The sequence below is a fragment of the Bradyrhizobium sp. CSA207 genome (genome assembly GCF_029051685.1).
Classification (GTDB): Bacteria; Pseudomonadota; Alphaproteobacteria; order Rhizobiales; family Xanthobacteraceae; genus Bradyrhizobium.
On record NZ_JAACFT010000002.1, the window covers coordinates 226,173 to 338,100 of the forward strand.

General features: G+C 62.3%; 111 protein-coding genes, 1 tRNA gene and 3 pseudogenes (1 of these 115 running past the window's edge). 47 read left to right on the top strand and 68 right to left on the bottom strand.

Translation table 11 applies throughout. From position 1 onward, the window contains the following. Positions 1-629: the 5' portion of an SDR family NAD(P)-dependent oxidoreductase gene (locus tag GWG65_RS02760; protein ID WP_275193791.1), read on the bottom strand. Its footprint begins 73 nt before the window's first position; the window shows 629 of its 702 coding nt (coding positions 1-629); its start codon is at positions 627-629; its stop codon lies beyond the left edge, outside the window. Between the two features lie 243 nt (positions 630-872). Between GWG65_RS02760 and GWG65_RS02765 the strand changes: the two genes are divergently transcribed. Both GWG65_RS02765 and GWG65_RS02770 read left to right on the top strand, forming a co-directional pair. Then, the gene (locus tag GWG65_RS02765) at positions 873-2,657 is read left to right on the top strand and encodes an acyl-CoA dehydrogenase family protein (RefSeq protein ID WP_275193792.1); all 1,785 of its coding nucleotides are present in this window, start codon (positions 873-875) and stop codon (positions 2,655-2,657) included. Positions 2,658-2,846: 189 nt separating this feature from the next. Beyond that, complete coding sequence (locus GWG65_RS02770; protein ID WP_275193793.1) at positions 2,847-3,935, top strand: Zn-dependent alcohol dehydrogenase; 1,089 nt, start codon at positions 2,847-2,849, stop codon at positions 3,933-3,935. A gap of 168 nt (positions 3,936-4,103) precedes the next feature. Here GWG65_RS02770 and GWG65_RS02775 read toward each other — a convergent pair whose 3' ends face one another. The 7 genes from GWG65_RS02775 to GWG65_RS02805 all read right to left on the bottom strand — a co-directional run bounded on the left by GWG65_RS02775 (position 4,104) and on the right by GWG65_RS02805 (position 11,716). After that, positions 4,104-5,576 (bottom strand): amidase, encoded by a 1,473-nt coding sequence (locus GWG65_RS02775; protein ID WP_275193795.1) that lies wholly within the window; start codon positions 5,574-5,576, stop codon positions 4,104-4,106. A 204-nt stretch (positions 5,577-5,780) separates the two neighbouring features. Continuing rightward, the gene (gene mbfA / locus GWG65_RS02780) at positions 5,781-6,752 is read right to left on the bottom strand and encodes an iron exporter MbfA (RefSeq protein ID WP_275193796.1); all 972 of its coding nucleotides are present in this window, start codon (positions 6,750-6,752) and stop codon (positions 5,781-5,783) included. A 67-nt stretch (positions 6,753-6,819) separates the two neighbouring features. Beyond that, positions 6,820-7,968, bottom strand: coding sequence for an alpha/beta hydrolase (locus GWG65_RS02785; protein WP_275193798.1), 1,149 nt, complete (start codon positions 7,966-7,968; stop codon positions 6,820-6,822). Positions 7,969-8,102: 134 nt separating this feature from the next. After that, the gene (locus GWG65_RS02790; protein WP_275193799.1) at positions 8,103-8,969 is read right to left on the bottom strand and encodes an MBL fold metallo-hydrolase; all 867 of its coding nucleotides are present in this window, start codon (positions 8,967-8,969) and stop codon (positions 8,103-8,105) included. 15 nt (positions 8,970-8,984) lie between these two features. Beyond that, a complete protein-coding gene (locus GWG65_RS02795; protein ID WP_275193800.1) occupies positions 8,985-9,596 on the bottom strand; it encodes a glutathione S-transferase family protein in 612 nt (203 codons plus the stop codon). Positions 9,597-9,781: 185 nt separating this feature from the next. Continuing rightward, positions 9,782-10,624, bottom strand: coding sequence for a fumarylacetoacetate hydrolase family protein (locus GWG65_RS02800; RefSeq protein WP_275193801.1), 843 nt, complete (start codon positions 10,622-10,624; stop codon positions 9,782-9,784). 243 nt (positions 10,625-10,867) lie between these two features. Next, entirely contained in the window at positions 10,868-11,716 is an 849-nt protein-coding gene (locus GWG65_RS02805; protein WP_275193802.1) for an MBL fold metallo-hydrolase, read from the bottom strand. Positions 11,717-11,842: 126 nt separating this feature from the next. Here GWG65_RS02805 and GWG65_RS02810 point away from each other — a divergent pair, with 126 nt between their 5' ends. Further along, a complete protein-coding gene (locus GWG65_RS02810) occupies positions 11,843-12,319 on the top strand; it encodes a DUF3775 domain-containing protein (RefSeq protein ID WP_275193803.1) in 477 nt (158 codons plus the stop codon). 139 nt (positions 12,320-12,458) lie between these two features. Here GWG65_RS02810 and GWG65_RS02815 read toward each other — a convergent pair whose 3' ends face one another. Together GWG65_RS02815 and GWG65_RS02820 are read right to left on the bottom strand one after the other, a co-directional pair. Then, positions 12,459-13,241 carry an SDR family oxidoreductase gene (locus GWG65_RS02815; RefSeq protein ID WP_275193804.1) on the bottom strand — a complete coding sequence of 261 codons (783 nt, stop codon included), beginning with the start codon at positions 13,239-13,241 and terminating at the stop codon, positions 12,459-12,461. 127 nt (positions 13,242-13,368) lie between these two features. Further along, positions 13,369-13,881: a CvpA family protein gene (locus GWG65_RS02820; RefSeq protein WP_275193805.1), complete on the bottom strand. Its 513-nt coding sequence runs from the start codon at positions 13,879-13,881 to the stop codon at positions 13,369-13,371. Positions 13,882-13,988: 107 nt separating this feature from the next. On the opposite strand from GWG65_RS02820, the gene GWG65_RS02825 reads away from it, so the two are divergent. Together GWG65_RS02825 and GWG65_RS02830 are read left to right on the top strand one after the other, a co-directional pair. Next, positions 13,989-14,750 (top strand): SDR family NAD(P)-dependent oxidoreductase, encoded by a 762-nt coding sequence (locus GWG65_RS02825; RefSeq protein ID WP_275193807.1) that lies wholly within the window; start codon positions 13,989-13,991, stop codon positions 14,748-14,750. A 73-nt stretch (positions 14,751-14,823) separates the two neighbouring features. Further along, positions 14,824-15,126 carry a hypothetical protein gene (locus tag GWG65_RS02830; protein WP_275193808.1) on the top strand — a complete coding sequence of 101 codons (303 nt, stop codon included), beginning with the start codon at positions 14,824-14,826 and terminating at the stop codon, positions 15,124-15,126. On the opposite strand, the gene GWG65_RS02835 is transcribed toward GWG65_RS02830, so the two are convergent. Beyond that, positions 15,116-16,549, bottom strand: coding sequence for a coniferyl aldehyde dehydrogenase (locus GWG65_RS02835; RefSeq protein WP_275193809.1), 1,434 nt, complete (start codon positions 16,547-16,549; stop codon positions 15,116-15,118). The two genes, GWG65_RS02830 and GWG65_RS02835, sit on opposite strands and share 11 nt — an antisense overlap. A gap of 348 nt (positions 16,550-16,897) precedes the next feature. Here GWG65_RS02835 and GWG65_RS02840 point away from each other — a divergent pair. Both GWG65_RS02840 and GWG65_RS02845 read left to right on the top strand, forming a co-directional pair. Beyond that, positions 16,898-16,974, top strand: a tRNA-Met gene (locus GWG65_RS02840). Between the two features lie 109 nt (positions 16,975-17,083). Next, positions 17,084-17,302: a hypothetical protein gene (locus GWG65_RS02845; RefSeq protein ID WP_275193810.1), complete on the top strand. Its 219-nt coding sequence runs from the start codon at positions 17,084-17,086 to the stop codon at positions 17,300-17,302. Between the two features lie 195 nt (positions 17,303-17,497). On the opposite strand, the pseudogene GWG65_RS02850 reads toward GWG65_RS02845, so the two are convergent. The 6 genes and pseudogenes from GWG65_RS02850 to GWG65_RS02875 all read right to left on the bottom strand — a co-directional run. Continuing rightward, positions 17,498-18,544: pseudogene (locus tag GWG65_RS02850) on the bottom strand (recombinase family protein); the annotation flags it as partial. An 872-nt stretch (positions 18,545-19,416) separates the two neighbouring features. Next, positions 19,417-20,616, bottom strand: a complete 1,200-nt coding sequence (locus tag GWG65_RS02855) for a replication initiator protein A (RefSeq protein ID WP_275193811.1) — start codon at positions 20,614-20,616, stop codon at positions 19,417-19,419. 20 nt (positions 20,617-20,636) lie between these two features. Next, the gene (locus GWG65_RS02860; protein ID WP_275193812.1) at positions 20,637-20,903 is read right to left on the bottom strand and encodes a plasmid partition protein ParG; all 267 of its coding nucleotides are present in this window, start codon (positions 20,901-20,903) and stop codon (positions 20,637-20,639) included. Next, positions 20,900-21,544, bottom strand: a complete 645-nt coding sequence (gene parA, locus GWG65_RS02865) for a ParA family partition ATPase (protein ID WP_275193813.1) — start codon at positions 21,542-21,544, stop codon at positions 20,900-20,902. Before parA ends, GWG65_RS02860 begins: the two co-directional genes overlap by 4 nt. 275 nt (positions 21,545-21,819) lie before the next feature. Further along, positions 21,820-22,149, bottom strand: a complete 330-nt coding sequence (locus GWG65_RS02870) for a hypothetical protein (RefSeq protein WP_275193814.1) — start codon at positions 22,147-22,149, stop codon at positions 21,820-21,822. Then, entirely contained in the window at positions 22,149-23,030 is an 882-nt protein-coding gene (locus GWG65_RS02875; protein ID WP_275193815.1) for a phage integrase N-terminal domain-containing protein, read from the bottom strand. The genes GWG65_RS02870 and GWG65_RS02875 overlap by 1 nt, the downstream gene beginning before the upstream one ends. Before the next feature lie 867 nt (positions 23,031-23,897). Between GWG65_RS02875 and GWG65_RS02880 the strand changes: the two genes are divergently transcribed. From GWG65_RS02880 to GWG65_RS02915, 8 genes are all read left to right on the top strand, one after another. Then, positions 23,898-24,110, top strand: a complete 213-nt coding sequence (locus tag GWG65_RS02880) for a DUF2188 domain-containing protein (RefSeq protein ID WP_275193816.1) — start codon at positions 23,898-23,900, stop codon at positions 24,108-24,110. Positions 24,111-24,640: 530 nt separating this feature from the next. Then, a complete protein-coding gene (locus tag GWG65_RS02885) occupies positions 24,641-27,067 on the top strand; it encodes a hypothetical protein (protein WP_275193817.1) in 2,427 nt (808 codons plus the stop codon). 63 nt (positions 27,068-27,130) lie between these two features. Then, positions 27,131-27,754 carry a hypothetical protein gene (locus tag GWG65_RS02890; RefSeq protein ID WP_275193818.1) on the top strand — a complete coding sequence of 208 codons (624 nt, stop codon included), beginning with the start codon at positions 27,131-27,133 and terminating at the stop codon, positions 27,752-27,754. 123 nt (positions 27,755-27,877) lie between these two features. Next, positions 27,878-28,822, top strand: coding sequence for a hypothetical protein (locus GWG65_RS02895; RefSeq protein WP_275193819.1), 945 nt, complete (start codon positions 27,878-27,880; stop codon positions 28,820-28,822). Between the two features lie 111 nt (positions 28,823-28,933). After that, positions 28,934-29,503, top strand: a complete 570-nt coding sequence (locus GWG65_RS02900; RefSeq protein ID WP_275193820.1) for a recombinase family protein — start codon at positions 28,934-28,936, stop codon at positions 29,501-29,503. Next, the gene (locus GWG65_RS02905; protein ID WP_275193821.1) at positions 29,500-29,724 is read left to right on the top strand and encodes a WGR domain-containing protein; all 225 of its coding nucleotides are present in this window, start codon (positions 29,500-29,502) and stop codon (positions 29,722-29,724) included. Before GWG65_RS02900 ends, GWG65_RS02905 begins: the two co-directional genes overlap by 4 nt. 201 nt (positions 29,725-29,925) lie before the next feature. Further along, complete coding sequence (locus tag GWG65_RS02910) at positions 29,926-30,414, top strand: hypothetical protein (protein ID WP_275193822.1); 489 nt, start codon at positions 29,926-29,928, stop codon at positions 30,412-30,414. Between the two features lie 344 nt (positions 30,415-30,758). After that, entirely contained in the window at positions 30,759-31,340 is a 582-nt protein-coding gene (locus tag GWG65_RS02915) for a hypothetical protein (protein WP_275193823.1), read from the top strand. 4 nt (positions 31,341-31,344) lie between these two features. On the opposite strand, the gene GWG65_RS02920 is transcribed toward GWG65_RS02915, so the two are convergent. From GWG65_RS02920 to GWG65_RS02940, 5 genes are read right to left on the bottom strand one after another with little or no spacing between them, the layout of a single operon-like run. Next, complete coding sequence (locus GWG65_RS02920; protein WP_275193824.1) at positions 31,345-32,247, bottom strand: hypothetical protein; 903 nt, start codon at positions 32,245-32,247, stop codon at positions 31,345-31,347. Then, the gene (locus tag GWG65_RS02925) at positions 32,240-32,665 is read right to left on the bottom strand and encodes a DUF6527 family protein (RefSeq protein ID WP_161494848.1); all 426 of its coding nucleotides are present in this window, start codon (positions 32,663-32,665) and stop codon (positions 32,240-32,242) included. The genes GWG65_RS02920 and GWG65_RS02925 overlap by 8 nt, the downstream gene beginning before the upstream one ends. After that, a complete protein-coding gene (locus GWG65_RS02930; RefSeq protein ID WP_275193825.1) occupies positions 32,662-34,044 on the bottom strand; it encodes a ThiF family adenylyltransferase in 1,383 nt (460 codons plus the stop codon). Before GWG65_RS02930 ends, GWG65_RS02925 begins: the two co-directional genes overlap by 4 nt. Continuing rightward, entirely contained in the window at positions 34,041-34,427 is a 387-nt protein-coding gene (locus GWG65_RS02935; protein WP_143274198.1) for an E2/UBC family protein, read from the bottom strand. Before GWG65_RS02935 ends, GWG65_RS02930 begins: the two co-directional genes overlap by 4 nt. A 12-nt stretch (positions 34,428-34,439) precedes the next feature. Next, entirely contained in the window at positions 34,440-34,841 is a 402-nt protein-coding gene (locus GWG65_RS02940) for a multiubiquitin domain-containing protein (RefSeq protein WP_275193827.1), read from the bottom strand. Between the two features lie 83 nt (positions 34,842-34,924). On the opposite strand from GWG65_RS02940, the gene GWG65_RS02945 reads away from it, so the two are divergent. Then, positions 34,925-35,146: a DUF6290 family protein gene (locus GWG65_RS02945; protein ID WP_275193828.1), complete on the top strand. Its 222-nt coding sequence runs from the start codon at positions 34,925-34,927 to the stop codon at positions 35,144-35,146. A gap of 1 nt (position 35,147) precedes the next feature. On the opposite strand, the gene GWG65_RS02950 is transcribed toward GWG65_RS02945, so the two are convergent. Then, positions 35,148-35,723, bottom strand: coding sequence for a Fic family protein (locus tag GWG65_RS02950; protein ID WP_275193829.1), 576 nt, complete (start codon positions 35,721-35,723; stop codon positions 35,148-35,150). A gap of 405 nt (positions 35,724-36,128) precedes the next feature. After that, complete coding sequence (locus tag GWG65_RS02955; RefSeq protein WP_275193830.1) at positions 36,129-37,202, bottom strand: PIN domain-containing protein; 1,074 nt, start codon at positions 37,200-37,202, stop codon at positions 36,129-36,131. A 357-nt stretch (positions 37,203-37,559) separates the two neighbouring features. Between GWG65_RS02955 and GWG65_RS02960 the strand changes: the two genes are divergently transcribed. Further along, positions 37,560-37,892, top strand: a complete 333-nt coding sequence (locus GWG65_RS02960) for a DUF3768 domain-containing protein (RefSeq protein ID WP_275193831.1) — start codon at positions 37,560-37,562, stop codon at positions 37,890-37,892. Between the two features lie 201 nt (positions 37,893-38,093). Beyond that, positions 38,094-38,534, top strand: coding sequence for a hypothetical protein (locus GWG65_RS02965; RefSeq protein WP_275193832.1), 441 nt, complete (start codon positions 38,094-38,096; stop codon positions 38,532-38,534). Between the two features lie 97 nt (positions 38,535-38,631). Here the strand turns inward: GWG65_RS02965 and GWG65_RS02970 are convergent, their stop codons facing one another. From GWG65_RS02970 to GWG65_RS03020, 11 genes are all read right to left on the bottom strand, one after another. Further along, positions 38,632-39,597, bottom strand: a complete 966-nt coding sequence (locus tag GWG65_RS02970) for an FtsK/SpoIIIE domain-containing protein (protein ID WP_275193833.1) — start codon at positions 39,595-39,597, stop codon at positions 38,632-38,634. A gap of 95 nt (positions 39,598-39,692) precedes the next feature. Beyond that, positions 39,693-39,917 carry a hypothetical protein gene (locus tag GWG65_RS02975; RefSeq protein ID WP_275193834.1) on the bottom strand — a complete coding sequence of 75 codons (225 nt, stop codon included), beginning with the start codon at positions 39,915-39,917 and terminating at the stop codon, positions 39,693-39,695. A 62-nt stretch (positions 39,918-39,979) separates the two neighbouring features. Next, positions 39,980-40,312 (bottom strand): hypothetical protein, encoded by a 333-nt coding sequence (locus tag GWG65_RS02980; protein WP_275193835.1) that lies wholly within the window; start codon positions 40,310-40,312, stop codon positions 39,980-39,982. Positions 40,313-40,369: 57 nt separating this feature from the next. Beyond that, entirely contained in the window at positions 40,370-41,545 is a 1,176-nt protein-coding gene (locus GWG65_RS02985) for a protein rep (protein ID WP_275193836.1), read from the bottom strand. Between the two features lie 354 nt (positions 41,546-41,899). Further along, positions 41,900-42,496 carry a ribbon-helix-helix domain-containing protein gene (locus GWG65_RS02990; RefSeq protein ID WP_275193838.1) on the bottom strand — a complete coding sequence of 199 codons (597 nt, stop codon included), beginning with the start codon at positions 42,494-42,496 and terminating at the stop codon, positions 41,900-41,902. Positions 42,497-42,791: 295 nt separating this feature from the next. After that, the gene (eutC, locus tag GWG65_RS02995; protein WP_275193839.1) at positions 42,792-43,592 is read right to left on the bottom strand and encodes an ethanolamine ammonia-lyase subunit EutC; all 801 of its coding nucleotides are present in this window, start codon (positions 43,590-43,592) and stop codon (positions 42,792-42,794) included. Continuing rightward, positions 43,589-44,989: an ethanolamine ammonia-lyase subunit EutB gene (locus GWG65_RS03000; RefSeq protein WP_275193840.1), complete on the bottom strand. Its 1,401-nt coding sequence runs from the start codon at positions 44,987-44,989 to the stop codon at positions 43,589-43,591. Before GWG65_RS03000 ends, eutC begins: the two co-directional genes overlap by 4 nt. A gap of 8 nt (positions 44,990-44,997) precedes the next feature. Further along, positions 44,998-45,828, bottom strand: coding sequence for an ABC transporter permease (locus GWG65_RS03005; protein ID WP_275193841.1), 831 nt, complete (start codon positions 45,826-45,828; stop codon positions 44,998-45,000). Between the two features lie 6 nt (positions 45,829-45,834). Further along, on the bottom strand, positions 45,835-47,058 hold the full coding sequence (locus GWG65_RS03010) for an ABC transporter permease (RefSeq protein WP_275193842.1): 1,224 nt from the start codon (positions 47,056-47,058) through the stop codon (positions 45,835-45,837). 68 nt (positions 47,059-47,126) lie between these two features. Further along, positions 47,127-48,176 (bottom strand): ABC transporter substrate-binding protein, encoded by a 1,050-nt coding sequence (locus GWG65_RS03015; RefSeq protein ID WP_275193844.1) that lies wholly within the window; start codon positions 48,174-48,176, stop codon positions 47,127-47,129. Continuing rightward, entirely contained in the window at positions 48,173-49,318 is a 1,146-nt protein-coding gene (locus GWG65_RS03020; RefSeq protein ID WP_275193931.1) for an ABC transporter ATP-binding protein, read from the bottom strand. The genes GWG65_RS03015 and GWG65_RS03020 overlap by 4 nt, the downstream gene beginning before the upstream one ends. Positions 49,319-49,650: 332 nt before the next feature. On the opposite strand from GWG65_RS03020, the gene GWG65_RS03025 reads away from it, so the two are divergent. Next, positions 49,651-51,036, top strand: coding sequence for a PLP-dependent aminotransferase family protein (locus tag GWG65_RS03025; RefSeq protein WP_275193846.1), 1,386 nt, complete (start codon positions 49,651-49,653; stop codon positions 51,034-51,036). 15 nt (positions 51,037-51,051) lie between these two features. Further along, positions 51,052-52,290 carry an FAD-dependent oxidoreductase gene (locus tag GWG65_RS03030; RefSeq protein WP_275193847.1) on the top strand — a complete coding sequence of 413 codons (1,239 nt, stop codon included), beginning with the start codon at positions 51,052-51,054 and terminating at the stop codon, positions 52,288-52,290. Between the two features lie 330 nt (positions 52,291-52,620). Here the strand turns inward: GWG65_RS03030 and GWG65_RS03035 are convergent, their stop codons facing one another. Together GWG65_RS03035 and GWG65_RS03040 are read right to left on the bottom strand one after the other, a co-directional pair. After that, positions 52,621-53,556 carry a complex I NDUFA9 subunit family protein gene (locus GWG65_RS03035; RefSeq protein WP_275193848.1) on the bottom strand — a complete coding sequence of 312 codons (936 nt, stop codon included), beginning with the start codon at positions 53,554-53,556 and terminating at the stop codon, positions 52,621-52,623. Further along, positions 53,546-54,442, bottom strand: coding sequence for a DUF2189 domain-containing protein (locus GWG65_RS03040; protein WP_275193850.1), 897 nt, complete (start codon positions 54,440-54,442; stop codon positions 53,546-53,548). The genes GWG65_RS03035 and GWG65_RS03040 overlap by 11 nt, the downstream gene beginning before the upstream one ends. Before the next feature lie 543 nt (positions 54,443-54,985). On the opposite strand from GWG65_RS03040, the gene coxB reads away from it, so the two are divergent. From coxB to GWG65_RS03065, 5 genes are all read left to right on the top strand, one after another. Beyond that, positions 54,986-55,819, top strand: coding sequence for a cytochrome c oxidase subunit II (gene coxB / locus GWG65_RS03045; RefSeq protein WP_275193852.1), 834 nt, complete (start codon positions 54,986-54,988; stop codon positions 55,817-55,819). Positions 55,820-55,893: 74 nt separating this feature from the next. Then, the gene (locus tag GWG65_RS03050) at positions 55,894-57,669 is read left to right on the top strand and encodes a cbb3-type cytochrome c oxidase subunit I (RefSeq protein WP_275193855.1); all 1,776 of its coding nucleotides are present in this window, start codon (positions 55,894-55,896) and stop codon (positions 57,667-57,669) included. Next, positions 57,666-58,370, top strand: a complete 705-nt coding sequence (locus GWG65_RS03055; protein WP_275193857.1) for a cytochrome c oxidase subunit 3 — start codon at positions 57,666-57,668, stop codon at positions 58,368-58,370. Before GWG65_RS03050 ends, GWG65_RS03055 begins: the two co-directional genes overlap by 4 nt. Positions 58,371-58,386: 16 nt before the next feature. Then, positions 58,387-59,109, top strand: a complete 723-nt coding sequence (locus GWG65_RS03060) for a heme-copper oxidase subunit III family protein (RefSeq protein WP_275193858.1) — start codon at positions 58,387-58,389, stop codon at positions 59,107-59,109. A gap of 8 nt (positions 59,110-59,117) precedes the next feature. Next, complete coding sequence (locus tag GWG65_RS03065; protein ID WP_275193860.1) at positions 59,118-59,525, top strand: cytochrome C oxidase subunit IV family protein; 408 nt, start codon at positions 59,118-59,120, stop codon at positions 59,523-59,525. A gap of 276 nt (positions 59,526-59,801) precedes the next feature. Here the strand turns inward: GWG65_RS03065 and GWG65_RS03070 are convergent, their stop codons facing one another. Further along, positions 59,802-60,113 (bottom strand): helix-turn-helix domain-containing protein, encoded by a 312-nt coding sequence (locus GWG65_RS03070; RefSeq protein ID WP_275193933.1) that lies wholly within the window; start codon positions 60,111-60,113, stop codon positions 59,802-59,804. A gap of 95 nt (positions 60,114-60,208) precedes the next feature. Here GWG65_RS03070 and GWG65_RS03075 point away from each other — a divergent pair, with 95 nt between their 5' ends. The 3 genes from GWG65_RS03075 to GWG65_RS03085 all read left to right on the top strand — a co-directional run bounded on the left by GWG65_RS03075 (position 60,209) and on the right by GWG65_RS03085 (position 61,970). Continuing rightward, positions 60,209-60,961 (top strand): glucose 1-dehydrogenase, encoded by a 753-nt coding sequence (locus tag GWG65_RS03075; RefSeq protein WP_275193861.1) that lies wholly within the window; start codon positions 60,209-60,211, stop codon positions 60,959-60,961. A gap of 317 nt (positions 60,962-61,278) precedes the next feature. Further along, positions 61,279-61,653, top strand: a complete 375-nt coding sequence (locus tag GWG65_RS03080; RefSeq protein WP_275193862.1) for a type II toxin-antitoxin system RelE/ParE family toxin — start codon at positions 61,279-61,281, stop codon at positions 61,651-61,653. Continuing rightward, a complete protein-coding gene (locus GWG65_RS03085; RefSeq protein ID WP_275193863.1) occupies positions 61,650-61,970 on the top strand; it encodes a helix-turn-helix transcriptional regulator in 321 nt (106 codons plus the stop codon). The genes GWG65_RS03080 and GWG65_RS03085 overlap by 4 nt, the downstream gene beginning before the upstream one ends. Before the next feature lie 156 nt (positions 61,971-62,126). Here GWG65_RS03085 and GWG65_RS03090 read toward each other — a convergent pair whose 3' ends face one another. From GWG65_RS03090 to GWG65_RS03100, 3 genes are all read right to left on the bottom strand, one after another. Continuing rightward, entirely contained in the window at positions 62,127-63,164 is a 1,038-nt protein-coding gene (locus GWG65_RS03090) for a thermonuclease family protein (RefSeq protein WP_275193865.1), read from the bottom strand. 229 nt (positions 63,165-63,393) lie between these two features. After that, positions 63,394-63,750: a hypothetical protein gene (locus GWG65_RS03095; RefSeq protein WP_275193867.1), complete on the bottom strand. Its 357-nt coding sequence runs from the start codon at positions 63,748-63,750 to the stop codon at positions 63,394-63,396. Positions 63,751-63,788: 38 nt separating this feature from the next. Further along, positions 63,789-64,289, bottom strand: a complete 501-nt coding sequence (locus GWG65_RS03100) for a hypothetical protein (RefSeq protein ID WP_275193869.1) — start codon at positions 64,287-64,289, stop codon at positions 63,789-63,791. Between the two features lie 299 nt (positions 64,290-64,588). Here GWG65_RS03100 and GWG65_RS03105 point away from each other — a divergent pair, with 299 nt between their 5' ends. The 4 genes from GWG65_RS03105 (at position 64,589) to GWG65_RS03120 (ending at position 71,475) form a co-directional block, all read left to right on the top strand. After that, positions 64,589-67,642: an adenylate/guanylate cyclase domain-containing protein gene (locus tag GWG65_RS03105; protein ID WP_275193872.1), complete on the top strand. Its 3,054-nt coding sequence runs from the start codon at positions 64,589-64,591 to the stop codon at positions 67,640-67,642. Positions 67,643-67,972: 330 nt separating this feature from the next. Next, entirely contained in the window at positions 67,973-69,190 is a 1,218-nt protein-coding gene (locus GWG65_RS03110; RefSeq protein ID WP_275193873.1) for an OpgC domain-containing protein, read from the top strand. A gap of 36 nt (positions 69,191-69,226) precedes the next feature. Beyond that, positions 69,227-69,715 (top strand): DUF2059 domain-containing protein, encoded by a 489-nt coding sequence (locus GWG65_RS03115; protein ID WP_275193874.1) that lies wholly within the window; start codon positions 69,227-69,229, stop codon positions 69,713-69,715. 146 nt (positions 69,716-69,861) lie between these two features. Next, positions 69,862-71,475: an acyl-CoA synthetase gene (locus GWG65_RS03120; RefSeq protein WP_275193875.1), complete on the top strand. Its 1,614-nt coding sequence runs from the start codon at positions 69,862-69,864 to the stop codon at positions 71,473-71,475. A 45-nt stretch (positions 71,476-71,520) separates the two neighbouring features. Here GWG65_RS03120 and GWG65_RS40415 read toward each other — a convergent pair. After that, positions 71,521-72,722 (bottom strand): annotated as a pseudogene (locus GWG65_RS40415) (MFS transporter). 195 nt (positions 72,723-72,917) lie between these two features. On the opposite strand from GWG65_RS40415, the gene GWG65_RS03135 reads away from it, so the two are divergent. From GWG65_RS03135 to GWG65_RS03145, 3 genes are all read left to right on the top strand, one after another. Next, entirely contained in the window at positions 72,918-73,721 is an 804-nt protein-coding gene (locus tag GWG65_RS03135) for an MBL fold metallo-hydrolase (protein WP_275193878.1), read from the top strand. A gap of 157 nt (positions 73,722-73,878) precedes the next feature. Continuing rightward, positions 73,879-74,910, top strand: a complete 1,032-nt coding sequence (locus GWG65_RS03140; RefSeq protein ID WP_275193934.1) for an alpha/beta fold hydrolase — start codon at positions 73,879-73,881, stop codon at positions 74,908-74,910. Next, complete coding sequence (locus GWG65_RS03145) at positions 74,903-75,850, top strand: fatty acid desaturase (protein ID WP_275193879.1); 948 nt, start codon at positions 74,903-74,905, stop codon at positions 75,848-75,850. Before GWG65_RS03140 ends, GWG65_RS03145 begins: the two co-directional genes overlap by 8 nt. A gap of 66 nt (positions 75,851-75,916) precedes the next feature. Here GWG65_RS03145 and GWG65_RS03150 read toward each other — a convergent pair whose 3' ends face one another. Both GWG65_RS03150 and GWG65_RS03155 read right to left on the bottom strand, forming a co-directional pair. Beyond that, a complete protein-coding gene (locus GWG65_RS03150; RefSeq protein WP_211381998.1) occupies positions 75,917-76,150 on the bottom strand; it encodes a hypothetical protein in 234 nt (77 codons plus the stop codon). 98 nt (positions 76,151-76,248) lie between these two features. Continuing rightward, the gene (locus GWG65_RS03155) at positions 76,249-77,292 is read right to left on the bottom strand and encodes a YafY family protein (RefSeq protein WP_275193883.1); all 1,044 of its coding nucleotides are present in this window, start codon (positions 77,290-77,292) and stop codon (positions 76,249-76,251) included. Positions 77,293-77,379: 87 nt separating this feature from the next. Between GWG65_RS03155 and GWG65_RS03160 the strand changes: the two are divergent. After that, a pseudogene (locus GWG65_RS03160) lies at positions 77,380-78,025 on the top strand (glutathione S-transferase family protein). A gap of 17 nt (positions 78,026-78,042) precedes the next feature. Continuing rightward, the gene (locus tag GWG65_RS03165; RefSeq protein ID WP_275193884.1) at positions 78,043-78,477 is read left to right on the top strand and encodes a DUF6157 family protein; all 435 of its coding nucleotides are present in this window, start codon (positions 78,043-78,045) and stop codon (positions 78,475-78,477) included. Here GWG65_RS03165 and GWG65_RS03170 read toward each other — a convergent pair whose 3' ends face one another. Together GWG65_RS03170 and GWG65_RS03175 are read right to left on the bottom strand one after the other, a co-directional pair. Further along, positions 78,478-79,263, bottom strand: coding sequence for an enoyl-CoA hydratase/isomerase family protein (locus tag GWG65_RS03170; protein WP_275193885.1), 786 nt, complete (start codon positions 79,261-79,263; stop codon positions 78,478-78,480). It abuts the gene before it with no gap. A 12-nt stretch (positions 79,264-79,275) separates the two neighbouring features. After that, positions 79,276-80,385: a cyclic nucleotide-gated ion channel gene (locus GWG65_RS03175; RefSeq protein WP_275193935.1), complete on the bottom strand. Its 1,110-nt coding sequence runs from the start codon at positions 80,383-80,385 to the stop codon at positions 79,276-79,278. A 262-nt stretch (positions 80,386-80,647) separates the two neighbouring features. Between GWG65_RS03175 and GWG65_RS03180 the strand changes: the two genes are divergently transcribed. Both GWG65_RS03180 and GWG65_RS03185 read left to right on the top strand, forming a co-directional pair. Beyond that, complete coding sequence (locus GWG65_RS03180; RefSeq protein ID WP_275193887.1) at positions 80,648-81,319, top strand: cyclic nucleotide-binding domain-containing protein; 672 nt, start codon at positions 80,648-80,650, stop codon at positions 81,317-81,319. A gap of 29 nt (positions 81,320-81,348) precedes the next feature. Continuing rightward, a complete protein-coding gene (locus tag GWG65_RS03185) occupies positions 81,349-82,224 on the top strand; it encodes a DUF6537 domain-containing protein (protein WP_275193888.1) in 876 nt (291 codons plus the stop codon). A gap of 4 nt (positions 82,225-82,228) precedes the next feature. Here the strand turns inward: GWG65_RS03185 and GWG65_RS03190 are convergent, their stop codons facing one another. Beyond that, positions 82,229-82,447, bottom strand: a complete 219-nt coding sequence (locus GWG65_RS03190; RefSeq protein WP_275193889.1) for a hypothetical protein — start codon at positions 82,445-82,447, stop codon at positions 82,229-82,231. A gap of 120 nt (positions 82,448-82,567) precedes the next feature. Beyond that, entirely contained in the window at positions 82,568-83,998 is a 1,431-nt protein-coding gene (locus GWG65_RS03195; RefSeq protein WP_275193890.1) for a TAXI family TRAP transporter solute-binding subunit, read from the bottom strand. Positions 83,999-84,399: 401 nt separating this feature from the next. On the opposite strand from GWG65_RS03195, the gene GWG65_RS03200 reads away from it, so the two are divergent. Beyond that, entirely contained in the window at positions 84,400-84,747 is a 348-nt protein-coding gene (locus GWG65_RS03200) for a DUF3307 domain-containing protein (RefSeq protein WP_247383226.1), read from the top strand. Between the two features lie 297 nt (positions 84,748-85,044). Further along, the gene (locus GWG65_RS03205; protein ID WP_275193891.1) at positions 85,045-85,443 is read left to right on the top strand and encodes a hypothetical protein; all 399 of its coding nucleotides are present in this window, start codon (positions 85,045-85,047) and stop codon (positions 85,441-85,443) included. An 86-nt stretch (positions 85,444-85,529) separates the two neighbouring features. Here the strand turns inward: GWG65_RS03205 and GWG65_RS03210 are convergent, their stop codons facing one another. Both GWG65_RS03210 and GWG65_RS03215 read right to left on the bottom strand, forming a co-directional pair. Beyond that, positions 85,530-85,856 (bottom strand): YkgJ family cysteine cluster protein, encoded by a 327-nt coding sequence (locus tag GWG65_RS03210; RefSeq protein WP_275193892.1) that lies wholly within the window; start codon positions 85,854-85,856, stop codon positions 85,530-85,532. 2 nt (positions 85,857-85,858) lie between these two features. Further along, positions 85,859-86,557: a YafY family protein gene (locus GWG65_RS03215; RefSeq protein ID WP_275193893.1), complete on the bottom strand. Its 699-nt coding sequence runs from the start codon at positions 86,555-86,557 to the stop codon at positions 85,859-85,861. Between the two features lie 112 nt (positions 86,558-86,669). Here GWG65_RS03215 and GWG65_RS03220 point away from each other — a divergent pair, with 112 nt between their 5' ends. Beyond that, positions 86,670-86,945 (top strand): hypothetical protein, encoded by a 276-nt coding sequence (locus tag GWG65_RS03220; RefSeq protein WP_275193894.1) that lies wholly within the window; start codon positions 86,670-86,672, stop codon positions 86,943-86,945. 36 nt (positions 86,946-86,981) lie between these two features. Then, positions 86,982-87,710 (top strand): glutathione S-transferase family protein, encoded by a 729-nt coding sequence (locus GWG65_RS03225; RefSeq protein ID WP_275193895.1) that lies wholly within the window; start codon positions 86,982-86,984, stop codon positions 87,708-87,710. 201 nt (positions 87,711-87,911) lie between these two features. Here GWG65_RS03225 and GWG65_RS03230 read toward each other — a convergent pair whose 3' ends face one another. The 10 genes from GWG65_RS03230 to GWG65_RS03275 form a co-directional block, all read right to left on the bottom strand. Next, complete coding sequence (locus GWG65_RS03230) at positions 87,912-89,063, bottom strand: ABC transporter substrate-binding protein (RefSeq protein ID WP_275193896.1); 1,152 nt, start codon at positions 89,061-89,063, stop codon at positions 87,912-87,914. 78 nt (positions 89,064-89,141) lie between these two features. After that, positions 89,142-89,573, bottom strand: coding sequence for a thioesterase family protein (locus GWG65_RS03235; protein WP_275193897.1), 432 nt, complete (start codon positions 89,571-89,573; stop codon positions 89,142-89,144). 24 nt (positions 89,574-89,597) lie between these two features. After that, positions 89,598-90,359 (bottom strand): SDR family NAD(P)-dependent oxidoreductase, encoded by a 762-nt coding sequence (locus tag GWG65_RS03240; protein ID WP_275193898.1) that lies wholly within the window; start codon positions 90,357-90,359, stop codon positions 89,598-89,600. A 25-nt stretch (positions 90,360-90,384) separates the two neighbouring features. Further along, on the bottom strand, positions 90,385-92,268 hold the full coding sequence (locus GWG65_RS03245) for a feruloyl-CoA synthase (RefSeq protein WP_275193899.1): 1,884 nt from the start codon (positions 92,266-92,268) through the stop codon (positions 90,385-90,387). Beyond that, positions 92,265-93,074, bottom strand: coding sequence for a crotonase/enoyl-CoA hydratase family protein (locus GWG65_RS03250; protein WP_275193900.1), 810 nt, complete (start codon positions 93,072-93,074; stop codon positions 92,265-92,267). Before GWG65_RS03250 ends, GWG65_RS03245 begins: the two co-directional genes overlap by 4 nt. Positions 93,075-93,202: 128 nt before the next feature. Continuing rightward, on the bottom strand, positions 93,203-93,883 hold the full coding sequence (locus tag GWG65_RS03255) for a DUF2270 domain-containing protein (RefSeq protein WP_275193901.1): 681 nt from the start codon (positions 93,881-93,883) through the stop codon (positions 93,203-93,205). A 68-nt stretch (positions 93,884-93,951) separates the two neighbouring features. After that, positions 93,952-94,410 (bottom strand): DUF3237 domain-containing protein, encoded by a 459-nt coding sequence (locus GWG65_RS03260; RefSeq protein ID WP_275193902.1) that lies wholly within the window; start codon positions 94,408-94,410, stop codon positions 93,952-93,954. A 209-nt stretch (positions 94,411-94,619) separates the two neighbouring features. Then, positions 94,620-95,939: a TRAP transporter permease gene (locus GWG65_RS03265; RefSeq protein WP_275193904.1), complete on the bottom strand. Its 1,320-nt coding sequence runs from the start codon at positions 95,937-95,939 to the stop codon at positions 94,620-94,622. A gap of 2 nt (positions 95,940-95,941) precedes the next feature. Next, a complete protein-coding gene (locus tag GWG65_RS03270; RefSeq protein WP_148745047.1) occupies positions 95,942-96,451 on the bottom strand; it encodes a TRAP transporter small permease in 510 nt (169 codons plus the stop codon). A gap of 199 nt (positions 96,452-96,650) precedes the next feature. Beyond that, positions 96,651-97,667: a TRAP transporter substrate-binding protein gene (locus tag GWG65_RS03275; RefSeq protein ID WP_275193905.1), complete on the bottom strand. Its 1,017-nt coding sequence runs from the start codon at positions 97,665-97,667 to the stop codon at positions 96,651-96,653. A 264-nt stretch (positions 97,668-97,931) separates the two neighbouring features. Between GWG65_RS03275 and pobA the strand changes: the two genes are divergently transcribed. Next, positions 97,932-99,101, top strand: a complete 1,170-nt coding sequence (gene pobA / locus GWG65_RS03280; protein ID WP_275193906.1) for a 4-hydroxybenzoate 3-monooxygenase — start codon at positions 97,932-97,934, stop codon at positions 99,099-99,101. Between the two features lie 234 nt (positions 99,102-99,335). After that, positions 99,336-99,755, top strand: a complete 420-nt coding sequence (locus tag GWG65_RS03285; RefSeq protein ID WP_275193908.1) for a PaaI family thioesterase — start codon at positions 99,336-99,338, stop codon at positions 99,753-99,755. 139 nt (positions 99,756-99,894) lie between these two features. On the opposite strand, the gene GWG65_RS03290 is transcribed toward GWG65_RS03285, so the two are convergent. After that, positions 99,895-100,776: a LysR family transcriptional regulator gene (locus tag GWG65_RS03290; protein WP_275193909.1), complete on the bottom strand. Its 882-nt coding sequence runs from the start codon at positions 100,774-100,776 to the stop codon at positions 99,895-99,897. A 119-nt stretch (positions 100,777-100,895) separates the two neighbouring features. Here GWG65_RS03290 and GWG65_RS03295 point away from each other — a divergent pair, with 119 nt between their 5' ends. Then, the gene (locus GWG65_RS03295) at positions 100,896-101,519 is read left to right on the top strand and encodes a pyridoxamine 5'-phosphate oxidase family protein (protein ID WP_275193910.1); all 624 of its coding nucleotides are present in this window, start codon (positions 100,896-100,898) and stop codon (positions 101,517-101,519) included. 213 nt (positions 101,520-101,732) lie between these two features. On the opposite strand, the gene GWG65_RS03300 is transcribed toward GWG65_RS03295, so the two are convergent. Genes GWG65_RS03300 through GWG65_RS03310 form a run of 3 tightly spaced genes read right to left on the bottom strand, consistent with a single transcriptional unit; the run spans position 101,733 to position 105,278 of the window. Then, a complete protein-coding gene (locus tag GWG65_RS03300; protein ID WP_275193911.1) occupies positions 101,733-102,464 on the bottom strand; it encodes an ABC transporter ATP-binding protein in 732 nt (243 codons plus the stop codon). Continuing rightward, positions 102,461-104,230: a branched-chain amino acid ABC transporter ATP-binding protein/permease gene (locus GWG65_RS03305; RefSeq protein WP_275193912.1), complete on the bottom strand. Its 1,770-nt coding sequence runs from the start codon at positions 104,228-104,230 to the stop codon at positions 102,461-102,463. The genes GWG65_RS03300 and GWG65_RS03305 overlap by 4 nt, the downstream gene beginning before the upstream one ends. Positions 104,231-104,237: 7 nt before the next feature. Beyond that, a complete protein-coding gene (locus tag GWG65_RS03310) occupies positions 104,238-105,278 on the bottom strand; it encodes a branched-chain amino acid ABC transporter permease (RefSeq protein WP_275193913.1) in 1,041 nt (346 codons plus the stop codon). A 176-nt stretch (positions 105,279-105,454) separates the two neighbouring features. Here GWG65_RS03310 and GWG65_RS03315 point away from each other — a divergent pair, with 176 nt between their 5' ends. After that, complete coding sequence (locus tag GWG65_RS03315; RefSeq protein WP_275193914.1) at positions 105,455-105,964, top strand: MarR family transcriptional regulator; 510 nt, start codon at positions 105,455-105,457, stop codon at positions 105,962-105,964. A gap of 261 nt (positions 105,965-106,225) precedes the next feature. On the opposite strand, the gene GWG65_RS03320 is transcribed toward GWG65_RS03315, so the two are convergent. From GWG65_RS03320 to GWG65_RS03335, 4 genes are all read right to left on the bottom strand, one after another. After that, positions 106,226-107,509, bottom strand: coding sequence for a glycerate kinase (locus GWG65_RS03320; protein ID WP_275193915.1), 1,284 nt, complete (start codon positions 107,507-107,509; stop codon positions 106,226-106,228). 194 nt (positions 107,510-107,703) lie between these two features. Then, on the bottom strand, positions 107,704-108,933 hold the full coding sequence (locus GWG65_RS03325; protein ID WP_275193916.1) for an ABC transporter substrate-binding protein: 1,230 nt from the start codon (positions 108,931-108,933) through the stop codon (positions 107,704-107,706). Between the two features lie 179 nt (positions 108,934-109,112). Continuing rightward, positions 109,113-110,342 carry an ABC transporter substrate-binding protein gene (locus tag GWG65_RS03330; protein ID WP_275193917.1) on the bottom strand — a complete coding sequence of 410 codons (1,230 nt, stop codon included), beginning with the start codon at positions 110,340-110,342 and terminating at the stop codon, positions 109,113-109,115. A gap of 259 nt (positions 110,343-110,601) precedes the next feature. Continuing rightward, a complete protein-coding gene (locus GWG65_RS03335; protein WP_275193918.1) occupies positions 110,602-111,828 on the bottom strand; it encodes an ABC transporter substrate-binding protein in 1,227 nt (408 codons plus the stop codon). Positions 111,829-111,928 lie beyond the last annotated feature (100 nt).

The following is a 111,928-nucleotide window of genomic DNA, read 5'->3' on the forward strand; positions in this document are numbered from 1 at the left end:
CAGTAGCTCGCGGCGATCGCGTCGGGATCGAGCATCGAATCCGGCTTGTCCGCAGGTTCGGTCCGCGCCGCGCTGCGGATTCCGCCGTCGATGACGAAATGCGCGACGTGGATGCCTTGCGGCGAGAGTTCGCGCGCCATGCTCTGTGCCAGCCCGCGCAGCGCGAACTTGCCCATCGCGAACGACGCCGACTGCGCATAGCCCTTGACGCTGGCAGAGGCGCCGGTGAACAGGATCGCGCCGTGCTTGTTCGGCAGCATGCGCCTGGCCGCCTGCTGGCCCACCAGGAAGCCGCCATAGGCGCTGACCGCGATCGCCTGCGCCACCTCGGCCGGGACCAGATCGACGAACGGCCCGCGCGCGCGGCCGCTGGCGTTGTAGACGACGAGGTCGGGCGTGCCGATCTCGCGCTCGACCAGGCCGAACAGCCGCTCGACCTCCTCGGGCTCGGTCGCGTTGCAGGCATAAGCCTTTGCGGCGGTCTCGCTGCAGAGCGCGCCGAGCTTTTCGATTTTTCGCGCGGCGAGCGCGACGCGAATGCCCTGCGCGGACAGCAGGCGCGCCAGCGAGGCGCTCAGCCCCTCGCCGGCGCCGACGATGAGCGCGATCTTGTATGTCGGGTGTTCCATGGCGTGATCTCTCGGAAACAGGGAGCCGCTGATTTATGCACGGGCCGCGCAAACAACCAGCCGGGGCGCCGGTTGGCTTGATCACAATTCCGCAGAGCGAATTGCTCCTTCACGGCGATCATGCCGCCCTGACAATTTGCGGCTTTATCCAATCTCTCGGCTGGAGCATGATCGACATCATCCCAAGCGGCAAGCGCTAAAGCGGCGCAAAATGACCGCACGGCGGAAACGACGAGGACGATCATGCAAAAGCCGGCCACAGCGCAGCAGAAAATTGACGCGGGCGGGCAGGCCGGCCTGCTGGCCCCCGATACGTCAGGCATGAATTTCTACCGCGCCGATCCGGCGTTGACTGATCTGCTGCGCATCCATCTGCCGGACGCGCTGTTCCGCCACATCGAGCCGCATCTCGATCGGCTCGGCGAGCTTGCCGGCGGCACGCTCGACGATTGCGCGCGGCTCGCCGACCGGCACCCGCCGGTGCTGCACCAGCGCGACAAGTTCGGCCGCGACGTGCAGTGGATCGAATACCATCCGGCCTATCGCGAGCTGGAGAAGACCGCCTTCGGCGAGTTCGGCATCCACGCGCTCTCGATTCGCAAGGGCATCATGGGCTGGCCGGACAAATATCCGGTGGTGGCGAAACACGCCTTCACCTTTCTGTTCAACCAGACCGAATTCGGCATGGGCTGCCCGATCAACGTGACCGACGGCTGCGCCAAACTGCTGGCGAATTTCGGCAGCGAGGCGCTGAAGGCAAAATATCTCGACGGCCTGACCCAGACCGACATGAGCAAGCTGACCCAGGGCGGCCAGTTCATGACGGAGAAGGAAGGCGGCTCCGACGTCGGCACGCTGACGACGCGTGCGGTGCAAGAGGGCGACCATTGGCGCCTGTACGGCGAAAAATGGTTCTGCTCGAACGCCGACGCCAAGGTCGTGATGCTGCTGGCGCGGCCCGAGGGCGCCGGACCCGGCACGCGCGGCGTCGGGCTGTTCCTGATGCCGCGCTTTCTCGACGACGGCTCGCAGAACCATTACCGGATCGTGCGGCTGAAGGACAAGCTCGGCACCCGCTCGATGGCCTCGGGCGAGATCAAGCTGGAAGGCGCGATCGCCTATGCGGTCGGCAAGCTCGACCGCGGCTTCGTGCAGATGGCGGAAATGGTGAATTCGTCGCGGCTGTCCAACGGCGTGAAATCCACCGCGCTGATGCGCCGCGCCTATCATGACGCGATGACGGTGGCGAAGAACCGCGTGGTGTTCGGCAACCGCATCATCGACCTGCCGCTCGGCCGCCGCCAGATGCTGAAGATCATGCTGCCGGTCGAGCAGGCGCTGTCGATGAGCTTCCTCACGGCGGATGCGCTCGACCGCGCCGAGGCCGGCAGCCAGGATGCGGCTGCGCTGCTTCGTATCCTGACGCCGACGCTGAAATTCCGCGCCACGCGCGATGCGCGAAAGGTCTGCGGCGATGCGCTCGAGATGCGTGGCGGCATCGGCTATATCGAGGAGTTCGCCACTGCGCGGCTGCTGCGCGATGCGCATCTCGGCTCGGTCTGGGAAGGCACCGGCAACATCGTCGCAATCGATGCGCTGAGACGCGCCGTCGGCCGTCACGGCGCCGAATCCGCACTCGCCGCCGATCTGCATGCCCGTCTCGATGACAGTGCGTCGGTGCCGCAGGCCTGGCGCGACCGCCTGCGCACTCTCGTTGATCGCGCCGTCGGCTTTGCGCGCGAGGTCGCGGGCAAGGCCGACAACGAGGCCGATGCGCGACGCGCCACCAGCCTGCTCTACCATGTCGCAAGCGCCGTCGCGCTGGCCTGGGAGGCGCATCGTATTCACGACATGCGCGGCGATGCGCGCCGGCTGCTGCTCTCGCGTCTCGTGATCGATCATCGCGTGCTGCCGAACGATCCGTTCCGGCTCACGGAAAATGCCGTGCAGCAGAAGATCGCCGCGCTGCTGCTCGGCGATCGCGCGGCCGGCATGCGCGAGGTTGGCGAACTGGTTCTGGCGGCGTAGGCTCGCTACGGCCGCGAGCGCACTTCACCTCTCCCACAGGGAGAGGTCGATTTGCGCAGCAAATCGGGTGAGGGGCTCAGGTCCCACGATGGAGCGTAACCCCTCACCCGGCGCTTCGCGCCCACCTCTCCCGACGGGAGAGGTGAAGGTCCCGCACGCAACGAACAAACAACAAACGAGGAAACACCGATGAAGGCCGCCGTCCTCTACGAAGTCAACCAGCCGCTGGTCATCGAGGATGTCAGCCTGCCGAAGCCCGGCCCGCGCGAGGTTTTGATCCGCACATCGGTCGCCGGCCTCTGCCACTCCGATCTGCACTTCATGGAGGGGCTTTATCCGCACCCGCTGCCGGCGGTGCTCGGACATGAATCAGCCGGCGTGGTCGAGCAGGTCGGCTCTGACGTTACCTATGTGAAGCCGGGCGATCACGTCGTCACCTGCCTGTCGGTGTTCTGCGGCACCTGCGACAACTGCACCACGGGCCGCACCGTGCTCTGCACCGACACCACGGTGAAGCTTCTGCCGGGCGCGTCGAACCGGATGCAGTGGTCTAAACCTGAGAAACTGCACCAGTTCCTCAATCTTTCGTCCTTCGCCGAGCAGATGCTGGTGCACGAGAATGCGATCGTCAAAATCAGGAAGGAGATGCCGCTCGATCTTGCCGCGCTGATCGGCTGCGGCGTCATCACCGGCTACGGCGCGGTGGTGAACACCGCGAAGGTGACGGCGGGCGAGACCGTCGCGGTGATCGGCTGCGGCGGCGTCGGCATGGCTGCGATCAACGGCGCGCAGATTGCAGGTGCCGGCCGCATCATCGCCATCGACACCAATCCCGCAAAACTCCAGCTCGCGACCAAGCTCGGCGCCACCGACATCATCAATCCCGCCGACGGGGACGTCGTCAAGCAGGTGCGCGAGCTCACCAATGGCGGCGTGCATCATTCCTTCGAAGTGCTCGGCCGCAAGGAAACTGCCGAGCAGGCCTTCGCCATGCTCGCCGCGGGCGGCACCGCCACCATCGTCGGCATGATCCCGTTCGGGCAGAAGATCGAGCTGCACGGCTTCGACTTCCTGCGCGAGCGCAGGATCCAGGGCTCCTCGATGGGCTCGAACCATTTTCGCGTCGACATGCCGCGCCTGGTGGATTTTTATCTACGCGGACGGCTGCACCTGGAGGACTGGATCTCGGCCAAGCTGAAGCTGAACGAGATCAACGAAGGTTTTGCCAACATGAAGGCCGGCAAGACGCTGCGCAGCGTGATCATGTTTGATAGCTGAGCCAATTGAGATGTCATCGCCCGGCTTGACCGGGCGATCCAGTACCCTGCGGCAGAAGTTGTGCGTATCGACTATCGCCGCAGCGTACTGGATGCCCCGCTTTCGCGGAGCATGACGGCGGAGGGTGTGCGGGTCATGTGCCCTTCTCACCCCAATGACGAGAGAACACTAATCATCAAACATCTTCGGCGGCACGAACCCGCCGAACTCCCGCTCGATCAGCTCGGCGAGCTTGAGTGGCGTGCGGTCCTCGAGGAAGGGGCCGATGATCTGGACGCCGACCGGCAGGCCATCCTTCGTCAGGCCGAGCGGAATGGCCGTTGCCGGCAGGCCCGTCAGCGTGGCGATGCCGGGCCAGGCCAGCTGGTCCGGATAGACATGGTCCTTGCCATCGATGTTGATGCGGCGTTTCTCCTGTTCTGGCGAATGATCGTGCGGATAGGCCGGGGTCGGCATGATAGGACAGATCACCGCATCGAATGTCCTGAACAATTGCCGCCATTGCGCGCGCAGCCCGGCGCGGGCGCCCTCGTCGAACACCCAGGCCTGATGGGTGCTGGTGATGCCGCGGAGCCGCTCGGCAGCAAGGCTCTTGTCGTTGGGTGAGAGCTGCGCCGCGCCGGCATGCGCGCTGGCGAGAATGTCCGGCGGGAGGAAGGCGCCGAGAAAGCTCATCAGCATGCGCATGTAGAGACGGGAGGCTTCCGTAAAATCGGGAAACAGCGGGCTTTCGCGCGCGATGCTCGCGCCTGCACTCGACAATCGTCCCGCCAGCTTCTCGATCGCGCCGCGAATATCGGCGTTCACAGGTAGCAACGGATGGTTGTCGATCACCAGCAGGCGGAAGTCCTTCAGCTTGTCGTGTCGGGCATCCGGCAGCGCGAGCTTGTAGCCGATGCCGAGGTCCAACGGATCGGGGCCTGCCATCACGTCCAGCAGCAGCGTCAGATCGGTCGCACTCCGCGCCATCGGACCGATCACCGCCATATCGCGCTCCATCGGGACCGCGGGAAATGGCGGCGGCGTATGGCCGCGCGTCGGACAAAGATTGTAGGTCGGCTTGTGCGCGTAGACTCCGCAATGGAAGGCGGGCACGCGCAGCGAGCCGCCGATGTCGGACCCGAGCGAGAGCGGTCCGTAGCCTGCCGCGAGCGCGGCGGACGAGCCGCCCGATGAGCCGCCCGGCGTGCGGCCGAGATCGAACGGGTTGTTGGTCGTGCCGTAAATGTCGTTGTAGCTCTGCCAGTCCCCGAGCCCGACGGGAACGTTGGTCTTGCCGAGGATAACGCCGCCCGCGGTCTTGACCCGGGCGATCGACAGCGCGTCCTCCGCCGGCTTGAAATCCTTCTGCGGCGTCCAGCCCCAGGTCGTCGGCAGGCCGGCGACATTGAAGGATTCCTTCACCGTCATGGGCAGGCCGAGCAGCGGCTTGCGCTCGCCGCGCGCCAGCGCCGCGTCCGCCTCGCGCGCGGCGGCAAGCGCGCGGTCGAAGTCCCGGACGCAGATCGCGTTGACCTTGCCGTCGTGACGCTCGATGCGGTCGATCGCATCCTGCGTGAGCTCGACCGCGGAAACCTTCTTCGCGGTCAATGCGGCCGACAGCTCGGCCGCGCTCTTGTAGCTCCATTCCGACTTGGCCACGACGCTTCTCCTCCTTTTGTTACGAGGGATGATGCGCAGTTTGGCCAAACGCCGCAACCGCCGTTTGATCGCGATTGATATGTTCGCTAGCTGTCATCGCCCGGCTTGACCGGGCGATCCAGTACACCGAGACGGCTGAGATGGAACCGAAACGCTGCGGCGTACTGGATGCCCGCCTTCGCGGGGCATGACGGCCGAAGCGTACTACGCCGCCCCGATCAATATCCCCACCGCCAACACGATGGCGCCGCCGAGCACGATCTGAAACACCGCTTGGAGGAACGGCGTGTCCATGTAGCGCGCGCGGATGAAGGCAATCGCCCATAGTTCGAAGAACACGACCACGCCTGCGATTGCGGTCGCGATCCAGAACGCATTGGGCCAGCTGTCCGGCACGAGATAAGGCATGGTGTGGCCGAGCCCGCCGAGCGTCGTCATCAAGCCGCAGGTGAGACCGCGCAGCCAGGGCGAGCCGCGGCCGGTGAGCGAGCCGTCGTCGGACAGCGCTTCCGCAAAGCCCATGCTGATGCCGGCGCCGATCGAGGCGGCAAGGCCGACCAGAAAGGTCTGCCAGTTCTGGTGCGTGGCAAAGGCTGCGGCGAACAAGGGTGCGAGTGTCGAGACAGAGCCGTCCATCAAGCCGGCAAGGCCCGGCTGCACATATTGCAGCACGAACATGCGGCGGCTGGTGCGGTCTTCCTCCGCGCGCACGTCGGAATTCAGGATCAGCCCCGTCAGCTTCGCGGCAGTCTCTTCATGGCCTTTTTCGGCTTCGGCGAGATCGCCGAGCAGGCGGCGCACCCCGACATCCTCCGCCTGTTCGGCCGCCTTCACGTAAAAGCGTTCGGCCTGCATCTCCATGGTCTCGACCTCCCTGCGGATGGTGTCGAGTGACAGGTTCTTGGTGAGCCAGACCGGGCGGCGGCGCAGGAAGCCCTTGACGTCCTCGCGCCGGATCGGAGGCAGATGCGGACCGAAGCGCTGCTCGTACATTTCCAGCAGCATGTGGCGATGTCCGCGCTCTTCCTCGGCCATCTGCTCGAACAGCTTGGCCGAGTCCGGATAACGCTCCTTGAGGTCCTCGGCGAAGGACATGTAGATGCGGCTGTCCTCCTCCTCGGAGGAAATTGCGACCGCAAGCACCTCACGTTCGGTCAGATCGGCAAAGCTCTTCACGGCGGCCCTGTCTCAGTAGTTTAGAATAATTCTAAACTATATAGGACGTCGCGGTTCCCCGGTCAAATCAGGGGGCGCGGGCCTTCGCCAGGAATTCAAGCAGCAGCTGGCTCACCTCGGCCGGCTGCTCCTGCTGCACCCAATGACCGGCGCCGTCGACGAGATGGCAGCCGAGCATGTTCGTGCACGCTTTGGCCTGCATCGCCTCGATCACACCGGGACGCTGATAGATGCCCCAATCCTGCTTGCCTGCGATGAAGCAGGAGGGCACATCGATGGTCCGGTCGCTGAACAGCTGAAGCTCGTTGTTGAAATCGCCCGAGGTACCGCAGCGATACCATTGCAGCCCGCCCTGGAATCCGGTCCGGGCATATTCGCCACTGTAGTAAGCAAGCTCGCTGTCCGGCAGCCAGCGATTGGCGGCGATATCGGCCGGCAATGGCATCTCCTTCGCCACCGTCTCCGCCATGGTCTCGCCAGCGTCCATCACGTAATAGGTCGGCAGCTTTGCAAGCTCATTTGCGGACCACGATTTCAGCGGATAGGGCTTGTTGTCGGTCCAGTCCGCGCTCTTGTGATGATAATAGGCGCGGAGGAAATCATGCACGCCCTGCGGCGCGTGCTGCATGTCGGCATTGGCCGCGCGTGTCGAGTAGTACCATTGATAGTGCTTGCGCGGACGGGGCAGCGCGGCGAGCTCGCGATGCACGGAATCCTCGGCTGGCGGCGCGACCGGCGCGTCGGCCGTGCCAAAAGGCAGCGACGGCGGCCCGCCGAACGGCGCGCTCATCATCACCACCGAGCGGAACACGTCGGGCCGCATCAGCGCGCACCAGGCCGCGACCGGGCTGCCGAAATCATGCCCGACCACGTCAGCCTGCCTGTAGCCGAACGCCGACACCAGCCCGAGCGCATCGCGGACCAGGTTGAAGAAGCGGAACGGCGCGAGATCGCCGTCGTAATCGGCATTCCATCCCGTGGTGCGGCCATAGCCGCGCTGGTCGGGTGCGATCACGTGATAGCCGGCCTGGCCAAGTGCCGGCATCACCTTGCGCCAGGAAAAGGCGAGCTCCGGAAAACCGTGCAGCAGCAGAATGCAGGGCCGCCCCCTGGTTTCGAACCCGGCCTCCAGCACATGCATGCGCAGGCCATTGATGCCGTCGACGTAACGCGAGCGGATACCGGCGGGCAGGGGGATGTCGGGGAGCGTTGTCATCGTTTCCTCCGTGACGTGAGCCGGGCTTGCGCGGAAATCGTAGGGTGGGTTAGCCGAAGGCGTAACCCACCATTTTTGATGCTGCGAGAGAAGTGGTGGGTTACGCTTCGCTAACCCACCCTACGGCAGTTGCGCTACACCGCCGCGCAAACGAAGCCGCTGCCCTTGCGCCGGATCTTCCCAACCGATGGCGACGGGAAATGCGCGGTGCAGCACAGGGTGTCGGTGTCACAATAGTGCTCCAGGAAACTGCGGCGCATCGTTGCCGCCTGCGCCTGATCGAGGTCGAATTTCACCGACATCTCCGGATAGAGCGTCTGGATCGGCGAATGCATGAGATCGCCGCTGAAGACTGCGTCATCCTTGCCGCGACCAAAGGTGAAGGCGACGTGACCGGGCGTGTGGCCCGGTGTCGGCAGGATGCGGACGTGATCGCCAATCTGATGATCGTTGCCGACGAGCTCATGGCGCTTGGCCTCGACCACCGGCAGCACGCTGTCGGTGAAGGGGGCGATCTCCGCCTTCGCATTCTGCGCGGACCAGTAGTCGAACTCCTGCTGGGCGAACACGTAGCGCGCGTTCGGGAATGTCGGCACCCAGCGGCCGTTCTGAAGCCGCGTATTCCAGCCGACGTGATCGACGTGCAGGTGCGTGCACATCACGAAGTCGATGTCGTCGACCGAGATGCCCGCCGCGGCGAGACCGCGCATGTAGGCATCATCGGTCTTCATGTTCCATTTCGGCCGCGGCCGCGGCTTGTCGTTGCCGATGCAGCTGTCGACCAGAATGGTGTGATGCGGCGTCTGGATCACATAGGACTGGAAGCAGAGGATCAGCGTATCCTGCTCATCCAGCGCTTTCGCCTCATGCATCCACGCGCGGTTCTCGGCCAGCACCTCCGGTGTCAGCCCCGGCAACATCTCCAGCGCCGGCAGGAACGTCGTCTCCTGCTCGATGACGCGATGGATGGTGAGATCGCCGACCGAGAATTTGAGGCTCATGAGTACTCCCGCGACTTACGCTGCCGGCGGCACCGAGATCTTGACCGAGGGGCGCTCCAGCATCTTCTGGTGGAAGGCATCGAGCTTCGGATAGGCCTTGCGCCATCCGCAATCGGCGAAGCGGAAATCGGCATAGCCGAGCACGCAAACGAGGCCGATCTGCGAAATGTCGAACGGGCCATTGAGGACGTCAGGCATGTTCTCGAACCGAGCCATGCCGGTCCAGGCCCGGTTCCAGTGATCGTCCGACCAAGCCTGCCATTGCAGGCCCTGCGGTCGTACCATCTTCTCGTAGCGGCACAGCAGCATGGAATCGAGCATGCCGTTGATCAGGGAGTGATTGGTCTTGGCCTTCCAGCGCCGCGGACCGTAATCCGGGATCAGGCTGCCGCCGGCCATCTCGTTGAGATATTCGACGATGACGTAAGAATCCAAAATCACGTCACCGTCATTGGTGATCAGCACCGGCAGCTTCTTCAGCGGCGTGATGCGCGAATAGTCCTCATTGGCCTGCCCGGGCGCCACGGTTGCTGGCGTGAACTCGATCTTGTCGATCAGCCCAAGCTCGATCGCGGCGATCCGCACCTTGCGGGCGAAGGGCGAGGCGGGGGAGAAGGTGAGTTTCATGCGGTAATGACCTCTATCGAAACATACAGACCTCATCCTGAGGAGCGCGCCGCTGGGCGCGCGTCTCGAAGGATGGGCAACGGGAGGCGCTCTCTCGTCGCCCGGCGCAAACGTCGGGCGACCGTGTTCGTGGCTCATCCTTCGAGACGCGCGCTTTGCGCGCTCCTCAGGATGAGGACCGAGGCCTACGCCGCTACGATCTCCTGGCGCTGCTCGCCGAGACCTTCGATGCCGAGCGTGATGATGTCGCCGACATTGAGGAAGGTCGGCGGCTTCATGCCGAGACCGACGCCGGGCGGGGTGCCCGTGGTGATGATGTCGCCGGGCAGCAGCGTCATGAACTGCGAGACATAGGAGATGCACTTCGCCATCGAGAAGATCATGGTCTTGGTCGAGCCGGTCTGGCGGCGCTGACCGTTGACGTCGAGCCACATCGACAGGTTCTGCACGTCCTTGATCTCGTCCTTGGTGGCGAGCCACGGCCCGAGCGGGCCGAAGGTGTCGTGCGACTTGCCCTTGGTCCATTGCCCGAGACGCTCGGTCTGGAAATTGCGCTCGGAGACGTCGTTGCAGACGCAGTAGCCGGCAACGTAGTTCAGCGCGTCAGCCTCCGAGACGTATTTGGCACGGGTGCCGATGATCGCGGCGATCTCGACCTCCCAGTCGAGCTTGGTCGAGCCGCGCGGCTTCTCGACCGCATCGTTGGGACCGGACAGCGAGGTGTTGGCCTTCATGAAGATGATCGGCTCGGTCGGTATCGCAGCGCCGGTCTCCTTGGCGTGGTCGCTGTAGTTGAGGCCGATCGCCACGAATTTCGAGATGCCGGTGACCGGCGCGCCGAACCGCGGCTTGCCCGAGACGGCGGGCAGCGAGGCGGGATCGAGCGCCGCCAGCTTCTTCAGGGACTCGGGCGAATAGGCCTCGCCGGTCAGGTCCTTCACATGCGCCGACAGGTCGCGCAGCTGGCCGGATTTGTCGATCAGTCCGGGCTTTTCCGCACCCTTTTCGCCGTAACGAACAAGCTTCATTCTCGTTTCTCCCTTGGGATGGACTGATCGGTTGGCTAGCTTCATGGAACAGCGCGGCGGGAAATTCAACCGCCGACTAACGGCTGTTCGCGCATTGCTCCCCCTCATCCTGAGGGCCCGCCGAAGGCGGGCGTCTCGAAGGATGGCCGCGGGCAAGAGTGGGGCGTCATGCTTCGCCCGGCGATGCGAAGCATCGTCCGGAGACGCGCGAAAACGCGCTCCTCACCATGAGGAGCAATTTCGTCAAGCCAGCGCCACAAACCTGAACGCGTCGCCATCCCGTTTGATGTGCCCGGCCGAGAAATGACCGCCGATCACCAGCGTCGGCGTATCGGCAAACCGACCAAACAATTCGCGCCGCGTCGCGGCCGATTGGGTCTGGTCGGAATCCGCGGTCGAGGACCAGCCGAGATGCGCCATCTGGCAGGGGTGATGGGCGACGTCGCCGGTCAGCAGTCCCTGCTCGCCGTCCGACTGGATCAACACGCTCATGTGCCCGGGGCTGTGGCCCGGGGTCGGGATCATGCTGATCTCCTCGCAGAGCCGATGGTCGCTCGGGATCAAATCGGCGCGGCCGGCGTCGACGATCGGCTTGACCGAATCGTCGAACACGGCCTGCTTGTCCAGCTCGGCCGAATGGTCGCGCCAATACTCGTATTCGGTTCTGCCAAAGACGTAGCGCGCGTTCGGGAAGGCCGGCACCCATCTGCCGTCGACCAGCCGCGTATTCCATCCGACATGATCGACGTGAAGATGCGTGCACAGCACGGTGTCGATGCTGTCGGGGGCAAAGCCCGCCGCAATCATCGTCTCCAAAAATGGCGTGGTGCGATTATTCCAGTTCGGGACGCTGCGGCCCTGCTTGTCGTTGCCAAGGCCGGTATCGACCACGATGCGCCGGGTGGGGGTTTCCACTACCAGCGAGTGGATCGACATCTTCAGCCGGCCTTCCTCGGTCGCAAAATGCGGGATCAGCCAGGGCAGCTTCCGGATCTCGTCGTTGCTCGCCAGGGGAAGGATGAAGCGGGTCGAGCCGACCGTCTCCAATTCCACCACCTTGGTGATTTTGACCCTGCCGACCGTCCACTGCATGCGGCGTGCCCTCCTTGTTGTTGCTTTGGCGGCGAAAGATGCGGGTTTCCGCCAGCAAGCGCAATGGATCATCTGGCGCGGTGCGGCGTTATCGCGGGAACCCAGCGACAGCCAAAAGGCGCAGTCATGCCAGAGCTTGCAATTTCCGCCGAGAAGGTCGCCTTCATCATCGAGAAGGCGCGCGAATTCGACGTCAAGGAGATGGATGTCGATCCGGATTCGGGCTCGAACGCCGCCGACGACGATATGGTCGACGTGCTGGAGGATGACGGCTCCGACCCCATAGGTCGCGAACTCAGCGGTTTCATCGCCGCCTTGAACGAGGACGAACAGCTGGATCTGGTTGCGCTGACATGGCTCGGGCGCGGCGAGGGCACGATCGATGACTGGAACGATTTGCGCGCACGCGCCGTGGAGGTCCGGGCCGGCTATCGCGCACCCCGGCGCGAAACGATCCGATATCTGCTCGGTGATCCCATGCTCGGCGATCTGCTCGCAGACGGGCTCGCGGCGTTCGGCATCGACTGGACGGAAGCAAGCCTGACCGCCGATTCGTCGGCGCCGAGCCAGCGCTACGAAGACGAGATCACCAAGCAGCGGTGATCATTCTCGCTCGTCCCACGTCGTCATGGCCGGGCTTGTCCCGGCCATCCACGTCTTGCCTCGTCGTCCAAAGAACGTGGATGCCCGGGACAAGCCCGGGCATGACGAAGTCTCGAAGATTTTTTGCGTCGTGATGGAATTACAGCGTGCCCGGGAAGGCGCCGCCGTCGAGCAAAAGGTTCTGCCCGGTGATGAAGCCGGCCTTGGCGCCGCACAGGAAGGCGCAGGCATAGCCGAACTCGTCCGGCTGGCCGAAACGGCCCGCGGGGTTGAGCTTGGCGCGCTCAGTCAGGATCTGCTCCGGCGTGACGCCGCGCTTGTCGGCCTCCGCCTTCGCGGTGCCGGTCAGGCGGTCGGTCTCGAACGGACCCGGCAACAGGCCGTTGATGGTGACGTTGTTGATCACGGTCTTGCGCGAGAGGCCGGCGATGAAGCCGGTGAGGCCGGCGCGCGCGCCGTTGGAGAGGCCGAGGATGTCGATCGGCGCCTTCACCGCGGCCGAGGTGATGTTGACGATGCGGCCGAACTTGCGCGCCATCATGCCGTCCACGGTCGCCTTGATCAGCTCGATCGGCGTCAGCATGTTGGCGTCGATCGCCTTGATCCAGTCGTCGCGGGTCCAGTTGCGGAAATCGCCGGGCGGCGGTCCGCCGGCATTGTTGATCAGGATGTCCGGCTCGGGGCAGGCCTTCAGCACGGCCTCGCGGCCAGCGGGTGTCGTGATGTCGCCGACGATCTCGGTGACCGTCACGTCCGGATAGGCTTTGCGGATGTCGTCGGCAGTCTTCTTCAGGGCCTCAGCGCCGCGCGCGGTCAGCGTGACATGAACGCCTGCGTCGGCAAGCGAGATGGCGCAGGCACGGCCGAGGCCCTTGCTTGATGCGCAGACGATGGCGCGGCGACCCTTGATCCCAAGATCCACTGTTTCACTCCCGTAATATCAGGCAGGTTTTAGAGGGCGGCACTCTAGCCAACCTCGGCGCCGCTGATAAGCCACGGGCTCGCATCAAAATGCATGCGCGTCCGCGCGGCGATGCAAATGCGCCTGATCAGATCCGCCGCTCCTGCTTGAGGCGGTCGATCGCGGCCGCGGCCTCCGGCGGCAGCGACTTGAAGCCCATCTGGCCGGCCGCCGAGAACAGCGGTCGCAGCTGTGAGCCGGCGAGGAAGGGAGGCTGGCGATTGACCGGCACGATCTGATCGAACACCAGCACCAGCGTGGTGGCGACAAGGCCGACCCTGATGGCGCCGAGCGCGGCGCCGCCGAGGCGGTCGCCGATACCGGCCTCGCCGATGGTGTCGTTCAGCGCCACGCGGCCGATATGCCCGAACAGCATGCCGACGACGACGAAGATGCCGAAGAACCATATCCAGTTCTGCAGCAGCGGCGAATTCGGATTACCTGTGATCTGCGGCGCAATCAGCGGCATTAGAGCGACCGTGATGGGCGCGGCGAGCAGATAGGCGAGGATGGTCATGGCGCTGCGGAGCAGGCCGGTCCTGAAACCGAAGCCGATCGCGAGCGCGAGCGCCGCGTAGACCGCCAGATCGAAACTGTTCATGCACCAGACCCTGCCATGGAACGAAAGAACGCCGAACCGATCATTCCGGTTTCAGATCGCTAAAATCGTCTGTATTGATGGGCTCCAAAGCTTCCGGAAACTCGCTCATGTCAGACCTGTTCGATGTCAGTAAAGAGACCATCCTCGTGACCGGGGCAAGCCAGGGGCTGGGGCGGCAATTTGCCCGGGTCCTGGCGGCGCATGGTGCAGCGGTTGCGCTCGCGGCGCGGCAAGTTGACAAGCTGAAGAGCCTCGAAGATGAGATCCGCGGCAAGGGCGGCCGCGCCGCGGCTGTCGCCCTCGACGTCACCGACACCGCCTCGATCGCGAGGGCTGTGGATGCCGCGGAAGCCGCGCTCGGCCCGGTCACGGTGCTGATCAACAATGCCGGCATCGCAATTGAAAAGCTTGCGACCGAGCAGACCGAGGCCGATTGGGATGCGGTGATCGGCGCCAATCTCAAGGGCGCGTATTTCCTCGCGACCGAAGTCGCGCGGCGCATGATCGCGCGCAAGCAGTCAGGCAACATCGTCAACATCGCCTCGGTGCTCGGCACCGGCGTCTTGAAGGCGGTGTCGCCTTACGCGATCTCCAAGGCCGGCATGATCCAAGCGACCAAGGCGATGGCGCTGGAGCTGGCCGGGCAAAACATCCGCATCAACGCGCTGGCGCCCGGCTATATCGACACCGAGATGAACCACGCCTTCTGGTCGACGCCATCAGGCGAGCGCCTGACCAAGCGCATCCCGCAACGCCGCGTCGGCGCCGAATCCGATCTCGACGGCGCCATTTTGCTGCTGGCCTCGCAGGCATCGCGCTACATGACGGGAAGCGTGGTGACGGTCGATGGCGGGTTCTTGTTGAATTGATTCTCGCTGTCGTTGTGTACAGCGAGTTTCCCCCCACGTCGTCCCGGCGAAGGCCGGGACCCATAACCACAGGATGGAGTTTGGCGAAGACTCGTGGTTAGCAGGTTCGCGCCACAATTACTCGCTGGGGCTATGGGTCCCGGCCTCCGCCGGGACGACGGAAGAGAATGATGCGGCGGCTTCGCACGACCGCATCTCCGCCCTGATCTTATCCGCTGCCGTCTCGCCGATCATCATGGTCGGCGCATTGGTATTCTCCTTCTGTATTTTCTTCTCGTCATTGCGAGCGAAGCGAAGCCATCCAGAATCCCTCCGCGGCGAAAGTCTGGATTGCTTCGCTTCGCTCACAATAACGGGTGTTGAGATTACGACATGAACCGCATCAGCTTCTCCAGCCGCGCGATCTTGCCGCCATAGGGCGGATAGAGGTCGGCGAGCCGGTTGAACTTCGAGCGGTAGAACACCGGCTTCAGCTTGCTGAAGGTGCGAAACCCCCATTCGCCGTGATAGGCGCCGGTGCCGGATGCGCCGACGCCGCCCATCGGCTGGTTGATTTGCGTGAAGTGAAACAGGCAATCGTTGATGGTGACGCCGCCGGAGACGGTGCGTGACAGCACCTCGTCGCGCGCATCCCGATCCTTGCCGAACCAGTACAGCGCCAGCGGCCGGTCGCGGGCGTTGACGAAGGCGATGGCCTCAGCCGGCTCGCGATAGCCGAGCACGGGCAGCACCGGGCCAAAAATCTCCTCCTCCATCACGGCCATCGCTTCGCTCGCACCGAGGATCAGCGTCGGTGGAAATTTGCGGTGCGCCTTCCAGTTGGGATCGTCGGGCCTTGCCGGCTGCAGGATCCTTGCGCCGCGGCCCGCCGCATCCGCAACGAGGCCTTCCAGCCGCGCATAATGCCGGTCGGAAATGATCGAGGTGTAATCCTTGTTGGCGGGATCGGTGCCGAACATGCGCCGCATCTGCGCGCGCACCTTCTCGGCGAAGGCCTGCAACGAGCGCTCCGGTACCAGCACATAATCCGGCGCGATGCAGGTCTGCCCGGCATTGAGCAGCTTGCCGTAGGCGATGCGCTCGGCTGCCTCCTCGAGATCGGCCGATGCGTCGATGATCGCCGGCGACTTGCCGCCGAGCTCGAGCGTCACCGGCGTCAGATTGCGGCCCGCAGCCTCCGCGACCAGCCGCCCGACCCGGGTCGAGCCGGTGAACACCAAATGATCGAACGGCAGCGTCGCAAAGGCTTGTGCGACCTCGTCCTCGATGCCGGTGACCAGCATCTCGCCGGCGTCGAACTTTTGCGCGACCGTTTGCTTCAGCAGCGCCGAGAAATGCGGGACCAGTTCGCTCGGCTTGATGATGACACGGTTGCCGGCGGCGATGGCGCCGATCGCAGGCGCGAGCGTGAGCTGGAGCGGATAATTCCAGGGCGCGATGATGCCGACCACGCCGAGCGGCTGCGGAATCAGCCGGTTGCGCGCGGGCAGGAATTGCAACGCGGTCGCCACGCGCTGCGGCGCCATCCAGGTCTTCAAATGTTTGGTGGCGTGCCGGATCTCGGAGAACAGCAGCATCGTCTCGGCGATGGTGGTCTCCACCGCGGAGCGGTGGCCGAAATCCGCCGAAATCGCCTGCCGGAAGCGTTCTTCGTTCTCGGCGACGACAGCGCGCAGCCGCGCCAGCCGGTCGAGCCGCTCGGCCAGATCAGGCGCCGGTTCGGCCCGCGACCGCGCGAGCATGGTGTGGAAGGCGTCCTCGAGTGCCAGCAGAGGGGCGCTTGTCAGGGATCGGTTCAAGGATTGTTGTGAGGATGGCTCCAGGGATGGGTCCAAGCCGTTCCTCCCTCAAATGGCGTTTCGCCTCTGTTTTGTTGCCACAAGCTGGCCCTTTGTGGAACTTCTGGCAAGGGCGCGCCAAATGGACCCGAATTCGGTCCATCCGCCTGTCATAAAGTCGAAAAAAACGTTCCGGCAGCCCTTTCCAAAGGCAGCCCGTGTTGATAGATACGCCCTGCACCCGATGGGCTTTGCCCGGGGTTGCCTTCCAAGGAAGCCTTTGGGACGGAAGAAGCAAGCCACGCGAGCAGCGTCGGCCCTCTATCCATCGTCCCCGGCATTTTTCGCGAAGGCAAAGCAACGGTTTAACGCGGGGTGGAGCAGCCCGGTAGCTCGTCAGGCTCATAACCTGAAGGTCATAGGTTCAAATCCTATCCCCGCAACCAGTACCCCCCTAGACTCTAGGGGATCGGCCGCCGCCCTCTCGGAAATCCTGAGCAGGGCGGCGAGTTGGCCGTAAATCTCAATCTCCACCGGCTTGTATGCCCCGCGTGGATGAACAACGACTTTCTCGACAATCTCGCGAATGGCCTCATGGGCCGCCAGACGGCTGTCCTCGTCTGTCTCAGCAAGCGCTTGTTTCAGGTTACGCACCTTGTCGCGGTAAGCGTTCGCCGCATTCGGGTGGAATTCGACCACGGGCGGGGCGACGGCAGCAATCTCTGCCTCGATTTCGTCGCGCTCGGCCTCCAGGGCTGCCAGGCGGTCGCGTAGGGCGCGGCTTGGGGTTTCGGCCAGCAGAATGTCGACCGCCTTTTTGATCGCGCCGTTGATGTTGCCCAACCGCTTTTCGAGGTCGCGGTATCGGTGAGCCGTGGAGCTGTGCAGTTCACGGGCCATCCGGTGATACTCCCGGACGTACTCGGCAATCAGTTCAGGCGCAGCCAGGTTTTCTTCGATCCCCTTCAACACCAGCGCCTCGATCGCCTCACGCGGTACGGTCCGCCGGTTTTCACAGAGTCCGGTTTCCTTCATGCGCGTGCAGACCAGGAGCGAGCCGCGCTTGTCGTTACCGCCGACGATGTAGCCCGATCCGCAGCACCCGCATTTGACCAGCCCTGAAAGCAGGTTCTTCGGTCGTGTCGCATAGACCCGCATTGGGCCGCCGCGATCCTCGCGCCGTGCCCTGACCTTTGCCCAGGTGTCGGCGTCGATGATGCGCAAGTGCTCCGCGTCGGCCGTCATCCATTGCTCGCGCGGATTTTCGCGGCTGATGCGCTTGCCGGTCTCGGGGTCTTTGATGAAGGTCTGCCGGTTCCAAATGATCCGCCCGGCGTACAGCTCATTTTGCAAAATGCCATTCAGGCGCTTGCGACTGCCAGCGATTGTTGAGGCGTTCCAGACGCCGCCGCGCGGTCCCGCTACGCCTTTCTTATTGAGAGCGGCAGCGATGTCGCGCGGTGATCTTGCGCCGAGGTAGTCGGCGAAGATTTGGCGAACGGTCGCCGCTTCCGCTTCGTCAATCTCAAGCTCCCCGGGCTTTCCGGCTATCGCCCGATAGCCGTAGCTCCGTCCGCCATTGTGGCGGCCGTCACGCACAACACCCGCCTGACCGCGGCGAGTTTTCTGGGCGAGGTCCTTGAGGTAGAGCGAGCCGAGCAGCCCTTTCACACCAATGTGGATGTCGCCGGCAATGCCGTCCTGGGCCGTGCGGATTTCAATGCCCGCAAACCGCAGCCGTTTGTGAATGCCCGCCAGGTCTTCCTGGTCTCTAGAGATGCGGTCCAGCGCTTCGGCAACGACGACCTCGAACTTACCGGCCTTGGCGTCGCGCATGAGGCGCTGCCAGCCGAGCCGGTTCAACGTGCTTGCGCCTGAAATGGCGCGGTCATCGTAAACGGCGGTGACGATCAGCCCTTCCCGTTCGCAGATCGCGCGGCAAAGTGCGACCTGATCCTCAATCGACCGATCGGTTTGCTTGTCCGAGCTAAACCTCGCGTAGATCGCCGCTTTCATTGTCGCTGCTCGCGTCCGGAGGGGGGTGGTGCAAGTTATAATCTGCGATAGCCGCGGCGCGAGCAAGGGCGCGAACGAATCGCAGCAATGCGTCGTTGGGTGAGCCTTCAGCGGTCGCCGGCTCAACGCGCGCAATTGTCTTGTCAGCCTTCTCCAGAAGCGGAGAAGGCTCAGGTTTATCGCGGCAAAGCGTATCCCGCCCGCGACCAGCCATGCTGATCACTCCCATCACAGCGCAATTGCCACGCCTTCCCGACCACGGCCCGAGATTTCGGCGCCATGACATGCACACCCGTTTGAAGGGCGGCATCCGCTAGGGAATGAGCAGGTAGCTGAAGGTTCAGCGGCTACGCTTGGGATGTGCTGCTGAGATGGGCTGGGTCGGCTTTGGGAAGCTTTTGCTGGCCTGGAATGAAGGGGTTTACCCCGGGTGGCCGATAATCGTTTTATTGCGCTTCTATGGAGCCCATAAGCATTGAAACTGTACCGCGAGCCGCTGATTTTTTCAAGATCGATTATCAAATCACGGCCTCAGCACTGGCTTTGGTAGTGGTGAGACTTTTCCTTCGCTCCCTCCGTTTGCACTGTGTTGGCTGGAGGTTCAGGCGCGGGAGCAACCGGCCAATTCATTGGGCCGGCTTGCGCCACGCGCAGCGCGAAGCGCGGAATAAGGATATCTAAGGATATAAGGATAGGACCGGCTCTTCTGAACGAAATCAAAAGCTTGAATCATTTCCGGGTGAGGTATGACTCAGCCTTCGGTGAGGTATAGCTCAGCGGCAGGTGAGGTATGGCTCAGCGTTGAGTGAGGTATGGCTCAGAAAAAGGTGAGGCATCACTCAGCAAGCGAAGAATGCCCGGTGAGGTATGGCTCAGCGGCTCGAACCCACCGTCAGCGGACGCCATGCACGCAATATGCGATCGTCTCCCTTCCCTACCAGCTCCAGGCTGTATTCCAGCAACCGGCCGTCAGGGCACGAAAGCACAGCCTTTTTCACATCCCGATTGAAATATTTCTGCTCTTGCTTGGTCTGAAAGCGTTGCGCCAGCTCGACTAGGCTGATTGCGTAAGGCTTGCCATCCTTTGGCACTTTCAACGTGAGCAGCCGATACAATGCTCTGTGCATCGGCTGCGCTAAGATCATGTAGTCACGACTAAACGTGCGCAGTGTAGGCACCGCGCGCTCAACAATCCCCTCGTATATCCAATCCGGCACGCTCACGCGTACGCGCGTGGCCTTGCCTTGCGCTGTAGTGGCCAACTTCTCGACGGAGCTGCCAACCAACCGAAACTTGCCGCCGCGATATTTAGTGCCTTTTTGCGGATCAACCGTCACATAGGCATGGAATAGCCGGTCGAGGCTTCCGAGCACATCGTCACTGATTGTCCCGCCCCATTTCATGCGTTTGAATTTCACCACCTCACTGATGCTCACCTCGAACATGCGCGAAGGAGGCACAGGGACTACAGCATCCCGCCCGGCCTTCTTTTCGGCTTCGTAGCGCTCGACTTGGCTGCGATACTGGTTGGCCAGATCGGCCAGCCAGGTCTGCATCATCAACACCAGATCGTAATCGTCGATGCTGGGGATCTGAAATTCGCCCTCGGTTTTAACGCGAATAGTCACGCCCTGCGGCGTCTTATAGACAAGCTCCTTACGATCTTCGTTGCGTTGGTTCAGCGTGAAAGGTGTCATCTCCATGAGATGCACGTCATCCTTAATCGCCAGTTCTGAAAGTTCAGGGATGAAGAAATCCGGTTGCGCATCATCAGGCGCGACCGCGCGAAGGATCGTCTCAATGGGCGTTACATCGACGGTAGGCTCCCGGCCGCGTTCGAGGACAGTGACAGATACTGGTTTGCCGACAACAAGCGAAGCTGCTGACTTTACAGCGTCAGCCAAATTGTTTGAAATAACTTGGGCCGCGAGCTGAGTGCTGACGGTCACGGTCACCCGGTCGTCGCTTACCTCAATCAAAGCCCCCCGTAGCCATGAGGAGAAGGTATCCGCACCAAGTTCAGCCTTGAGGCGTTCAGCAATCAGTTGGCCGGGGTCTGTCGTCGTATTCACGTCAACTCGTGTTTACGATTTCACGATTCGTCTGGAAATTCGGCTTCCAGCAAGCGCCGGATTTCATCGGCCATGATCTTGCCGCGCCGGGCGCAGGCCATCTTTACCCGCGCATGCAGCTCGACCGGCACATCGATCGTGAACCGTTTCATGACGACCGGCGCAGGTGAAGCCGCGACGCCTTCGATCTTGGCTGTTTTCAAATGTGGTTCGACGCCTTCACCCACCCAAGCGTCAGCCGCCTGGGATTTGGGCGCGGGCATCTTGAACGCGACGGTCTTGCTCATGCTGCTGCTTTCTTGATGTTAAAACTCGAGAGGCTACGTGCCAGGCGGGTGATTTCCTTCCCGGCCTCGCTGTCGGGATCGGTCTCCACCACGGCCAGACCGCGCGCCGCGCTTTCCGCGTAGACCACGCGCTGGCCCAAGGCTCGGTCACAAACAGGCACATCGAAATTCGCCAGTGCTTTGGTCACGTCTCGCCCAATCGCCGTATTTACGATTTTGCGATTGATCACAAATACGGCCTGCAAGTTTTGCTTGAATTGCTGGGCTTCTTTGATGAGCTGGACCGTATCGGCCGAGGCCCACACGTCGTAAGGCGACGGCTGTACCGGGATCACCACCAGGTCGCTGGCCATGATCGCTGCGCGACCAAGTTCGCTCACCCGTGGTGACCCGTCGATGATTACCATGTCGTAATCCCGGGCAATGTTCGGCATATCTTTGTGAAGCGTCGGCTTTGGCATGCCGACGACTGTAAAGAGCGGCTTGCCTTCCCTCGCCGAGGACCAGGCGAGAGAGCTGCCTTGAGGGTCGGCATCGACCAACAGCACACGCTGGCCAGCCTTGGCGTACACCGCGGCCAAGTTGACGGCGATGGTGGTCTTACCCACCCCGCCCTTTTGATTTAGCACGCCAATGATCATGAGTTTCGCAATCGTTTTTACGATTGCACGATGACACGATTTAATGAGTTTGCAGCCGGTGTGCCAACGAAGCAGGCAAGAACTGTGGCTGCGTTGTCGCAAAGTCGCATTTACGATTGTACGATGACCCGGCCGCATCGTTAGTCAGCAGGGACTGTCGGTGACCAGTTCCCCGTAAAATCGCATTCACGATTTTACGGCTTTACGGTTTTGGTGCTGTCCAGCTGTTGTCGATCTGTCGTGTTGTCGTGTTTACGATTTAACGACTTGCTGCCTCAACTATCGGCAACCTTGGGAGCCCATGAAATGTCCGGCTCCCACACATCAGACTGACGACCACCCTCCAGAGTGGCAGATCGGCGCTCCCAAGTCAGCGTCAGGCCTTCCTTTCTGCACCATGTCTTGAGGTCTGCGGCTGCCGGCGTGCCTTTCACGTCCAAACTGTCGGGCATTCTTATGCGGATGCCCGTCAGGCCTTTCCTGGCGGCTTCGAGGATCATTATGCGGATGACGTCGGTTTTGAGTTCAACCGCGGCGCGATCCTGGCGGGCAAGGAACGATTCCTTTTGCAGGAATGGCAGCAGTTTTTCGACGGGCGCCTTCATTACGCGCGGCCTTTCACCGCAAACCGACCGCCCAGGTACGTGTCTGTCACTTGCAGGCGATTATGGCCCAACTCGCGGCTGATCTGCATCCGGGCTCGATAGTCGCGCGCGCGTTCGCCACGGCTCAGGCGTTCGTAAGTGGCGCCGCCAGCTGCGGGGGAGGGACGACCCGTTAATACACGATAGCGCCATTGTGCGTACCAGTGCCGGTGCCCGTGCATGTTGTGAATGCCGGCGCGCCAGGTGGCGTGCTCGACTTCCTTGCGAAATTCAATGTAGCTCTTGTTTTGCGGGATAATCGCTCCGCTACCGCAGACCTGGCGGACTTCATCGAGTAACGCCCGCTGGCGCGTATGGGTCAGCTTGACCTCGCGGGCGCGACCGCCCTTGCACCAACTCGCTTGCAGGGCAATGTGGTCACCGCGATCGGCTTGGCCGACGCGGAATTTCAAACTTTCTTCAAGCCGCAGGCCGAACGCCATCTGTAGGCGCAGCGCTAATTGCATCCGATCGGGGAGGGCGCTCATCTTCTCGCCCATTGTGGTGTGAGCCTTGCTGCCCTTGAAACCCTCGCGCAGCGGAATGCCCACGCTGGCGTTGTCGCGTGGCAACACGCTGGCCTTGCGGACGCCTTGCGCCCACCAGCGCACCCAACCCATGCGGTTCTTGAGCGTGCCGGGCGTGAGCCGGGCCGCTTTCCAATGCGCGACCAGGGCCTCAACGTGCTTCGGTTTGAGGGAAGCTGCACCGGGGAGAGCAAAACCAAGGCCGCGCAGATCACGCGCGATCGCTTGCAGTCCCCGGTGCCGTTGTGTTCGCGTCAGATGCGACCCTTCGCCCTTGAGGGTGAGATTCTTCAGGTCATAGGCCAGCGCGTCCACGTCGTTCAGCTTTCTTGTTCTTGTTTAGTGATTATGACCGCCCCGTGCGCCGTAGCTGCACGCGGCCCGCCGTCGCCGGCAGGATGGTCAGGTTACTCTGCATGATCAGTGCTGTTTCTCCGTCTCATGAGTCTGCAATCGGTTCGTACCGGGAGCGTGCTGGATTCCTTCAGTATCGCGCATACGCTGCCGCATTTTTTCCGTTCCGTTCATCGCTTACCTCTTTCAGGTTTGCCGCCGACATTGCCCGTGGGGTTGTACAAAACGGCCGTTGTGCCGGGATGCGCCCGGCTCGCTCTGATGACGTGCATCAGGTCTTGTTCTTCTTCTTCAAATGGTCGTGGCCCGGAGGCCGGTGGTGTCCCGCTTCCCCGGCCCAACGGCCCGGCGGTGTGTTACCGGAACAGCCCCGTTCAAGACTGTTCGACCCCCTCTGGCACTCGTCAGCACTCATTCCTGACAGGGTCCTGACACCCCCGCAGAAAGAGCTGGTTGTGGCTGATTTCCGCGTTCTTAGCCGCGGGCGCCGAGCTTGCGAGGCGCCGCCGTCACTACCGAGCAAGAATGGGTAGTGACGGCGGCGTTAGCCGCTGTTGCCGGTTTGCCGGCATCGGGGAGGGTGCTCCCCAAACCCTTCCTATGGCCGCTTAGGGCTTCGCCTTCCAGCGGCCAGCAGAGAGCTTGCGCCGCTCTCCGCACCTCACGCGCCCGGGCGATTCCCGGCACCCCATGCCGGCCTCCCGACGAATCGGCCGCCGCTTCGCAGTGAGTCGTCCGTGCGCAACCGGATTCTTTTTTCGGCCGGCCTAAATTGGCACCCGAATCGCCGGTTATCTGTCGGGTCATCTGAACCAAGAGGTTTTCCCGATGAGCAATAACAAAGACAAGATGTACGTTGAGCGCCGCGATCAGGGTGATTACGCGGTTCGCCGCGGTGGCTCGGAGCGTGCCAGCGACGTGCTGCCGACCCAGCGCGAAGCGATCGAGCGTGCCCGTGAACTCAATCCCGGTCACAGCCCTGTCGTTGAACGCGTCAAGCACACCAACGCGGGTAAGCCGGACCAGTGGCGTAAGGCTTGAGATTTTCGACACGTTGGGCGTGGCCCGAGAGGGCCGGGCTTTAGGCGTTGCCCGGAGCCGCGCGGATCTCCAGTGAGATGCTGCTTCGTCTCCGCCCATGCGGGTCACAATCCCTCACGCATGGCGTAATGTACTCCTCGCCGGAGGCACTCGGTCTCGCATTTGCCTGCGGCATCGCTATCACTAATGCGCGCGCCGGGTGCCGTTGTTAACCGGTCTCGTCGCTGCACTCGCTCCAGCATCTGCCTGCGGCACCGCTATCACTGCTGCTGTCCCGGGTGCATATTTCGGCTCCGCGCTGCTCCGCTGTTTGGTAGGTCAGACAAGAGCCACACCGTCACAACCGCATCAAGGCCAAGCCCTGCGGGCGCTACGCGGCCTTGACCCGGCCGTGCCCGTGAGGCGAGGGGCTGCCATCGGCTTTAAGCCGAAGTGTGGCTTGAGCCGAGTTAAAGCGAAGCGAGCACACACCTGACGTCCCAATAGGCGGCTCGCGAGACAATACAATTGCTTGGCGCTAGGGTTTGCCCATGCGCTCACTTGTGCTCGCAGTCGTGTTTGGTCTCATGGCCAGCGCCGCTGTTGCCCAGGACTGGGGCAAGATGGCGACGATTTCCAGCACAATGGGTGTGAGTGCCAGTCGGTTGTGCCTGGGTGAAGGTTCACGCGGGGATATCGGCTGTCCGGCTTATGCACCTAGCGTGACCACGGCTGGTGACGTGAGCATTAGCGGCAACCTATCGGCCAGCAAGTTTTACGGTGACGGTTCGGGCCTTACCAACATCGGCGCGGCGGGTAGTTCCGACCGTATCGTCAGCAGCACCACGTCGATGCTGGCCATCAGCAGCACGGGCTACGTTTCGCTCACGCAGAGCGGCGTCAACACGGGCTGGTTTGACCCCTCGCGCGGGTTGGTGACCATCGGCGTCAGCAGCACCGGCCCCATCAGCGGCACCAACGGTTACTTCAGCGGCCCCGTGATTATGGGGGTCTCCACTACCGATGCCTCCCTCAAGCTCAATATTCCCACTGCCAGCACCGGTTCCGCGATAACCTCCACCTATACGGCAGGTTCGGTCGATCAGCGGCTGATCGAAATCATCCGCAACACTAACCCCAACCCCTCGGCGGGTGCACCGTTCGCCGGTTACGCGGCGGATGCTTACGACAGCGTCTCCGGCACCTATAACCGCGCCTATTTTGGGTTGCAAAAACGTAACAACACCGGTGGTTATGGTGAAGCCCTTATTTCCGCTCCTCGCGATCTCGCGTTCTTTGTGGCCAACGAGAGCCTCAGCTTCAACAATTACGGTAGCTACGGCACCGAGGCCATGCGCATCGTCAGCAGCGGCTACGTCGGCATCGGCACTCTCGCGCCCAGCACCACGTTGTATGTCAAAAAGGGCTCATCCGGCTTTAACGGTGCACTTAACGCCCGCACCGTTGCGGCCTTCGAAAACAGCAGCGCCAATTCGGGTGCCGCTATTTCGATTATCGGCGGCAGCGGCACCGACGCCATCTTTTTCGGCGATCCAACCAACGAGGCCTCAGGGCAAGTGGCCTGGAATATCGGCGCCAAGGCGATTTCGCTTTACACAGCGAGCGGCAATACCTTTATACAGACTCAAAACGGCAACACCTACATCGGTTCGCCAGTGACAGGATGGCTCAGTCCTACCGCCACCCTGTATGTCAGCGGTACAGCTATCAACACCAGCTGGACGGCGCTGAACATGAGCACTCTTGCCACTGCCCCGCTCGAAGTCTCCGGCACCATCTCCGCCACCCGCTTTGTGGGTGACGGCTCGGGCCTCACCGGTATCAGCGGCTCGTCGGGCGATAGCATCACCTCCGGCAGTACTAAAGTCACCGCCAACAGCACGGGCTACGTCAGCTTCACCACGGGCGGCACCACCACCGGTTACATGAACACCGCCGGCGTCTTTGTGCTGCCGGGCGTCAGCAGCACCGGCCCCATCAGCGCAACGAATGTTTATGCAACAAACAATGTCGTCGCAAATGCCTACCAGGCGACGAACGGCTTTGGTTTGAACTGGGGTAACTGGACAACACAATTGGTCGGTAACTCCACAGGCGGTTATATGGCCTTCATTACCTCCGGCACCGAAGCCATGCGGATCGTCAGCAGCGGTATGGTCGGTATAGGTACAAACTCGCCGAGTGCCACTCTGCACGTTGTAAACGCCTCAGGGTTCGAGCAAATCGACGTTGATACGATGAACGCTGGCGGCCGCGCCGAACTCCAGCTCCGTGAGCGTGGTAGCAGCGTTGGTATCGTGCGGGTGCGCGGCTCCGGCAATACCGACCCAGGCTTGATGCAAATCGGCACTACCTCCGCTAGCGGTGGCCTCGCGTTACTGTCCGGCAACAGCACCGAAGCCGCGCGCATCGTCAGCAGCGGCAACGTAGGGATTGGCACCAGTACCCCCACTGCAAAACTCGACATAAGCGGAAGCACTGCGACCATTCAAGTAAACCCCATAGGTGCAGCAAGTGACAGGAACTACATAGGTTTTACCGGCCGTGTTCAGTTTGGTTACAATGGCACCACTCAAAATGCCGCTATCCAGGGCGGCGCAGGCAAAGGTATTGAATTCAACGTAAGCAACAGCTTTGGCTTAGGTCGGGCTATGGTCATAGATTCCAATGGCAAGGTCGGCATCGGCATCACCCCTAGTGTTGCCCTCGAAGTCTCCGGCACCGTCTCCGCCACTAACTTCGTCGGCAACGGCTCGGGACTTACGGGCATTGCCTCGACAGGTGACCGCATCGTCAGCGGCAGCGTCAACATGGTCGCCGAGCAGACCAGCGGCACCGTGCGGGTGAGTGGCACGCTGGCGATGGTGAACACCGGCAACGAGGTTTGTAACGCGGCGACGTGGTACAGCTTCCGCGTCAACCCGAGCACCGGTATGATGCAGATGTGTCGGCCCTAAAAAGGCTGGTGTTGTATGCGACGGATTGATATGCGCGTCTGATCCCGTCCGGCGAGCGCAGCCATGAAATACCCCGTCAAACGCTTCAAAAGCCTGACCGTCGCATTGAAGGAGATTGAGCCGTTCATCCGAAACGGCAAGCACCTGCGGTCCGGTGCGCCCTTCGGTAACTTCGGCGATATGCGTTCCCGAGAAATCCTGGCGAATTGGCTGATCTGTGCGGCATTCAACAGCGAGAGTCAGCCGGAACGCCTGACGTTCGCGAGCACGCGCGATCCGATCGGCGGGGATGGCGTCCTGGTCGATACCGCAACGGAGGAGACGTGGCCGACGGAGCATGTTCTTGCGCTGGTGCCTCCCGGCGACGTCGGAGAGATCGAGCCACGGGTATTGGCCGCGGTGGCGCAGAAGCTCGACAAGGGAGGTGCCGCCTACGCAACCGGCAAAACCCTTGTTGTGCTTCTTGAGGGGGGCGGCGAACGCCCATGGTTTCCGAACAAGGTAGCAAAAGCGTTGCCTCGGCCATTGCATTTTGGGGCGGTCTGGGTGGTCGGGCTGCAGGGCGTCGAGGCCGGGGAATACGTCTATAACGTCACGCAGATGGACGAGGAGGCTGGTATCGCCCACGTCTGGCGTGTACGCATCGCTGCAGATTTCGACAAATGGACAGTCGAGCGGGTCCAATGAGGTGCCAGCCGTCAGCCTCGAAGCGAAGCCGATCAGCGTGGACGCCATTGCCGTCACAGCTGCCCGTGAATGCGCGATTGGCCAAGGATCGTTGAGCAACAATTCCTGTCGCGGAGATAGAGTATGAAGCTCACAAATGTCCAGCAGCGGGCTACCCGGGCCACAAGCCCGAGGTCACAGTTTCCGCAAAATTGCAGGCACGTGCTCAGGGTTAAAGCCGACACGCCCAACTTCAATTCCCTCTATGGCCAAATGAAAGAGCTGGCGGGCAACACCGGAAGATTTCTTGAAGTGCTGCCAGGCCATATGGCCTTTCATTTTGAGAGCTTTGACGCCTTTTCGAAATTCTACTCGTTCGTTGCTAGCAGCCATATTCGGATACTGAGACCAGGTGAAGACCTGTTGCCCGGAGATATGATGACTACGACGGCATCTTTGAGCGAAAAGTTCCAGGAATGCCGGTCTCGTGTTCACGACGATGCATTCGAGGCGCGCCTTGCCCAACACATGGTCGAACCGGTTCTCGGCAAGATGACCCAAATCAAAGCGGACTATGTCTACCAGACAAGCCTGTTTCTACGGCGCTCGATTGTTCGCTATCTGGTCCTGGCCCTTTACCGGCTGTTGGATAAGCCCAACGAGAAGGGCAAGACCGGAGTTACAGCTTCAATCGAAAGCCTCCTCGAAATGGCGCGATCAGAAGACGTTCTGTCGGGTCAGCAGGTCGACCAGTTTACGCGCGACTTTGAGAAGATCAAAACTGACGGCGCCCAAGGTGAATATAACTTCGTCCAGGCCATTCGCGATTTGAGAAACATCCAGGTGGCGCACAGCCTCATCCCTCACGCTGACCCGACGGACCAGCTGTGGGCGCATCATCTGTCGGATTTCGCAGACGAGATTTTTCGCTTCATGGTGGAGCTTGAAGGGGCTTTGACGGAAGCAACGGGCGTTGCGCTAAACAGCCTGCGTACAAACGCTGACAGATTCCGCGACAATGCCGATGCGCTTTGGCAGGTTCTGGTTACGGAGAAGACGGCCGGGGACGAAGTTTGGAAGCGCCGCTAGGCGCCGTGCAGCTACCCGCTGTTGCACAAGTCAAAATATATGCAACAGGGGTAGGCATGAACGTGCGCAACGGCTTTGACCGTTGCGTAAGTCTGTTGCAAATTGCAGGCAGTGAAATACGGCTATGCCCGCGTCTCTACCACCGAGCAGGATCATGCCGGGCAGGTTGACGCGCTCAATGCTGCCGGCGCCGTCAAGGTCTTCAGTGAAAAGATAAGCGGGGTGAGGGCCGACCGGCCGCAGCTCGCCCGTGCAATCGCTGCGCTCGACCAGGGCGACGTGCTGGCCGTGACGCGTATTGACCGTTTGGCGCGTTCATCGCGTGACCTTCTCAATATTGTGCATGAGGTTGAGGCCAGGGGCGCGACCTTTGAGTCGCTAACCGAGCCTTGGGCCAACACGAACTCACCGCAAGCCGCTGCCATGCTGACGATGCTTTCGGCTTTTGCCCAGCTCGAGAGGTCGTTCATTCTTGCCCGAACGGCTGACGGACGAGCGCGATCCAAGGCGCAGGGCCGTCATTTTGGACCAAAGTTCAAGCTTAACCAGGAGCAGATCGCGCACGCGCGGGATCTGCAAAACCAAGAGAAAGGTTTGCGGGAGATTGGTAGGCTTTTGGGTTGTCACGCCTCGACTGTATCGCGCGCCTTACGACAACAGGAAGAGGAGGAAATCGCATGACCGCAATCATGCTCACCCGCGTCGATGAGCGCAGGAATATGGCTCGTTACTACAAGCTGGATATTCAGCCCACATTGTTTGGCGAGTCCTCGCTTGTGCGAGAATGGGGGCGCATTGGCCGCGCTGGAACGGTTCGCATTGAGGCCTATCCGACTCGTGGTAAGGCTGATCTGGCCTTGATCTTGAAATGGGCCGAAAAGAGAAGGCGAGGCTATCGCTAGAGAGGTCATCTAATGTGGTACGACGAGCTACCAGGAAACTCGTGGATGGGCCTCTGGTCGGGTTACGTAAGGTGCGGAGCGGACTGCCACGGCATCCGCAAGATCGCCGTGCCATGTCCAGCGTGTGGAGCTGGCCCGCTAGATACTTCGCCCCAAACGGTAGTCATGGACGGTCGAGAAACGATAATCCATGCGGCCTTCATGGGCGCCGAAGGTCGTTATGAAGACTACATCTATCCGCAGATGCTTCAGCGCGAGTGGGAGCGTCCAGCTGCTGAGTTCGAAGGTTTGTCACATTTCCCAGAGGAGAATCGCCCCTCGGCTCGTGCGGCCTTAGTGCTTCTTTTTTGGAGTTACTTTGAGACGCGCATTGAGCGGCTTCACCGCACAGCCATGCGCCACCTTCCGCAGCGCGTTTTAGATGATACGCTTCGGCGCTATTCTGGTATCGGGCCTCGTCTGCACGAACTGTACAGAATATTTTTTGGGACCAATTACTTCGACGATCTTCGCGCCTGCGGTTTTAGCAGCATTGCTGATCTGTTAAAGGACATCCATCAACGTAGAAATGAATTTAGTCATGGAAGGCCGCAGGCGATCAATGACGCGACGGTAAAGGCTCTCGTCGAGAATCTCCAGGCTGAGCACGAAGCTTGGATCGCCGTGTATAATTCCCGAGTGAGGGCCTGAACTAACGTGGGCGAAGCGAAGCGGAAGAGGGAAGCTGTTTTAAGCGGTCCGTGTCCGTGCGGCTCCATAAGGCCCGCGCGAGTCTGCTGTTTCAACGGCAAGAACTGGCACAAACCACCGGCGGTACTTGGGCTTAAGGCCCTGCCTGCGGGATCAGGCGTAGAAAAATGCTACATGAAGGACCTGGGCTCGTGCGTCGGCCCGATCTCGGGCGAGCACATTATTTCAGAGGCAGTCATCCGGGTTTTAATGGCTGACGGCGATTTCTCGATTGCGGGCCTTCCTTGGTTGGCGCCTGGTGAGACAAAAATTCTACCGCCGCAAAGCCTTCGAGCGAATTGTCTTTGCACCAGCACAACAGTGCGCTTCATCCTCTTGACGATGCGGCCAAATACTTTTTCGCGTCGCTTAAATCATTTTTAGAGCATGATTCGGACTCAAGGCATGCGCTTGTCTCGGGACATGACATTGAGCGTTGGTTACTGAAGACGGCCAAAGCCGCGGCCGTCTCGAAGAATCTGGCGAGAGGCAGGGAGCGGCTATCTGGCGCGTTCTCACGCGACGCAGCGCTATTGGACATGCTCGACGATCCCAGCCATTGGCCGGAGGGGGCTGGGCTCTATTGCACCATGAATACTGGCGACCGAACTCTCAACCATACGCGCTTCCAGTTACAGCCGCTGACGAACGCCCAAGAGGACATCGAGGCGCTGGCGCTAAACATCTTGGGCCTGGGCTTCGTGCTGCTGCTAGAACCACTGGATGAGAGCAAGTATCCGTTTCTGCGTGGAGCACGATATCGACCGGGGAGGATCGTCATATCCTACCCGACCTCGACCAATTGGCTGACAATGAGTTGGAGTGACGGCAAGGCGCACGAGCCCCTGACGATGCAATTCGTGCAGCCGGTGCCCCGCTTGGCTTAGCTGATCACACAATCTGCGAAGCGTACGCCGACTCGTAGATTTTTTTGCCCTCTTGGGTTTCCAGCCGAAGCAGACAGTACAGCTCCCAATAACGGCTCCAACGCTCGTTGGTCGGCGGCAGGTATTCAATGGGCAAGCCAATCTGCTTGGCGTTCGCATAGTCGATAGGCTGGCCGTGCGTTTTCCACCGGGCAGAACTCATCAACTCCTGCGAAATCGTCGAGCTGGGCGCGCCCCGGCGTTTCAGCATGTCTTCCGCAAACGTCCTGACTCGGTCGCGAATACCCTGAAATTTCTTGACGGTCCGTGCATCAAAGCCATCGAGCATGAGCAGCGCCACCTGGTCCTGAGGATTTTTGCGCAGCGCGCCACAGTGTTCCTCGTAGGCTTCCAAATAGCCCGTTACCGAGTAAAACAGCTCGTTTCCGCGCGCATCCCTCATGAGGAACTGCGGATCGATCATGCCGAGTTCAGAAGCGTCACTCATAATGATCGTATTGGCTCCCAGCGCCATCAGAGTTCCGGCGCTCTTGGCCAGGTCTGTAACGATGACCCTGAACTCCCTGTCGCGTGCCTTTGCATGGATAAGCGAGACCAGCTTTTCGCAGGCGTCGACATCGCCGCCGCCGGTATTGAGCAGAAGATCGATCGGTGAATTTTCCGGGATGTTGTGGAGCATCTCCACGAAGCCGATAACATCGTTACGGTCGATCTCAGTTTCCAAGCCGCCGACATAGCAGATAAGATTTGTGTGCTCGGCAGCGTTGATCTGCTTGATGAGTTCCTGCCTTTGATAGCGGCCGGCGTTCATCGCCGCATACATGGGCGTCTTTGTCAGCGGTCGTTCGGCTTTGACCGGTTCGGTCGTTGCCGCTGACCCCGAGACCACCTCACTTTTGTCAATCACCAAAAGAATCCCCCACCCAGTCAATTTTCCCATTTCTAACGAAATAGTGGCATCTGCGCCTACCGTCATAGTAATTCACGCTTGGAGAAAGAGATAGAGGGCCATCAACCTTAGATAAGCTCCACCAGGGGCTGCGTGCTTGATCCAGATTGAGCATGATGCGATGACCGCTTTGGCATGGACAATCGAAGGCGATCCATTTCAACCGCGACGCTTCGCCGACGACGACGGCGGTATTCCTCGGTAGCTTCTCCGGAATCTCATCGGCCGACTCGACCTGACCGAGGTAGTACAGCGGCGGCTGATTCGTTAGCCACTGAGGAAGCCAGTCGAGCCGTAGCCACTGCCACCGCGGCAGACGTGTCATCCACTGCGGAAGCCAGTCGATCCATCGCCACTGCCACCAACGAACCTTCATGCCCCGGGCCAGGCTTGTTCAAGAAAGGGATTGCTCTCGCCTTTGCCGATCTTCTGGCTCTCGGGATCGCAGTAATGGCCTGGCCGCGGCTTCGCGTTGTTGGTGGAAATCTCTCGCTCGTGCCAGCGGAAAAGCACTTCTGTTGGCCTGGGGCTGGGACCGAAGCCTATCAGGCGCTCTAGAAGCTCATTAATGGCGGCCGAAGCGATGCCGCTGGTGAAGCTCACAACCGCAGGCTCAACGCCTCCTAACACAGGCGCATAGCCTTCGTTCTCCAGCCGAACCCTTTCCTCCGGCGTCCGCAGCTCGGTCTGTGCGCGGGCTAGGTCGATCCGGTCGCGGCAGACGAGACAGGCGCCCCCGGGGGCGAGGGTCGTGACGCGGCCATTGATGCTCGCAAGTGCGCCATCACCACCAAGCAAAACGCCGAGGTCGATGACCGGCGTGGCGAGGAAGGTCGACAGCCGAGAAAGAACCAGACGTCCGGCATTGTCGTCTGTGCAGCCGAACACGACATCGCAGGGGATCAACTCCCGCGCCGTGTTCTCCAGCGTGACCATGGCCGCGACCGCGTGGCTCTGCAGCTCTGGCGAAATGGCCGTCAGGTGGCTTTGCAGCACGGCCGTCTTCGGTTTCCCGACTGTGCTAGGCGTCGAGCCGTAGACGCGGGTAATGTTGCTTTCGGTCAACGTATCTGCGTCGACCAAGGTAAGATGGCGCACGCCCATCCTTACAAGCTGCTCGGCGACGGCCGAGCCGGTACCGCCGCAGCCGACGATACCTACCCGCAACTGGCCGAGCGTCTGTTGGATGTCAGGACCGAACGCGCGGACGCTTCGGTCGAAAATCGCGGGAATCTGCGGCGCTTCCGAGTTGAAGGAGTTGATCAGCTGCCACTTGTCGCCGACGCGCCATACTCGATCGATGGCGACTTTACCGCCATCCTCCCAATGCACTTCCCCAGTGAACGCAATGCCGTTGTCGCGAGGCGAAGCGATGAGCGTAACGTACAGCTCCGAGCCCGAGCGCAGCCTAAAGAGATCGGCGATTTCCCGGTCGACCTTTCGGTCCGCGATGCTGGGGGTAGGATGGCCAATCGCGCCCGGGTGAGTGTGAAACCAGATCGGAATGGCGCCAATGCGCTCGGCTTCAGCAAGGGCAGGGACGTATCCCTGAGACGCGATTGCCAGGTGATCTCCTTCACGCGCGAGATAGGCTTCTTGCGGCACCCAGCGCATTCCGCGTCCGAGAAGGCGGATATCGCCATTCGGCGCGCGAGCGATTCCGGCGAGCAGCACGCCTGCGGTTTCCACCGGAAGTCTGGCGGTCTGCTCGATCTCCTGGAAGAGCGGTTCTGTCAGGACAAGGGTAGTGATCATGATGCCCCCGGCGCCGCTTTCAGCAGCTCGTTTCTGATTAAGGCGAAGTAGCTTTGAAGTGAGTCGATTCCCGAGCGCCATTGGCCCGCCGTGAAGTGCCTCGACCAGCGTTGCCATTGGCGCCCCAGATGTCCCTCACGCGACTCGGTAGCCGGGATCACCACCCCGTCAATGCGACGGACTGGAGGATCAAACCACCACATGTCGGGTGGTACGTCGGGATAGCCGGGCGCCAGCCGGACGAGGAGGTCGCAGTCCTCCCGGTCGAACCCCTTCGGGAGTGGGTACGACGGAACGAGCACGCAGATGACGCCGCCTTCGGTGGTGACCTGATGGCCAGGGGCCTTGGCATTTAAATATTCCATGTCATGTGAAGGCAGCACTGCGGTTATCCCTTAGACCAAGCCAGGGTTGATCTGGGCGGGCGCGGTGAAGAAGCGCAGGCCATCCCGCATCTTCACTTTCTGCGTGTCCGCAATCTTTTCATCGGAGCCACCCGGCACGACCTCGAACAAGTCCCGATCGGGGCCGATGGGAGGGGTGGGAAGCAACCGAAGCTGAGCGCCGGTCAGGAAGTGCTCCTTCACCTTGAACTCGGTGCGGTCGATCTTGATCTCGTACGGGTGCTGGCGCTCCTCGAACTCCTTCAACTCTTCCTGCTCGTGGCGTTCGAACTCTTCCAGCTCCTTCTGCTGGCGCTCCTCGAACTCGCGCAATTCGCGAATCTGACGCTCTTTGAAGGCCTCAAGCTCCTTCTCGCGGTCGGTCTCGGTGCCGTGTTCTTCGTGTTCAGACATTGTGGTACCTCCTATGATTGATACCAAGATACCACGACACCACAGCACTTGACAAGCCCGGTGTTAAGGTGCAGATTTCCCGCATGAAAACCACAAAAGCCATGACCATTCGCCTGACCGAAGAGCAGGCGGAAGCCTTGGAAACCGTCGCTTCGGTGGAGCAACTCGCCGTTTCAGATGTGATTCGGGCGGCAATCAGCGAGCACATTGAAAACCGGCGCAAAGACCCGGCCTTTCAGGAAGACCTGAAAGCCCGGTTGGCGCGTGCGCGCAAACTACTGGCGCGGCAGGCCGGCACCGAATAGCTCACAGCAGCTTCTGCAGCTCGTTTTTGAGTGGGCCGTTGTTGCCGAGATAACTCGCGATCATCGCGGGCATGAACGTATCGCGTTCGACGCGGGTGAGATCGAGCGGGCGACCGGCCCGCTGTCCAATCAAGTGCAGGAATGACAGCTGGGATCGTCCATTACCTTCGCGAAACGGGTGAATGGCATTCAGCTCGGCTAGAAAATCGGTGGCCGCATCGAGGAATTCGGCTGCGCTGACTCCCGGTTTGAAGGCAGCGAGCGCGAGCTTCTTGAACAGCTGCTCCATGCTGGAGGCTATGTGTTCGGGATAACAGAACATGTTGCCGCCTTTTGCGGTGCGGACTGTCCTGTACTTGCCCGCCCAGGGGTAAACGTCCTGAAACAGGTGGTGGTGGACGCGTTTATAGTGAGTGGGAGTGAAGCGGCCGTCGGGGAGAGGTTCTAGCGATCTCAGCGTCGACATTTCGAGCTCGAAAGCGTCCAGGGTCTTTGCATCCCTGAGGTGAGCCCGGTTCTTGAGGACGGATGTGCCTTTGTAGCAATAGGGGTCGTCGAATACGTCGTATCCGCTCAAGTCTACTAGCGACCTTTGGGTTGGACGTACGCCCTCAATACTTCAGCCCGCTTCTGAGCAGGCGTCAGGTTCTTTTTGCTGAGGGCCGACAGGCGCTCCCTCGAAGCTTTGCCTAGCTTCAGCCCTTCAACGGCCGAAATGGCCGCAAAAGTTTTGTCTCCCAGGACACGGGAGGAGGCGTTGATGCCAGAACCTTTACGCTTTTGAGTCATGAGCAAACCATAGCATGGATTCGAGTCGGTTGCGAACGCAAATTTGATATACGTTACCGGGAGTTACCATCGGCTTACTCTCATATATTGCCAGAACCGGCTAGGGCTCGGTCGAGGCTGGAGATGGGATCCTGGAATCGTGAAATCGCATTTACGATTTGGCTCGCTCGACAAAAGACCGCTGCCGCGCACTCTAGGTGTAAAGCTCATCCCAGTCTTCGCCGAACACCCATCGCAATGCGGAGAGCTTGCCGTTTATCATGCCCCAATCAAATTTCGAATACGGGCCTAGGTTGCCCTTACCGTACTTCTTCTCAACCCTTGCAGCAGCTTTTTGTGCGCCTGCGAGAATGTCGTCGACGACCAGTTTACCGAGTGCGCTATTCCGATAATGCTTGGGACCGAAATCCTTCTTGGCAATTACCTTACACTGCCCGCTTTCGATCTTGTGCATCATGACCATGTGTCGGTCGTACCAGACACGGTCTATCAACTCTTCAACAGCTGCTGAGATCTCGCTTGCTCGCCGCGACTCCATCGTAAACTCGTGTTCGTACATCGCCTCCGCGAACTCGTTCGGACGCAACGCACGCAGTGCGTCTACCAACTTGATGAAGTAGCGAGATTTAATGCGTGAGAAGAATGCTGAAATTTCGGGATGTGGCAGTCGCTGGTCACCATTTGGAAGGCTGAACTCCTTGACGTTGTGCGTGACGAACACACATCGGCCCTTAGCCGAGCTTACCATCTGACCAAACAACTCAATAATGACAGCGTCCGCGAAGCTGTTCTTCCCCGCGTGGAAAGGTGCAATCTTCAGGAGTGCGCGCGCCGACGCAGCACGCATAGCCGCGTCTGGATCGCCGGCCCAGGTTGACTTCGAAAATAGCTTCTCAATGCGCGCGACCGCGTCGGCCGTCACGTCTATGGAACCTGCAAGCCGGTGGTCAATGTCCTCTAGGACCTCTGCGGCCTTTCGGCGTCTCCTAGGGTCTCCGTACTTCCAGAGGGCGACTTTCGCTCGCTTTAGCGTTCCGGAAAGGCTCTTACCACTCTCTCTGATTACACGGTCCTTGTTGCGTGCAAACTCATCGCGCACGATTTGCGGCACGACGAGCTCAATCACCTTCTCACGGCAGAGGCTCTCCACTGCGCCGAGTAGCGGCTCGTTAGCCTCACTTCCAGCCATATCAAGCCAAACGCTAGTGTCGAGAAAGACCAGAACGGGATGCACCGTTACGGCTTTTCCCCTTTTCCTTTTTGCCACCACGTCACTCCAACTCCTGTGCACCGGTTCTACCAGAGATGGATCGGTTTGCCGAAAGGCAAATGCGCCGCGGTGATGTTGTACCACTTCGCCATGTTCAACAAATCATCGAGGAGGCCGCCATTGGCACTGCCAGCAACGGCGATTGGCAGTGGCGTTTTCCTTCCCCCTCAAAGCAGCACCACCCGGCCGTCAGGTTCGGGTGAATAGGCCAGCAGCGCAGCCCGGCAAGGCATCCACCCGTCTCCCAAGGGGACCCTCGGGCGGAGCCTCCTTGCCTGGCCGCTCAGTTCTGCCGGCCTCGAATTCTCCCGACCGGCGCGGATGGCGCAACCGGACAACAGCGGGAGAACTCACATGCACGACACCACCAGCAACATCCGCAGGCTCAATGACTGCTTTCGCCGCAGCCTGATCTTCGGTGGCCAGACCGTCCTGACGTCTGGCGTCAGCGCCCTCGATACCGAGGCGAAGACCGCGCTGCTTCGGCTGGTCCAGACCTTTGACGCCTTCTCACGCGACAACGATCCCCACGGCGAACACGACTTCGGCGCGATCGAGCACGCCGGCGTCAGCTACTTCTGGAAAATCGACTACTACGACCGGGCCAGGCAGTTTGCATCGCCCGATGCGGCAGACCCAGCCGTCACCGTTCGCGTCCTCACCATCATGCGGGCCGATGAATACTGAGCAAAAAGGCCCCGCATCCAGACGGGGCCTTATCAGTCCTGCCCTAACCAGGACTGACTACATCATAGCGCAGGCCTCCCCCGTCGCCAACGGCCGATGTTCGAGCGGTATCAAGGAAAATGCCGCCAGCGACCGTGCGCTTACGCGCCCGGCGCGCTTGCGGCTGTTTGCCTCCATATAAACCAACGAAAGCACTAACCCATGGACATCCAGTCATGGACATCGACGCTAACCCTCGACCTATCAACCTACGACATCGGCATCATGCGCCTTTGGCTGCGCGACCATGCAGCGCCGGTGCCGAGTACCAATCGGGACGTCATTGGCAAGTACCTCAACGCGCACCTGGCTACGAACCTTGCATGGGACGGTTTGCTGACTTCTCCGCCCCGTATCAGTCGCCCGACCCTTCGCCCGCTCAGAGAAGGCTATGAATGGCAGGAGCAGGCCGACGGTACGTTCACATCCGAGCCTCGTAGCCGTCTCGCGCTCGCGGCCGATTGCTTCGCGGCCCTTAGTGTGCTCGCTTGCATCGGTCTCATTGCCAGTCACGCCTTACCCTGTTCGCTGCATAACCCGTTCTCATGGTACAATACCGCCCATGAGACCCCGGCTAACAACACGTCCAAAGCTTCCCTGTGAGGATTTGACGTGATGTTTCTTAGGTATCTAGGAAAAGGGCGGCGGCTCCGCGCGGCGCGCTGACGCGCGCCGTGCTCGCCACCGCCTTCCCCGGTTTTCACGAATCATCCCCCAATGTCACACCCGGCGCGATTTGCGCCTGAAGATGTAGCCGGATTCCCCGGCTCGCATCGTAGTAGATAAAGCGCCCCGTCTTCAGGTCTGGCGGGTTGACCGGCAATGCGTCCAAATCGTCGAGCACGGAAGCGGCCAGCAATCTCGATACACGAAAGCATATCCGCAGGTTCAGGTTGGTGCGTACCGCCGAATCCATCGCATCCGTTGTCGGCTTCTGCAGGGCGCAGACCAGGACAATGCCAAGCGACCTGGCACGGCGTGAAATCGCCCGCAGGTTCGATGAAAGGCGCCGCGCGGCGTCTTTCTCCTCCTTTGTGCTCGCATTATCGATCTCCCACTGAATATCGCCGTATTCGTCGATCACGATGAACACACGGCCGTCCGGCCATTCTCGCATGCCACGATTGCGAAGTACGTCTTGGCGCGCGGTCATCAGTGCCATCACGCAATCAATCGCGCGCACTACGTCGCGAAAATCCCAAACAATCTCAACGTTGGGCATATCGCGATAAGCATAGAACTCCGTGCCGCCCTTCAGATCGATCAGGATGGCTCGCTCGACTTCGGGCGCCCTTACCAATTGATAGACGAGCTGGTGCAGGAAGACCGACTTGCCTGAGCCCGTCGTGCCGGCAACAAGCATGTGCGGGATCCTGCGCGGCAGGAGCACGCAATTATCACCTGTTTCGACGGACGTACCGAAAGTGATCAGGCCAGGCTGTTGAGCGAGAGGGATGGGTCGCTCCAGCCGCTCCATTTTGGCCCGATGTCTAGCAGCGGTCGCCTCGGCTGCCCGTCGCTGTTCGGCTTCCAGCGCTTCGCGGGCGGCCTTCTCAGCGGCCCCTTGGGGCGTCTGTTCGTAGAATCGACGCTTCTCACTTTCTTGGTATTCTTCCGCCAATTTCGCGCCACGCGCGAAGCCGCGTGCAAAGCTCCTTGAGACCATGTTCTAACTCCTCAATTGCTGAGTATGGGATGATAAATTCCGGGCCGCGCTTGATGGCGCGGCCCGGAAAATTGAACTCTCGACACTTGCGTGACTCACGCTGCGCACCCTGGGCATCCGCGGCCTTGGAGGGCAGTAAGATCGGCTACGCATTCGCGCTGCCACCGATCGCGTTCCTCGATCGCGATGGGGGCCACTAACAACGCACGCTGAGCAAGCGGGCGGCCGATCGATTCGTAGAACTCATATGCCGCGTTGAGGTTGATCGTATTCCAGTCGATCGCCTCAAAACGGGCACGCACATCCGCGTTGTAGTTCATGGTTCACCTTTGTAGCTGGGGGAGCAGGACCGCGCGGATGCGCGGCCCCGTCGTTGCTCTCGTCACGAGGCTGCCGGCAACGCCTTGCGCGCGAGGTCCGCGTTGCGGTTCTCGACCGGTCTGGATACGGGCAGAGTTTCGCGGGTTCCGCGGTAGTACATCGTGCCTTCATAGGAAGAGACATCGACCACCAGCTCGACCTGCTTGCCGTCGGCATAGCCGGCCGGATCGGCGCCTTCGGGCAGCTTCACCTGCATCACTTCAATGCCGTTCTTGGCGTTACGCTTCACCAGCTGCACCGAGTGGCCGACGACTTGACCGCGATCGTTGCGGCTCTCTTTGACGCCGCGGCTGGTGCCACGCAGAACAATCTCGCCATCAGTAAAGTCAGACATGGAAATCTCCGTTTATCGAGGTGTTGAAGTATTTGTTCGCCCGCTTCGGTGTTTCGCTCACGGCCCCATCGCTGATCCTCCCCGCTTGGTGCTGCCGGGCTCATCGAACGAACGTCCGACGAGGTAAAACCCCGAGTCACGGCCACGCGTGTGCCATTGATAGGTTTCCGTGCAGATGAACTCGCCGAGATCGAGCGCCTTGACCTCGCCCCTTGGATCGTCGGTGAAATCGAGATCGTCGTTGCCCTGGAGATTGCGCGACGTGGCCACCAGGCGGCGGCCCTTTACGGCGTCGCAGAAGGCGATCACCGGCACGTTGAGCATCGGCTGCAACGTGTCATCACCGGGCTTGCGGTAAAGCTCCGGCGTTTGGCGGCCGACTGCGAAGGCCTTGCCGTTCTGCCAATAGGTCAAGCTGCCAGGTTTGACCTGGTACTTGATGACCTCGCGGAGCGCGTCGCGGCCCTTGTCTGTCAGCGGCGATGTCAGGCCCTTTAACGCGCGGATATCGACAACCGGCGTATAGGTCGCGCGCAAGGCTTTGCGCCACAGCGCGGCCCACTGTTCCTGCGAGATGTAGACCTTGCTGCCCTTTCGGAAATACTCGGTCTTGGACACAAAGATGCAGGTGTGGATATGAGGATGCCACAGGGTTGTGATCGGGTTGCGCGTGAACTCGACCGAACGCACATAGGCCTTCACCGCGCGCTTGACCTTGGTGAAACTCATTAGGCGCGAAAAAGCGCGCAGTATCTCGCCGTGCCGATAGTTCAGCTCGTGGGCTGGGCAACTCTGCTCCGTGAGCGTGAGCAGATTCCCTTGCATACCTTCGTTTTTGGCAAGGAAGCGTTCGATGGGCGGAATTAGCTCGCCTTCGAGACGTCGCCTCCGCGCTAGTTGTGCCGTCGGACAAAGCGGATGCTTGCACTCGTTCGGCCCGCGCACCCGCACGCCCTTGCTGTAGCGATCGACGATTAACTGAGTGCAGCAATTGCGGAGCAGGTTGGCGACATCATCCCGACCGGCAGCTTGGAGGCTGTCGGCCAGGGCGAGCTTTTCGAGGTGCATGCGCCGATAATCACGCTTGCCGATTTTGGCGAGCTTCTTGCCAATGTCGGGCAGGCCTATTTCATCGCAGAAATACGGTGCTTCATCGCTCGGTAAGCGATGAAGGTGGGCGCTTGGCACCCACTCCGTCCTTTCAGCATCGCTGCCGTTGAAAAGGTCGAGCATGGCGCGGCACGCTTATTCAGCGACCCACGCAATACCCATTCGACGCGCGGCTCTGGTCAGAGCGGTTTCCTGGCACTGTACCGGGCGATGGGCCGGCAATGGCTCGGCATGAGATTCAACGATGAATGGAAATTGAGGAATTCTGCTGAATTCACAGTGGGTTGACGCCAAAATGGCGTCGTGCGATTCTTGACGCACGGTCATTGATATCTCTCGCAGTTCGAGTGCGGGGATGTCGGTCCCGTTTTCCAAGGCCCCTCTCGTTGACGCGGGAGGGGTTTTTCAAACGTGACTTATAAATGATATAAGTGATGTAAGTAAGTCTGAGAGTCAACTGGTATCGTTCGCTGGGTTTCACTTGACTGAAGCTTCTTTGGTCTTAGCCATGAAATTGCGGATAACAGTGAGCGGATCGTTCCCAAGCCGCAAACCGCTGAAACGCACGTTCAATGTCAGGAAGACATCGGCGAGCCCGATTGCTTCCGCAGCCGTCACAAGCTCACGCATCCAATCCAAAAGATCGGGACGCAACTGCCCGGCTATATCTTCTAGGGTAGGCTTTTGCCCCTTACTGCGAAGGTCGCGCGTGGTCTCGTACACTAAGGGCCGATCGCGAGACGCTACAAATTCGAGCTTTATCTGCCCGACGAATTCATGATCGGGATGACTCGGGTTTAGAAAAACGCCGAGCAGCCAATCATCCAGCTTGGAGCGCGAAAATTCTGGAATGATGGCGGTCGGAAGTCCTTGGTCTCGCTGTAAGGCAGCCTTCACCGCTGCCCTGATATATTCCGACCGCGTAGCGTATCGTGGGTGTTGCCTGACGATCTCATCCACAGCGTCGCAATCCGCTTTTTCCATTGAAAAAGTCACGTATTGCGCATCGCCAGATAGGACGCGAGGGCGCCCCATAGGTTTGAAGGTGCGGTTTTTGCTACCTGTGTTGGACATGCACGATTGAAATCTACCGAACTATCATGACTTTGTCCTAAAGAGCGGCCCTGTAAAGCCAATTTCGCGGGCGGCAACCAGTAGGGACCGCTGTCGGGTGGCTCAATCCGGTGTTTTGGGCGCATTTTCACGGTGACTTATTCAATTGGACGCCGGGCCACTTTGTAGTGTCCGCCCACGACCTAGCCCCGAGAAGTGAGGGAAATCACGAGCGGCGGAAGTCTCTGGGGGTGTTTGTTGCGGGTCCCCGCAACCAAGACATAAGCCCCAGCAATCTCAACGGATTGTCTGGGGTTTATTTTGTGTCGAAATTGACCGCGCGGATTGGGTCTGCTCCCCGCAAATCGTTCAGTTGGACGCCTGTCACGGCATGCTTGAACGCTAGCTCGATCACGCTGACGATCTGCATAGCCGCGTCTTCCGGCGACAGTCCAGCCGGTCGAATATTGGATACGCAATTTCGGCTCGAATCCATCATGCCGATCCGTGGCCGCCACGTAATATAGGCACCGAGCGAGTCGGCCGCCGACAGACCCGGACGTTCGCCGATCAGGACGACGACCAGCTTGGCGCCAAGCAATTCACCGATCTCGTCACCGATTGCGACGCGTCCCTGCTCGGCAAGAACGAGTGGTCCGATCGCGAGGCTTTGAGCCAACAAAAGCGGCCGCAGATGATCGAGCAACGGCAGGAGATTGATCGCGATGGCCGACGTGGAGAGTCCGTCGGCGGCCACGATCGCGATATCGTAGCAGCATGGCTGACCGACGATGACAAGGTGCCCTGAGGGCGATAGGCGGCGCCCCAGATCCGGGCGACGCAGATATTCCGCCCGATCGGCCGCGGCGCTCCGGACATGAACGACGCTCCAGTCCCGCTCGCGAAGTGATTGCCCGATAGAATCAAAATCAAGCGTAGCGTGAACGGCGTCGCGCGCGCGCGCATGATCGAGCATGAAGCGGAGGCCCGTCGCAGTCAGTTGCCCGGATCCGGCTCGCCCGAGCGCGATTCGTGCCGACGTGAAGCGTCGCAGGCGCGCGAGTTTGTCGGTCACTGCGAGCTGATCGCTCTGATCTGGCGGGTCATCCGGCATCATCCGGCTTTCATCGTTTCGATCAGTGCAATGGCCGGGCCGATCGCCCCGGACGCCGCTGGCTCAAGCAGGCGGCCATCCACGTCGGCGAGGCCCATCCGCTCCAGCCAATCCTCGAACTCCGGAGCGCATCGCCGACCGAGAGTCTGGCGTGCGTAGAGGATGTCGTGAAACGCCAGGCTCTGATAGTTCAGCATGACGTCGTCGGCGCCGGGAACTGCAATCACGAAGGTGACGCCTGCGGCGCTCAGCAGCGTCAGCAGCGCATCCATGTCGTCCTGATCGGCTTCGGCATGATTGGTGTAGCAGACATCGCATCCCATCGGCACGCCAAGCAGTTTGCCACAGAAATGGTCCTCGAGCCCTGCCCGGGTGATTTCCTTGCCGTTATAGAGATATTCGGGACCTATGAAGCCGACGACTGTGTTGACGAGCAGCGGCTTGAATCGCCGCGCGATGGCGTAGGCGCGCGCTTCCATCGTCTGCTGGTCGATCCCGAAATGCGCGTCGGCGGATAATGCGCTGCCTTGCCCGGTTTCAAAATACATGACGTTGTGGCCGACCGTGCCGCGGGCCAGCGAAAGCGCTGCATCATTGGCCTCCGCCAGAACCGACAGGCTGATCCCAAACCCTCGATTGGCCTTCTCCGAGCCAGCTATGGATTGAAAGACGAGATCAACCGGCGCGCCGAGATTGATGGCCCGGATCGCGGTCGTGACATGACCCAGACAGCAGGTCTGCGTCGGAACATCGAGGCGTTCCCGAACATTGTCGAGCAGGCCGACGATCCGCATATAGTCTTGCAGGCTATCGGTCGCGGGATTGACGCCGATCACCGCATCGCCGACGCCGAACAAGAGGCCGTCAAGCAGGCTCGCCGCAATTCCGCGGGAATCGTCGGTCGGATGGTTCGGTTGCAGCCGCGTGGAGAGTCGGCCGACTGATCCGATCGTGTTGCGGAAAGCCGTGATGACGCTGCATTTTGCGGCGACCACGATGAGATCTTGCACACGCATGATCTTGGACACTGCGGCGGCCATTTCCGGGGTCAGGCCGGGGGCGAGCGCCGTCAGATGGCTTGTCGTGGTCCGCGTGTCGAGCAGCCACTCGCGGAACTCGCCGACGGTCAGATGGGACACCGGTTCGAATGCCGTCAGATCATGGCTATCGAGGATCAGACGAGAAACCTCGTCCTCCTCATACGGCACGAGATCGACATTCAGGAAGGTCTTGAGAGGAAGATCGGCCAACGCCATCTGGGCGGCAACACGCTCGATGGCGCTTTGCGCCGCGACGCCGGCCAGAGCATCACCGGAGCGGGCCGGCGAAGCCTTGGCAAGCAGCGTCTTGAGGTCGTGAAAGCTCCAGCGCGTGCCGTTGATCGTGGTGTGATAGGACATGCATCGCCTCACTCGGCCAGGGCGCCGGCGTTTTGCCGCGATCGACGGGCGAGCAGATTGGCGACGATCAACAACAGGATCGACAGGCCCATCATCAAGGTGGCGGCCGCCGTGATCGCTGGGCTCAATTGCTCTCGCAGACCGGTGAACATTTCGAGCGGCAAGGTGCGCTGCTGGGCGTTGGCGAGAAACTGCGCGACGACGACTTCGTCGAAGGACGTCACAAAGGCGAAAGCGGCGCCGGACAACACGCCGGGCAGGATTAGCGGCAGCATGACCCGAAGGAATCCGGTCAGCGGTTTCGCCCCGAGAATCGAAGTCGCCCGCATCAGGTTGCGATCGAACCCCGAAAGGCTGGCGCCGACGGTCACCACGACAAAGGGGCTCGCCAGTACGGTGTGGGCGAGGATGATGCCGACATAGGTGTTGGCGAGCCCGATGCGGGCATAGAAGAGGTAGGTCCCGACCGCCGTCACGACGACCGGGACGATCAGGGGCGAAATCAGCAACGGCACGACGAAGCGCCGCGCCGGGAATTTCGGATCCGACAGGCCGATCGCGGTCAGTGTTCCCAGAAAGGTCGCCAGCACCGTCGCGCCCAACCCGATCAGCAGGCTGTTGCCGATGGCGGCGCGCCAGCGCGGCGTCCCCAGCACGACCTCATACCAACGCGTCGAAAGGCCCGCGAGCGGGAAGGTGAAGAATGATCCGCTGTTGAAGGAAAGCGGTACTGGCACGAAAATCGGCACGACGAGGAAGATCAGCACCAGGACGCACCAGAACCAGAGCGCGGCGACGCGGATCCGTTCAGCGTTGGTCGGATATGGCGACAACGGCATGGCGCTTCATCCCATTTTGAAGAGGTCGAGACCGAGATAGCGTGTCATCACCACGTACAGGCCGAGCGTGGAGGCGAGCAGCACGAAGCTGAGCGCCGCCGCCATTTCCCAATTCAGTTCGACATTGACGTAGTTGGCGATGAAATTGCTGATCAACTGGTCGCTGGCGCCGCCGATCAGGACCGGCGTGATGTAATAGCCAAGGCACAGGATGAAGGTGAGCAGGCAGCCGGCCAGAACACCCGGCATGACCTGCGGCAGATAAACCCGCCGAAACACGGTGAAAGGCCGGCCGCCGAGCGATTGGGCCGCTCTGAGTTGCGACGGCTGGACCGAGCGCATCACGCTATAGATCGGCAGAAGCGTGAAGGGCAGCTGGATGTGTGTCATCGCAATGATGAGACCCGTTCGGCTATACATCAATTCGAGGCGGTCCGACGTCATGCCGAGCCAGAGCAACAGGTCGTTGAGAAGACCGTATTTTTGCAGGATCACGGTCCATGCCGCCGTGCGCACGAGGATCGACGTCCAGAACGGCAGCAACACCAGAACCAGCACGATACCGGCGATCACGGGCCGCACGTTGGTCATGACATAGGCGAGCGGAAAGGCGAGCGCCAGCGTCGCGAGCGTCACCAGCGTCGCGATCAGAAAGGTCCGGCCGAACACCCGGGTGAAGACGGCCTGATCGGCGGATACCGCGCCGATCGTTCCCTGGTCGGTCCAGCGCAGATCGAAAGCGCTGAGGAGGAAGAACGAGGTGAACCGGTTGGTACCCGTGCGGATCGCCGTCCAGCTTTGTTCTTCGCCCAGAAGCGGCGCCGCCTTGATCATCGCCTCCTTGGTGGGCTTCGGGTCCTGACCGGCGAGGCGCGCCACGCGCAACATCTGGCTGCGTGCGCCGGGCAGGCGGGCGTTGAGGGTCTTGGCGAATTCATAGATACCGCCCGCCGCCTGGGCCTGCTTCAGATCGGCCGCGAGGGCGACGAAGACCGGTTCGGCCGGCACGCCTGCGGCGTTGTCCAGCCGCAGGGCCGCGACGGTGTTTGGCAGCGCATTGGCGATGGTCGGTTCATAGACAGCGCGCGACAGCAACGCCACGATCGGCGCGCCGAAGCTGAACAACAGCAGCAGCAGGAGCGGCGCTGCCAATGCCAGCGGGCGCAGGCTGTCGCGATGATCTTTCGCGCTGATCGTTGCGCGACTTGTTGGCATGGCGATCGACGACATGAACATCCCCTCGCGTAGTCGCTGACGATCGGGCAGGGCCGCCCGATCCTGGTGTCGCCGGCGATATCCTATTGGGCGAGCCAGGCGTTGAAGCGCTTCACCAGATCCTCGCCATGATCGCCCCAGAATTCCACATCGCCGACCAGATAGGCCTTCATGTGGTCCGGCGCCGTCGGCAGTTTCGACAGGACATCCTTGGGAACGAAGGGGGTCGCATCCGCCATCACCGGACCATAGGGAATATGGCGGCCGAGTTGCGCGCTCACTTCGGCTTCGGTCGCATAAGCGAGATATTTGTAGGCGAGGTCGAGGTTCTTGGCGCCCTTCGGAATGGCAATCATGTCGTATTCGACGATCTGATTGTCCCAGACGATTGCGAAAGGCCGCTTGTCCTTGTCGATCGCGTTTTGAATGCGCCCGTTCCAGGCGGTCGTCATCACCACTTCCCTCGACGCCAGCAACTGCGGCGGCTGTGCGCCGGCATCCCACCAGACGATGTCCTTCTTGATCGTGTTGAGCTTCTTGAAAGCGCGGTCGACCCCGGCAGGCGTTCCCAGCACCTTGTAGACGTCGGCGATCGGCACGCCGTCGGCCATCAGCGCCCATTCGAGATTTTGCGCCGGCGCCTTGCGCATGGCGCGCTTGCCGGGGAATTTCTTCGTGTCGAAAATATCGAGTACTGAAGTCGGCGCCTCTTTCAGCACGGTCGTGTCGTAGGCGAGGACATCACCGTAGACATCGATGCCGACGCCGCAGTCCAAAGCCGTGCCGGGCAGGAATCTCGAACGATCGGCGACCTTCGAATAGTCGAGGCGGATCAGCACGCCGGCGTCGCAGCCCTGTAGAACGGTCGAGGTCTCAACGGTCACGAGGTCGATCGGTACGTTGCCGGTCTCGACCATCGCTTTGATCTTGCCGAGTTCGCCGGTGTATTCCTGTTCGTTGAACGTGATGCCCATCTTCTTGGCGAACGGCTCGAACCAGGCCTTGCGCAGCGCCGCCTGCCATTCGCCGCCGGTCGCCATGACAGTGAGTTCTGCGGCGCCGGCTGGCTGAATTTGCGAAATGATCGCGGCGCTCGCCAAGGCAAGCAAGGTCGTCCTGCATACTCGCTTCATGTAACGCTCCCTGTGTTCGCGGTGTTGCCGTCCGGGACGCCGCCAGCCGGAAAAGCGCGGCAATCGGCGGTGCGCCAGCAAAGGTCGATCGCTTCGCCCGTTGCCATCGTTGCGTCGGGTCCGATTTTTACGGTGAGGACCTGCCCGCTCGGCAAGCGCGCGAGCAGGCGTTGATGATCGCCGTGATAGATCCGACCATCGACCGTCGCCTTGAAGCGATTGTCCGGGTGTTCGCCGGCGCCTGCGATCCGCTCGGGCCGGATCGCCAGTTGGACCGCTGCGCCGGGACGAAGGTTTCCGACCGCCATCGCGGTCGCCGTCAATCCCGTCGGCAACGCGACCATGCATTGATTGCCGTCGACGCGTTCGACGATGCCGTCCAGCGCATTGTTTTCACCGATGAAGCTGGCGACGAATGCGGTCGCGGGTTCGTTGTAAAGTCCGTCCGGCGTGCCGATCTGGACGATGGCGCCGTTTTCGAAGATGGCGACGCGATCCGACATCGTCAGCGCTTCGCTCTGGTCGTGCGTCACATAGACGATGGTGACGCCGAGCATTTCGTGGATCTGCTTCAACTCGATCTGCATGTGCTCGCGCAGCTTCTTGTCGAGCGCGCCGAGCGGCTCGTCCATCAGAACGAGGGTTGGCTGGAACACGAGCGCGCGGGCGAGTGCGACGCGCTGCTGCTGACCGCCGGACATTTGCGCCGGCTTGCGGTCCTTGAAGCGCTCCAACCGCACCATTTCGAGCGCGCGCGTGACGCGCGGCCCGATCTCGGCCTTGGGAACCTTCCGCACCGAAAGCGGGAAGGCGACATTGTCGGCTACGCTCATATGCGGAAACAGCGCGTAGTTCTGGAACACCATGCCGATGTTTCGCTCATAAGGCGGCAGGCGGTCGACCGATTTGCCGTCAAGCGTAATCACACCCTGGCTCGGGCGCTCGAAGCCCGCCAGCATGTTCAAGGTCGTGGTCTTGCCGGAGCCTGACGGGCCAAGGAACGTCACGAACTCGCCGCGGCCGATGCTCAGATTCAAGCGGCGGACGGCATGAAAATGGCCGTACATTTTCTCGACATCGATGAATTCGACGAATTTGGCATCGCCCTGGCCCGCGGGACCGCTGACTGGCCTGCTTGTCATCGCGGGACCTGTCGTTCCCGGCTGGCCTGTCGTGGGGCTGGCGTCGGCCGCCGAGACCTCACGAAGCGACGAGCTTTGTCCGGTCGAAACCATCGCCACCTCCAGGAAGGCCCGCCACAGTTATGTGGTCACACAACTGACTGTTGAGTGACCATACAATGCTGCAATGGCAGCGTCAAGGACCGCGTGTGAGGCATTTTTTGGCAAGTTCTTGCCGTACAATATAGCTGTTGACGTCTTTATGCATGCATTCAAGTTCGATTGTCTGATCCTTTTCTCCATGTTATGAAGACCTTGGTGAAGACAAGACCGCCGCGGGGCGCCAAACCGTAATGCTCGAGAATCTGGAATTGCCGGACAACGACCGACCAATCTATCAGCGTTTGGCGGATGCCATCGGTGAACGAATTGCTCGCGGCGAACTGGCCGAGGGCGACAGGCTGCCGCCGCATCGGGAAATTGCGCGCCTGCTCGGCATCAATGTCACGACCGTCACCCGCGCCTTCTCGGCACTGCAACAGCGCGGACTCGTCGAGGCGCGCCCTGGACGCGGAACACTCGTCGCCGCGAAGGAGACGGAGGAAGGCGCCTTCAAATCTGCGCCCAGCGACGAGGCCGGTCTGATCGATCTATCCGTCAACAGACCGGCGACTTCGGCCTATCGCGAGGCGCTGTCGCTTCTTCTGCCGCACATCGCAAAAGATCGCCGATTTAGCGCTCTGCAAGACTATCATCCGCCTGAAGGTCCGCTGTGGGCGCGCACCGTGGTAGCGGATTGGCTTAACGGTGTAGCGGGCGATGGTGACGCCGGTCGCGTCGTCCTGACCGACGGCGCCCAGCATGGCCTTGCCTGCGTATTGCGGGCCTTGACGCAGCCCGACGACGTCGTCCTCGCCGATTCCATCACCTATCAAGGCATCAGTGCCCTTTGCCGGTCACAGGGCGTCGATCTGCGCGGGGTGTCGATCGACCGGGAGGGCATGCGGCCGGACGCTCTCGAGGCGGCTTGCGCGACCTTACGCCCTCGCGCGGTTTTCCTCGTGCCCAGCCTGCACAATCCGACAACGGTCACATTGAGTGAGGAGCGCCGCCGCGCACTCGCGGCGATCGCGCGCCGTCACAACGTGCTGATCATCGAGGATGACGTTTACCGTCCGTTGCTCGATCGCGCCATTCCATCTTTCGCCGCCCTGGAACCCGAGCTCACTGTCCATATCAGCGGCCTGTCGAAGTGCATTGCGCCCGGCCTGCGCTATGGGTTCGTCGTCGCGCCACGCGCAGTCTTGGGCAATGTCGCGGCGGCGCTGCGGATCGATTGCTGGAGCATCAGCCCGCTCACGGCACTGGTTGCCACCATCTTGCTGGAAGAGGGGACCGCGAAGCGGATCATCGAATTCCAGCGCGAGGAGCTGCGCCGGCGCCAGGCCATTTTGCGCGATGGGCTCGCGGCATTCGATGTTCAGACCCAGGAGACGTCGCCGCATGCCTGGTTGCATTTGCCCGAACCCTGGCGCGGCGCGGCGTTCGCCCGCGCCTGCCGGCAGCGCGGCGTCGGCGTGCTGCCCGCGGATGCGTTCGCGGTGGGACGCGAAACGCTCGCCCATGCCGTGCGCATCAATGTGGGCGCCGCGCCGTCATCCGGCGAATTGCGGCAGGCGCTTTCGATCATGGCCGACCTGCTCAATGCCGGTCATCTCGAAATCTCGGGCGCGGTTTGAGGCGTTGTGGCGGCATTGATCAAGACAGATGTAGCGATCGTCGGGGCCGGAATCATCGGGCTGGCGATTGCATTCCGGCTGGCGGCGGATGGCCGTGAAGTTGTCGTCGTCGACCCGAACGAACCGGGCTCGGGCGCTTCTTACGGCAATGCCGGGACTTTCGCGCCCTACGCCTGCGCCCCGGTCGGCAACCCCGACGTCTTGCGGAATCTGCCAAGCCTGTTTGTCAATCCTGACAGTCCGCTCGCCGTCAGGCTTGCCAGCTTACCCGCGCTCATTCCCTGGCTGTCGCGTTTCGTCTGGCAATCCATGCCGGTCCGCGCGCGACGCAACGGACAGGCGCTGGCGGATCTGCTGAAAGAGGCGATGCCGGTCTGGCGCGAACTTGCCGAGCAGGCTCAGCTTTCCGACCTTTTTCGACATGAGGGATGCCTGTATTTCTATCGGGGCAAGATGCCGCGAGAAGACAGCGAATGGGGCGCGCGCCTGCGCAGCGAACTCGGCGTCCGGCAGGAGCGCCTGACGTCGGAAGAGGTCGCAAGGCTGGAGCCTGCGCTGCCTCGTGCAGCCGGGGGTATCTTTTTCCCCGACGCGGCTCACATCGTCGATCCGGCCGCGATGACCGGCCGACTGGCGGCCGCGGCCGCGGCAAAAGGCGCAGTGTTCGAACGCGCGCGCGTCGATCGGCTGGAACCGCAGGACGGAGGACGGATCCGTTTGATATGCCGCGACCGCACGATCGAAGCGCATACAATTGTGCTCGCTGCCGGCGCATGGTCGAAGTTTCTCGCCGAACAGGGTGGTGAGGACATCCCGCTCGACACCGAACGCGGCTACCACATCGAGTTCGCGATGGATGCCTGTCCGATCAAGCGGCCCGTCAGCCCGGTCGATCTGGGCTTCTATGTCACGCCCATGGCCGGCCGCTTGCGGGCCGCGGGAACGGTCGAACTCGGCGGCCTCTCGGCACCGCTCAATCCAAAGCAAACTGCACTTCTGGAGCGCGGCGTCCGCAAGCTGTTCCCGGATCTCGGACCCGTTCAATCGCGATGGCTCGGCTTTCGCCCCTCGCTTCCGGATTCGCTGCCCGTCATTGGGCCCAGCCGACGCTATCCAAACCTCATCCACGCTTTTGGCCATGGACATCTTGGGCTGACCCTGGCCGGCGTAACGAGCCGCGTTGTTGCAAGCCTCGTCGAAAAACGAAATGACGCTCCGAACCTTCGTGCATTCCGGCCTGACCGGTTTGGTTGAGTGATTTTTTGCGGCCGGGCTGTGCCTCGGGCCGGAGGGCAAGAGAGGACATCGAAATTAAGGCGCGAACCCGTCAAATGGCCGCTATTAACGAATGTCGGCATCGGTGGCCGACGCCTCCCCGCAACCAAGTTCGTAGAAAGCCCGGGCGATCAATTGATCGCCGGGGCTTTCTTTTGGTCAGTGATCGACCCGACTGGCATCAACGGCCCGGCTGGGAGGTTCAGATAACGTCGCAATGCTCGCTCGTGCGCCATCGGAAGCTACTTCGACGCAACGTCGCCGGTGAGGCGTCAGCCGCGAAGCGAGCGGACCAACGGCAAGCCTCTTTCATCGTCGATTCGATAACATCCGCTGGAGGATTTCCTCGATCGAATGTGGCGGAATGCCAAGCTCGGCAAATCCAGGCATCTGCGGCGATGACACGGAGTCGATCTGCATCAACTCCACCTGACTACGCGTAAGGGGCAGGCCAGGGAGTATTTCGGAGGCCGATGCCAGCGCGTGCCAAATGGCAAACGGAATTGGGATCAGAAGAGGCGCGAGGCCAGCTTGATGCGCGATCGCTCTGATCAGTTGCTCGTAAGGGTAGGAAGTCGGGCCGCCAAACTCAAAGACCGTCGGGCGGGTCTCGGCTCGCTCCATGATTCGGACAACCGCCTCCGCAACATCTTCCACATAGGCCGGTTGCAATCTGGTCTGGCCGCGGCCGAACATCGGATAGATTGGAAGCTGACGAAGGAGCTTGAGGATGGTGCTGAGAAACGCATCGTCCGGCCCGAACATCACAGCCGGGCGGACGATAAATGCATCGGCGAATTCCGCGCGGACCGCCTGTTCGCCTTCGCCGCGCATTCGGATGTAGCTGGATGGCGAGGCGGCATCGGCACCGATCCCCGAAACCTGAACAAGCCGTTCGACTCCCGCCCGGTGGGCCTGGGCTGCCAACTGCCGAGCCGACTTGACGTGAACGGAGTAGAAAGTCTCCGCTCCGCGCTCGCGATAAAGGCTGACCGCATTTACGACTCCGTAGACGCCGACCAGCGCATTCGCGACGGATCGCTCGTCGTGAATATTGGCCTCTACGGATTGAAGTCGCGGATTCTCCGGATCAGGCCGGCCCCGCCCCCGGTCCGGATGCCGTGACGCGATCCGGACGGTAAATTCGTGGTCGAGCAGATGGCGGACGATCCGGCTGCCGAGAAAGCCGGTTCCGCCGAACACGGTGACGCTGCGACCGTTCGTGGCTGCTCCTTTAGCGCTCACGGCTCCACGGGAAGAGAGAGGCCGGGAAATCTGCCGCGTAGCGGTGACCGATCGGCGTGCGGGGCTCTTCTTGCGGAGGATTCTGGTCGGGTTCGACCACCTTCCGGTAAAGATGCCAGCTGGCATGACCGAGCACCGGCAGAACGACGCAGAGACCGACGAAGAACGGCAGAGAGCCCACGGCCAGCAAGACCGCAACAACCAGTCCCCACACGGCCATCTCAACTGGATTCGTCTTCACCGCGCGTATCGAGGTGCGGATCGCATCGATCGCTGTCGCATGCTGGTCCAGCATCAGGGGGAACGAGACAACGCTGATGCACAGGGCTAACACTGCGAACAGGAAACCGACGCCGCATCCGACGATGATGAGGGTCCAGCCCGCTGGCGTCGTCAGCACGCGCTCCGCGAAATCGGGGATGCTCGCAGCCGGCGCATGGCCGAAGGTTGCGGTGTAGATTGCGTCCGCGGCGCCGATCCAGACCCCGAACAGAACGAACAGCAGAACGCCAAGTTCGAGCATGGCGCCGAATGACGGCGCGCGCAGCACCTCGATTGCATCCCAGGCGCCTGGCTCCTCTCCGCGCTCGCGGCGGCGGCTCAGTTCGTAGAGGCCGAGTGCAGCGAATGGACCGATCAGGGCAAAGCCGGCCGCGAGCGGAAAGAGCAGCGGCAGCACCGAGTAGCCAATGACAAGTCTGAACAGGAAAAGTCCGAGGACGGGATACATCACGCACAGGACGATTGCGTGGGTCGGGATGGCCTTGAAGTCTTCCCAGCCCAGGCGCAGCGCGTTGCCCAGGTCGGAAAGGCTGATCTTGCGAACGACAAAGGCGGTGGAGACGCCAAACAATTGCAGTTTGGGTCTTGCGAAGACGGTGGTCATGGCTCCGGTCTCCTTGCTCGTGGCCGCAGAGCGGAGCGCCCTCAAAACGCGTGCGTCCGCCTCCTGCGCGAAAATCGCGACTGAGTCCGGCAAATCAGGTTCAACGAGAAGGAGTTTGTCGGACGATTTCCGTCGCAACCGGTCCAGTCAAGTTAGTCCGATGCGCGGGAGAAGCAAGAGAACCATGCGGTCCGCGAAATCGTGCCTTCGCATTGGTCGATTTTGCGACGCACCATCGCATGATGGTGCCGAATGGCGTTCGCCGAGGCGCAAACGCATTCGCCCCAACCCGCGCCCGACAAGAGGTGCAATCTACTCCTCTATTGACGCCGAGCTCGACGGGGATCATCTTAGAGTCGTGAACGCCCCCAGCTCCGATGAGATTGCGGTCGTGACGTTGAAGCTTTGTCATGTCCCGACGTCGCGACCGGCAAAATGGGCGAGGCAAGAGGCGTGATGATGGTGAACGTGACACCATCCGACTGACGCGAGCTCCGCCCTTTTGTTCGTCTCCGTAGCTTTCAATGGCTGGGAGGGTGAAGGATGGCTGTAGCGCTCATACTGCTTCTGGTTGCGATCGCTTCGGTGCTGTTCCACCTCTACAGCCCGTGGTGGTGGACGCCGCTCGCCTCGAACTGGCGCTACATCGACGACACGATCACCCTGACATTCTGGATCACGGGGGCGGTTTTCTTCGCGGTCGTCGCGTTCATGGCCTATTGCGTTTTCCGCTTTCGTCACACGGAGGGGAGGCAGGCAGCCTACAATCCCGAAAACAAGCGGCTCGAATGGTGGCTCAGTGTCGGGACTGGAATCGGCGTCGCAGCCATGTTGGCGCCCGGGCTGGTTGTCTGGCAGCAGTTTGTCACGGTGCCGGCCGATGCGACTGAGGTCGAGGTCATGGGACAGCAGTGGCAATGGAGCTACCGGCTTCCCGGCAAGGACGGCCGGCTTGGGACCTCCGATGCCCGCAACATCAGTTCCGACAACCCGATGGGGTTGAATCCCAACGATCCAAACGGACAAGACGACGTCGTCGTTCAAAACGACGATCTGCATCTGCCGGTCGGGAAGCCGGTGAAGGTGTTATTGCGCTCGATTGACGTCATACACGATTTCTACGTGCCCGAATTCCGGGCGAAGATGGATATGATACCGGGCTCCGTCACATATTACTGGTTCACGCCCACGCGCACCGGGACATTCGAGGTTCTCTGTGCGGAACTCTGCGGTGCCGCGCACGCGCAGATGCGGAGCAATGTCATCGTCCAGGACGAGAAAGAATATCACGCGTGGCTGGAGAAGCAGCACACGTTCGCGGAGCTTTCGGGGCAGAGGAACGTCGCGAAAGCGACCTACAGGTCAGGCAGCGAATGAAAATGCCGACGAGGAGGCGCCGTCTATCATGAGGCGAACTCCTCGCTGAACAGAAGACCAGGGAGGATATTCCAATGGTCGATGTCCCGTTTGACACAGTTGCAGGCATCCCGCCGGCTGAAGTGGGCGAGGTCGAACTTTATCATCCGAGAAGCTGGTGGACGAGGTACGTCTTTTCGCAGGACGCCAAGGTTATCGCCGTCCAGTACTCGATCACGGCGATGTCGATCGGAATGGTTGCGCTGGTGCTGTCATGGCTGATGCGGCTGCAACTGGGATTCCCCGGCACCTTCTCCTTCATCGATGCCAACCAATACCTCCAGTTCATCACCATGCACGGCATGATCATGGTGATCTACCTGCTCACCGCGCTGTTTCTGGGCGGCTTCGGCAACTACCTCATCCCGTTGATGGTCGGCGCCCGGGACATGGTCTTCCCCTATGTGAACATGCTGAGCTATTGGGTCTACCTGCTCGCCGTGCTGGTGCTGGCCGCAACCTTCTTCGTGCCTGGCGGGCCAACCGGCGCCGGCTGGACGCTATACCCGCCCCAGGCGATTCTCTCCGGCACCCCCGGGCAGGATTGGGGCATCATTTTCATGCTGGCTTCCCTGATCCTGTTCATCATCGGCTTCACGATGGGCGGGCTTAATTATGTGGTGACGGTGCTGCAGGCCCGCACCCGCGGCCTGACCTTGATGCGTTTGCCCTTGACCGTGTGGGGCATTTTCACCGCCACCGTCATGGCGCTGTTGGCCTTCCCGGCACTGTTCGTCGCCTCGGTGATGCTGCTGCTCGACCGCCTGTTGGGAACCAGCTTCTTCATGCCGACGCTCGTCGAGATGGGGCAGCTGACGAAGTATGGCGGCGGCAGCCCGATCCTGTTCCAGCATCTTTTCTGGTTCTTCGGCCATCCCGAGGTTTACATCGTCGCCTTGCCGGCATTCGGCATCATTTCCGATCTGATCAGCGTTCACGCGCGGAAGAACATCTTCGGCTATCGCATGATGGTGTGGGCCATCGTGGCAATCGGCGCGCTCAGCTTCGTCGTGTGGGCGCACCACATGTATGTGAGCGGCATGCACCCGTATTTCGGGTTCTTCTTCGCCACGACGACGCTCATCATCGCCATCCCGACCGCGATCAAGGTTTACAATTGGGTGCTGACCCTTTGGCGTGGCGACATTCATCTCACCGTCCCGATGCTGTTCGCGCTGGCGTTCATCATCACCTTCGTAAACGGTGGCCTGACCGGCCTGTTTCTCGGCAACGTGGTCGTGGACGTTCCGCTGTCCGACACCATGTTCGTTGTCGCCCACTTTCACATGGTGATGGGTATTGCGCCGATCATGGCCGTGTTCGGCGGAATCTATCATTGGTACCCGAAAGTCACCGGACGAATGCTCAATGAGGTGCTTGGACGGTTCCACTTCTGGGTCTCGTTCCTCGGAGCTTACGCGATCTTTTTCCCCATGCACTATCTGGGCCTGTTGGGCATGCCCCGCCGCTATCATGACATCGGCGAAACGGTCTTCGTTCCGGCATCCGCCCATGACCTCAATGCGTTCATGAGCGTGGCGGCTTTGATCGTCGGCTTCGCCCAGCTCGTGTTCCTGTTCAATGTGATCTGGAGCCTGTTCAAAGGGAAAGAGGCTGGCGGTAATCCCTGGGGAGCCGCGTCGCTGGAATGGCAAACTCCCGAGACCCCGCCGGGGCATGGCAACTGGGGCAAGGAGCTCCCGATCGTCTATCGCTGGGCCTACGATTACAGCGTACCCGGCGCCATCAGGGATTTCGTGCCGCAAAACGAACCGCCGGCCGCATTGTCGGCGCAGGGGGCCCACCCATGAGCGCCATCCTCCTGTTCATGGCCGGAATAGCCGCAATTGCGGGATGGTGGCTCTCACAGCAACGGCTGACAGCCAAGCCTTGGCTGGAGGAAGGAGTGATGGTCGATCTTCGCGAAGAGGGCACGGCGTCGCTGCCCCCGGCGAAGATCGGACTGGGCGTATTTCTCGCGGTCGTCGGCTCGTTGTTCGCGCTTTTCATCAGCGCTTACTCCATGCGCATGAATATGGTGGACTGGCGGACGTTGCCGGTGCCAGCGCTGCTGTGGTTCAACACGGCCGTCCTGGTCCTGAGCAGTGTGGCGCTGCAAGGGGCGCATATGGCCGCCCGCCGGAGCGACGTCGACGGCGTCATCGTCGGACTGTGCGTAGGCGGGGCATCCGCCGTTATTTTCCTGATTGGGCAGCTCCTGGCGTGGCGCGAGCTCAGCGTTGCCGGATATTTCCTCGCGTCCAATCCAGCCAATTCCTTTTTCTACCTGATCACGGCGGTGCACGGATTGCATCTGATGGGCGGGCTGGTGGCCCTCGGCAGAACGACGGCCAAGGTATGGCATGGCGCGGCGGTGACCGAGCTGCGCCTGAGCGTGGAACTCTGCGCCATCTACTGGCATTTCCTGCTGCTGGTTTGGCTGGTCCTGCTCGGCCTGCTGACGGGCTGGACCGACAATTTCGTCGACATCTGTCGCCAGTTGCTCACCTAGGGAGGGCTGAGACGCAATGGCAGAGACCGCGCTGACAAACACCGGGACATCCATCACGCGGCCCGCGGGCTGGCGAGGCATCGCCGCCGACTGGTCCTCAGACCAGCGCGCGTTCAAGAACGTGTCCTGGGGGAAGGCCATGATGTGGATCTTCCTCCTGAGCGACACCTTCATCTTCAGCTGTTTCCTGTTGTCGTACATGACGGCGCGCATGTCGACGACCGTGCCGTGGCCTAACCCAAGCGAGGTGTTCGCCCTCAATATCGCGGGCAGGCACATCCCGCTCATCCTGATCGCAATCATGACCTTCATTCTGATCAGCAGCAGCGGGACGATGGCGATGGCCGTCAATTTCGGCTACCGCCGTGACCGGGTCCGAACGGCAGCCCTGATGCTGGCCACCGCGGCATTTGGCGCAACCTTCGTCGGAATGCAGGCCTTCGAATGGACCAAGCTGATCATGGAGGGCGTGCGGCCCTGGAGTAACCCCTGGGGTGCGCCGCAGTTTGGCGCATGCTTTTTCATGATCACCGGTTTCCACGGCACCCACGTGACGATCGGCGTGATCTTCCTGATCGCGATTGCGCGAAAGGTCTTGCGAGGGGATTTCGATCGCGAACGACGCGGCTTCTTCACGAGCCGGAAGGGGTATTACGAGATCGTCGAGATCACCGGCCTGTACTGGCACTTCGTTGATCTGGTGTGGGTCTTCATCTTTGCTTTCTTCTATCTCTGGTGAGGTGGCGCATGACGAACGCAGCGGTACATGTGGAAGGGCAGGCAGCACAACATGCGTTACACACCTATGTGCCCGACGCGGTCGCATCGGGAGCCGCGCACACCAAGGGGCAGCAGCACCCGATCAGGCTTTACCTCGTGGTCTGGGGATGGTTGTTCGTGCTCAGCACCTGCTCCTATCTCGTCGACTACTTTGGCATCCACGGCCATCTCCGATGGTCGCTGATCCTTCTGTTCATGGTGCTCAAAGCCGGTCTGATCGTCGCTGTCTTCATGCATATGGCATGGGAGCGGCTGGCTCTGGCCTACGCGATCCTGCTTCCGCCGGTGCTGGTGTTGGTATTTGTGGCGATCATGGTGTTCGAATCCGACTACACGCACCTGCTCCGGAGCATATTCTTCGCCCCAACGGCGTAGCCGCCATTTCTCTCTGCACCGAAGATGGGTGGCGATGACCACCCACCTCATACTTGCAAATCCGGCAGAGCAGGACTGGTGCGCGTAACTTGGCTAGATCGGGACCGTCAGCGAATGTCGGGATCGGTGGTTACGTGTCGGCGCAACCAAGTTCGGGACCGCCCCCGACGAGAAAATGGCCCGCATCGAGCGGGCCATTTTTGTTGGGCCGCCGCGCCGAGCAGAACATCGGTCTTACATTGCCTCCGCTGGATCTGCCGTCGCGAGCGAACACCCTCAGTCCGGAAAGCTCAGGATCAGTTTGAGCAATTTCGGAAACCGCGCATTGATGTCGTCCTCGCGCAGGACGTTGCGGTGCTGGACGCCTTGCTTTGACGTCCGAATCAGGCCGGCCTCCCGCAGAATCCGGAAATGGTTCGACAGGGTCGACTTCGCCATACCCGGGCAAGGCGCAGCCTCTGTGCACGACATGCAGTCCTTCTGCGCGGCCAGACTCTTGACGATGCGCAGCCGCATGGGATCCGCGAGGGCTCCCAGCACTCCGGCCAGTGTAATCTCGTCCCGCGCCGGGTGAACAAACTGCGCCATGCTCAAAATATAGCATCTCCCTTGATCTTCTTCAATAGTTCATTATTAATGAACTATCGAACAATGGCATCCCCGCCGGATCGTGGAGATATGCAGTGACCAAGAGACTTGAAGGAAAAGTTGCGCTCGTGACCGGAGCATCCAAAGGCATCGGCGCCGGAATCGCCGCCCGGCTTGCAGCTGAGGGTGCGGCGGTCGCCGTGAACTACAGCGCCAGCAAAGAGGCCGCCGACCGCGTGGTCGCCGCCATCATCGCCAAGGGTGGCAAAGCCGTCGCAGTTCGCGGTAACCTCGCCGACGCCAATGGCGTGAAAAGCGTGGTCGCGGAGACCGTGAAGGCGCTCGGCGCGATCGACATTCTGGTCAACAACGCGGGCATTTACGAGTTCGCGCCGCTCGAGGCCATCACCGCCGAGCATTTCCATAAGCATTTCGACCTCAATGTTCTCGGCCTCCTTTTGATTTCGGGGGAAGCGGTGCGGCACTTCAATCCCAATGGCGGAAGCATCATCAACGTCAGCTCCGGCGTATCGACCATCGCGCCGGCGAACACCGCCGTCTACACCGCGACGAAAGCATCGGTGGATGCGATCTCCGCCGTGCTGTCGAAGGAGCTGGCGCCGCGCAAGATCCGCGTCAACGCCGTCAATCCGGGCATGATCGTCACCGAAGGCGTCGTGTCCGCCGGCCTGCACGAGGGCGACATGCGCAACTGGATCGAATCCGCCACCCCCCTTGGCCGCGTTGGCAAGGTCGAGGAGATCGCTGCCGCGGTCTCCTTCTTCGCGTCGCACGACGCGTCCTACATCACGGGCGAGACACTTCACGTCGCCGGCGGCCTGCGCTGACGATGTCCCGCTTGGCGGCTCGACGGTGCTGAAGGCCGTCACTGATCGCCGGACCTATTCACGCTTCATGCTAGTGCCTCAAATGGCAATTTGAGATGGTTGCGCCTCCGCGCAACCAAGTCGGATCTTACCGCGTCCGATATGCAAATGGCCCGCTTGAAGCGGGCCATTTTTGTTTGCAGCGGGTGCCGACCGTCTCGCGCTCCGACGGGACGCTTGGTCGTGCGGCCGCCTCGATTCGGGAAATCAGCCAATACAGCCCTGTCAGGGAAACCTTCTTGAAAATCTATAGCAGTAGTGCTATAAGGTAAGGGCGAATGATCACACAGAAGCCCGTAGTTTGGATCGGATCGTCCAAGGACGATTTACGGGCTTTCCCCGACGAGGCGCGCCGCGTCATGGGGTTCGCGATCAACGATGCACAAAGCGGCGAGGAGCATCCTCGTGCCAAGGCCTTGAAGGGTTTTGGCGGCCGAAGCGTGCTGGAGGTCGTCGACGATGAAGACGGCGATACATACCGGACGGTCTACACCGTGCGCTTTGCTGGCGTCATCTATGTCCTTCATGCCTTCCAGAAGAAGTCGAAGAAGGGGATTGAGACACCCAAGCACGACATCGAGGTAATCAGGACTCGGCTGAAGGCAGCCGAGGCCCATTACCAGAAGAACCGCGGAAAAGGAGGCAAAAAATGAGCAAGGCTATCAAGGCAACCGCCGGCAGCGATAACATCTTCGCTGACCTTGGCTTTGCCAATCCTGAAGAAGAGCTTCTCAAAGCCAAGCTTGTCCGTGAGCTTCGCGCGATCATCAAACGCCGTAGGCTTACTCAAGTGAAGGCCGCGGAGCTGCTTGGTCTTAAGCAGCCCGATGTGTCTGCGCTTGTGACTGGCCGGGTTGGGAAGTTCTCGATTGATCGACTGGTTCGCTGCCTGGATCGACTCAACTATCGCGTAGACGTGGTTATCCGGCACAAGCCGGCACGTAGACCCAGCTCGCGTGTCGCGGCCTAAGAAGACATCCGATGGATGAGACAACGGCCTTTCGTATGCTCATTGAGCGTACGGACAATGCGCTCCAAAATCGAGGATCGTTAAAGGAGGGAAGGGGAGCAGCGATGGCCGACTGGGAGGGTTGCAGCGGGCCATTTTGTTTGGGACCGGGAGCCGTCAGAATTTCGTAATCACCTTCCCGTCCGCACCAACCAGCGTCGACGGCGCCTCGCCAAACACCAGCCCCTCCGGCTGAAACTTGATCGTTGTCCCGCCCTCGACGAACTCCGCAAAATTGCGCGGCGTCGCCGAGTGCACGCCGTTGGCCAGGAAATCGTCGATCTCATAGCAGGTGTCGGGCTTGCCGCCGGATCCTTCGCCCAAAAACTTCTGAAAATTCTGGCTCGTCACCTTCGCCTTCTTGCGCGCCGACCAGTTGGTCTGGCGGCGGTAGAGCTTTGGCAGGATCACCGGGCCCTTGTCGGTGGCGAGCACTCCGGTCTCGTTCTTCTTGGGTTCGCGCAGCTCGAAGTCGAAGGCGGGAACGGTCTTGGCGAGATGCTTCCAGACCGGCAGCTTGTTCGTTCGCGCGGTCCTGGCGAGCGCGAGGAAGGCCTTGATCTCGTCGTCGTTCATCGAGGAGTAGAACGTCGGATAGGCAAAGCCTTGCGCGACCAGCCAGTGGTTGATGTCGACCGTCTTGCCGCCGGCCGTCACCTCGACGTCGCCGACCAGCCGGCCATAGGTGTCGAACACCTCGTTCGGCGCATCGACATGGGTGAACACCCGGCACGTCAGCGTCGCCTCGCCGCTGCTGGCGAGGAAGTCATGCAGCGCCTTGCTCGAGGTCGCGCCGAGGAATTGCCGGTAAGGATGCGTGACCTTGTGATAGGCCGCGCGCTTGGCGTCGGTCAGCCCCTTGTTCTCGGCGGCCGACAGCGGCGACGGCTGATAGTGCAGCTCCGGCGCGTCGATGCCCTGGAGCCGAACGGTGAGCTTGCCGTTCTTGATCGGCGCCGTGTTGGTTCGCCCTTTGACCTTGGCGTTGGCGAAGACGCGGGTCGGCTGGAACGGCGAGGCGTCATTCGTGCGGAAGCGGATTGCGTCCGGCGCGACGGTCACAACGACCTTGGTAGTGTCAGCGTCCGACCGGCCCTCCGGCCAGAACTGGCTGACATCGATGGTGCCTTCGACCTCCAGCAGTCCCACGGGCATCGGCCGCTCCTGTCACACGATGCTCGGCGGTCGCCCCACAGAAGCAACTCGCGCGCAGATGCGGCAGCGGATCATCTTCGTGCGACAGGCCCATGACGGGAGTGGTTGAGCGGAACACGGCCGCAGCGCTGGTTTGGAATGCCTCCAACGCAAGCGACAAAAAAACGCGGGCCGGTAATGTGCCAGCCCGCGCCGTCGAGGTCAGAGATGGAGCCGCCGGAGCGCGCCTCTATTTCTCGGAGCGCTCTTGCTGAGCCTCGGCCGAAGTGTCCGCTGCCCGCGATTTGGTCATGTAGGGGCAGACCATGGTCAGGTTGAGCAGCGTCGGCGCCTGATCGTCACCGTTGCCGTACTCCCAGACCAGGCGGATTTCATGCTGGTCCGAATTCGCGTCGTCCTTCTGATGCTGCCTGATGTCGGCCTTCATCGGGATCGGCGGCTCCGAGTTGAAGCACTTGCGGATGGACGCATCCAGCAGCGCGCATTTCGTCGCGGGGACCACCACGCGCTGGTCGTTCGACAGCGATCTGGTGTTGGGCTGCGCGGCGAGCTGAAGGCGGGCGTGGCCCAGCGCCTTGAACCACACCTTGCCGCTGCTGTCGACCGGTTGGGTCCGACCAGAGGTCAGGACTTGGGTGGCTTATGCGGACAGACCATCGTCAGGTAGAGCAGCTTGGGCGTTTTGCTGTCGCCCTCGTACTCCCATTCCAGCCGGATCTCGTGCCGATCGGCGTTACGATCGGTCGACGCATGCGTGATGATGTTGGTCTTCATCGGAATCGGAGGCTCCGAGTTGAAGCACTTCCGGACACAGGCATCGAGCAAGGCACATCGCGTCAGCGGAATCACGTCCGGCTCGTCCTTCGACAGCGGCGTGGTATTCGGTTGGGACGTGAGGTCGACGCGCGCACGGCCCTTCTCCTTCTGCCAGTGCTTCGCGCTGCCTTGCGGCCACTTGCTCTTCGGCGTCAAAATCAGATGATACTGGCCGTATTCCAATGTCGGGAGATGGATATTTTCCGAGGCTTTGAGTTTCTTTACGCTCTTCTTCATGTTCTCCAGTGGATAGTAATTACCATTCATCAGGTCCTTAAATGGCTTACCCGTGTAGACTCTCATGCCCATGTATTTTGCCCCTCAATGAGTGCTTGGCTTTCCCGGGAAATATGCAGCTCTGCGAAGCTTGACGGCTAGAACACGAGCCTGGCGGCCCGTTATTCGCAGCCTCTTTTTCGCGCAGCTTTTGGCAAGCTACCACCTGGGACTGTGAATCGTCCAGATCAGCAACCGTTTCAGGGGAATGCTTTGCCCAGGATGCATCGCATGCCCCGTTGCTAAGCAGGTTTTCATAAGCGATCTTATCGCCATGGTTCGCAGTGGCCTACCGACCGTACCCGCTGCAAGCAAGGTCTTGAGAGCACGGAATGCTTTGCACGGCGTGTCAGTCGACGATCGAACCAGGCGAGAGCCGCTGCCCCAATTGCGGTGCAGGCGTGCGCCGCTCCGATCCCGACAGTGAACGACGGTTTGTCACAATTCTCCGGGCCGATGTCATCGATTCCACCGGGCTTGTTGCAGAGCTTGATCCGGAGGAGGCGGTCTCGCGCCTGGAGCCGGCCCTGGCCGCCATGAGGGGGGCGGTTCGGCAGTTCGGCGGCATCGTAAGCAAGGAATTGGGCGACGGGCTTGCCGCGGTGTTTGGTGCCCCGATCGCGGACGACAACCATGCGCCCTTGGCCTGCCACGCTGCGATCGAATTGGTTCGGCGCGTCGCGAGCCTTGGTGATCCCGGGCTTCAGGTCCGGGTTGGTCTCCACTCCGGCCATGTCGTTGCCTACATGGTCGCCAGCGAGTTTTCCAAGGTCTATGAAATCGGGGGTGCCGCCCAGCATCTGGCCGCCCGGCTGGAGGCGACGGCTGAGGCGAACCAGATCTACGTCTCGGAGGCCTGCCAGAAGCTCGCCGACGGGCATGTCCGCTTCGAATCCCTGGGCGGGAAATCATTGCGCGGCTTCAGCAAACCTGTGCCGGTCTATAGGATCGTGGGCGCGAGCGACTTGTCGAGCTGGCGGGTGCGAAGGGCTCGCAGCGTCTCCCGTTTCGTCGATCGCACGACCGAGCGCACGCTGCTGGAGCGCACCGCGGGAAGCGCCGGGACAAACCGGCAGACTGTACTGCTGCTGGGCGATGCTGGTATCGGCAAGTCGCGGCTCGCGCATGAGTTCGCCCAGCAGCTCAAGGCCGACGGCTGGCGGTTGATCGACGCCGAGTGCAGCCCGAATCTCCAGGGTGCCCCCTTCAGCACCCTCAAGCGGATTTTGCTGTCGGCCATGGACGCGGCTGCAAGGGACCCTGACAGTCCGGGAGATCTTCGGCAGGGCCTGCCAGCGATTCAGCAAAGTGCGCTCGAGGCGGTGCTCGATCTGCCCATATCGAATTCGCATTGGGACGAACTGGAGCCTCACGCACGGGGACGAGCCATCTCCGATGCAAGCTGTGCCATCGTCGGAAGCTTGGCCAATCGCCAGCGAACGGTGCTCCTGCTGGAGGATCTGCACTGGATCGACCGGGCGAGCGACGGCGTCGTAGCCGTCATTGCGTCGTTGCAGGCGGCCGGTCTTCTCGTGCTTTTTACCTCCCGGCCAAATGGCATGCCGGTCTGGATTGCGCGTTGTCACGCCGAGATCGTCGCAATGCGGCCCCTCGACGACGATTCGGGGTTTGCCATGCTGGCAGACATGCTCGGCTCCTCCGAAACTAACGCGGATTTGAAGAGCCGGATCATTTCTCATACCGCCAACGTTCCCCTGTTCATTGAGGAGGTCTGCCGCGGATTGAAGGACAGCGGCACGCTACGGGGCCAATGGGGCGACCTCGCACTCGTGCGTCCGATTGACGAGCTCGGCATTCCCACCAGTATCCAAGGCGTGATTGCAGCACGCCTCGATCGGGTATCGAAGCAGGAACGATCCGTTTTGCAGATCGCCGCCAGTCTGGGGCCGAGATCGAGCGAAGTCATGCTGCGGAAGATCGCAGCCCTGCCTGAGGATGTTTTGCAGGGATGCCTCGTCGCACTTGATCGCGCCGAGCTACTCGTCAGGATCGACAGCGAATTGGAAGATGCGCTCGAATTCCGGCATGAGATGGTCCGGCAGGTGACCTACGACTCCATGGTCGAAAGGGCGCGCGAAGACATCCATGCGCGGATTCTTTCGGCCTTGGAAGGCGGCGAGGTCGGAGCCGATGATCCTGACAAGCTCTGCTATCATGCCACGCGGGCGAAGGATTGGGACAAGTCGTTCAGCTACGGCAGAGCCTCGGCGCGAAAATGTCTGGCGCGGTCGGCATTTATCGATGCGGCTGACTATTTCGAGATCGCGATGAAATCGTTGGATCAGACCCCGACGACTCCTTCGAGGGAAGCGAATGCCGTGGATGTTCGCATCGAGGCAAGAGCGGCCTTTATTGCCTCCGGCCAGATTGCCGAATGGTTGAATCTTGGCAAGGAGGCCGAGCGCCGCGCCGGTGCAATCAACGACATCGGACGGAAGGTAGCAGCCATGACGGTCATGGCTGCCGCACAGAACTTCTACGGGACGCCGATCGAAGCGGTCACCGTCGGTGAGGAAGTCGTGCGCCTGGCTGAGGGGGCGGGCAATCCGGGTTGGCTCAATGCCGCGCAATACGGTCTTGGCCAAGTGTACTTCCTTGCCGGACGCTATCGTGAAGCTGACCGGTTGTTTGCGCGGGCGTGCGCCCAATTGGCGGGGCCGGAGGCCAGCGCGCCTTTTGGCACGACGCCGAAATATGCGCTGTTACTTTGCAGAATGATGCACAGTATCAACAACACCGTGATGGGCGAGCTCGATGTCGCCGAGCAGCTCCAGCAGCAGGCCGCCGCGATTGCGGAGGAGACGGGCCGTCCCTATGACCGCGTCGCCGCCGCCTATAGCGGCGGCTGGCTGATGCTCGGCCGCAACGATCCGGCGGCGGCGGCGGCGATTCTCGAGGAAGGTTTTGTCCTCGCGCAGAAGCATGGCATCCGGCTGTTCGTCCCTGTGCTCGCCTGCCATCTCGGCATCGCCCATCTGGAGCAGGGGCTGTTCGACCGGGCGCGCGGCATGCTTGGCGAAGCGCGCGAGGAGGCGAAGGCGGTCGGCTATACCTCGGCAGTGCTGCGCAGCTCGATCTACCTGGCGCTCGCCACCAGCCGGCTCGGCGATGTCCAGGCCGCGCAGAACATGCTGCGCGAGGCGCGCAACACCGCCCGACAGCAGGGGTTTGCTGGCCTCGAGGCCGAGGCCCTGTTCGGCGAGGCGGTCGTGACGCCGGTCTCTGGCGAGGAGAACAGGGTGGCCATCCTTGCCGCCCTGCGCGGCACCGTCGCGATCAGCTCCGAGAGCGGCGCGCTGCCGCTCAGGCAGAAGGCCGAGGCGATGTTGAACGAGATGCTCGCCCGGGGCGATGAGCTGACCTGATCTTTCTTTGCCCCTGCTAACGGTCGGGTCCGCGATCGCGCCGCCGCGGCCGATATCTGCCCGATATGTCAGATAAATCTTGCAGGCCGCACAAGGGCTTAGCTACTGTGCATGGGGTTGTTTTCGCCATCTTTGAAGGCCGCGCCTTTTGTGCAGCGCAGAGGGCGCCGCGCTTCTCCCGTCCGCTCCGATGACAAAGCCCCTTGCGCGCGCACAGAGGTCGGCTACCGTCGGCCTAGCCGCAGGGCCAGGTGACTTTTGATTCACATTTTTTAGCATCCGATTTATCGGCGCCGCGACGGCGCGACGCCCACCGGAAGAGGCGGGGCCATGATTGCACGGGACCAGCAAGCTCTGTTGGCGCCAATCGAGCGCGATCTGCGGCTCGATCTGTTCCGCGGCATCGGGCTGTGGATGATCTTCCTCGATCACATCCCGCACGACGTCGTCGCCTGGCTGACGCTGCGCAATTACGGCTTCAGCGATGCCGCCGAGTTCTTCGTCTTCATATCAGGCTATCTCGTCGGCTGGATCTACGGGCCGATCGTCGCGGGCGGCTGGTTTCTCGCGGCGCTCAAGCGGCTGTGGCGGCGCGCCGCCGAGATGTATGTCGCCCACATCATGCTGTTCCTTCTGTTCACGGCGCAGATCGCGCGCACCACGCGCCGTTTCGACAATCCGATGTACGAGCACGAATTCAACGTGTTCAATTTCCTGTCGCATCCGGACGAGTTGATCGGGCAGGCGATCCTCTTGAAATACAAGCCGGTCAATCTCGACGTGCTGCCGCTCTACATCGCGCTGGTGTTCGCCGCACCGTTCATCGTCTGGTGCCTGGTGCGCCGGCCGAACCTGATGCTTGCGGCCTCCGCGGTGCTCTATGTGCTGGCGCGCTGGTTCAACTGGAATATCGCCTCCTATCCGCCCGGCACGACCTGGTACTTCAACCCGTACTGCTGGCAGCTGATGTTCGTGTTCGCGGCCTGGTGCGGTATCGGCCAGATCGACAAGGTGGCAAAATGGGTGTGGTCGAAGACGACGATGGCACTGGCCGCAGCCTGGCTCGCCTTCGCGCTTCTGATCGTGATGACCTGGCACGTCCCCGCGCTCGAGGCGCTGATCCCGAAATGGATGATCAAGGCGATCTACCCGATCGACAAGACCGATCTCGACATGCTGCGCTTCACCCACTTCCTGGCGCTGGCGATCTGGATGACCCATCTCATTTCGCGCAAATGGCGCGCGCTGCACGGGGCCTGGCTGCGTCCGGTCATCCTCTGCGGCCAGCATTCGCTGCCGATCTTCTGCCTCGGCGTCTTCCTGTCGTTCTCGGCGCACTGGATTCTGACCCAGTACACCAAGGGCATGTGGGAGCAGTTCGCCGTCTCCATCGCCGGCATCGTCATCATGATCGGGGCCGCCTGGCTGCTCGATCGTGCCAAGCGGGTGCCGGACCTGTTCGTCAAGGTGACGGAGGTTGAGGAGCCCGAGATCGCATCGGAAAGCATCCCGGCCGCGAGCGCCGCCGCGGTGCCTGCGAGCCGTTGAAATCACTGCGCCGCCCGCGTTCTCACGGAGATGTCCATGTCCAGACGTTTGTTGACGATCGCCGGCACGCTCCTGTTCCTCGTCTGCGGTGCATCGGCGCAGACGCCGTCGCCCGAGGCGATCAATGCGGCGCGCAAGCTCGTCGTCACGCTGAAGATTGCGGACCAGTATCGTGCCCTGTTGCCGCAACTGCTGCTCAAGCTCCGGCCCGTGGTTGCCCAGGACAGGCCGGAGATTGAGCGCGACTATGATACGGTGACGGCGCCCGGATCCGAGATCTATGCTCCGTACGTCGCCTCGATGATCGATCAGATCGCAGCCCTCTACGCCACGAGCTTCACCCTCGACGAGCTGCGCCAGATCGAGGCGTTCTACGCCGGGCCTGCGGGGCGGAAGTTTTTGGAGAAGTCGGATCCGCTGGCGCAGGCCAGCGCGCAGATCAGTCAGGACGTCAGCCAGAAGGCCGCCGACGAGCTGAAGCAGCGCCTGATCGAGGCCTTGCGCCAGAAGGGACACAAGCTCTGAGCGTTTCGGCGCTCAATGCGCCACGAACTCGAAGCGTCCGGTGATACGCCGGCGCTTCCTCGCCCGACCTGCGGGCCATCATTGGCTTGAGCCCTACGTTCCGGTCGTGCATCATCACCGGAAGCAAGAACTTCATGGGGAGAAATATGGCCGAGGACCTTACTCACACCATCTCGAAGGCCCGCGAGCATTCCATCGGCGATCTCCTGCGCCGCTCGGCAGGCCGCGAGCCGGACAAGCTCGCGGTGAGCTGCGGAAGTGTGAGCTGGACCTTTACCGAACTGGACGCGATCTGTAACCGGCTCGGGCGTGGGCTGCTCGGCCTCGGCGTCAAGAAGGGCGACCGCCTCGCGGTGCTCTCGCGCAACTCGCATGCGTTTGCGGCGCTGCGCTTTGCCGTGGCGCGGATCGGCGCGGTGCTGGTGCCGATCAACTTCATGCTCAATCCGGACGAGATCAACTTCATCCTGAAGAGCTCCGGCGCAAAGCTGCTCGCGGCTGGTCCCGATTTCGTCGGGCCCGCGCGCGCCGCCAGCGCGAAAGACTGCGCGGTCGAAAAGCTGATCTGGTTGCCGGGCGAGGATCCCGCCATAGCGCCCGCCAGCCTCACCACCTTCGACGATCTCCTGCACGATGACAGCTCGTTCCTGGAGGCCTCCGTCGACAGCCGCGATCTCGCGCAGATCGTCTATACCAGCGGCACGGAATCGCTGCCCAAGGGCGCGATGCTGACCCATGAGGCCGTGATGTGGCAGTATGTCAGCTGCATCATCGACGGCGGCATGAGCGTGGACGACAAGTTTCTGCACGCGCTGCCGCTCTATCACTGCGCGCAGCTCGACGTCTTCCTGGGTCCGCAAGTTTATCTCGGGGCCTCCGGCGTGATCACGGGCAAGCCGACCGCCGACAACATCCTGGCGCTGATCCAGGCCCACAGGATCACCTCGTTCTTCGCGCCGCCGACGATCTGGATCGCGATGTTGCGCTCGCCGAATTTCGACAAGACCGATTTGTCGACGCTGCAGAAGGGCTATTACGGCGCCTCGATCATGCCGGTGGAGGTGCTGCTGGAGCTCCAGCGCCGCCTGCCCAATGTCAAGTTCTGGAATTTCTACGGCCAGACCGAGATCGCCCCGCTCGCAACCGTGCTGCGGCCCGAGGACCAGCTGCGCAAGGCCGGATCGGCCGGCAAGCCGGTGCTCAATGTCGAGACGCGGGTGGTCAATACCTCGATGGAGGACGTCAAGGTCGGAGAAGTCGGCGAGATCGTGCACCGCTCGCCGCATCTGTTGTCCGGCTATTACAACGATCCCGTGAAGACCGCGGCGGCGTTCTCCGGCGGCTGGTTTCACTCCGGCGATCTCGCCACCGTCGATGCCGAAGGCCACATCACCGTGGTCGACCGCGTCAAGGACATGATCAAGACCGGCGGCGAGAATGTCGCGAGCCGCGAGGTCGAGGAGATGGTCTATCGCATCCCCGCAGTGTCAGAGGTCGCGGTCGTGGGCCTGCCCGATCCGCGCTGGATCGAGGCGGTCACCGCCATCGTCGTGGTCAAGAGCGGCGAGACGCTCGACGAAGATTCCGTCATCAAGCACTGCGCCGGCCAGATGGCGCATTTCAAGGTGCCGAAGCGCGTGATTTTCGTCGACAGCCTGCCGAAAAATCCGAGCGGCAAGCTTCTCAAGCGCGAGCTGCGCCAGCGCTTCGTCGGCGGCGAGACACTCGACAAGGCGGTCCAGAAGAATTTCGGCACGTGAGGCGTTTCTCTTCCTCTCCCCGTTAGAACGGGGAGAGGCGAGAACTCAATACTTCTTCACCGCCGCGCCGAACGCGAGCCACAGCGCCATCGATGCCAACCCAAATCCGCCGAGCAGCAGGAAGGTCGGGCCGTAGCCGATCCACTGGGCGATCCAGCCGCCGAGCGCGGCACTGAGGCTTGCTCCGACGCCCTGCACTGTGATCACGGCGCCCTGGCCGAGATTGATGCGGCCGGTGCCGTTGAGCGAGCGGGCGACCATGCCGGGGACGGCGACGGTCTGAAGTCCCGTGCCGATGCCGTCGAGCACCTGCATCGGCACGACGCCCCACCATCCCGTGACGAAGAACGCGAGCACGCCGCGGATGGGCAGGAACAGGAAAGAGACCAAGATCACCGGCCAGTAATTGCGCTTGCTCGCGACTTGCATCGCGATCAGCGAGGTCACGATCATCACGCCCTGGGCGATCACAATGGTGGTCGCAACGAAGCTCGGCCCATTGGCCTGGGCTTTGGCCACCGCTGCAAGCCCGTAGAGCGGCACGATCGCGGCGTTGCCGAGATGGAACAGGGCGAGTGCCAGCGCCAGAACGAGCAGCGGCTTGTGCTTGAGCAGCATCGTGAGCGCATCCGGCTGGCTGTCGGGATCATCCTCCTTGCTGCCGCGTGCGGCGCGGTCGTCGATCGCCTTCGCCGGGATCATCAGCACGCAGCCAACCGCGATGGCGCCGAACACCGCCGCCAGCACGAACACGGCGACATAGCCCAATTTGTAGCCCAGATAGCCCGACAGCGCCGCGCCGACCATGTTGCCGGCATGATTGAATGCCGGTTGCGCCCGTTCAGCGCATTGAATCCTTTCTGCTTCGCGATGCCGAGCGTGATGCCGGTCACCGCCGGAACGATCGCTGCGCTCGCCAGCGATTGCGCAACCTGGGAAAAGGTGACGGCCCAGAAATTTTGCGAGATCAGGATGATCGCGGACGCCGCGACTACACAGATGCCGGGAATGACGACCCACAGCCGCTTGTTGCGGCTGGCATCGATGAAGCCGCCGATCGGCGTCGTGATCAGCATGCCCGCGACATTGCCGATCGTCATCGCGGTGCCGATCAATCCACTCGCCCAGCCGCGCTCCTGAAGGAAGACGCCGACGAACGGTCCAATGCCCGACTGCATGTCGGCCATGAAGAAGTTGAGAGCGAACAGTGGCCAGATACGGGACGAGGAGGGGGACCGCGATGCCATTGATACCAAAACGTGGTCTCAGCCGGGATTCGGCAGGTGGGGACGTGATCCTTTCAGCCAATCGCTCTGGCGTGGATGAAAGTGTAACGGGCGCTGATCGGGTTGGTTCCAGTTCTTTGCACAGGTGGTTGGCCCCTTGCGGTTGTTGCGGGCAAGTCTTTATTGAAACTGGATCGTCTCTCTTGGGAGTACGGCATGCCCCTCTGGACCTGCGAAACCTGCGGCGCGCAATTTCCGGCAAGCGGGGCGCCGCCGGCGTCCTGTCCAATTTGCGAGGATGAACGGCAGTTCGTGAACTGGAAGGGGCAGACCTTCCTTACCCACGAAGCGCTGACGGAAAGCCATCGTCTGGTGTGGCGCGACGATCTCGGCCTCGCCGGCCTTGCGGTCGAGCCAAGTTTTGCCATCGGGCAGCGCGCGCTGCTGGTGCCGCAGGCAGATGGCTGCGTGATGTGGGACTGCGTGCCGCTGGCGACGCCCGAGGCGGTCGCGCATGTCCGTTCGCTCGGTGGATTGAAGGCGATCGCGATCTCGCATCCGCACTACTATGGCGCGCTCGCCGACTGGAGCGATGCCTTCGGCGGCATTCCGGTGTATCTCCACGCGGATGACCGCCGATGGGTGACGCGGCCGCACGCCGCGATCGTGCACTGGACCGGCGACAGCCTTTGTATCTCCGACGATTTGCTGCTTCTGCGCACCGGCGGTCACTTCGCTGGCGCCGCCATGCTGCATTGGTCGCGCGGTGCCGACGGCAAGGGCGCACTCCTCACCGGCGATATCGCGCAGGTGACGATGGACCGCCGCTTCGTCAGCTTCATGTATTCCTATCCGAACTACATGCCGCTCAATGCCGGCGCGGTGCGACGGATTGCCGCCGCTGTCGCGCCGCTCGGCTTCGACCGCATCTACGGCGCGTGGTGGGGCCGCAACATCGCCGCCGGTGCCAAGGCCGCGTTCGCGGCGTCTGTCGAGCGATATATCGCAGCCATCGCCTGAGCCACGGCTGGTTCAGATCCGCCTTGCCTTCACTCAATAACTGTACTATTGGTACAGTTATTAGATGCGACGCAACGGTGCGTTTGCTGGGCTCGGCACGATCGATGCATTGTCGGAGCAGCGGCCTGATCTGCGGCCGCGTGAGCGGGAGTTGGAGATGACGGCGCAGCGCGAAGTCTTTGAGGCGGGCGACGTCGCGCTTCAGTCCGGCACCGTTTTCCCATCGCTGCAGCTCGCCTACAAGACCTACGGCACGCTGAGCCCGGCCAAAGACAATGTCATCCTCTATCCGACCTCGTTCAGCGCGCAGCACACCGACACCGAGTGGCTGATCCAGCCCGGCGGCGTGCTCGATCCCACGCGCTACTTCATCATCATCCCGAACCTGCTCGGCAACGGCCTGTCTTCCTCGCCCTCCAATTCGAACGCGGCGTTTCCGAAAGTGACCTACCATGATGCAGTCGCCGTCCAGCACCGTCTGCTCATCGAACGTCTCGGCATCTCGAAGCTCGCGCTGGTCTATGGCTGGTCGATGGGCGGCATGCAGGCCTATCACTGGGCGGCCTGCTATCCGGATATGGTCGAGCGCGCGGCGGTGGTCTGCGGCAGCGCACGCTGCGCGCCCTACAACCACGTCTTCCTGGAAGGTGTCAAAGCCGCACTGACCGCCGATCCCGCCTTCCGAGACGGCCGCTTCGTCGACAAGCCCGTCGCCGGCTTCCGCGCAATGGGGCGTGTCTATGCCGGCTGGGCGATGTCGCACGGCTTTTATCGCGACGAGGTCTGGCGCGAGGCGGGCTTTACCTCGCTCGAGGACTATCTCGTCCGCTCCTGGGACGCGACCTTCGCGCGGCGGGACGCCAACGATCTGCTGGCGCAGATCGACATTTGGCAGACCGGCGACATCAGCCGCTGCGCCGCATACGGCGGCGATCTCGACCGCGCGCTCGGCGCGATCACGGCGCACATGCTGCTGATGCCGGGCGCGACCGATCGCTATTTCGATGTGCGCGACAACGATGACGAGCTCGGCCGGCTGGTCAACGCAAGATCCGCCACGCTGCACCCGATCCCGTCGGTGCATGGCCATCGTGCCGGCAACCCCGTCAACAATCCGCGCGATCACGCCTTCATCAAGGCCGAGATCGCAGAACTCCTTGGCAAGGAATGCAGGCCCCATCATGAGTGACGCAACCGTTTCAGAGACCGGCCATCGCCTGAAGCCGCTGGCGCCGGCAATGCTGCGCGAATTATCGGTTCGCTCAAACCTCAAAGGCGTCGCGCGCAGCCTCGGCCATTACGGCGTGGTCGTGCTGATCGGGACGCTGATCTGGAAGGTTACCTCAAGCTATGGCGTGTTCTGGGCGCTGCCGCTGATGGCGGTGCAGGGCTATTTCGTCGCCTTCCTGTTCATGGCGGTGCACGAGACCGCGCACAAGACGGCGTTCAAAAGCCGTAGCCTCAATCTCGCCGTCGGCTATCTCTCGGGCTTCATCATCGGGTTGCCTTACGAATATTACTGCCTGTTCCACTGGGACCATCACCGCTACACCCAGGATCCGGACAAGGACCCGGAGCTCATCGTCGGCGTCAAGCCGGCATCCGATACGCAGCTCGCGATCGCCTATAGCGGCGTGCTTCAGGTCGCCGGCCGTCTCTGGCTGATGCTCGGCCACGCCATCAGCGGCAAGGTCACCGTGCCCTGGATCCCCGAAAACAAGCGTGCCGTCATCGTGACCGAAGCGCGCGTCTATGCCGGATTCTATGTGGCGCTATTTGCGCTCTCGCTGTGGTTCTCGTCAGCGCTGCTGCTCTGGGTCTGGATCGTCCCGCTGGTCATCGGGCAATTCTTCCTGCGGCCCTATCTCTATGCCGAGCATACCGGCTGCGAGCGCACCCGCAGCGCCTTCCAAAACACTCGCACCACCTATACCGGCGCGATCGTCAAATGGTTCGCGTGGAACATGCCCTATCACGTCGAGCACCACGCCTATCCCTCGATCCCTTTTCACGCGCTGCCGAAGCTGAACGAGATCGTCGATGGCGAGATCGTCTATCGCGGCCGTGGCTACATCGCGACCACACGCCAGACCTGGGCCTGGTTTCGCCGGCAGCGACAGCCCGGCTAGTCGATGCGAGTTCAGCGCGCAAAGCCCCGATCGCGGAGCGATCGGGGCTGTCGTGGACGCCTGATATCAGTAGATCCCGTACGCGCAGACGTTCACCACGCGCACGCGCAGGCCGTGGCGGGTCTGGACGACGCGCTCCTGGTAGCAATTGTTGACGCCGGTGTTGACGTAGACGCCACCAAAGCCCCAGCCCGGACCCCAGTGATGGTGGAAGCCGTGGGCCGACGCGGCGGTGGGGGCGAGAGCGGCAACGCCGAGCGAGCCGGCGGCGATCAGACCAAGTGCAAGTTTGCGAAACATCTTCATTCTCCAGTGTGGCACAAAGCCGTTGTTGTGTCCCTGCATCTCGGTCGAGCCGGAGCGCAGACGCGTTCAAGCCGCCCGGGGAGAATCGTGTTTCAGGATTGTTTCGTGGGCTGCGGCAGTATGCGCCGCCGCCAGGCTTTCCGCGCCGCCGGATCCGCGGCCTGCGACGATGCGCGATAGCGCGCGGCCATCGCCTGCGTCAGCTCCGCGATCTTCTCGCGGAGATCTGCCGGCTCCAGCACTTCGGCCTCGGGGCCGAGCCGCAGCAATTCGGCTGCGGCGTGCCACGAGGTCTTGCCGGTCGGCACTCTGGCAATGCGCCAGCCATCCGCGTCGGCGGTCTCTTCAAGCTGCATGCGCGCCTTGACATAAGGCTGGCTCAGCGCATCGAGCAGCTTGACGCCGAACGGCGACAGCCGGACGATTGCGACATTGGGATGCATCTCGGCCTCGAGACGGAGCGTTGCTGCCTGCCAATAGGCGGCAAGATCGAAATCGGCTGGACGATCGAACCGATCGTCCAGCACCGTGCAGTCGAGCACGCGCGCGAGGCGATAGGTCCGCACGCTGCCATCGACCTCGCCTGCGAGATACCAGCTGCCGCCCTTCAGCACGAGCCCGAGCGGCGCGACCCGGCGCTGCTTCTCCGATCGCCAGCTCTGGTAGCGGATCTTGATCAGCGTCCCGCGTAAAGCCGCGCCGGCGATGGCGCGCAAATGCTGCGGTTCTTCCGTCTCGCCGAACCAGCCCGGCGCATCCAGATGAAAACGCTCCTGCATCCGGCCGGCATCCTGGCGCAAATGGGCCGGCAGCGCAGCCATCATCTTGTTTTGCGCAGCGAGCATCGCCGCATCCAGTCCGAGCGCCGCTGCCGGGCCTGGCAATGCCGCGAGGAACAGCGCTTCCGCCTCACTCTGCGACAGCCCGTTCAGCCGCACCCGATAGCCGTCGAGCAGCCGATAGCCGCCCTCCGCGCCGCGGTCGGCGTAGACGGGTACGCCGGACGCCGCGAGTGCGTCGATGTCGCGATAGATCGTGCGCACCGACACCTCGCAGGCCTCCGCGAGCTCAGGCGCGGTGACCTGCCCCCGCGCCTGGAGGGTGGTGAGGATCGACAGCATCCGGCTCGCACGCATGGTTCTTTAAACCATACCTGACAGAGGATGTCAGGTATGGTCCGCTAGAGATGCGCCGCCGCCGCCCCGCCAGATGGGAGACCTGCCATGACCGATCCGAACCGCATGACGCTGTATTACTCGCCGCAAAGCCGCGCCACCGGCACCCGGGTGCTGCTTGGAGGAGCTGGGTGCGCCCTACGATCTCCATGTCCTCAACATGAAGGCGGGCGAGCAGCGTCAGCCCGCTTATCTCGCCATCAATCCGCTCGGCAAGGTGCCGGCGATCCGCCGCGGCGGGGTGCTCGTGACCGAGCAGGTCGCGATCACCATCTATCTTGCCGACCTGTTTCCGCAGGCCGGCCTGACGCCTGGACTCAACGATCCGCTGCGCGGTCCCTACCTGCGGTGGATCGCCTACTACGGCGCCTCGTTCGAACCGGCCCTGATCGACAAATTCATGCAGCGGGAGCCGGCACCGATCACACAATCGCCCTATGCCGATTACGACATCATGCTGGGCGCGCTCGAGGCGCAACTGTCGAAGGGGCCGTACCTGCTCGGCGAGCGCATGACGGCCGCGGATGTTCTGTGGGGCGTCGCGTTCAGCTGGACCATCATGTTCGGCATCGTACCGAAGAAAGACGTCTTCGTAAGCTATGCCGAGCGCATGACATCGCGGCCTGCATTCCAGCGCATCAATGCAGCGGATGACGAGATGGCGGCGCAGCATGCCGCGGCTGTTGGAGGATGAACCGATCGAGGTCGCAGATGACGAAACCGATGCACACGACTAACTGCTTCAACACCTTCATCCAGGTTGCCGAAGATTGTCCGGCGCGTACTGGCGAGGAGCCGCCGCTGCGCGCGGGTAAGCCGACGGTGGCCTGCCTGCAATACGGCATGATCGCCAAGGCACCCTACAAATACACGTCCGACGACGTGATCTTCGCGACGTCTGCACCCGGACGCGAGCTCGACGTGAAGACGACGAAAGCGGAGGAGCGTGCGGCCCGTGAAGCGTTTTTTTCGCGGGGGCAGGCGTGCATGAGGGCGTCGAGCCTGGGCAAGCGCTTTGGCTGGGGCGTTCATGCCGACAGCGAGGGCCGGATCGCGATCTACGCCATCGACAGCAAACGCTACCAGGCGCTCGTCCGCGATCCGAAGCTCACGCAGGTGCGCGCGATGCGGTCGAAGCGGGCGTGATCAGAATTTTGGCGACCGCTTCTCCGCGAACGCCTTGATGCCTTCCTTGATCTCGTCGCCGCGCATGCTGTCGCGGTGGCGCTGGTCGGCGGCCGCCTCATTGAGCTCGCCGCGGGCGAATTCGTTGATCGCGCGCTTCATGCCACGCATCGCGGCCGGGGCATTGCCGGCCAGGATTGTCGCGAGCTTGTCGACTTCCTCGTCGAGAGCTTCCTCTGGCACCATGGCGGTGAGATAGCCGATCCGGAGCATCTCCGGCGCGCTGATTTTTTGCGCGGTCAGGAACAGTTTTTTCGCGTTGTCGATGCCGAGCCGCGTCACGTAGCGTTTGATGCCGCTGCTGTAGTAGTGGAGTCCGAGCCGTGCCGCCGGCATGAACATCTCGGCGCTGTCGATGCCGATGCGGAAATCGCAGGCGAGGGCGAGGTCGGTCGAGCCGCCATAGACGCCGCCATTGAGCCGGCAGATCGTCGGCACGCCGAGATCCTCGAGCCGGTTGACGACCGCCTCGAACGCCGAGCCCGCGCTCTGCTGCTCGCCGGCGCTGACCGCGCGCTCGGCCACCGAGTTGAGGTCATAGCCTGCGGAGAAGGCGCGCCCCGTTCCGGTCAGCACCAGCACGCGGATCGCCGGATCGGCCTCGACCCGGTCGAACAGTTTCGTCAGCTCGCCGAGGTCCTCCGCCTGCAGCCGGTTGAGATGCCTGGGACGGTTGAGGCGGATGGTGGCGCGGGCGCCGCCAATTTCGAGCACGGGACCAGAGGCCGCGTCGGCTGTATCCGACATTCTTGTCTCCATTTAGCTGTTTTCGAGCGTGCGGCGCCTGGCTTCCACGTCGATGGTGTTGGCAAGATCGGGGTGCCGCGCCATCAGCACGCGAAAGTCGACGAGGTCGAGCACCAGCAGCCGCGACACCTTCGTGGTCGAGACGTTGGCACCGCGCATGTTGTTGCCGAGCAGCGCCATCTCGCCGAAGAAGGCGCCTTCGCCGAGCTGCACCTTCTTGCCGGACAGGTCGACCTCGACCTCGCCGGCAGCGATGAAATACATGCAGTCGCCCTGCGTGCCCTTGCGGATGATCATGGTGCGGGCGGGTAGCTCCATGGTCCGCAGCATGTGCGTGACGTCAGCGATCGCAGCCGGCCCGAGCGCGGCGAAGAACGGCACCTTGCTGACGGATTCCCAGGTCTTCAGGAAATTGTCGCGCCGGGTCTCTGCGGCAAAGCCGGTCGCCAGAATGCCGGTCCACAGTCCGAACACGCCGAGGCCGGAGATCATCACCAGCGCCGCCACCATGCGTCCGAGCGGGGTCACCGGCACCGCGTCGCCATAGCCGGTCGTGGTCAAGGTCACCACCGCCCACCATAGCGCGGCGGGTACGCTGCCGAAGGTCTGCGGCTGCACGTCCCGCTCCAGAAAATACTCGGCGACGGAGGCGAGGAAGACCACCATCAGGAAGATCACGAGCACGCTAAGCAACGGGCCCGATTCCAGCACGAGGACCCGGCGAAGCTGCCGCAGGCCGGGAATGCCGGGCACCACTTTCAAGACCCAGAGCACGCTGAGCAGCCAGGCCGTCCTCGGCTCGAGGCCGACGGTCAGCGCCAACGGCACGGCGAGCGCCCCGACCGCATCGACCAGGCCTGCGGATGAGGACAGGTAGAGCGAAAGGCGTCCGTGGCGCGCCATGTGGCGTAGCCGGACCACCCATTCGAACACGAAATAGGCCAGGCAGGCCCAGAGCACGGCATCGACCCAGTGGTGCGCCACTTCATAGGCCGGGTTGACCGTCAACAGCACCATGGTCGCGACGCCGACGGTCACGGCCAGATAGGCCGCCTTGGTCATGTTGCGGCCGGCCGTGGCGGTCACGAACTGGGCCAGAGCGGAGATCAGCGGCTTGGACATGCGCGAAGGCGGCCCGGTCTTGGGGTGGCGTTTGAGGTCCCGGCTGGGAATGTCGGTGCCAAAGTGCCCGCCCGCGCCAAGGCCGTCAACGAGGCGCGGTGGGCTGCCGTGCCGGATCGCCATGAGGGGGCGGAATCCGCGCATCCAATGAGCCAAATCACAGACAAACCGCGCGGTTTCCCCATATATGGGATGCGCGGCCGCGATGTCGGGCCCTCTCGCCCCGGCGAGCCCGCTCCATTCATTCAAGGTTGTTGGCCCGATGGATACGTCACATATCGCAGAGCACGCAGGAACCGCCGGCGCCCTGTTCGCCTCGGTGTTCGTGGTAGCCACCACGACCATGCGGACGATGATCCCGCTGCGCGTGTTCGGCATTCTCACCAATCTCGTCCTGATCGCGACCGCCATCCCCGCGCATAATTATCTGGTGATTGGCGTGCAGACCGTGGTGCTCGCGCTCAACGGCTATCGCCTGCATCAGATGCTCCAGCTCGTGCGCGACGTCCGCAAGTCGGTCAATTCCGACCTCTCGATGGACTGGCTGAAGCCGTTCATGATCGAGCGCAAATGCAAGGCCGGCGAGGTGCTGTTCTACAAGGACGAGAAGGCCGAAGACATGGCCTATATCGTCAGCGGCCGCTTCCGCCTCGTCGAATCCGGCATCGAGCTGCCGATCGGCGCCATCGTTGGCGAGCTCGGCATGCTGTCGCCGTCGAATACCCGTACCCAGACGCTCGAATGCATCGAGCCCGGAATCGTCCTCAGCGTCGGCTATAACAAGGTCGAGGAGCTCTACGTGCAGAACCCCGCCTTCGGCTTCTACTTCCTGCGGCTTGCAAGCGCCCGCCTGTTCCAGAACCTCAACACGCTGGAGCAGCGGCTGGCTCAACAGGCCGCGGCGATGGCGATGACGGCATCGAAGCCTGCTTGAAGCATCGCATTTCTCGAGGGAATGATCGCGTGTCGAACGACGACGGCATCCTGGCTTCGCTGCGCTACCTCTTCGAGGACATCATCGGAGAAGAGGACGACACGCCGGCATTCCTGCCCGAGGGGCTGCCCGAAGCCGCGGCGCCCGCCGTCAGCGACGGCATTCATCTGCTCACCGAATATCAGGGCACGAGCTATGCCCAGCTGTACGCCGACCGGGTCTGCCGTTTCGTCGGCCGCCTCGGTGACGACGGGCGCGCGCTGTGCGACATCGCACGCCTGATGGCGATGCGGATGGCCTATGAGGATCCGATCCGGATCGCGCAGCTGAAGCTGATGGAGCTTGCCGATGGCAAGCCGCCATCGGTCGAGGTCAGGAAGTTCCGCTTCGACGAGTTGATCGGCGCGCTGCCGGCGATTGCCGGCGAGCCGGTGCTCGACGCGCTCGACATGATCGGATGGCGCCACCGGCGGATCTCGATCCGTTTCTCGAACGCGAGCTGGATCGGGATCCGGCGTCTGAAGCTCGAGGCCGCGCTCAAACGCTGGCGGTTGTTCTCGATCCGTTACGCCGAGGAGCGGGCCTGGGTCGAACGCTGGCTGCACATGATCTCGCGCGCGCTGGTCAAGCAGCCGCAGGCCGTACCGGCGATCATCGACAGCGCCAACATGATCACCGGCCACGGTGATCCCTACCGCCACGGGCTGGCCGACTGGCACGCCATCATCGACGGCCTGGCGAAGCCGACCTTCGATGGTGCGCTGCCGCTAGGCGACCTCGCCGGCGCGATGGCCGAGGCGCGCGCCGCGGCCGAGCCGGACCGCCAGCAGGTGGCGCTGAAGCATGCCATTGCCAGGATCAGGACACGGGCGCTCGGTGGGGTGGTTGTGGCGGCGGCGGGCTGAACCGTCACTTGAAATGTGGCGGCTCGTCGTAGCCGCGGCGGCTGCTGAAGAACAACAGCACCATCAGCCCGACGCCGACGATCACGGAGAACCCTGCGCCGAGCGCCAAAGCCAAATACCCTTGCGTCGGAATCGGCTCGCCCTCGACCGTCATGGCCGAATAGGCGAAGTAACCGACCGCAACCAGCATTCCCGCGAGGACGATAAGAAGGAGCATCCGCATGGTGCGTTCTCCGGTTGTGCCGCGACCCAACGGTTGCAAGTCAGGGCGGTTCCCGACTTCCGGCCGGCGATCCCACCAGAAAGGCCCGCTGGCCCGGGCCCAAGCTCTGCAGACGATAGGTCAGGCACTCTGAGCGGTCTTCACCACCACGACGTTGCTGTCGTCGTGCGAGGGAGACGCGGCCTTTTCGGCCTCGCCGGCGTGGCGTTTGAGGTAGTCGCGGCGCATGCCAATCTCGTCGCGGACGAACTCGTAGCCGAGCTTGAAGGTGTCGAGCCCGTCGGTACTGATCGTGCCGTCGCGCAAGCCGATGACGGCGCCGCGCAAGATGCCTTCGAGCTCGTCCTGGAGACATTCGAGCTGATCCAGCGAATGGGCGTGCTCGATGCGCTCGCCGATGTCGAGGATGGCGGTGGCGAGCTCGCTGGCCTTCTCCGGCGCGATCCTGGTAATCTTGGCGTAGATTGCGGCGAAGATCGAGCCGATGACGCTGAGCGCGGCCGCGCCCAGATACATCAGGTCGCTGTATTTATCCATGAACGACTTGGTGTCGTCGTTGATGTAGTCGGCGGCTCCCTGATGCGCCATTACATAGGCGTCCTTCTCGACCGAGGCCGGCTCGATCCTGGTGGCAAAGCCGCTGTCGAGCCCGAGCTCGGACTTGTTCTCGTAGACGGTGCGCGCGAGCTCTCCGGCCGTTGTCAGGGACATCTTGGATTGCGCGACCAGGAGCCATTCGAGCCCGATCGTGTCGAGATCGTCGTCGGGGATCTCAGGTGATGCGGACAGCGTGCCCGCCGTCAGCGTCTCGGCGGAAATGCCGGGGAATTTGCGTGCCAGTGCCTTGGCTTCGTCGATGGCATTCAGCGTGAAGCCGCCGCGCCTGGCGACCTGTTCATAGGCCTTGTCCCGCACCGCTCTGGAGGCGTGGACGATGCCGACCACCGCGCCAAAGCCGCTCGACGGCGCAAACAGCTTGTCGAGCGTTGCGCCCTGCGGCGCCATCTGGATCTTTGTGGCATCGGGCCCGTCAGGAATGTCGAGGATGCTGCGCACGAAGGCGAGCGAGGATTCGTTCTCGGCGAGGACCGCGACTTTCTTCTTCTTCAGCTCGGCAAGCGATTTGATCTTCTTGTTGCCGGGACCGAGCAGGAGCACGAGATCGTGCTCCAGGATCGCCAGCGTGCGCGCCCGCGGCGGCACCTTGGCATCCGTGCGCAGGATGGCGAGATCGGCCTGCTTGCGGTCGAACTGGGCGACCGCCTTGGCATTGTCAGGGTTGTTGACGACCTTGATTCGGAATCGCGAGGCGTTGTTCTTCAAGACGGTCGCGAGCTTGGCCGCGAACAGCGCTTCATCGCTGTTGGGAGCGCCGACAGCAAAGGTCAGTGTCTCTGAACTATGCACCAGCGTGCGGCCGGCCCAGACGGTGGCAAGCGACAGCAGCAGGGTCAGCACAACGTATAGCAAGACTTGTTGCTGATTGGTCTTGATGACCTTGGGGCGCCGCGACGGCTGCTCGGTCGATAATGTCGGGCCTTCAGTACTCATGGCAGCACCCTGCCCTTAATCCTGGATGGCGGGCGCCGCCGGTTTGCCGGTCCATGCGCTCGAATAATTCGTAAGAGTCTGAAAAAAGGACGATAATCCTCTACCTGGAGATGATAGCGCGCCGGGGAGGGAATGCAAATTTCGAGCCGAGGGTAACCTTACTTGACGCGCCGCGGCGATTGGTCGTCCTATCACCGTTTAGCCACAGTTGGCGATTTTCCGGTTCCCCCGGCTGCATTCCGCCGCGGGAGATGTCATAAATCACAGGTCCCGGCGATTTGACCGGTCCAAGAAGAAGTTGCGCTGAACGCTCCAATTTTTCTTGTCACGTCAATGAGGGCGTCAGCTTGTCGTTTCCACCCCTGTCATCGGCGATTCCCGTTGAAGCGCTCATTGGCTGGATGTTGCTGCTCAGCTTCAAGCACATCATCGCCGATTTCGTGCTGCAAACTGCCTGGATGGCGCACGGCAAGGACCAGAAGCACGGCTGGGCCCTGCCGCTTCTCGTGCACTGCCTGATTCACTTTGCCGTTGCGCTGCCGCTGATCCTGATCGTCGCGCCGAGATTCTGGTTCGTGGCGGTGATCGATTTCGTGATTCACATCACGATCGACCGGGCCAAGGGTCTGGTCTCGGCCAATTTCGGCGTCAACCAGGAGCATCCCTGGTTCTGGACCCTGATCGGCGTCGACCAGGCGCTGCACCATCTCACCGGGTTCGGCCTCTCCATTTTCATGGCTGCGAACTGATCGCCGCGCTTGGCTGCGTGCTCGGCCTCGTGGTTTTCGCGGCGATGCGAAGCATCGTCCGCTAGACGCGCCGAACGGCGCTCCTCACCATGAGGGTCGACAATCTCACAGCGAGAAGACCTCATCCTGAGGGCCCGCCGTAGGCGGGGCGTCTCGAAGGATAGGCCACGGCAAAAGCGCCAGCCCGAGCCCTCTGATTCGCGGCCAGGGCGCAAGGTCCCCGGATGACTACCGGGCGGCGTGGTTAACCTTTCATTAGAGAATTGCGCTGCATCCTCGGCATCGAGGAGAACTGCAATGTTTTCAAGCCGCGACGCCTATGAAAGCGATTTCTGCCCGGTCCGCGACGAACTCCTTGGCGAGATGTATCGCGCCAATGAAGGCGGCCTGCCGAGGCTGGTTGAGACCGTTGCCCCTGATGTCCGCGCCATGCTGGCGCTGTTTTGCTATCGCCGCAGCCATCTGCACTCGCTGGCCGTCGCGATCGCCGCAAGCTGCACTGAGCGTGATCTGATCGAGAGCGGCGGCCGCGTCGGCTCGACGCTCTACGCGCTGTCGCGCGGGGGCGCGGCGAAATCGGCGCCATCGCTGTCGGGGGGCCGCAAGCCGATCACGCTGTCGACCAAGCCGCTCTCGGTGCTTGCACCGCTCGAGGACGAGTTCGACGATGAGATCGCGGAAGCCGTTCCGGCTTAAAGCGCGATCGAACGCGCTTGGGATATTTGTCGGCGCATGATCATGATCTTGCCGGAAAGCCGCTGCACGCTTTTCCGGATCATGCGCTAGCCAACCGCCTCGATGACCGGCAGCCCGAATTTCCGCCGCGCCATCGCGCATTCGGCATCGCCAGGCATGCAGGTGCGGCACACCTCCGGCCGCACGGCGTAGACGCCGCAGGCGGTCGATTTTCCGATCTCTCCCTGTAACGCCGAACAACGGTCACCATCGCAACGCATGCCCGATTGGCGTTCGTTGACGAACTTTTCCGGGATCGCCGCAAGCTCCTCGTCGCTCTCGATCGAGAAGCGCGGCCAGTTGGCCGAATAGCCGCAGCAGGCGCCGCAACTCTGACAGCAGCTCGAAAGATCGATGGTGGGTGTCTCGTCCATTGTCACGTATCCTTCGGCGGGCCCCAGACCAGGCTCTGCCGCCATTTCGCGCGCAGCACGTCGCGCCGCTCCGGATACCTTTCGTCGAGGTAGGTCGCATCCACCACGCGGTCCGTGCGGAAGCTGCGAAAATCGCTGCGCAGCTCGCACCAGGCCGCAAGCAGGCGGACCGCTTCGAGATAGCCGACCGAAATCGGCCAGATCATGCGCTCGCTCGGGCGGCCCTGCTCGTCACGATAGCGCAGCATGATCTTCTTGCCTTCGTGGATCTGGGTGCGCGTACGTGCCATGTCCAGGCGATCCGGCTCCCTGTTCCAGCTCGGCCGCGCGCGGCTCGCGGGCTCTAGCACGAAGGGACGCAGGCGCTCAGGCACGGTGTCGGCGATCTTGGCCATCAGGTCTTCGGCGGCACGCGCCAGCGCGGAATCGGCATGGCCCGCGACCCATTGCGCGCCCAACACTGCCGCCTCGATCTCGTCCGGCGTCAGCATCAAAGGCGGCAGGTCAAAACCCTTTTCCAGGATGTAGCCCATGCCGGCTTCGCCGCGGATCGGCACGCGCTGGCCGATCAGCGTTGCGATGTCGCGATAGATGGTGCGCTTCGAGGTCTCGAGCTCGGCGGCGATCGCATCCGCCGTCAGCGGTTTGCGAGTGCGCCTCAGCACCTGGATGATCTGAAACAGCCGGTCGGCGCGTCTCATGACAAATCTCTTTGCGATGGCGAATTAAGAAACGGCGCGTGGATGCTGACAGGATGTTGGCAGCAGGGGAGTTCTATACCGGGACAACGCTTCGACTGAAGAGGATTTGTCCATGATCATTCCCACCCATTTCGTAGCGGTCGGTCCGCTGTGGCGGGCCCAGGCTTCGCTGCACGCCTGGGCGTTCGGCCGCCTCGTGTCGCTCGATCTCATGGCCGTTGACCTCCGCTTTGCGCTCCTGAGCGTGGTGACGCGCTCGCTAGCGCAGGCGGCGGACGCGCTGGTCCGCCATGTCGTTCGTCATGTCATGGGCCGCGCCTGGCGAGGGGCCCGCTTCGCAGAGGATATCACGGCTGCTGCCACCATGGTGGCAGCAGCCGGCCGATAGGTTCCATTGGCTCTGTCGCGGTTCAGGAGAACTCAGATGATCACGCTTTATGGCTTTGGCACCGGTTTCGGCCTGCCGGAAATCAGCCCCTTCGTCACCAAGACGGAGGTGCAGCTCAAGATGGCGGGACTGCCGTACCGGAAGGAGCGGGCGATGCCGCCGGCCTCGCCCAAGGGACAATTGCCCTTCATCGACGATGGCGGCGAGGCGGTGGCCGATTCCACCTTCATCCGTGCCCATATCGAGCGCCGCTACGGCTTCGACTTCGACGCCGGGCTGACGCTTGCCGAGCGTGCGCAGGCCTGGGCGTTCGAGCGCATGATCGAGAGCCACGTCTATTGGGCGCTGGTCGGCGCACGCTGGGTAGATCCGGTCAACTTCGCCAAGGGACCCGCGCATTTCTTCGACGGTGCGCCGGAGCATAATCGCGAAAAACTACGCGAGGATGCGCAATTCCGTGTCGCCGAGAACTACCTGCTCTCCGGCCTCGGCCGCCACGCGCCTGATGACGACGTCGATCTCGCCCTGCGCTCGCTGTTCGCGCTCTCGGTGCAGCTCGGCGACAAGGCTTATCTGATGGGCAGCAAGCCAAGCGGCGTGGATGCGACCGCGTTCGGCGCACTTGCCGGAATTTTGACGCCGTTCTTCGAATCGCGCCTGCGCGAGCGCGCCGAAGGGTTTCCGAACCTCACTGCCTATGTCGACCGCATGATGGACACGTATTATCCCGAGTTCGCCTGGACGCCGCTGCGGCAGGCAGCTTAGCCGGTCGCGCGCATCCGCACCGTCATGGCCGGGCTCGTCCCGGCCATCCACGCGCTGCCACGCGGGACGAAGAACGTGGATGCCCGGGACAAGCCCGGGCATGACGCCTTGTTGTGATCGCGGCAGCTCAACGACAGACGCACAAGGCAAAAGAGCCGGCCCATTGGGCCGGCTCTCGTCGTCTCAAAGCTCCCGAGACGCCTACTTCACCAGCGTGTACTTGCCGTTCTTCACCGTGAGCAGGATGCGCGAACGGTCGTCGAGGCCGTAGCGGTCCTTTTCGGTGAAGTTGTAGACGCCCTGGCTCGCCGCCAGTTCCTTCTCCGACAGCAGCGCCTGACGAATCGCCTCGCGAAACTCCGGGGTCCCGGGCTTTGCCGTCTTCAGCGCCGCCGGAATGATGCGCTTCAGGATCTCGAACGCATCGTAGGAATGGCCGGCGAACTGGCTGCGGCTGTTCGGACCGTATTTGGCTTCATAGGCCGTGTTGAGCGCAAGGCCCGGCTTCTTGGTCGCGGCCTCGTCTGGCTGGTCCTCGGGGTCCATCACCGGACCGGAAGCCATCAGCACGCCTTCCGCCGCCTTGCCGGCGATGCGGATGAAATCCATGCTGGCGGCACCATGGGTCTGGTAGATCAGGCCCTGATAGCCGCGCTCGCGCAGCTCGGTCTGCGGCAGTGCTGCCGCGGTGCCGGAGGCGCCGATCAGGATGGCGTCGGGATTGGCGGCGACCAGCTTCAGCACCTGTCCGGTGACCGAGGTGTCGGGGCGCGCAAAGCGCTCTTCGTCGACGACGGTGATGCCCATCGGCACTGCCTGGGCCTTCAGGTCATTGAACCAGAGGTCGCCGTAGGAGTCGGAATAGCCGATGTAACCGAGGGTCTTCACGCCCTTGGCCTTCATGTGTTCGTACAGCACCTTGCCCACGATCGGGATCGGCTGCGGCATTGCCACCGACCACTTCATGCGCTCCGGCGTGATCGGGAACGGCGCAAGGCCGAAATGCGGAATGCCGGCTTCGTTGGCGACGTTGGAGACCGCGATCGTCGGCGGCGTCAGCGCCGAACCCATGATGATGTCGGCCTTGGATTCCGTGACGAAGCGGCGGGCATTGGTGGTCGCGGTGGTGGGATCGCCGCCGTCGTCGAGCACGATCACCTTCAGCGGCACGCCGCCGATCTCTTTCGGCACGAATTCCAGCGCGTTGCGCTCGGGAATGCCGAGCGCGGCACCGGGACCGGTCGTGGTGGTGGTGATGCCGATGGTGATTTCATTGGTCTGGGTCAGCGCGGGCAGCGCCGGCAGCGCAAGCGTGGCCGTAGCGATCGCGGCGGTCAGGTAAAAGCGTCTCATTTATTCCTCCCTTTGCGTGCTTCTTTGAAAGCAGAAATCGGGGGGTAATTCAGCCCCCTCTTTTGGTGATGCGGCGATTTAGCTCCGGACCTGGCTCCCCGTGAATTTGGCTACCATTTCCGCCGGGAACGGTGCCGATTTCAGCTTGTCGGGGTTAACGGGATCGCGTCCGACCAGGACGCGGGTCTCAAATCCCTCGATCGCCAGCGCTTCGCCCTTGTAGACGTTGTGCTTCACCTCGAAGCTCGAGCGCTTGATGCTCTCGATCTTCGTTTCGATGGTGATCCAGTCGCCATACGTCGAGGGAATGTAGAACTTGGCCCGCGTGTCGACCATGGGAATGCCGACCAGGCCGTATTTGTGGACCAGGTCCTGCTTCGAGAATCCGGCGGTCTCGAACAGGACCGAGGTCGAGTCGTCGAACATCGCGAAATAGCGCGGGAAATAGACGATGTTGGCGGGATCGCAATCGCCCCACTGAATCTGTACGTCGCGCCGGTTCACGAACATGCGTCGCGCCCTACTTCATTGACCTCACTTCGGCGCCATGCGCAGCGAGCCGTCGAGCCGCACCACTTCGCCGTTGAGGTAGGAATTCTCGACCATGTGCAGCGCGAGCGCCGCGAACTCGTCGGCATGGCCGAGCCGGCGCGGGAAGGGGATCGCGGCGGCGAGCGAGTCCTGGGCTTCCTGCGGCAAATTGGCGAGCAAGGGGGTGAGGAACAGGCCGGGTGCGATCGTCAGCACGCGGACGCCGAACTGCGCGAGCTCGCGCGCGATCGGCAGCGTCATGCCGACGATGCCGCCCTTGGAGGCCGAATAGGCCGACTGACCGATCTGGCCGTCATAGGCGGCAACGGAAGCCGTGTTGATGATGACGCCGCGCTCGCCGGTCGCCTGCGGCTCCAGCTTGGACATCTCGGTTGCGGCGAGGCGCAGCATGTTGAAGGTGCCGATCAGATTGACCTTGATCACCTTGTCGAAATCCGCAAGCGCCATCGGCCCGTCGCGGCCGACCACGCGTTTTGCCACGCCGATGCCGGCGCAGTTGACCAGCACCCGCGCCGGACCGTGGGCCTTCGTGGCCGCCGCAATGGCGGCTTCGGCGGAGGCGGCATCGGAGACGTCGCAGGTCACGGCCACGCCCTTGATCTCGGCGGCAACGCTCTCCGCGAGCTTGGCATTGAGATCGCAGACCGCGACCCTGGCGCCCTGCGCCGCCAGCTTGCGCGCAGTCGCCGCGCCCAGTCCCGATGCGCCGCCGGTGACGATGACTGCCTGATCCTTCAACAACATGGCGTTCTCCTGTCGCGGTGTTTGTTTAGCCGACCGATATCACACGGTCCGATGGATTGGCAGCATAGAGCTCCTCGATCAGCAGGCTGCGATGCTCAAGCACCGCGCGCTGGTTGATCGAGCCCTTGTCGGTGACCTCGCCCTTGTCGATCGACAGCGGCGTTTCCAAGAGGATCGCGCGGGTGATCCGGGTCGAGGAGCCGGTGGCGGAACCGAGGAAGGCGGTCAGGCGCTCGCGGAAGGCTTCGCGCACAAGGCGGTCGCGCGCGGTCACGGTGAGGTTGTCCGCCGGCAGCGTCGGGTTGACCAGCCGGCAGCCGTCGAGATCGAGCACCACCAGTGCGGAGACCTCGTCGCGATTGATGCCGGCGATGACGACGTCGCGCACCAGCGGCGCGCAGGCGGCGACGAAACGGGCACGCAGTGGGCCGACGCTGACCCAGGTGCCGCTCGCGAGCTTGAAATCCTCGCCGATGCGGCCATCGAAATCGAAGCCGGCATTGAAATCATCGGGATCGACGGGCTTGAGCGCATCGCCGAGCTTGTAAAAACCTTCCTCGTCGAACGACTTTGCGGTGATGTCGGGCTGGCGCCAATAGCCGGGCATCACGTTCGGCCCCTTGCAACGCACCTCGAGCTTGCCGTTGTTCGGCACGAGCTTGGCGTCGTTGCCTGACACCGGAAGTCCGACATGGCCGGAGCGGCTGGTGCGCGGATTGACCGACATGAAGAACGGCGCGGTCTCGGTGGCGCCAAGGCCGGTCAGCATCGGCACCCGATAGCCCTTCTCCTTGACCGCGAGCTCGTCGAGGCTGTTCCAGACGAAGGGCGAGAGTGCGGCGCCCGAGAAGAACATCGCGTGCAGGCGGTCGAAGAACTTTGCGCGCAGGCCCTGGTCGTCGCGCAAATAGGGCAGCAGCGTCTCGTAGCCCTTGGGCACGTTGAAATAGACCGTCGGCGAAATCTCCTGGAGATTGCGCACGGTCTCCTCGATGCCGCCGGGCACCGGCTTGCCGGCGTCGAGATACATCGAGCCGCCATTGTAGAGCGTCAGCCCGATATTGTGATTGCCGCCAAAGGTGTGATTCCAGGGCAGCCAGTCGATGATGACCGGCGGCTCGTCCTTCAGGAAGGCGAGCGTCTCGCGCAGCATCACCTGGTTGGCGCAGATCATGCGCTGGGTGTTGATGACGGCCTTGGGATTGCCGGTCGAGCCTGATGTCAGCAGGAATTTTGCGATCGTGTCCGGACCGATTTTCCCGTGCACTGCGTCGAGATCGCTGCGGACCGGCGTTGCCATGAGGTCGGCGAGCATCGTGACGTCGCGCCCCGGCACTGTGCCGTAGGATGCGGCGATCTCGGTGCCGAGCGAGACGTTGGCGGACAGCGCATCGGCGAACTTGCCGGCGTCCTCGGCGAAGACGAGGCCGGGCGTCAGCAGCTTCATCAGGTAAGAGAGTTTTCCGTAGTCCTTCGACACCAGCGAATAGGCCGGCGACACCGGGCAGAAGGGAATGCCGGCATAGAACGCGCCGAAGGCAAGCAGCGCATGGTCGATCGAGTTGCCGGAGAGGATCACCACCGGCCGCTCCGCCGACAGGCCGCGCTGGATCAGCGCCGAGGCGATGTGCCGGCTCGCGGTCAGCAACTCGGCATAGCTGATCTTGCGCCAGCCGCGGCCGCCCTCGCGCTCCGCCATGAAGACGCGGTCGGGCGTGGTTTTCGCCCAATGGTGCAGGCGGTCGGTGATGCGAAGAGGATAGTCGCCGAGCGGCTGCTTCGGCCGCAGAAAAATCGTGCCGTCCGCGCGCCGCTCGATATCGACGACGGGATCGCCGAACGAGATCGGCCGCAGCGGGAAATTGCTCACGCCGCGCTCCGTGCTGGAAGAGGACGGCTGGGTGCTCATGACTTCGGCTTTACCTTGGCGGTCTTGTGCTCGAGGAACTCGCGGATCCTGCGTTTTGCCTCTTTGTCGCTCTGCGCCACCGTCGCCATCAGCGATTCCATCAAGAGGCCGGTCTGCGGATTGGCCTCCGCAATCATCGGCAGCGCCTGGATCACGGCGAAATTTGTCAGCGGCGCGTTGGAGGCGACCTTGGTCGCAAGCTCCAGCGCCTTGCCGAGCCCGTTGCCGGCTTCCGTGACATATTGCGCGAAGCCGTAAGAGGCGCCCTCGGTCGCGGAATAGACCCGCCCGGTCAGCATCATGTCCATCATTCTCGCCACGCCGATCAGCCGCGGCAGCCGCACCGAGCCGCCGCCGCCGACGAAGATGCCGCGCTGGCCCTCGGGCAGCGCAAAGTAGGTCGAGGGCTCGGCGACGCGTATGTGCGCCGCGCAGGCCAGCTCCAGCCCGCCGCCGATCACCGCGCCCTTGAGCGCGGCGATCACGGGCACGCGGCTGTACTGGATGCGGTCGAACACCCGGTGCCACATCTGCGAATGCAGCAGCCCGCCGGTGGCGTCATGGTCCTGGAGCTCGGACAAATCGAGGCCGGAGGAGAAGTGATCGCCGATGCCGTGGATCACGACCGCGCCGATATCCTCGGGCAGGGACGCAAAGCACTCGCCGATTTCCAGGATGATGCCGTCATTCAGCGCATTGCGCTTTGCGGGGCGGTTCAGACCCACGGTCAAAACCCTGTCCGCCCGCTCGATCCTGAGCAGCCCTGAGGCCCCCGCATTTGCGGTCTCGGCGTTTCCCTGTGTCATTTGCGTCCTTGTCAGAATAGTTATGTTGTATAACGAATTTGGGAGGAGTCAAGGAGGGGGTTCGATGAGCCCTTTCGAGCCCCTAAAGGACACCGCCAGACACACACTCCGGCTGTAGCTCACTGTTGCTAGCCCATCGCCACCAGGTCGCCCTTGGCGCCGTGCTCGCGTTGGTCGAGCCACATCGTACCGAGAGCGAATGCCAGCCAGCCGAAATCGTAGGCAAAGCCCATTATCAGAACGACCCAGCCGGGAATCGGTCCGACGGCGGCGCGATCGATATATTCCATCAAGGTCACCGCAGGCGTCGGATGGATTGCAATCTTGCCGTAATAGGCGGCGGTCTGGATGGCCAGAATCCAAACGTAGTTGCGACGCAACCGACGCCCCGCAGCGCGGAAAAACGAAATGTGATGGCGGGGCGCGGTGTAATCGCGCGCGAGAGTCGCCTTCCAGCTATCGTCGTGCGCCTCACCGGTAAAAATCGGTGCGTAGAAATTCTTCTCCAGCCAACGGGCTCGGGCGCGCCAGACATTGAAATAGCGATAACGCCGTGCCTCCATACCGAGGAAGACGGCAAGGAGCAGTCCGACGAGCACGAGTGGCAGAGGCGAAGCCTCCGGGCTCGAAAAGGTCGTCGACAGTGCGATGCCCATCGTGACGATCGCCCAATTGGTCGTGTTGTCGAGCCGCGTTCGCCAAATCGTCGAGCGATAGACTTCGCCCCGGTAGAGATGAGCGATGGCGCCCATTTCGGCGGAATCGAAGGTGTGTTGAGGGCTTGATTCGCTGGAAGTCAAAAGGGACATGGTGGGACTCCCGTTGTCTGAACCCTTTAATCATATCCTGATCCAGGGCCGCCCTCACCATGCCAGATTCAAATCACCTGGTGCACATCGATCACCACGCGGTCCGCATGCCGTGCGGCTGAGGCGACGAAGATGTGCTGCATCAGCCAGCGATAGCTTTGATGTCCGGTCTCGAACTTGGGGATAGTGCGGAAATAGATCAGCTTCGGATCGACCGGCTCTCCGCGCTTGAGCTTCTGCAGCAGCTCCACAGGACCGAAGCGCATGCCCTTGTTTTCGACATAAACGGTCGCGCCGTCGTTGGTCTCGAAGGCGTATCTGGCTTCGAGATCGATCAGCTCGTTGGGGCGGATGGTCTGGAAATCGGCGCCGAACGGCAGCACCTTGCCGGAGATCGCACCCGCCACCTCGCCGCCGGCGATCGGAATGATGCGGCGAACACCGACGCCGGTCTCGCCGGCGGTGACGACGTCGCCGATTTTCGCGGTGATGGTGAAGACATATTTGGTTTCGAGCATGGGGGCCATCAGTCACCTCCAATGTGAGAAGACAAACAGGTGCTGCTTTCCCTTCTCCCCTTGTGGGAGAAGGTGGCGCGAAGCGCCGGATGAGGGGGCTCTCTCCACCAGCGAGCTTGCGGAGAGAGACCCCTCACCCGCCGAGCTTCGCTCGGCACCCTCTCCCACAAGGGGAGAGGGGAAGGGAACTCGCCTGAACGAAATAAGCAAGGAGTCTCTCAATGCGCCATCATGCGCGTCGGCAGCCACGTCGCCAGCAATGGAAACGCGATCAGGATCACGAGGCGCACCAGATCCGTCGCCACGAACGGGATCACGCCCTTGAAGATGGTGGAGAAGGACACGTCCTTCACCACGCTCTTGATGACAAAGACGTTCATGCCGACCGGCGGATGGATCAGGCCGAGCTCGACGGTCATGACGATGATGACGCCGAACCAGATCGGGTCGAAACCGAGATGCATGATAACGGGGAAGATGATCGGCACGGTGAGGATGATCATCGCCATGGCGTCCATCAGGCAGCCGAGCACGAGATACATCACCATGATCAGCGCCAGCACGCCGTAGGGGCCGAGGCCGAGACCGGTCAGGAATTCCGTGACCTTCTGCGGGGTCTGCGTCACCGTGAGGAAATAGCCGAAGATCAAGGCGCCGATCAGCACGGTGAACACGGCGGCCGCGGTGCGCGTCGCCTGCAGCAGTGAAGCCAGGATCTTCTCGCGGTCGAGCCGTCCGGTCAGCACGCCGATGATGAAGGCGCCGGCGGCACCGACACCGCCGGCTTCGGTCGGCGTGAAGCGCGGCAGGAACGGCAGGCCGTAGAGGCCGCCGATCACGAACACGAACAGCAGCACCGGCGCCCAGATGTCCTTCAATCCGGCAAAGCGCTCGCGCCACGGCAGCAACTTGCCCTTGGGCAGGAAGTCGGGACGAAAATAGCCGATCAGGAAGATCGTGATCATGTACATGGTCATCGCCAGCAGGCCCGGAATGATGCCGGCGATGAACAGCTTGCCGATGTCCTGCTCGGTGATGATGCCGTAGACCGCGAGCACGGTGGAGGGCGGCAGCATCGCGCCCAGCGTGCCGCCGGCCGCGATCACGCCGGTGGCAAAGGATTGTGGATAGCCGAAGCGGCGCATCTCGGGATAGGCGACTGCGGAAAAGGTCGCGGCGGTCGCGACCGAAGAGCCGCAGATCGCGGCAAAGCCGCCGCAGGCGCCGACGGTGGCAATGCCAAGCCCGCCGCGCAAATGCCCGACAAAGCCGTTGGCGGCGCGGAACAGCTCGCGGCTCATGCCGGAATTGCTTACGAAGGAGCCCATCAGCAGGAACATCGGGATGACGCCGAAGGTGTAGTCCGTGACCGTGCGCATCGAGGTCTGGCCGACCAGCTTTAGCGCCGGCGTGGCGCCGACGAGATAGCTGAAGCCGGAGACGCCGACGAGCCCCATCGCCATGCCGACGGGCACGCGCAGCAGCATCAGCGCGAACAGGGAAACGAAGCCGAGAACGGCGACGGCATCGGTGCTCATGTTTACTCCGTCGCCTTCAGCTTGGGGTCGTGCATTTCTTCGGGGTGGAAGATCAGCCGGTAAGTGCGGATCGCGATCAAAAGCACGGCGGAGACGTCGCCGATCCAGGCGATCGCGAAGAACGGCCAGGTCGGCATGTGCATGTCAAAAGTCTGGACGTTGTCGTTGTAGGTGCCGCGCACCTTGTCGAACAGGGTCCAGGTCTGCACGGAGACGACGAACAGCAGCACCAGCGTTGCGAACACGTCGATCCAGCGCTGGTAGCGCGGCCCGACATTGGCCCAGACGAGGTCAACGGTGATGTGGGTGCCGCGATAGGAGGTCGCGGCGATGCCCCAGAAAATGAGGATGCCGAGCAACATGCGGCCGATGTCGAAGCTGTCCGGAATCGAATAGTTCAGCGTGTTGCGCAGCAGCACCGACAGGAAGATGTCGAGCGCGACAATGCCGACAAAGCCGGCCGCGATCCATTCGATCGAGTCGATAACGCGATCCATCCAGCCGCGCTTCATGGAGAAAGAGTCCTTCCGACGAGTTCGAGATGTGCCCGCGATCGGAGCTGCGCTCCCTCTCCCGCTTGCGGGAGAGGGCTGGGGTGAGGGTGGCCTCCAGAGGGACTCTCCAAGAGGAGAAAGCCCCCACCCGGCGCTTCGCGCCGACCTCCCCCCGCAACTGGGAGAGGTGCAGCGAGTGCGCGGTCGCAGCTTGGCGTCACTCCGCCAGCGCGTTGTACTTCTTCAGCGATGCCTTCAAATCCGCGAGCGCGGCATCCGGATCGGCGCCGGCCTTCTTGGCGCCGTTGGACCAGGTCTTGACCAGCGGCTCGGCGGCCTTCTTCCAGGCGGCGGTCTGCTCGCCCGTCAACTTGTAGACCACATGATCGGACTCGGCCTTCACCTTGTCGATGCCGGCGTCCTCGAACTTGCCCCAGTGTTCGCCGACCACACCCGCCATCTCGGTCGAGCAGTTCTTGTCGATCGCGGCCTTCTGCTTGTCGGACATCGCATTGTACTTGTCCTTGTTGATCACGAACACGAAGGTCGTGGTGTAGAGCGGCGCCTCCATGTCGTACTTGGTGACCTTGTCGATGCCGAACAGCACCAGCGAGCCCCACGGGAAGGTGACGCCGTCGGCAACGCCGCGCTCGATGATGTCACGCACTTCAGGCGCGGACGACTGCACATTGGTGCCGCCGAGCGAAGTGACGAAATTCGCCATGGTGGCGTGGGCCGGGCGGATCTTCAGGCCCTTCACGTCCTCCGGCGTCACGATCTTCTTGGTCCGGGAGTGGAAGGACGAGGGCGAATGGACGAAGGCGAGGCAATATTTGACGTCCTTCATCTCCTTCTCGGCATACTTCCGATACCAGGCGTCCAGCCCCATCGAGCCGCCCTTGGCGTCCGAGATCAGGAATGGCAGCTCGCCGGCGCCGACGATCGGGAAGCGGCCGGGCTGATAGCCGGGATTGACATAGGTGACGTCGGCGATGCCGTCGCGCGCCATGTCGTAATGATCAAAAGCCTTGCCGAGCTGCTGGGCCGGGAACACCTTGCCCTTGATGGTGCCGCCGGAATCCTTCTCCACCGCGGCCGCCCAGTCTTCCAGCGACTTTTGCAGCGGATGCGAGGCCGGCACCCAATGCGAGATCTTCAGGTCGAAGGTCTTGTCCTGCGCGAACGCAGGCGCCATGCATGTTGCCAGAAGCAACGCCAGACACGCTGTCCTCATCGGTCGTCTCTCCCTGTTTTCGACGGCGGGCTTCGATGGCCCGGTCTCTTTAATTAACATGTTATCTAATTGGCCGGCGCGTTCAAGCCGGAACTGGCGCGCGCCTCGCCAGGTCATCTACGTCAGCCATGTTGCATGGATTTGTCGCTGCCGGCGACGAGCCGTCCCCTTTTTGCCCAACCGTTATATGATATAATTATCCCGCGCGGAGCAACGCGACAAGCGAGCCGCAACGAAAGCCTACAGGATCGGAAGGAGCAAGTATTGCGGACAAAAGTCGCAATCATCGGGGCAGGGCCGGCCGGATTGTTGCTTGGGCAACTGCTGCACGCCTACGGTATCGACAATGTCATTCTGGAGCGTCAGAGCCCCGACTATGTGCTGGGACGCATCCGCGCGGGCCTGCTGGAGGAGGGAACTGTGGCGCTGCTCGACCAGGTCGGGGCGGGCGCACGGGCGCATGGCGAAGGCCTGGTGCATGAGGGCATCGAGCTTGCCTTTTCCGGCCGCCGTCACCGCATCGACATGAAGGCCGCGACCGGCAAGACGGTCATGATCTACGGCCAGACCGAGGTTACGCTCGATCTGATGAACGCGCGCAAGGCGGCCCGCCTCACCACGGTCTACGAGTCGAGGGACGTGCAGCCGCATGACTTCGACGGAAGTCACCCGCGCGTAACCTGGGTCAAGGACGGCGTCACCCACGAGATCGATTGCGACTTCATCGCCGGCTGCGACGGCTTTCACGGCGTCAGCCGCGCCAGCGTTCCGCCCTCGGCGATCGAGGAGTTCGAGCGGATCTATCCGTTCGGCTGGCTCGGCATCCTGTCCGAGACGCCGCCGGTCGGCCACGAACTGATCTACTCCAACCACGCCCGCGGCTTTGCGCTCTGCACCATGCGTTCAATGAAGCGCAGCCGCTATTATGTGCAGTGTTCGCTCGACGACCATGTCGACCAGTGGCCGGACGACCGGTTCTGGGATGAATTGAAGCGCCGGCTCGACCAGAAGGCGGCCGACAGCCTCGTCACCGGCCCATCGATCGAGAAGAGTATCGCACCCTTGCGCAGCTTCGTCGCCGAACCGATGCGCTTCGGCAAGATGTTTCTTTGCGGCGACGCCGCCCACATCGTGCCGCCGACGGGGGCCAAGGGGCTGAACTTGGCGGCCTCCGACGCGCACTATCTCTCGGACGCCTTGCGCGAGTTCTACGACGAGAAGTCGAGCGCCGGGATCGACGCCTATTCCGCCAAGGCGCTGGCACGGGTCTGGAAGGCGGTGCGCTTCTCCTGGTGGATGACCTCGATGCTGCACAAATTCCCCGACACCGGCACCATCGGCGCGCGCATCCAGCTCGCCGAGCTCGACTACGTCACGCAATCGCAGGCGGCGATGACGTCGCTGTCGGAGAATTATGTGGGGCTGCCGTTCTGACCACAGGTGTCATGCCCCGCGTAGGCGGGGCATCCAGTATTCCAGAGGCGGCGCGTGGATACGGAGACGCTGCGGCGTACTGGATGCCCCGCCTTCGCGGGGCATGACAGTCTTTGTGAGGTAACGGCGGAGGTCGTTTCAAACACCCCCGCAAATGCCGTTTAAAACTTTGTAGGCGGTGAAACCGTCATCCACATCGCGTTCAATGGCGGCAACCAACGATGTGAGACAGATATGACCAGCACCGACATTCCCGCCGGCTTCGAGCCGCATTTCCGTAAAGCGCCGCTCACCGATCCCTGGGAGCCGCTCTACTCGAAGAAAACCGACAACGCCGTGATCATCGGGCTGCGTCTGGCGAAACCGCACACCAATGCGCGCGGGCTGATCCATGGCGGACTGATCGCCGCGCTGGCCGACGCCGCCATGGGCTATAGCTGCGCGCAGGCGACGGGCTGGACAACGTCGTTCGTGACGATCTCGCTGTCCATCGACTATGTCGGCGCTGCCGAGATCGGCCAATGGCTCGCGGTTGCAGGCGAGGCCATCAAGACCGGTAGCACGATCTGCTTCGCGCAGTGCCTGGTCAGGGCCGACGATACCCTGATCGCGCGCGCCAGCGGCACGTTCCGCGTGGTGCCGAAGAAGGGGTGATCGGTCTCGTGCCCCGGACGCAGCGCAGCGCTCTTCAGCGGTGCGCTGCAGAGCCGGGGCCCATCCATCCGGAGCCCGCTCTCTTGGCTTTCTGGTCCCGGCTCTGCGCCGCTCCGCGGCACGTCCGGGAAACGAGACGTCACCCAAACTTCCAGTCCGCCGTCTCCACCACGAGATCGATGAACGCGCGCACCTTGGCCGAGAGCAGGCGCGAGGTCGGGTAGACGATGTGGATCGGCAGCGCCGGCTGCTCGTACTTCGCCAGCACGATTTTCAGCCGCCCGCGCTTCAGCCCCTCGGCGGCCTGATAGGCCAGCACCCGCGTCACGCCGCCGCCGGCCTCGGCATATTGCAGCGCTGCGTCGGCGCTGTTGCTGATGAACCGGGGAGAGGGCGTCACCTCGATGTCGCGGCCGTCGACCAGGAAGCGCCAGTTGGTCGGCCCGAACTGGATGGTCTGGTGCTCCAGCAATGCCTGCGGCGTCCTCGGTTCAGCGTGACGCTTCAGATAGCCGGGCGCGGCCACGACGATCCGCCGCATCTGGCCGACCTGGCGGGCCACCAGCGAGGAATCGGCGAGATGGCCGATCCGCACTGCGGCATCGACGGCGTCTTCCACCAGGTTGACGAGGTGGTCCGACAGCCGCAATTCGCAGGCAACCTCCGGATAGCGCTTGAGATAGGCGGTCATGACCGGCCCGATATGGAGCCGGCCGAAGCCGACCGGGGCCGACACCACGAGGCGCCCGCTCGGCCGGTTGCGTTCGTCCCGGGCCGAGCCGTCGGCCTCCTCGACATCGGCGAGGATGCGCCGCGCGCGTTCCAGATAACGCGTGCCGACGTCGGTCAGGGTCACTTGCCGCGTGGTCCGCTGCAACAGCCGCGCGCCGAGATGCTCTTCGAGCGCCGCGATCAGCCGCGTCACCGCCGAGGGCGACAGCCGCAGCTTGCGCGCCGCCGGCGCAAAGCCGCGCAGGTCGGCCACGGTGACGAAGACATGCATGGCTTCGAGGCGGTCCATGGCATCATTGCATATATTGCAATGATGAAGTGTCAAGCGGGCTGATTGCTCTGGCCGCCGGGCGGTCCATTTTAAGCTCCGAGAGACGCAGGAAGGCGCGGATTTCAGGAGGTGTTCCGATGACGGGTGCAGCGCATACTTACCCCAGCGACGTGGCCTTCACGCCGGCGGTGAAATCGATCCAGAACCGCAAGGGGTCGCGGCAGGCCTATGCCCGCGCCGAGCAGCATGGCTGGCGCACCGAGGTCGACGAAAACCTGGCCGCCTTCCTGGCCGATGCCAACAGCTTCTATTTCGCCACCGCCGCGGCGGACGGTCAGCCCTACATCCAGCATCGCGGCGGACCGAAGGGCTTCTTGAAGGTGCTGGACAAGCAGATGCTCGCCTTTGCCGACTATGCCGGCAACCAGCAATTCATCACCCAAGGCAATCTGTCGGAGAATCCCAAGGCCTACATCTACATCATGGACTACGCCCATCGCCGCCGGGTCAAGATCTGGGGCGAGGCGCGCGTGGTCGAGGACGACGACGCGCTGACGCAGTCCTTGATGCCGAAGGGCTACCGGGCAAGGCCCGAGCAGGCGATCGTGTTCAAGATCGCGGCCTGGGACACCAACTGCCCGCAGCATATCCCGCAGAAGTTCGACGCCGCGGATGTCGCAGCGGCGCTGGCGGCGAAGGATCAGCGGATCGCGGAATTGGAAGCGGAGATCGCGGCGTTGAAGGGGGAGAAGGCGTTGTGAGCCACTTCATCGTGTTCGACCTCACGCAAGCGGCGCGATTTCCCTCTCCCCTTGTGGGAGAGGGTGGCTCGCCGCGCAGCGGCGAGACGGGTGAGGGGTCTTTCTCCGCGAGCGAGGCTCTCGCGATCAAAGTCGTGGAGAGATACCCCTCATCCGGCGCTTCGCGCCACCTTCTCCCACAAGGGGAGAAAGGAAGCGGAGTGCGCGGCGAGATCACAACACGCTCGCGCCTTCGTGCTGGAAGCCGAGATAGCTGGCCGCGACCTGTTCGTTGGCGGCGATGTCGCTGGCCTTGCCGCTGAGCACGAACTCGCCGAGCTCCATCACATAGGCCTGGTCCGCGATCTTCAGCGCGGCCTGTGCGTTCTGTTCGACCAGCAGCACGGAGACGCCGCTGGCGCGCAGCTCGGTGACGATGCGGAAGATGTCGGCGACGATGATCGGCGCAAGGCCGAGGCTCGGCTCGTCCAGCATCAGCAGTTTCGGCGCGCCCATCAGCGCGCGGCCCATCGCGAGCATCTGCTGCTCGCCGCCGGACAGCGTGCCGGCAAGCTGCTTGCGCCGCTCCTTCAGCCGCGGAAACAGCGTGTAGACCCGCTCCATCGAGGCCTTGGCCTTGCTCTTCTCGATGCGGAAGGCCCCGAGCTCGAGATTGTCCTCGACGTTCATGGTCACGAACAATTCGCGGTGCTCCGGGACAAGCCCGAGCCCCATGGCGACGCGGTCCTCGATGTCGAGCCGCGCTAGGTCCTGCCCGGCAAAGCTCACGCGGCCCTTCAGCGGCAAAATGCCCATGATGGCGGAGAGCAGCGTGGTCTTGCCGGCACCGTTGGCACCGACGATGGTGACGATCTGGTTGGCACCGACCTCAAGCGAGACCGAACGGACCGCCTCGACCTTGCCATAGGCGACATGCGCGTCGGTGACGGACAACAGCGCGCTCATGCCGCCACTCCGAGATAGGCCTTGATCACTTCGGGATTGGTCTTGATCGTGGCGGGCGTGCCCTCCGCAATCTTGGTGCCGAAATCGAGCACCACGATGCGGTCGGCGAGGTTCATCACAAAACCCATGTCGTGCTCGACCAGCAGCACGCTCATGCCGCCGTCGCGCAAATCGCGCAGCAGCGTGGCGAGGCGCTGCTTCTCCATGTGGCGCAGGCCCGCGGCCGGCTCGTCGAGCAGCAGCAGCATCGGATCGACGCACAGCGCGCGCGCGATCTCGACGATGCGCTGTTGGCCGAGCGACAGGCTGCCTGCGAGCTGATGCATCTGCTCGCCGAGCCCGACCCGCTCGATCTGGCGCGCGGCTTCTGCAAGCAACTTGGCTTCATCGGCGCGGTCTAGTCGCAGCATCGAGGCGATCGGCCCGGAATGGCCGCGCAGATGCGCGCCGATCGCGACATTCTCCAGCACGGTCATGTCGGGTACCAGCTTGACGTGCTGGAAGGTGCGGGAGATGCCGAGCTTGACGATCTCCTGCGGCGGCGCGTTGTCGACCTTCTTGCCGAGCACCGAGATCGAGCCGGAGGTGGCCGACAGCACGCCGGTGATCAGGTTGAACGTCGTGCTCTTGCCGGCGCCGTTCGGCCCGATCAGCGCGACGATCTCGCGGGCCTGGACGTCGAAGGACACGCTATTCACCGCAATCACGCCGCCGAACTGCTTTCGCGCTTTCTCGACCTGGAGCAGGACGTTGGACTGGCTCTGTGCGCGGGTGCGCGCCTCGAGCTTGAGCGAGGTGTCCGGCTTTCTGCCACTGGTGCGCTCGGGCAGCAGCGACATCAGCCAGGGCCAGACGCCGCCGGGGGCGAGCTGGAGCAGCGCCACCAGCATGATGCCGAACACGATGGTCTCGACCTGGCCGGAACCGGGCAGGATCAGCGGCAGATAGCTTTGCAGCACCTCCTTCAGGACCACGACGATCACCGCGCCGAGCACGCCGCCCCAGACATAGCCGGCGCCGCCGACCACGGCGATGAAGAGATATTCGATGCCGGCCTGGGCGCCGAACGGCGTCGGGTTCACCGCGCGCTGGAGATGGGCGTAGAGCCAGCCGGACAGGCCGGCGAGCACCGCGGCATGGATGAACACCAGCATCTTGGCGCGCGGGGTCTGGACGCCGAACGCTTCGGCCGCGACGTGGCCGCGGCGGAGCGCACGAATGGCGCGGCCGGTGCGGGAGTCCAGCAGGTTCATGGTGAGCAGCGCCGAGAGGATCACGGCAACCCAGATTGCGTAATAGATCGAGCCGGGATTGAGCATCCTATACGAGCCGACCGACAGCGGCGGGATCGCCGAGATGCCGTCGTTGCGGCCCAGAAATTCCAGCTTGCTGAACAGGTAGAACAGCCCGAGCCCCCAGGCCAGGGTGCCGAGCGGCAAATAATGGCCGGAGAGGCGGACCGTGACCAGGCCGAGCAGCACCGCCAGCAATCCGCTGACGACGAGCGACAACGGCAGCGTCAGCCAGGGCGACAGGCCGTAGGTCGTCGACAGCACCGCGGTGGTGTAGGCGCCGAAGCCGACGAACGCCGCCTGCCCGAACGAAGTCAGGCCGCCGACGCCGGTCAGCAGCACGAGGCCCATGGCGACGAGGGCGGTGAGGCCGATATTGTCGAGCAGCACGATCCAGAACGGCGGCATGCCCGGCAGATGCGGGATCGCCGCCATCACGAGCGCGAAGATGAGGATGGGAAGCCGGCTCTGCATCTTAGCGTCAGTCCTTCTCTTCCTCGACCGCGGGCGCGGCGAGCGAGCGCAGCAGCAGCACGGGGATCAAGAGCATGAAAACGATGACCTCCTTGTAGTTGGAGGCGTAGAACGACGAGAACGCCTCGACGATGCCGACGAAGAGCGCCGCAACCGCCGTCAGGGGATAGCTGACGAGGCCGCCGATGATCGCGGCGACGAAACCCTTCAGGCCGATCAGGAAACCGCTGTCATAATAGAGCGTGGTGATCGGCACGATCAAAATGCCCGAGAGCGCGCCGATCACCGAGGCAAGCAGGAAGGCGATCTGTCCCGACAATGAGGTGCGGATGCCGGCGAGCCGTGCGCCGAGCCGGTTGACGGCGGTGGCGCGCAGCGCCTTGCCGTAGAGCGTCAGGCCGAAGAACAGCCACAGCCCGACGATGAAGGCGATGGTGATGCCGTAGACCGCGATGCTCTGGCCGGTGAAACGCAGCGCGCCCGCGGTGAACGAGGTCGACAGCACGGCAGGCCCGCGCTGGCCTTCGGCGCCGAAGAACAACAGGCCCAGTCCCTGAAGCGCCAGATGGACGCCGACCGAGGCGATCAGCAGCACCAGCACGGAGGTGTGCGCCAGCGGCTGGAATGCGATGCGGTAGAGATAAAGGCCGATCATCGCGACGATCACCAGCGACAGCACGATGCAGATCGCCACCGGCGGCTTCTGGCCGGCGAAATAGAGCGTCACCGCCAGCACGATCGCCGGCAGCACGATGTTGGTGAGGAAGGCGCGCACGACCAGCCGCGCGTGCAGCGCCTGCCGTGCCACGAACAGGTCGAACGCAAAGGCGGCGATGCCCATGGCGAGCGCGAGCTTTGCCGTGCCCGGCATCTGGCCGGCCGCAAGCGAGGCATAGGTCAGCGCGCCATAGGTGACGAACTCGCCCTGCGGGATCAGGATGACGCGGGTGACGGCGAACACCAGCACCAGCGCCAGGCCGAGCAGCGCGTAGATCGCGCCATTGGTGATGCCGTCCTGCAGCAGGAACAGCATGATAGTGGTGTTCAAGACCGGACGCTCCCCCTCAAGATCCGGATCCATCCCCCGATTGCGGTGGACGGTCCGACTACAGCCATTGAAAAACGCTGACGATATTTGATATGGTTCATAACAATTATCAAATATAACATCAAGGGGTGGTGGGGCGACCCTCCCGAACTTAGCGGGATTGCGAGCATGAGGCGATGACCGTTTCGAAAACGTCTGAAAAGCCGGCCGAGGCGGCCAGGGGCCGCAAGGACGCGGCTGAAGGGGCCTCCGAGGCCCTCCAGCTCGGCGAACTCTCCGAACAGCTGGGCTATGTGCTCAAGCGTGCGCAGCTCAAGGTGTTCGAGAATTTCCTGCGCTGCATGGCCTCGCTCCAGCTCACGCCGGCGCAGTTCTCCGTGCTGCTGCTGGTCGAGAAGAATCCGGGGCGTAACCAGACCGAGGTCGCTTCCACGCTCGGCATCCTGCGCCCGAATTTCGTGGCCCTGCTCGACAATCTGGAGAGCCGCGACCTTTGCGCGCGGATCCGCTCCACCAACGACCGCCGCTCGCACATCCTGGTGCTGACCGACAAGGGCAAGGCCGTGCTGGCGCGGGCAAAGAAGCTGGTCGCCACCAAGCACGAGGCCCGGCTCAACGAGCTCCTTGGCCCCGCCAATCGCGCAGCCCTGCTCGAAATGCTGTCGAAGATCGCCAACGAGTTTTGAGCCGGGGGCTCTTCACCCTCCCCTGGAGGGCAGGGCAATCGCATATAGCCTTTTGGGCGGCCTGAGCGCGCGCCTCGTCCTTCGAGACGACCGCTCCGCGGTCTCCTCAGGATGAGGCTGAGCGGCATCGGCGCCCGTTGAAACCGCTGCCGCGCACTCCATCCTCATCCTGAGGGCCCGCCCCAAGGCGGGCGTCTCGAAGGATCGGCCAGAACAAGATCAGCCCATATGCGATTGCCCTCCAGGGGAGGGTAAAAGACCTCAATCCACCAAAATCACGCGAATATCGTTCACGTTGGTCAGCGTCGGGCCCGGCAGCAGCAGGTCGCCGGTCGCCTCGAAGAACGTCGTGGCATCGTTGTTGTCGAGATAGGCCTGCGGCTCCAGCCCTTGCGCCTTCATCTTCGCGAACGTCGCCGCGTCGATCAGTGCGCCGGCGGGGTCGGTGGGATTGCCGGCGCCGCCGTCGGCGCCGTCAGTATCGCCGGCGAGCGCGGAGATGCCGGTGGTGCTCTTCAGCAGCTCGGCGAGCGCCAGCGCGTATTCCTGGTTGGGGCCGCCGCGGCCATGGCCGCGCACGGTCACCGTGAGCTCGCCGCCGGAGAGGATCGCGATCCGCTTGCCTTGCGCGCGCGCTTCCATGGCCATCCTGGCATGATCGGCGGCGATCTCGCGCGCCTCGCCTTCGAGATCGGCGCCGAGATCGATCGTCTCGTAGCCGGCGTCTTTGGCGAGCATCACCGCGGCGTCGAGCGACTGCTTGGGCCGCGCGATCAATTCGAAATGCGCGCGCGCAAAGGCGGCATCGCCCGGCTTGCAGCTTTCGTTGCGGTCGTCGCCCAGCGCGCGGCGCACGGCCTCGTCGATGTCGAGCTTGTACTTCGCCACGATCGCACGCGCGTCCGCCAGCGTGGTCGGGTCCGGCACGGTGGGGCCGGAGGCGATCGCAGAGGGCTCGTCATGCGGCACGTCGGAGATCGCGAGCGTCACGATCTCGGCGGCATTCCTGCCGGCACGCGCCAGCCGTCCGCCCTTGATCCGCGACAGGTGTTTTCTGACCGTGTTCATCTCGCCGATCGGCGCGCCGGAGCGGAGCAGCGCCTTGTTGACCGCCTGCTTCTGCGCGAAGCTGATGCCGTCCACCGGCGCGATCCAGTTCGCCGAGCCGCCGCCGGTGAGCAGCACCAGCAGCAGATCGTCGGGCCCGGCCTCACCCGCGAGCGCGAGCGTATCGGCTGCGCCCTTCAGGCCGGCTTCGTCAGGCACGGGATGGCCGGCCTCGACTACACGAATGCGGCGCGTCGGCACGCCGTAGCCGTGGCGGGTGGTGGCGATGCCGACCAGGCGTTCCGGCGCAAGCTTGAGCGTGTCGAGATAATGTCGCTCTGCGGCCGCAGCCATCGCGCCCGCGCCCTTGCCGGCGGCAAGGCAGATCACGCGCCCCTTGGGAGCGGGCCGCAGATGCGGCGCCAGCACGACATTGGGATGGGCGGCGGCAACCGCGGCGTCGTAGAGCGCGCGGAGCAGGGGACGTCGGTCGGTCATGACAAAGGCCTTGAGCGGACAGGAGAGGCTGGCGGCAAACGCGCCGCTCACCTGCCTACCGCATCATGCGCCAAAGCGTAAGCAGGCTTTGCCATCATTCGATTGTGCAATCGCGTGATCATAATCGGCGCGCAAGCAAAAGCCCCCTGCGAGGGTCTCGCAGGGGGCTTTCGTCGACGTAAGATGCCAGGCGGCTAGCCGCCGACGTCGGCGCTGATCACGTCGCCGAACAGATCCCACTTCTCGCCCTTGAATCGTTCAAGCCGAAGCTGGCTGATTGGCGCAAAGTCGGTTGGTGACGTGTTGATCTGGATGCCCGGCAACAGCACTTCTGTCCGGAAGTCCTTCAGGTTGGCGGCCTGCTTCATCACGTTCTCGCGCGTCAGATCGTCGCCGCATTGCTTCAGCACCTGAACCAGCGTCTGCGCGACGCCATACCCGACGATGCTTTCGTGAGCGAGCTTGTCGCCTTCCGGAAAGTACTTGGCCATGAATTCAAGAAATCCCTTCATGCCCGGGTCGTTCGCCCATTCCGGGTCCGCCACGTCCTTGAGATAGTCGGCGGAGATGATGTCCTGCGCATTCTCGAAACCGGCAGGCCTGATCACACTGCCGACCGAAGCCGAAACGTTGTTGAGGAAGTGCAGCGGCTTCCAGCCGATCTCGGCGTTCTTCTTGATCGCCTGCGCTGCGAATTTTGGAGTCGTGATGTTCATGAACACGTCGGCGCCGGTCGACTTCAGCTTGACGATGTGATTGTCGATGGTCGGCTCGGAGGTCTCGTAGCTCTCCTCGATGACGATCATCGAGGCGGCCTTGGCCCCGAGGCCGTCCTTCAGGCCCTTGAGATAGTCCTTGCCGTAATCGTCGTTCTGGTAAAGCACGGCGATCTTGGCGTCCGGCTTGTTCTTGAGTAGCCACTTTGCATAGATCTGCGTCTCGCTCTGGTAGTTGGGCTGCCAGCCCATCGTCCACGGAAAGTTCTTCGGATCGTTCCACTTGGTGGCGCCGGTGGCGACGAAGAGCTGCGGCACCTTTTTCGAGTTCATGTATTTGTGGATCGCCGAATTCGGCGGCGTGCCGAGCGAGTTAAAGATCAGGAGGACTTCGTCGCTCTCGACCAGCTTGCGCGCCTGCTCCACCGTCTTCGGCGGCGAATAGCCGTCGTCATAGGAAATGAAGTTGATCTTACGGCCGTTGACGCCGCCTTCTTCGTTGATCTTCTTGAAATAGGCGGCTTCGGTCCGGCCGATGACGCCGTAGGCGGAGGCCGGTCCGCTGTAGGGCATGATGTTGCCGATCTTGATCTCGGTGTCGGTCGCGCCGGTGTCGTATTTCTTCTGGGCCGATGCAGTTGAGGCCGAGGCCGCAATAAGCGCAAGCGCAAGTGACGCGGCCGCAAGTTTGCCGGTAACAGCGAGCATTCCAATCTCCCTATTTTCTTGGTGTGTGCGTCATTCTTTTTCTGGGTTTCTTGGCGACGCTGCAGCAATTGAATACGATTTGCGTTGCAGCATCAAGAAAAAGCCCCTGCGACGACGCCGCAGGGACTGCTTCTTTAGTAGTCACCTCTTTTGGTAGCCACCCTGGGGCTGTGCTGTCCTCAGCCGCTGACGTCACCGCTGAGGACGTCGCCGAACAGCTCCCAGCTTTCTCCCTTGAAGCGCATGAGCTGCAACTGGGACAGCGGAGCAAAGTCGGTGGGGCCCGTATTGGCCTTGATGCCCGGCAAGAGGCCGGCAGGTTCGAAGTCCTTGATGCTGGCCGCCTGCTTCATGACGTTCGCACGCGTCAGATCGTCACCGCACGCCTTGAGCACGTGCAAAAGGGCCTGGGCGACGATGTAACCGTACATCACCGACGAATCCGCGCGGTTGGCTTCGGGATAGTATTTGTCGAGGAACTCATTCCAGGCCTTCATCGCCGGATCGTGCTTCCACTGCGGATCGGTCGGATCCTTGTAGTAGTTCGAGGAGACGATGCCCTGCGAGGCCTCGAAGCCGGCCGGCTTCATCACGCTGCCGATCGAAACCGAGACGTTGTTGAGAAAGTGCGTCGGATGCCAGCCGATCTCGGCGTTCTTCTTGATCGCCTGGGCGGCGAATTTTGGCGTGGTGATGTTGAAGAAGACATCGGCGCCGGTTGCCTTCAGCGTCACGATGTGGGAGTCGATGGTTGGCTCGGACGTCTCGTAGCTCTCTTCGGCGACGATCATCGAAGCCGCCTTGGCGCCAAGCCCCTCCTTCACGCCCTTCAGGTAGTCTTTGCCGTAATCGTCGTTCTGATAGAGGATGGCAATCTTGGCGTTCGGCATCTTCTGCAGGATATACTTGGCGTAGATGCGTGCCTCGCTCTGGTAGTTGGGCTGCCAACCCATGGTCCAGGGGAAGTTTTGCGAATCGTTCCACTTGGTGGCGCCGGTAGCGACGAAGAGCTGCGGCACCTTCTTCGAGTTCATGTATTTCTGGATCGCGGAATTCGACGGCGTGCCCAGCGACTGGAAGATCAACAGCACTTCGTCGCTTTCGACCAGCTTGCGCGCCTGCTCGACCGTCTTCGGCGGCGAGTAGGCATCGTCGTAGCTGATGAAGTTGATCTTGCGGCCGTTGATGCCGCCTTCCGCATTGATCTTCCTGAAGTAGGCTTCCTCGGTCTTGCCAATCACGCCATAGGCCGAAGCGGGGCCGCTATAGGGCATGATGTTGCCGATCTTGATCTCGGTATCGGACGCGCCGGTGTCGTATTTCTTTTGCGCTGACGCTGCGGTGGAAAAGGTCGCGGCTAGCGCGAGGGCGGCCGCAAGGGCCCCCAGCCGCACATGCATTGCAGGCATCTCGATCTCCCTTGGTCCATTTCAATGTGTCGCTTTTTTGATTGGGAGCGTTCGTTCGCGCCGCTCCTGCACACATTGAATACCCTTCCCGTCCGGCCAGCAAGAAAAACGCCTCAGCGAATGTCGCAGCCGGCGCAATTTGATCGATGCGGCGCGGAATATTCCGGCTGGTAAGATTCAGTCCCTTGCGTCGGCGCATTGATCCTGAGTTGTGCTGCTATTCAAGCCTGACCTAAAATTGCACCCTGCTCAAAGAGCTCTAATGCCCCGTCTCGCTCGAGATGATCTCGCCGAACAGCTCCCATTTCTTGCCTTTGAACCGCATCATCTGGAGCTGCTCGATCGGGACGAAATTGTCCGGCGCGGTGTTGATTTTGATGCCGGGCAAGAGCGTATCGGGCGCGAAATCCTTCAGGTGTGCGGCCTGCTTCATGACGTTCTCGCGGGTGAGATCGTCGCCGCACATCTGCAGCACCTTCGCCATGGTCTGCGCGGCGGCATAGCCGAACACCACGGCAGCATCGAGCTTGTTGGCCTTGGGATCATACTGCGTGAGGAAATTGTAGAACTTCTTCATGCCGTCGTCGGTGTTCCACTGCGGATCGGAGCCGTCCTTGGTGTAGGTCGCCGACAGGATGCCCTGTGAGATCTCGAGCCCCGCCGGTTCGATCACGCCCCCGACCGAGGCCGAGACGTTGGAGATGATGTGCATAGGATGCCAGTTGATCTCGGCCGCCTTCTTGATCGCCTGTGCGGCGAATTTCGGCGTGGTGATGCTGATGAGGACGTCGGCGCCGGCGGCCTTCAGCTTCACGACGTGCTCGTCGATCGCCGGCTCAGAGGTCTCGTAACTGTCCGCGAGCACGATCATCGACGCCTTGGCGCCGAGGCCGTCCTTCAATCCCTTCAAATAGTCCTTGCCGAAATCATCGTTCTGGTAGAGCACGCCGATCTTCGCGTCCGGCTTCTCCTTCATGATGTACTTGGCATAGATCCGCGCCTCGCTGGCGTAGCTTGGCTGCCAGCCCATGGTCCACGGATATTGCTCGGGATCGTTCCACTTGGAGGCGCCGCTCGCCACGAACAGTTGCGGCACCTTCTTCTCGTTCATGTATTTGCGGATGGCGCCGTTGGTGGAGGTGCCGAGCGAGCCGAAGATCAGCAGCACCTCGTCGCTCTCGACCAGCTTGCGTGCCTGCTCCACCGTCTTCGGCGGCGAATAGCCGTCGTCATAGGAGATGAACTTGATCTTGCGGCCGTTGATGCCGCCCTCGGCGTTGACCTTGTTGAAATACGCTTCCTCGGCCTTGCCGATCGCGGCATAGGCGGAGGCCGGCCCGCTATACGGCATGATATTGCCGATCTTGATCTCGGTGTCGGAAGCGCCGCTGTCGTATTTCTTTTGCGCAAGGGCCGCGCTGCTCATCGCAGTGCACAATGCGACCGCGACCAAAACAACCGCAACTTGAAAACGAACGGCAGTCATTGCTCTCCTACCCCGAGTTGCATCGGCGCTGCATTGAACAAGATTGACGCCCGACGTCAAACAAAAAGCCCCCGCGATCGCGCGCGGGGGCTCGTTGGCC

Coding starts and splice junctions, on each gene's coding strand:
- GWG65_RS03115 (WP_275193874.1), top strand. CDS start 69,227: ATGTCCAGACGTTTGTTGACGATCGCCGGCACGCTCCTGTTCCTCGTC.
- GWG65_RS03320 (WP_275193915.1), bottom strand. CDS start 107,509: ATGACCGACCGACGTCCCCTGCTCCGCGCGCTCTACGACGCCGCGGTT.
- GWG65_RS03300 (WP_275193911.1), bottom strand. CDS start 102,464: ATGAGCGCGCTGTTGTCCGTCACCGACGCGCATGTCGCCTATGGCAAG.
- GWG65_RS03205 (WP_275193891.1), top strand. CDS start 85,045: ATGTTTTCAAGCCGCGACGCCTATGAAAGCGATTTCTGCCCGGTCCGC.
- GWG65_RS02870 (WP_275193814.1), bottom strand. CDS start 22,149: ATGAAGGCGCCCGTCGAAAAACTGCTGCCATTCCTGCAAAAGGAATCG.
- GWG65_RS03015 (WP_275193844.1), bottom strand. CDS start 48,176: ATGAAGCGAGTATGCAGGACGACCTTGCTTGCCTTGGCGAGCGCCGCG.
- GWG65_RS03210 (WP_275193892.1), bottom strand. CDS start 85,856: ATGGACGAGACACCCACCATCGATCTTTCGAGCTGCTGTCAGAGTTGC.
- GWG65_RS03010 (WP_275193842.1), bottom strand. CDS start 47,058: ATGTCGTCGATCGCCATGCCAACAAGTCGCGCAACGATCAGCGCGAAA.
- GWG65_RS03150 (WP_211381998.1), bottom strand. CDS start 76,150: ATGTTTCGCAAACTTGCACTTGGTCTGATCGCCGCCGGCTCGCTCGGC.
- GWG65_RS03195 (WP_275193890.1), bottom strand. CDS start 83,998: ATGAGTACTGAAGGCCCGACATTATCGACCGAGCAGCCGTCGCGGCGC.
- GWG65_RS03055 (WP_275193857.1), top strand. CDS start 57,666: ATGAGCGCCATCCTCCTGTTCATGGCCGGAATAGCCGCAATTGCGGGA.
- GWG65_RS03250 (WP_275193900.1), bottom strand. CDS start 93,074: ATGACACAGGGAAACGCCGAGACCGCAAATGCGGGGGCCTCAGGGCTG.
- GWG65_RS02845 (WP_275193810.1), top strand. CDS start 17,084: ATGAACAACGACTTTCTCGACAATCTCGCGAATGGCCTCATGGGCCGC.
- GWG65_RS03200 (WP_247383226.1), top strand. CDS start 84,400: ATGTTGCTGCTCAGCTTCAAGCACATCATCGCCGATTTCGTGCTGCAA.
- GWG65_RS03170 (WP_275193885.1), bottom strand. CDS start 79,263: ATGTCGGATACAGCCGACGCGGCCTCTGGTCCCGTGCTCGAAATTGGC.
- GWG65_RS02785 (WP_275193798.1), bottom strand. CDS start 7,968: ATGACAACGCTCCCCGACATCCCCCTGCCCGCCGGTATCCGCTCGCGT.
- GWG65_RS03235 (WP_275193897.1), bottom strand. CDS start 89,573: ATGTTCGTGAACCGGCGCGACGTACAGATTCAGTGGGGCGATTGCGAT.
- GWG65_RS02940 (WP_275193827.1), bottom strand. CDS start 34,841: ATGTCTGAACACGAAGAACACGGCACCGAGACCGACCGCGAGAAGGAG.
- GWG65_RS02980 (WP_275193835.1), bottom strand. CDS start 40,312: ATGTCTGACTTTACTGATGGCGAGATTGTTCTGCGTGGCACCAGCCGC.
- GWG65_RS03290 (WP_275193909.1), bottom strand. CDS start 100,776: ATGGACCGCCTCGAAGCCATGCATGTCTTCGTCACCGTGGCCGACCTG.
- GWG65_RS02960 (WP_275193831.1), top strand. CDS start 37,560: ATGCACGACACCACCAGCAACATCCGCAGGCTCAATGACTGCTTTCGC.
- GWG65_RS02970 (WP_275193833.1), bottom strand. CDS start 39,597: ATGGTCTCAAGGAGCTTTGCACGCGGCTTCGCGCGTGGCGCGAAATTG.
- GWG65_RS03245 (WP_275193899.1), bottom strand. CDS start 92,268: ATGAGCACCCAGCCGTCCTCTTCCAGCACGGAGCGCGGCGTGAGCAAT.
- GWG65_RS03040 (WP_275193850.1), bottom strand. CDS start 54,442: ATGACCACCGTCTTCGCAAGACCCAAACTGCAATTGTTTGGCGTCTCC.
- GWG65_RS03240 (WP_275193898.1), bottom strand. CDS start 90,359: ATGTTGTTGAAGGATCAGGCAGTCATCGTCACCGGCGGCGCATCGGGA.
- GWG65_RS03325 (WP_275193916.1), bottom strand. CDS start 108,933: ATGCTCGCTGTTACCGGCAAACTTGCGGCCGCGTCACTTGCGCTTGCG.
- GWG65_RS03140 (WP_275193934.1), top strand. CDS start 73,879: ATGACGGCGCAGCGCGAAGTCTTTGAGGCGGGCGACGTCGCGCTTCAG.
- GWG65_RS03270 (WP_148745047.1), bottom strand. CDS start 96,451: ATGAAGCGCGGCTGGATGGATCGCGTTATCGACTCGATCGAATGGATC.
- GWG65_RS02795 (WP_275193800.1), bottom strand. CDS start 9,596: ATGAAACTCACCTTCTCCCCCGCCTCGCCCTTCGCCCGCAAGGTGCGG.
- GWG65_RS02975 (WP_275193834.1), bottom strand. CDS start 39,917: ATGAACTACAACGCGGATGTGCGTGCCCGTTTTGAGGCGATCGACTGG.
- GWG65_RS03025 (WP_275193846.1), top strand. CDS start 49,651: ATGCTCGAGAATCTGGAATTGCCGGACAACGACCGACCAATCTATCAG.
- GWG65_RS02885 (WP_275193817.1), top strand. CDS start 24,641: ATGCGCTCACTTGTGCTCGCAGTCGTGTTTGGTCTCATGGCCAGCGCC.
- GWG65_RS03265 (WP_275193904.1), bottom strand. CDS start 95,939: ATGAGCACCGATGCCGTCGCCGTTCTCGGCTTCGTTTCCCTGTTCGCG.
- GWG65_RS03295 (WP_275193910.1), top strand. CDS start 100,896: ATGACGGGTGCAGCGCATACTTACCCCAGCGACGTGGCCTTCACGCCG.
- GWG65_RS02965 (WP_275193832.1), top strand. CDS start 38,094: ATGGACATCCAGTCATGGACATCGACGCTAACCCTCGACCTATCAACC.
- GWG65_RS03275 (WP_275193905.1), bottom strand. CDS start 97,667: ATGAGGACAGCGTGTCTGGCGTTGCTTCTGGCAACATGCATGGCGCCT.
- GWG65_RS02770 (WP_275193793.1), top strand. CDS start 2,847: ATGAAGGCCGCCGTCCTCTACGAAGTCAACCAGCCGCTGGTCATCGAG.
- GWG65_RS03070 (WP_275193933.1), bottom strand. CDS start 60,113: ATGGCGCAGTTTGTTCACCCGGCGCGGGACGAGATTACACTGGCCGGA.
- GWG65_RS03155 (WP_275193883.1), bottom strand. CDS start 77,292: ATGCGTGCGAGCCGGATGCTGTCGATCCTCACCACCCTCCAGGCGCGG.
- GWG65_RS03260 (WP_275193902.1), bottom strand. CDS start 94,410: ATGGCCCCCATGCTCGAAACCAAATATGTCTTCACCATCACCGCGAAA.
- GWG65_RS03060 (WP_275193858.1), top strand. CDS start 58,387: ATGGCAGAGACCGCGCTGACAAACACCGGGACATCCATCACGCGGCCC.
- GWG65_RS03135 (WP_275193878.1), top strand. CDS start 72,918: ATGCCCCTCTGGACCTGCGAAACCTGCGGCGCGCAATTTCCGGCAAGC.
- coxB (WP_275193852.1), top strand. CDS start 54,986: ATGGCTGTAGCGCTCATACTGCTTCTGGTTGCGATCGCTTCGGTGCTG.
- GWG65_RS03330 (WP_275193917.1), bottom strand. CDS start 110,342: ATGCCTGCAATGCATGTGCGGCTGGGGGCCCTTGCGGCCGCCCTCGCG.
- GWG65_RS03000 (WP_275193840.1), bottom strand. CDS start 44,989: ATGTCCTATCACACCACGATCAACGGCACGCGCTGGAGCTTTCACGAC.
- eutC (WP_275193839.1), bottom strand. CDS start 43,592: ATGATGCCGGATGACCCGCCAGATCAGAGCGATCAGCTCGCAGTGACC.
- parA (WP_275193813.1), bottom strand. CDS start 21,544: ATGATCATTGGCGTGCTAAATCAAAAGGGCGGGGTGGGTAAGACCACC.
- GWG65_RS03220 (WP_275193894.1), top strand. CDS start 86,670: ATGATCATTCCCACCCATTTCGTAGCGGTCGGTCCGCTGTGGCGGGCC.
- GWG65_RS02820 (WP_275193805.1), bottom strand. CDS start 13,881: ATGAACAGTTTCGATCTGGCGGTCTACGCGGCGCTCGCGCTCGCGATC.
- GWG65_RS03110 (WP_275193873.1), top strand. CDS start 67,973: ATGATTGCACGGGACCAGCAAGCTCTGTTGGCGCCAATCGAGCGCGAT.
- GWG65_RS02765 (WP_275193792.1), top strand. CDS start 873: ATGCAAAAGCCGGCCACAGCGCAGCAGAAAATTGACGCGGGCGGGCAG.
- GWG65_RS03020 (WP_275193931.1), bottom strand. CDS start 49,318: ATGACAAGCAGGCCAGTCAGCGGTCCCGCGGGCCAGGGCGATGCCAAA.
- GWG65_RS02860 (WP_275193812.1), bottom strand. CDS start 20,903: ATGAGCAAGACCGTCGCGTTCAAGATGCCCGCGCCCAAATCCCAGGCG.
- GWG65_RS02925 (WP_161494848.1), bottom strand. CDS start 32,665: ATGAAGGTTCGTTGGTGGCAGTGGCGATGGATCGACTGGCTTCCGCAG.
- GWG65_RS03255 (WP_275193901.1), bottom strand. CDS start 93,883: ATGTCCCTTTTGACTTCCAGCGAATCAAGCCCTCAACACACCTTCGAT.
- GWG65_RS02945 (WP_275193828.1), top strand. CDS start 34,925: ATGAAAACCACAAAAGCCATGACCATTCGCCTGACCGAAGAGCAGGCG.
- GWG65_RS02800 (WP_275193801.1), bottom strand. CDS start 10,624: ATGAAGCTTGTTCGTTACGGCGAAAAGGGTGCGGAAAAGCCCGGACTG.
- GWG65_RS03165 (WP_275193884.1), top strand. CDS start 78,043: ATGACGAAACCGATGCACACGACTAACTGCTTCAACACCTTCATCCAG.
- GWG65_RS03225 (WP_275193895.1), top strand. CDS start 86,982: ATGATCACGCTTTATGGCTTTGGCACCGGTTTCGGCCTGCCGGAAATC.
- GWG65_RS03005 (WP_275193841.1), bottom strand. CDS start 45,828: ATGCCGTTGTCGCCATATCCGACCAACGCTGAACGGATCCGCGTCGCC.
- GWG65_RS02895 (WP_275193819.1), top strand. CDS start 27,878: ATGAAGCTCACAAATGTCCAGCAGCGGGCTACCCGGGCCACAAGCCCG.
- GWG65_RS03120 (WP_275193875.1), top strand. CDS start 69,862: ATGGCCGAGGACCTTACTCACACCATCTCGAAGGCCCGCGAGCATTCC.
- GWG65_RS02985 (WP_275193836.1), bottom strand. CDS start 41,545: ATGCTCGACCTTTTCAACGGCAGCGATGCTGAAAGGACGGAGTGGGTG.
- GWG65_RS03175 (WP_275193935.1), bottom strand. CDS start 80,385: ATGTCCAAGCCGCTGATCTCCGCTCTGGCCCAGTTCGTGACCGCCACG.
- GWG65_RS03100 (WP_275193869.1), bottom strand. CDS start 64,289: ATGGGCATGAGAGTCTACACGGGTAAGCCATTTAAGGACCTGATGAAT.
- GWG65_RS03080 (WP_275193862.1), top strand. CDS start 61,279: ATGATCACACAGAAGCCCGTAGTTTGGATCGGATCGTCCAAGGACGAT.
- GWG65_RS03215 (WP_275193893.1), bottom strand. CDS start 86,557: ATGAGACGCGCCGACCGGCTGTTTCAGATCATCCAGGTGCTGAGGCGC.
- GWG65_RS03180 (WP_275193887.1), top strand. CDS start 80,648: ATGGATACGTCACATATCGCAGAGCACGCAGGAACCGCCGGCGCCCTG.
- GWG65_RS02805 (WP_275193802.1), bottom strand. CDS start 11,716: ATGCAGTGGACGGTCGGCAGGGTCAAAATCACCAAGGTGGTGGAATTG.
- GWG65_RS03065 (WP_275193860.1), top strand. CDS start 59,118: ATGACGAACGCAGCGGTACATGTGGAAGGGCAGGCAGCACAACATGCG.
- GWG65_RS02905 (WP_275193821.1), top strand. CDS start 29,500: ATGACCGCAATCATGCTCACCCGCGTCGATGAGCGCAGGAATATGGCT.
- GWG65_RS02830 (WP_275193808.1), top strand. CDS start 14,824: ATGGAGTTTGGCGAAGACTCGTGGTTAGCAGGTTCGCGCCACAATTAC.
- GWG65_RS03285 (WP_275193908.1), top strand. CDS start 99,336: ATGACCAGCACCGACATTCCCGCCGGCTTCGAGCCGCATTTCCGTAAA.
- GWG65_RS02930 (WP_275193825.1), bottom strand. CDS start 34,044: ATGATCACTACCCTTGTCCTGACAGAACCGCTCTTCCAGGAGATCGAG.
- GWG65_RS03230 (WP_275193896.1), bottom strand. CDS start 89,063: ATGAGACGCTTTTACCTGACCGCCGCGATCGCTACGGCCACGCTTGCG.
- GWG65_RS03105 (WP_275193872.1), top strand. CDS start 64,589: ATGCTTTGCACGGCGTGTCAGTCGACGATCGAACCAGGCGAGAGCCGC.
- GWG65_RS03090 (WP_275193865.1), bottom strand. CDS start 63,164: ATGCCCGTGGGACTGCTGGAGGTCGAAGGCACCATCGATGTCAGCCAG.
- GWG65_RS03315 (WP_275193914.1), top strand. CDS start 105,455: ATGACCGTTTCGAAAACGTCTGAAAAGCCGGCCGAGGCGGCCAGGGGC.
- GWG65_RS02825 (WP_275193807.1), top strand. CDS start 13,989: ATGTCAGACCTGTTCGATGTCAGTAAAGAGACCATCCTCGTGACCGGG.
- GWG65_RS03335 (WP_275193918.1), bottom strand. CDS start 111,828: ATGACTGCCGTTCGTTTTCAAGTTGCGGTTGTTTTGGTCGCGGTCGCA.
- GWG65_RS03050 (WP_275193855.1), top strand. CDS start 55,894: ATGGTCGATGTCCCGTTTGACACAGTTGCAGGCATCCCGCCGGCTGAA.
- GWG65_RS03145 (WP_275193879.1), top strand. CDS start 74,903: ATGAGTGACGCAACCGTTTCAGAGACCGGCCATCGCCTGAAGCCGCTG.
- GWG65_RS02890 (WP_275193818.1), top strand. CDS start 27,131: ATGAAATACCCCGTCAAACGCTTCAAAAGCCTGACCGTCGCATTGAAG.
- GWG65_RS02990 (WP_275193838.1), bottom strand. CDS start 42,496: ATGTCCAACACAGGTAGCAAAAACCGCACCTTCAAACCTATGGGGCGC.
- GWG65_RS03190 (WP_275193889.1), bottom strand. CDS start 82,447: ATGCGGATGCTCCTTCTTATCGTCCTCGCGGGAATGCTGGTTGCGGTC.
- GWG65_RS02810 (WP_275193803.1), top strand. CDS start 11,843: ATGCCAGAGCTTGCAATTTCCGCCGAGAAGGTCGCCTTCATCATCGAG.
- GWG65_RS02910 (WP_275193822.1), top strand. CDS start 29,926: ATGGGCGCCGAAGGTCGTTATGAAGACTACATCTATCCGCAGATGCTT.
- GWG65_RS03085 (WP_275193863.1), top strand. CDS start 61,650: ATGAGCAAGGCTATCAAGGCAACCGCCGGCAGCGATAACATCTTCGCT.
- GWG65_RS02880 (WP_275193816.1), top strand. CDS start 23,898: ATGAGCAATAACAAAGACAAGATGTACGTTGAGCGCCGCGATCAGGGT.
- GWG65_RS03305 (WP_275193912.1), bottom strand. CDS start 104,230: ATGCAGAGCCGGCTTCCCATCCTCATCTTCGCGCTCGTGATGGCGGCG.
- GWG65_RS02790 (WP_275193799.1), bottom strand. CDS start 8,969: ATGAGCCTCAAATTCTCGGTCGGCGATCTCACCATCCATCGCGTCATC.